Annotated in this window: 115 protein-coding genes, 1 tRNA gene and 4 pseudogenes (1 of these 120 only partly in view); 59 read left to right on the top strand and 61 right to left on the bottom strand. The window is 63.8% G+C overall.

Going from position 1 to position 109,629, the window contains the following annotated elements; all coding sequences use genetic code 11:
• The 16 genes from dmpH to THIX_RS18875 form a co-directional block, all read right to left on the bottom strand.
• A protein-coding gene (gene dmpH, locus THIX_RS18950; RefSeq protein ID WP_112487433.1) for a 2-oxo-3-hexenedioate decarboxylase crosses the window boundary here: on the bottom strand, positions 1–673 show its 5' portion. The gene continues 116 nt to the left of window position 1, outside the view; the window shows 673 of its 789 coding nt (coding positions 1–673); the start codon lies at positions 671–673; the stop codon falls past the left edge of the window.
• Entirely contained in the window at positions 670–1,716 is a 1,047-nt protein-coding gene (dmpG, locus tag THIX_RS18945; protein ID WP_112487432.1) for a 4-hydroxy-2-oxovalerate aldolase, read from the bottom strand. Before dmpG ends, dmpH begins: the two co-directional genes overlap by 4 nt.
• 37 nt (positions 1,717–1,753) lie before the next feature.
• The gene (locus THIX_RS18940; protein WP_112487431.1) at positions 1,754–2,677 is read right to left on the bottom strand and encodes an acetaldehyde dehydrogenase (acetylating); all 924 of its coding nucleotides are present in this window, start codon (positions 2,675–2,677) and stop codon (positions 1,754–1,756) included.
• A 49-nt stretch (positions 2,678–2,726) separates the two neighbouring features.
• Positions 2,727–3,524 (bottom strand): SDR family NAD(P)-dependent oxidoreductase, encoded by a 798-nt coding sequence (locus tag THIX_RS18935; protein ID WP_112487430.1) that lies wholly within the window; start codon positions 3,522–3,524, stop codon positions 2,727–2,729.
• Positions 3,525–3,539: 15 nt separating this feature from the next.
• Complete coding sequence (dmpE, locus tag THIX_RS18930; protein WP_112487429.1) at positions 3,540–4,322, bottom strand: 2-oxopent-4-enoate hydratase; 783 nt, start codon at positions 4,320–4,322, stop codon at positions 3,540–3,542.
• 19 nt (positions 4,323–4,341) lie between these two features.
• A complete protein-coding gene (locus tag THIX_RS18925) occupies positions 4,342–5,211 on the bottom strand; it encodes an alpha/beta fold hydrolase (protein WP_112487428.1) in 870 nt (289 codons plus the stop codon).
• 18 nt (positions 5,212–5,229) lie between these two features.
• Positions 5,230–6,741, bottom strand: coding sequence for a 2-hydroxymuconic semialdehyde dehydrogenase (locus tag THIX_RS18920; RefSeq protein ID WP_112487427.1), 1,512 nt, complete (start codon positions 6,739–6,741; stop codon positions 5,230–5,232).
• Between the two features lie 72 nt (positions 6,742–6,813).
• Positions 6,814–7,263 carry a heme-binding protein gene (locus THIX_RS18915; protein ID WP_112487426.1) on the bottom strand — a complete coding sequence of 150 codons (450 nt, stop codon included), beginning with the start codon at positions 7,261–7,263 and terminating at the stop codon, positions 6,814–6,816.
• Between the two features lie 21 nt (positions 7,264–7,284).
• The gene (locus THIX_RS18910; RefSeq protein WP_112487425.1) at positions 7,285–8,229 is read right to left on the bottom strand and encodes a catechol 2,3-dioxygenase; all 945 of its coding nucleotides are present in this window, start codon (positions 8,227–8,229) and stop codon (positions 7,285–7,287) included.
• Positions 8,230–8,246: 17 nt separating this feature from the next.
• The gene (locus tag THIX_RS18905) at positions 8,247–8,603 is read right to left on the bottom strand and encodes a 2Fe-2S iron-sulfur cluster-binding protein (protein WP_112487424.1); all 357 of its coding nucleotides are present in this window, start codon (positions 8,601–8,603) and stop codon (positions 8,247–8,249) included.
• A 3-nt stretch (positions 8,604–8,606) separates the two neighbouring features.
• Positions 8,607–9,671, bottom strand: a complete 1,065-nt coding sequence (locus THIX_RS18900; RefSeq protein WP_112487423.1) for an NADH:ubiquinone reductase (Na(+)-transporting) subunit F — start codon at positions 9,669–9,671, stop codon at positions 8,607–8,609.
• Between the two features lie 58 nt (positions 9,672–9,729).
• Positions 9,730–10,086, bottom strand: a complete 357-nt coding sequence (locus THIX_RS18895) for a phenol hydroxylase subunit P4 (RefSeq protein ID WP_112487422.1) — start codon at positions 10,084–10,086, stop codon at positions 9,730–9,732.
• Positions 10,087–10,104: 18 nt separating this feature from the next.
• Positions 10,105–11,655: an aromatic/alkene/methane monooxygenase hydroxylase/oxygenase subunit alpha gene (locus THIX_RS18890; protein ID WP_112487421.1), complete on the bottom strand. Its 1,551-nt coding sequence runs from the start codon at positions 11,653–11,655 to the stop codon at positions 10,105–10,107.
• Positions 11,656–11,674: 19 nt separating this feature from the next.
• Entirely contained in the window at positions 11,675–11,944 is a 270-nt protein-coding gene (locus tag THIX_RS18885; RefSeq protein ID WP_112488471.1) for an MmoB/DmpM family protein, read from the bottom strand.
• Between the two features lie 27 nt (positions 11,945–11,971).
• The gene (locus THIX_RS18880; RefSeq protein WP_112487420.1) at positions 11,972–12,979 is read right to left on the bottom strand and encodes an aromatic/alkene monooxygenase hydroxylase subunit beta; all 1,008 of its coding nucleotides are present in this window, start codon (positions 12,977–12,979) and stop codon (positions 11,972–11,974) included.
• 86 nt (positions 12,980–13,065) lie between these two features.
• Positions 13,066–13,332 (bottom strand): phenol hydroxylase subunit, encoded by a 267-nt coding sequence (locus THIX_RS18875; RefSeq protein WP_233224634.1) that lies wholly within the window; start codon positions 13,330–13,332, stop codon positions 13,066–13,068.
• A 272-nt stretch (positions 13,333–13,604) separates the two neighbouring features.
• Between THIX_RS18875 and THIX_RS18870 the strand changes: the two genes are divergently transcribed.
• The 4 genes from THIX_RS18870 (at position 13,605) to THIX_RS18855 (ending at position 18,597) form a co-directional block, all read left to right on the top strand.
• Positions 13,605–15,302, top strand: coding sequence for a sigma-54-dependent Fis family transcriptional regulator (locus THIX_RS18870; RefSeq protein ID WP_112488469.1), 1,698 nt, complete (start codon positions 13,605–13,607; stop codon positions 15,300–15,302).
• Positions 15,299–16,090: a GntR family transcriptional regulator gene (locus THIX_RS18865; RefSeq protein WP_112487419.1), complete on the top strand. Its 792-nt coding sequence runs from the start codon at positions 15,299–15,301 to the stop codon at positions 16,088–16,090. The genes THIX_RS18870 and THIX_RS18865 overlap by 4 nt, the downstream gene beginning before the upstream one ends.
• Before the next feature lie 730 nt (positions 16,091–16,820).
• A complete protein-coding gene (gene soxC / locus THIX_RS18860) occupies positions 16,821–18,011 on the top strand; it encodes a sulfite dehydrogenase (protein WP_199195334.1) in 1,191 nt (396 codons plus the stop codon).
• Positions 17,998–18,597 (top strand): c-type cytochrome, encoded by a 600-nt coding sequence (locus THIX_RS18855; RefSeq protein WP_112487418.1) that lies wholly within the window; start codon positions 17,998–18,000, stop codon positions 18,595–18,597. Before soxC ends, THIX_RS18855 begins: the two co-directional genes overlap by 14 nt.
• Before the next feature lie 197 nt (positions 18,598–18,794).
• On the opposite strand, the gene THIX_RS18850 is transcribed toward THIX_RS18855, so the two are convergent.
• The 8 genes from THIX_RS18850 to THIX_RS24400 all read right to left on the bottom strand — a co-directional run bounded on the left by THIX_RS18850 (position 18,795) and on the right by THIX_RS24400 (position 29,250).
• Positions 18,795–19,196, bottom strand: a complete 402-nt coding sequence (locus tag THIX_RS18850; protein WP_112487417.1) for a hypothetical protein — start codon at positions 19,194–19,196, stop codon at positions 18,795–18,797.
• A 22-nt stretch (positions 19,197–19,218) separates the two neighbouring features.
• Complete coding sequence (locus tag THIX_RS18845) at positions 19,219–20,178, bottom strand: FHA domain-containing protein (protein WP_112487416.1); 960 nt, start codon at positions 20,176–20,178, stop codon at positions 19,219–19,221.
• Positions 20,179–20,188: 10 nt separating this feature from the next.
• Positions 20,189–20,434 carry a hypothetical protein gene (locus tag THIX_RS18840; protein ID WP_146748639.1) on the bottom strand — a complete coding sequence of 82 codons (246 nt, stop codon included), beginning with the start codon at positions 20,432–20,434 and terminating at the stop codon, positions 20,189–20,191.
• Between the two features lie 380 nt (positions 20,435–20,814).
• Entirely contained in the window at positions 20,815–22,170 is a 1,356-nt protein-coding gene (locus tag THIX_RS18835) for an IS1182-like element ISThsp16 family transposase (protein ID WP_112484377.1), read from the bottom strand.
• A gap of 374 nt (positions 22,171–22,544) precedes the next feature.
• Entirely contained in the window at positions 22,545–22,700 is a 156-nt protein-coding gene (locus THIX_RS23615; RefSeq protein ID WP_158540960.1) for a hypothetical protein, read from the bottom strand.
• A 210-nt stretch (positions 22,701–22,910) separates the two neighbouring features.
• Positions 22,911–27,107 (bottom strand): EAL domain-containing protein, encoded by a 4,197-nt coding sequence (locus tag THIX_RS18825; RefSeq protein ID WP_158540959.1) that lies wholly within the window; start codon positions 27,105–27,107, stop codon positions 22,911–22,913.
• A 1,230-nt stretch (positions 27,108–28,337) separates the two neighbouring features.
• Positions 28,338–28,568 (bottom strand): hypothetical protein, encoded by a 231-nt coding sequence (locus THIX_RS18820; protein WP_158540957.1) that lies wholly within the window; start codon positions 28,566–28,568, stop codon positions 28,338–28,340.
• A 487-nt stretch (positions 28,569–29,055) separates the two neighbouring features.
• Complete coding sequence (locus tag THIX_RS24400) at positions 29,056–29,250, bottom strand: recombinase family protein (RefSeq protein ID WP_233224633.1); 195 nt, start codon at positions 29,248–29,250, stop codon at positions 29,056–29,058.
• A gap of 72 nt (positions 29,251–29,322) precedes the next feature.
• On the opposite strand from THIX_RS24400, the pseudogene THIX_RS18810 reads away from it, so the two are divergent.
• Both THIX_RS18810 and THIX_RS18805 read left to right on the top strand, forming a co-directional pair.
• Positions 29,323–29,643, top strand: a pseudogene (locus THIX_RS18810) (VapC toxin family PIN domain ribonuclease); the annotation flags it as partial.
• Between the two features lie 466 nt (positions 29,644–30,109).
• On the top strand, positions 30,110–32,782 hold the full coding sequence (locus THIX_RS18805) for a diguanylate cyclase domain-containing protein (RefSeq protein WP_158540956.1): 2,673 nt from the start codon (positions 30,110–30,112) through the stop codon (positions 32,780–32,782).
• A 149-nt stretch (positions 32,783–32,931) separates the two neighbouring features.
• Here the strand turns inward: THIX_RS18805 and THIX_RS18800 are convergent, their stop codons facing one another.
• The gene (locus tag THIX_RS18800; protein WP_112484377.1) at positions 32,932–34,287 is read right to left on the bottom strand and encodes an IS1182-like element ISThsp16 family transposase; all 1,356 of its coding nucleotides are present in this window, start codon (positions 34,285–34,287) and stop codon (positions 32,932–32,934) included.
• On the opposite strand from THIX_RS18800, the pseudogene THIX_RS18795 reads away from it, so the two are divergent.
• Positions 34,251–34,814, top strand: a pseudogene (locus THIX_RS18795) (EAL domain-containing protein); the annotation flags it as partial. The gene THIX_RS18800 and the pseudogene THIX_RS18795 overlap by 37 nt on opposite strands.
• Here THIX_RS18795 and THIX_RS24990 read toward each other — a convergent pair.
• Complete coding sequence (locus tag THIX_RS24990; protein ID WP_112487410.1) at positions 34,808–35,815, bottom strand: protease pro-enzyme activation domain-containing protein; 1,008 nt, start codon at positions 35,813–35,815, stop codon at positions 34,808–34,810. The pseudogene THIX_RS18795 and the gene THIX_RS24990 sit on opposite strands and share 7 nt — an antisense overlap.
• Before the next feature lie 476 nt (positions 35,816–36,291).
• On the opposite strand from THIX_RS24990, the gene THIX_RS18785 reads away from it, so the two are divergent.
• Together THIX_RS18785 and THIX_RS18780 are read left to right on the top strand one after the other, a co-directional pair.
• Positions 36,292–37,515 carry an MFS transporter gene (locus tag THIX_RS18785; RefSeq protein ID WP_371413017.1) on the top strand — a complete coding sequence of 408 codons (1,224 nt, stop codon included), beginning with the start codon at positions 36,292–36,294 and terminating at the stop codon, positions 37,513–37,515.
• A gap of 103 nt (positions 37,516–37,618) precedes the next feature.
• The gene (locus THIX_RS18780; protein WP_112487409.1) at positions 37,619–38,599 is read left to right on the top strand and encodes a quinone oxidoreductase; all 981 of its coding nucleotides are present in this window, start codon (positions 37,619–37,621) and stop codon (positions 38,597–38,599) included.
• A 37-nt stretch (positions 38,600–38,636) separates the two neighbouring features.
• On the opposite strand, the gene lspA is transcribed toward THIX_RS18780, so the two are convergent.
• From lspA to THIX_RS18765, 3 genes are all read right to left on the bottom strand, one after another.
• Positions 38,637–39,158 (bottom strand): signal peptidase II, encoded by a 522-nt coding sequence (gene lspA, locus THIX_RS18775; protein WP_112487408.1) that lies wholly within the window; start codon positions 39,156–39,158, stop codon positions 38,637–38,639.
• 114 nt (positions 39,159–39,272) lie between these two features.
• Complete coding sequence (ileS, locus tag THIX_RS18770; RefSeq protein WP_112487407.1) at positions 39,273–42,134, bottom strand: isoleucine--tRNA ligase; 2,862 nt, start codon at positions 42,132–42,134, stop codon at positions 39,273–39,275.
• Positions 42,135–42,230: 96 nt separating this feature from the next.
• Positions 42,231–43,202, bottom strand: a complete 972-nt coding sequence (locus tag THIX_RS18765) for a bifunctional riboflavin kinase/FAD synthetase (protein WP_112487406.1) — start codon at positions 43,200–43,202, stop codon at positions 42,231–42,233.
• Positions 43,203–43,457: 255 nt separating this feature from the next.
• On the opposite strand from THIX_RS18765, the gene THIX_RS18760 reads away from it, so the two are divergent.
• The 3 genes from THIX_RS18760 to THIX_RS18750 all read left to right on the top strand — a co-directional run bounded on the left by THIX_RS18760 (position 43,458) and on the right by THIX_RS18750 (position 45,831).
• Positions 43,458–43,661 (top strand): cold-shock protein, encoded by a 204-nt coding sequence (locus THIX_RS18760; RefSeq protein ID WP_031405959.1) that lies wholly within the window; start codon positions 43,458–43,460, stop codon positions 43,659–43,661.
• A gap of 149 nt (positions 43,662–43,810) precedes the next feature.
• Positions 43,811–44,377 carry a DedA family protein gene (locus THIX_RS18755; RefSeq protein ID WP_112487405.1) on the top strand — a complete coding sequence of 189 codons (567 nt, stop codon included), beginning with the start codon at positions 43,811–43,813 and terminating at the stop codon, positions 44,375–44,377.
• Between the two features lie 134 nt (positions 44,378–44,511).
• On the top strand, positions 44,512–45,831 hold the full coding sequence (locus THIX_RS18750; protein WP_112487404.1) for a tryptophan--tRNA ligase: 1,320 nt from the start codon (positions 44,512–44,514) through the stop codon (positions 45,829–45,831).
• Between the two features lie 67 nt (positions 45,832–45,898).
• On the opposite strand, the gene THIX_RS18745 is transcribed toward THIX_RS18750, so the two are convergent.
• The 5 genes from THIX_RS18745 to THIX_RS18725 all read right to left on the bottom strand — a co-directional run bounded on the left by THIX_RS18745 (position 45,899) and on the right by THIX_RS18725 (position 51,403).
• Positions 45,899–47,224 carry an IS110-like element ISCARN20 family transposase gene (locus THIX_RS18745; protein ID WP_086558138.1) on the bottom strand — a complete coding sequence of 442 codons (1,326 nt, stop codon included), beginning with the start codon at positions 47,222–47,224 and terminating at the stop codon, positions 45,899–45,901.
• A gap of 100 nt (positions 47,225–47,324) precedes the next feature.
• Positions 47,325–48,650, bottom strand: coding sequence for an IS110-like element ISCARN20 family transposase (locus tag THIX_RS18740; protein WP_086558138.1), 1,326 nt, complete (start codon positions 48,648–48,650; stop codon positions 47,325–47,327).
• Positions 48,651–49,133: 483 nt separating this feature from the next.
• On the bottom strand, positions 49,134–49,793 hold the full coding sequence (locus THIX_RS18735; protein ID WP_112487403.1) for a site-2 protease family protein: 660 nt from the start codon (positions 49,791–49,793) through the stop codon (positions 49,134–49,136).
• 68 nt (positions 49,794–49,861) lie between these two features.
• A complete protein-coding gene (locus tag THIX_RS18730; RefSeq protein WP_112487402.1) occupies positions 49,862–50,497 on the bottom strand; it encodes an L-threonylcarbamoyladenylate synthase in 636 nt (211 codons plus the stop codon).
• 60 nt (positions 50,498–50,557) lie between these two features.
• A complete protein-coding gene (locus THIX_RS18725; protein ID WP_112487401.1) occupies positions 50,558–51,403 on the bottom strand; it encodes a 3',5'-nucleoside bisphosphate phosphatase in 846 nt (281 codons plus the stop codon).
• A 159-nt stretch (positions 51,404–51,562) separates the two neighbouring features.
• On the opposite strand from THIX_RS18725, the gene THIX_RS18720 reads away from it, so the two are divergent.
• Positions 51,563–52,057 (top strand): aminoacyl-tRNA deacylase, encoded by a 495-nt coding sequence (locus THIX_RS18720; protein WP_112487400.1) that lies wholly within the window; start codon positions 51,563–51,565, stop codon positions 52,055–52,057.
• 91 nt (positions 52,058–52,148) lie between these two features.
• Positions 52,149–52,781, top strand: a complete 633-nt coding sequence (gene plsY / locus THIX_RS18715) for a glycerol-3-phosphate 1-O-acyltransferase PlsY (protein ID WP_112487399.1) — start codon at positions 52,149–52,151, stop codon at positions 52,779–52,781.
• 19 nt (positions 52,782–52,800) lie between these two features.
• On the opposite strand, the gene THIX_RS18710 is transcribed toward plsY, so the two are convergent.
• Positions 52,801–53,481 carry a TIGR02281 family clan AA aspartic protease gene (locus tag THIX_RS18710; protein ID WP_112487398.1) on the bottom strand — a complete coding sequence of 227 codons (681 nt, stop codon included), beginning with the start codon at positions 53,479–53,481 and terminating at the stop codon, positions 52,801–52,803.
• Positions 53,481–53,966, bottom strand: coding sequence for a YajQ family cyclic di-GMP-binding protein (locus THIX_RS18705; protein ID WP_112488465.1), 486 nt, complete (start codon positions 53,964–53,966; stop codon positions 53,481–53,483). The genes THIX_RS18710 and THIX_RS18705 overlap by 1 nt, the downstream gene beginning before the upstream one ends.
• Before the next feature lie 51 nt (positions 53,967–54,017).
• On the opposite strand from THIX_RS18705, the gene murB reads away from it, so the two are divergent.
• Complete coding sequence (gene murB / locus THIX_RS18700; RefSeq protein ID WP_112487397.1) at positions 54,018–55,040, top strand: UDP-N-acetylmuramate dehydrogenase; 1,023 nt, start codon at positions 54,018–54,020, stop codon at positions 55,038–55,040.
• Between the two features lie 107 nt (positions 55,041–55,147).
• On the opposite strand, the gene THIX_RS18695 is transcribed toward murB, so the two are convergent.
• The 5 genes from THIX_RS18695 to THIX_RS18675 all read right to left on the bottom strand — a co-directional run bounded on the left by THIX_RS18695 (position 55,148) and on the right by THIX_RS18675 (position 58,689).
• Positions 55,148–56,128, bottom strand: a complete 981-nt coding sequence (locus tag THIX_RS18695; RefSeq protein WP_112487396.1) for a sulfurtransferase — start codon at positions 56,126–56,128, stop codon at positions 55,148–55,150.
• A gap of 45 nt (positions 56,129–56,173) precedes the next feature.
• Positions 56,174–56,974 (bottom strand): hypothetical protein, encoded by an 801-nt coding sequence (locus THIX_RS18690; RefSeq protein ID WP_158540955.1) that lies wholly within the window; start codon positions 56,972–56,974, stop codon positions 56,174–56,176.
• 87 nt (positions 56,975–57,061) lie between these two features.
• On the bottom strand, positions 57,062–57,331 hold the full coding sequence (locus THIX_RS18685) for a hypothetical protein (protein WP_112487394.1): 270 nt from the start codon (positions 57,329–57,331) through the stop codon (positions 57,062–57,064).
• A 180-nt stretch (positions 57,332–57,511) separates the two neighbouring features.
• Positions 57,512–58,126 (bottom strand): YeeE/YedE thiosulfate transporter family protein, encoded by a 615-nt coding sequence (locus tag THIX_RS18680; RefSeq protein WP_112487393.1) that lies wholly within the window; start codon positions 58,124–58,126, stop codon positions 57,512–57,514.
• Positions 58,123–58,689 (bottom strand): YeeE/YedE thiosulfate transporter family protein, encoded by a 567-nt coding sequence (locus THIX_RS18675; RefSeq protein ID WP_256360013.1) that lies wholly within the window; start codon positions 58,687–58,689, stop codon positions 58,123–58,125. Before THIX_RS18675 ends, THIX_RS18680 begins: the two co-directional genes overlap by 4 nt.
• Positions 58,690–59,068: 379 nt before the next feature.
• On the opposite strand from THIX_RS18675, the gene THIX_RS18670 reads away from it, so the two are divergent.
• Complete coding sequence (locus tag THIX_RS18670) at positions 59,069–60,370, top strand: NAD(P)/FAD-dependent oxidoreductase (RefSeq protein ID WP_112487391.1); 1,302 nt, start codon at positions 59,069–59,071, stop codon at positions 60,368–60,370.
• Positions 60,371–60,464: 94 nt separating this feature from the next.
• Here the strand turns inward: THIX_RS18670 and THIX_RS18665 are convergent, their stop codons facing one another.
• The 3 genes from THIX_RS18665 to THIX_RS18655 all read right to left on the bottom strand — a co-directional run bounded on the left by THIX_RS18665 (position 60,465) and on the right by THIX_RS18655 (position 63,407).
• On the bottom strand, positions 60,465–60,785 hold the full coding sequence (locus THIX_RS18665) for a pyrimidine/purine nucleoside phosphorylase (RefSeq protein ID WP_112487390.1): 321 nt from the start codon (positions 60,783–60,785) through the stop codon (positions 60,465–60,467).
• 11 nt (positions 60,786–60,796) lie between these two features.
• Positions 60,797–62,188: an argininosuccinate synthase gene (locus tag THIX_RS18660; protein WP_112487389.1), complete on the bottom strand. Its 1,392-nt coding sequence runs from the start codon at positions 62,186–62,188 to the stop codon at positions 60,797–60,799.
• Between the two features lie 94 nt (positions 62,189–62,282).
• Complete coding sequence (locus tag THIX_RS18655) at positions 62,283–63,407, bottom strand: alkene reductase (RefSeq protein ID WP_112487388.1); 1,125 nt, start codon at positions 63,405–63,407, stop codon at positions 62,283–62,285.
• Positions 63,408–63,690: 283 nt separating this feature from the next.
• Here THIX_RS18655 and THIX_RS18650 point away from each other — a divergent pair, with 283 nt between their 5' ends.
• The 4 genes and pseudogenes from THIX_RS18650 (at position 63,691) to THIX_RS18635 (ending at position 69,237) form a co-directional block, all read left to right on the top strand.
• Positions 63,691–66,771, top strand: a complete 3,081-nt coding sequence (locus THIX_RS18650) for a molybdopterin oxidoreductase family protein (RefSeq protein WP_112487387.1) — start codon at positions 63,691–63,693, stop codon at positions 66,769–66,771.
• A pseudogene (locus tag THIX_RS18645) lies at positions 66,768–67,448 on the top strand (4Fe-4S dicluster domain-containing protein); the annotation flags it as partial. The gene THIX_RS18650 and the pseudogene THIX_RS18645, both read left to right, overlap by 4 nt.
• Positions 67,449–67,774: 326 nt before the next feature.
• Entirely contained in the window at positions 67,775–68,722 is a 948-nt protein-coding gene (locus THIX_RS18640; RefSeq protein WP_112487386.1) for a DmsC/YnfH family molybdoenzyme membrane anchor subunit, read from the top strand.
• Positions 68,723–68,814: 92 nt separating this feature from the next.
• Entirely contained in the window at positions 68,815–69,237 is a 423-nt protein-coding gene (locus tag THIX_RS18635; RefSeq protein ID WP_112487385.1) for a lysozyme inhibitor LprI family protein, read from the top strand.
• A gap of 38 nt (positions 69,238–69,275) precedes the next feature.
• Here THIX_RS18635 and THIX_RS18630 read toward each other — a convergent pair whose 3' ends face one another.
• Positions 69,276–70,766, bottom strand: a complete 1,491-nt coding sequence (locus THIX_RS18630; protein ID WP_112487384.1) for an NAD-dependent succinate-semialdehyde dehydrogenase — start codon at positions 70,764–70,766, stop codon at positions 69,276–69,278.
• 226 nt (positions 70,767–70,992) lie between these two features.
• Here THIX_RS18630 and alaS point away from each other — a divergent pair, with 226 nt between their 5' ends.
• The 4 genes from alaS to THIX_RS18610 are packed head-to-tail and all read left to right on the top strand — an operon-like array spanning position 70,993 to position 76,005.
• Positions 70,993–73,761, top strand: a complete 2,769-nt coding sequence (gene alaS, locus THIX_RS18625; RefSeq protein ID WP_112487383.1) for an alanine--tRNA ligase — start codon at positions 70,993–70,995, stop codon at positions 73,759–73,761.
• A 2-nt stretch (positions 73,762–73,763) separates the two neighbouring features.
• Positions 73,764–74,984, top strand: coding sequence for a bifunctional phosphopantothenoylcysteine decarboxylase/phosphopantothenate--cysteine ligase CoaBC (gene coaBC, locus THIX_RS18620; RefSeq protein WP_233224628.1), 1,221 nt, complete (start codon positions 73,764–73,766; stop codon positions 74,982–74,984).
• Complete coding sequence (gene dut / locus THIX_RS18615; RefSeq protein WP_199195333.1) at positions 74,981–75,433, top strand: dUTP diphosphatase; 453 nt, start codon at positions 74,981–74,983, stop codon at positions 75,431–75,433. Before coaBC ends, dut begins: the two co-directional genes overlap by 4 nt.
• 20 nt (positions 75,434–75,453) lie before the next feature.
• Entirely contained in the window at positions 75,454–76,005 is a 552-nt protein-coding gene (locus THIX_RS18610; protein ID WP_112487382.1) for a DUF2062 domain-containing protein, read from the top strand.
• Positions 76,006–76,016: 11 nt separating this feature from the next.
• On the opposite strand, the gene THIX_RS18605 is transcribed toward THIX_RS18610, so the two are convergent.
• Entirely contained in the window at positions 76,017–76,541 is a 525-nt protein-coding gene (locus THIX_RS18605; RefSeq protein ID WP_112488462.1) for a peptidylprolyl isomerase, read from the bottom strand.
• Positions 76,542–76,731: 190 nt separating this feature from the next.
• Here THIX_RS18605 and THIX_RS18600 point away from each other — a divergent pair, with 190 nt between their 5' ends.
• The 3 genes from THIX_RS18600 (at position 76,732) to THIX_RS24395 (ending at position 78,788) form a co-directional block, all read left to right on the top strand.
• A complete protein-coding gene (locus tag THIX_RS18600) occupies positions 76,732–77,898 on the top strand; it encodes a JmjC domain-containing protein (protein ID WP_112487381.1) in 1,167 nt (388 codons plus the stop codon).
• A gap of 137 nt (positions 77,899–78,035) precedes the next feature.
• Positions 78,036–78,389: a hypothetical protein gene (locus THIX_RS18595; RefSeq protein WP_146748636.1), complete on the top strand. Its 354-nt coding sequence runs from the start codon at positions 78,036–78,038 to the stop codon at positions 78,387–78,389.
• A gap of 180 nt (positions 78,390–78,569) precedes the next feature.
• Positions 78,570–78,788: a hypothetical protein gene (locus THIX_RS24395; RefSeq protein ID WP_112487379.1), complete on the top strand. Its 219-nt coding sequence runs from the start codon at positions 78,570–78,572 to the stop codon at positions 78,786–78,788.
• A 173-nt stretch (positions 78,789–78,961) separates the two neighbouring features.
• On the opposite strand, the gene rpmG is transcribed toward THIX_RS24395, so the two are convergent.
• The 3 genes from rpmG to THIX_RS18575 all read right to left on the bottom strand — a co-directional run bounded on the left by rpmG (position 78,962) and on the right by THIX_RS18575 (position 80,327).
• On the bottom strand, positions 78,962–79,129 hold the full coding sequence (gene rpmG, locus THIX_RS18585) for a 50S ribosomal protein L33 (RefSeq protein WP_112487378.1): 168 nt from the start codon (positions 79,127–79,129) through the stop codon (positions 78,962–78,964).
• A 28-nt stretch (positions 79,130–79,157) separates the two neighbouring features.
• Positions 79,158–79,391, bottom strand: coding sequence for a 50S ribosomal protein L28 (gene rpmB / locus THIX_RS18580; RefSeq protein ID WP_112487377.1), 234 nt, complete (start codon positions 79,389–79,391; stop codon positions 79,158–79,160).
• Between the two features lie 84 nt (positions 79,392–79,475).
• Positions 79,476–80,327, bottom strand: coding sequence for a symmetrical bis(5'-nucleosyl)-tetraphosphatase (locus THIX_RS18575; RefSeq protein ID WP_112487376.1), 852 nt, complete (start codon positions 80,325–80,327; stop codon positions 79,476–79,478).
• A 123-nt stretch (positions 80,328–80,450) separates the two neighbouring features.
• Here THIX_RS18575 and THIX_RS18570 point away from each other — a divergent pair, with 123 nt between their 5' ends.
• The 3 genes from THIX_RS18570 (at position 80,451) to THIX_RS18560 (ending at position 84,281) form a co-directional block, all read left to right on the top strand.
• Positions 80,451–81,827, top strand: a complete 1,377-nt coding sequence (locus THIX_RS18570) for a phosphomannomutase/phosphoglucomutase (protein ID WP_112487375.1) — start codon at positions 80,451–80,453, stop codon at positions 81,825–81,827.
• An 8-nt stretch (positions 81,828–81,835) separates the two neighbouring features.
• Positions 81,836–82,918, top strand: coding sequence for a lipopolysaccharide heptosyltransferase I (gene waaC / locus THIX_RS18565; RefSeq protein WP_112487374.1), 1,083 nt, complete (start codon positions 81,836–81,838; stop codon positions 82,916–82,918).
• Between the two features lie 73 nt (positions 82,919–82,991).
• Positions 82,992–84,281 carry a 3-deoxy-D-manno-octulosonic acid transferase gene (locus THIX_RS18560; RefSeq protein WP_233224627.1) on the top strand — a complete coding sequence of 430 codons (1,290 nt, stop codon included), beginning with the start codon at positions 82,992–82,994 and terminating at the stop codon, positions 84,279–84,281.
• Between the two features lie 18 nt (positions 84,282–84,299).
• Here the strand turns inward: THIX_RS18560 and THIX_RS18555 are convergent, their stop codons facing one another.
• Together THIX_RS18555 and THIX_RS18550 are read right to left on the bottom strand one after the other, a co-directional pair.
• The gene (locus THIX_RS18555) at positions 84,300–84,644 is read right to left on the bottom strand and encodes a rhodanese-like domain-containing protein (protein WP_112487372.1); all 345 of its coding nucleotides are present in this window, start codon (positions 84,642–84,644) and stop codon (positions 84,300–84,302) included.
• A 10-nt stretch (positions 84,645–84,654) separates the two neighbouring features.
• Positions 84,655–85,305 (bottom strand): protein-L-isoaspartate O-methyltransferase, encoded by a 651-nt coding sequence (locus tag THIX_RS18550; protein ID WP_112488461.1) that lies wholly within the window; start codon positions 85,303–85,305, stop codon positions 84,655–84,657.
• 227 nt (positions 85,306–85,532) lie between these two features.
• On the opposite strand from THIX_RS18550, the pseudogene THIX_RS24985 reads away from it, so the two are divergent.
• The 3 genes and pseudogenes from THIX_RS24985 (at position 85,533) to THIX_RS18535 (ending at position 89,139) form a co-directional block, all read left to right on the top strand.
• Positions 85,533–86,809 (top strand): annotated as a pseudogene (locus tag THIX_RS24985) (Nramp family divalent metal transporter).
• A 125-nt stretch (positions 86,810–86,934) separates the two neighbouring features.
• Positions 86,935–88,194, top strand: a complete 1,260-nt coding sequence (locus tag THIX_RS18540) for an NRAMP family divalent metal transporter (RefSeq protein ID WP_112487371.1) — start codon at positions 86,935–86,937, stop codon at positions 88,192–88,194.
• 96 nt (positions 88,195–88,290) lie between these two features.
• Positions 88,291–89,139, top strand: coding sequence for an undecaprenyl-diphosphate phosphatase (locus tag THIX_RS18535; RefSeq protein WP_112487370.1), 849 nt, complete (start codon positions 88,291–88,293; stop codon positions 89,137–89,139).
• A 31-nt stretch (positions 89,140–89,170) separates the two neighbouring features.
• Here the strand turns inward: THIX_RS18535 and trmB are convergent, their stop codons facing one another.
• Together trmB and THIX_RS18525 are read right to left on the bottom strand one after the other, a co-directional pair.
• Positions 89,171–89,914 (bottom strand): tRNA (guanosine(46)-N7)-methyltransferase TrmB, encoded by a 744-nt coding sequence (gene trmB / locus THIX_RS18530; protein ID WP_112488460.1) that lies wholly within the window; start codon positions 89,912–89,914, stop codon positions 89,171–89,173.
• Between the two features lie 68 nt (positions 89,915–89,982).
• Positions 89,983–90,056: transfer RNA gene (locus THIX_RS18525), tRNA-Gly, on the bottom strand.
• Between the two features lie 312 nt (positions 90,057–90,368).
• Here THIX_RS18525 and THIX_RS18520 point away from each other — a divergent pair.
• A complete protein-coding gene (locus THIX_RS18520; RefSeq protein ID WP_112487369.1) occupies positions 90,369–91,124 on the top strand; it encodes a hypothetical protein in 756 nt (251 codons plus the stop codon).
• A 90-nt stretch (positions 91,125–91,214) separates the two neighbouring features.
• On the top strand, positions 91,215–92,021 hold the full coding sequence (locus tag THIX_RS18515) for a hypothetical protein (protein ID WP_112487368.1): 807 nt from the start codon (positions 91,215–91,217) through the stop codon (positions 92,019–92,021).
• Positions 92,022–92,170: 149 nt separating this feature from the next.
• Here the strand turns inward: THIX_RS18515 and THIX_RS18510 are convergent, their stop codons facing one another.
• Entirely contained in the window at positions 92,171–93,526 is a 1,356-nt protein-coding gene (locus THIX_RS18510) for an IS1182-like element ISThsp16 family transposase (RefSeq protein ID WP_112484377.1), read from the bottom strand.
• Between the two features lie 236 nt (positions 93,527–93,762).
• Between THIX_RS18510 and THIX_RS18505 the strand changes: the two genes are divergently transcribed.
• Positions 93,763–94,248, top strand: a complete 486-nt coding sequence (locus THIX_RS18505; protein ID WP_112487367.1) for a hypothetical protein — start codon at positions 93,763–93,765, stop codon at positions 94,246–94,248.
• Positions 94,249–94,258: 10 nt separating this feature from the next.
• Here the strand turns inward: THIX_RS18505 and THIX_RS18500 are convergent, their stop codons facing one another.
• From THIX_RS18500 to THIX_RS18485, 4 genes are all read right to left on the bottom strand, one after another.
• Positions 94,259–94,633 carry an HTH domain-containing protein gene (locus THIX_RS18500; protein ID WP_112487366.1) on the bottom strand — a complete coding sequence of 125 codons (375 nt, stop codon included), beginning with the start codon at positions 94,631–94,633 and terminating at the stop codon, positions 94,259–94,261.
• A complete protein-coding gene (locus tag THIX_RS18495) occupies positions 94,630–94,965 on the bottom strand; it encodes a DUF6516 family protein (RefSeq protein ID WP_112487365.1) in 336 nt (111 codons plus the stop codon). Before THIX_RS18495 ends, THIX_RS18500 begins: the two co-directional genes overlap by 4 nt.
• A gap of 548 nt (positions 94,966–95,513) precedes the next feature.
• On the bottom strand, positions 95,514–95,822 hold the full coding sequence (locus THIX_RS18490; protein ID WP_233224626.1) for a BrnA antitoxin family protein: 309 nt from the start codon (positions 95,820–95,822) through the stop codon (positions 95,514–95,516).
• Positions 95,803–96,192 (bottom strand): BrnT family toxin, encoded by a 390-nt coding sequence (locus THIX_RS18485; protein WP_233224625.1) that lies wholly within the window; start codon positions 96,190–96,192, stop codon positions 95,803–95,805. Before THIX_RS18485 ends, THIX_RS18490 begins: the two co-directional genes overlap by 20 nt.
• Before the next feature lie 3 nt (positions 96,193–96,195).
• Here THIX_RS18485 and THIX_RS18480 point away from each other — a divergent pair, with 3 nt between their 5' ends.
• The 3 genes from THIX_RS18480 to THIX_RS18470 are packed head-to-tail and all read left to right on the top strand — an operon-like array spanning position 96,196 to position 98,908.
• A complete protein-coding gene (locus tag THIX_RS18480) occupies positions 96,196–96,546 on the top strand; it encodes a hypothetical protein (RefSeq protein ID WP_146748633.1) in 351 nt (116 codons plus the stop codon).
• A gap of 3 nt (positions 96,547–96,549) precedes the next feature.
• Positions 96,550–98,148, top strand: a complete 1,599-nt coding sequence (locus THIX_RS18475) for a type IV secretory system conjugative DNA transfer family protein (RefSeq protein ID WP_112487361.1) — start codon at positions 96,550–96,552, stop codon at positions 98,146–98,148.
• 13 nt (positions 98,149–98,161) lie between these two features.
• Positions 98,162–98,908, top strand: a complete 747-nt coding sequence (locus tag THIX_RS18470) for a hypothetical protein (protein ID WP_146748632.1) — start codon at positions 98,162–98,164, stop codon at positions 98,906–98,908.
• Positions 98,909–99,211: 303 nt separating this feature from the next.
• Here the strand turns inward: THIX_RS18470 and THIX_RS18465 are convergent, their stop codons facing one another.
• On the bottom strand, positions 99,212–100,567 hold the full coding sequence (locus THIX_RS18465; protein WP_112484377.1) for an IS1182-like element ISThsp16 family transposase: 1,356 nt from the start codon (positions 100,565–100,567) through the stop codon (positions 99,212–99,214).
• 1,439 nt (positions 100,568–102,006) lie between these two features.
• Between THIX_RS18465 and THIX_RS23600 the strand changes: the two genes are divergently transcribed.
• From THIX_RS23600 to THIX_RS18440, 6 genes are all read left to right on the top strand, one after another.
• Entirely contained in the window at positions 102,007–102,153 is a 147-nt protein-coding gene (locus THIX_RS23600; protein WP_158540953.1) for a hypothetical protein, read from the top strand.
• A 121-nt stretch (positions 102,154–102,274) separates the two neighbouring features.
• Positions 102,275–102,556: a hypothetical protein gene (locus tag THIX_RS18460; protein WP_112487359.1), complete on the top strand. Its 282-nt coding sequence runs from the start codon at positions 102,275–102,277 to the stop codon at positions 102,554–102,556.
• A 2-nt stretch (positions 102,557–102,558) separates the two neighbouring features.
• Positions 102,559–102,942 (top strand): hypothetical protein, encoded by a 384-nt coding sequence (locus THIX_RS18455; RefSeq protein ID WP_112487358.1) that lies wholly within the window; start codon positions 102,559–102,561, stop codon positions 102,940–102,942.
• 73 nt (positions 102,943–103,015) lie between these two features.
• The gene (locus tag THIX_RS18450; protein WP_112487357.1) at positions 103,016–103,264 is read left to right on the top strand and encodes a hypothetical protein; all 249 of its coding nucleotides are present in this window, start codon (positions 103,016–103,018) and stop codon (positions 103,262–103,264) included.
• A gap of 49 nt (positions 103,265–103,313) precedes the next feature.
• The gene (locus tag THIX_RS18445) at positions 103,314–103,829 is read left to right on the top strand and encodes a glycine zipper 2TM domain-containing protein (RefSeq protein WP_112487356.1); all 516 of its coding nucleotides are present in this window, start codon (positions 103,314–103,316) and stop codon (positions 103,827–103,829) included.
• The gene (locus tag THIX_RS18440; RefSeq protein ID WP_112487355.1) at positions 103,826–104,071 is read left to right on the top strand and encodes a hypothetical protein; all 246 of its coding nucleotides are present in this window, start codon (positions 103,826–103,828) and stop codon (positions 104,069–104,071) included. The genes THIX_RS18445 and THIX_RS18440 overlap by 4 nt, the downstream gene beginning before the upstream one ends.
• A 37-nt stretch (positions 104,072–104,108) precedes the next feature.
• Here the strand turns inward: THIX_RS18440 and THIX_RS24650 are convergent, their stop codons facing one another.
• Together THIX_RS24650 and THIX_RS18435 are read right to left on the bottom strand one after the other, a co-directional pair.
• Positions 104,109–104,237, bottom strand: coding sequence for a hypothetical protein (locus THIX_RS24650; RefSeq protein WP_256359990.1), 129 nt, complete (start codon positions 104,235–104,237; stop codon positions 104,109–104,111).
• On the bottom strand, positions 104,237–104,431 hold the full coding sequence (locus tag THIX_RS18435; protein ID WP_112487354.1) for a hypothetical protein: 195 nt from the start codon (positions 104,429–104,431) through the stop codon (positions 104,237–104,239). Before THIX_RS18435 ends, THIX_RS24650 begins: the two co-directional genes overlap by 1 nt.
• 65 nt (positions 104,432–104,496) lie before the next feature.
• Between THIX_RS18435 and THIX_RS23595 the strand changes: the two genes are divergently transcribed.
• The 14 genes from THIX_RS23595 to THIX_RS24645 form a co-directional block, all read left to right on the top strand.
• Positions 104,497–104,655 (top strand): hypothetical protein, encoded by a 159-nt coding sequence (locus tag THIX_RS23595; protein WP_158540952.1) that lies wholly within the window; start codon positions 104,497–104,499, stop codon positions 104,653–104,655.
• Between the two features lie 2 nt (positions 104,656–104,657).
• Positions 104,658–104,942, top strand: coding sequence for a helix-turn-helix domain-containing protein (locus THIX_RS18430; RefSeq protein WP_112487353.1), 285 nt, complete (start codon positions 104,658–104,660; stop codon positions 104,940–104,942).
• A gap of 132 nt (positions 104,943–105,074) precedes the next feature.
• Positions 105,075–105,302 carry a hypothetical protein gene (locus THIX_RS18425; protein WP_146748631.1) on the top strand — a complete coding sequence of 76 codons (228 nt, stop codon included), beginning with the start codon at positions 105,075–105,077 and terminating at the stop codon, positions 105,300–105,302.
• Between the two features lie 171 nt (positions 105,303–105,473).
• Positions 105,474–105,944 carry a prepilin-type N-terminal cleavage/methylation domain-containing protein gene (locus THIX_RS24705; RefSeq protein ID WP_112488459.1) on the top strand — a complete coding sequence of 157 codons (471 nt, stop codon included), beginning with the start codon at positions 105,474–105,476 and terminating at the stop codon, positions 105,942–105,944.
• A gap of 112 nt (positions 105,945–106,056) precedes the next feature.
• Positions 106,057–106,668: a hypothetical protein gene (locus tag THIX_RS18415; RefSeq protein WP_146748630.1), complete on the top strand. Its 612-nt coding sequence runs from the start codon at positions 106,057–106,059 to the stop codon at positions 106,666–106,668.
• Between the two features lie 130 nt (positions 106,669–106,798).
• Positions 106,799–107,062 carry a hypothetical protein gene (locus THIX_RS18410; protein WP_112487350.1) on the top strand — a complete coding sequence of 88 codons (264 nt, stop codon included), beginning with the start codon at positions 106,799–106,801 and terminating at the stop codon, positions 107,060–107,062.
• 71 nt (positions 107,063–107,133) lie between these two features.
• On the top strand, positions 107,134–107,307 hold the full coding sequence (locus THIX_RS23590) for a hypothetical protein (RefSeq protein ID WP_158540951.1): 174 nt from the start codon (positions 107,134–107,136) through the stop codon (positions 107,305–107,307).
• Positions 107,304–107,510: a hypothetical protein gene (locus tag THIX_RS18405; protein WP_112487349.1), complete on the top strand. Its 207-nt coding sequence runs from the start codon at positions 107,304–107,306 to the stop codon at positions 107,508–107,510. The genes THIX_RS23590 and THIX_RS18405 overlap by 4 nt, the downstream gene beginning before the upstream one ends.
• A gap of 33 nt (positions 107,511–107,543) precedes the next feature.
• Positions 107,544–107,870: a hypothetical protein gene (locus THIX_RS18400; protein ID WP_146748629.1), complete on the top strand. Its 327-nt coding sequence runs from the start codon at positions 107,544–107,546 to the stop codon at positions 107,868–107,870.
• Between the two features lie 141 nt (positions 107,871–108,011).
• Positions 108,012–108,155 (top strand): hypothetical protein, encoded by a 144-nt coding sequence (locus THIX_RS23585; RefSeq protein WP_158540950.1) that lies wholly within the window; start codon positions 108,012–108,014, stop codon positions 108,153–108,155.
• Between the two features lie 8 nt (positions 108,156–108,163).
• Positions 108,164–108,379 (top strand): hypothetical protein, encoded by a 216-nt coding sequence (locus tag THIX_RS18395; protein WP_146748628.1) that lies wholly within the window; start codon positions 108,164–108,166, stop codon positions 108,377–108,379.
• Between the two features lie 311 nt (positions 108,380–108,690).
• Positions 108,691–108,975 (top strand): hypothetical protein, encoded by a 285-nt coding sequence (locus THIX_RS18390; RefSeq protein WP_112487346.1) that lies wholly within the window; start codon positions 108,691–108,693, stop codon positions 108,973–108,975.
• A gap of 28 nt (positions 108,976–109,003) precedes the next feature.
• The gene (locus tag THIX_RS18385) at positions 109,004–109,462 is read left to right on the top strand and encodes a DUF6573 family protein (RefSeq protein ID WP_112487345.1); all 459 of its coding nucleotides are present in this window, start codon (positions 109,004–109,006) and stop codon (positions 109,460–109,462) included.
• A 30-nt stretch (positions 109,463–109,492) separates the two neighbouring features.
• Positions 109,493–109,629 (top strand): BrnT family toxin (locus tag THIX_RS24645; RefSeq protein ID WP_146748668.1); only part of this gene is annotated, 137 nt, incomplete at its 3' end.

The raw sequence follows: 109,629 nt of genomic DNA, 5'->3' as shown, positions 1-109,629 counted from the left end.
GGATGGATTCGCCGCGTGCGGCGAGATGGTTGGCCAGGGCCGCGATGGCCGCCGCAGGGTGACCGAGCACTGCAGCGCCGGCACCGAAGGCCATAGGCTCGCCGTTTTTCTCCAGCACCACGCCGACGGTGCGCAAGTCCAGGCTCCGCACCGCCATCGGCTGGCCGCCGATGACGAAGCGCGCTGCGGAGGTGTTGTCGGCGATGACGCTTTTGAGGTCGAACTTGAAGTCGCGGTAGCGGCTGTCGATGACTTCGATGCCGGGGATGACGAAGTCGGTGGCCGCCAGCACCGCGGCGATATGGCAGCCTGGCCCCTTGAGTTCGGCCTTGGTGACGAAGGCGATCTCCGGCTCGACCTTGGGATGGATGAGTTCGGCCGTCTCGCACGTACCGCCGTCGGCCACCACGAAGCTGTCGAGCAGGTAGCCGAACACCGGGGTCTCAACCCCCATCTGACGCATCTTGGCGTGTGAGGTCAAACCAGCCTTGTAGCCCACCAGGCGGGCGCCGCGCTGCAGCTGCTGGCGACGCATGTGGTCTTGGATGGCGTAGGCGTCGTCCCAATCCATCTCTGGATGGGCGTCGGTGATTTTGACAGTGTCGCGTGCCTGGCTGGCGCAGGCGTCGAGATGCCGGGCGAGCTCGGCGATGGTTTGCGCAGGCAGGGTCATGCAGCCACCTTTTGCGTGCCTCGCCGGCGCAGCTTGGCCAAGGTCAGCGCCGTGTCTTCGATCATGTCTTCCTGGCCGCCGACCATGCCGCGGCGGCCGAGTTCGACCAGGATGTCGCGTGCCGGCACGCCGTATTTCTTCCCGGCGCGCTTGGCAAACAGCAGGAAGGAGCCGTAGACGCCGGCGTAGCCCAGGGTGAGGGAGTCGCGGTCGATGCGGATGGGGAAGTCCATCATGGGCACGACGAGGTCTTCGGCCACGTCCTGGATCTTCCACACGTCCACGCCGGTCTCAATCCCCATGCGGTCGCACACGGCGATGAACACTTCCATCGGCGTATTGCCCGCACCCGCGCCCAGTCCCGCTGAGGCCGCGTCGATGCGATTGGCGCCGCACTCCACCGCGGCCAGAGAGTTGGCCACGCCCATGGCCAGGTTGTGGTGGCCGTGAAAGCCAAGCTCGGTCTCGGGCTTGAGCGCCTCGCGCACGGCGCTGATGCGGGCTTTGACGTCGTCGGGCAGCATGTAGCCGGCCGAGTCGGTGATGTAGATGCAGTTGGCTCCGTACCCTTCCATCAGCTTGGCCTGTTTGACCAGGCCTTCGGGGCTGTTCCTATGGCTCATCATCAGAAAGCCCACGGTGTCCATCTCGAGCTTGCGCGCCAGGGTGATGTGCTGCTCGGACACGTCGGCCTCGGTGCAGTGGGTGGCCACGCGGATGGTGCGCACGCCCAGGTCGTGCGCCATCTTGAGATGGTCGACGGTGCCGATGCCGGGCAGCAGCAGCGCGGAGACCTTGGCGTGCTTGAGCAGGGGAATGACGGCGCCCAGGTATTCCTCGTCGCTGTGGGCGGGAAAGCCGTAGTTGACCGAGGAGCCGCCCAGGCCATCGCCGTGGGTGACTTCGATCAGCGGCACGCCCGCCTCGTCCAGACCCTTGGCGATCGAACGCATCTGCTCCAGGGTCATCTGGTGGCGCTTGGGGTGCATGCCGTCGCGCAGGGTCATGTCGTGGACGGTGATTTTTTTGCCCTTGAGATTCATGGCGTTTCCTTTGTGCGGTGTATTGAACGCAAGGCGCTCAAGCGGCGACGGGTTCGATGGGTGTGAGCTTGAGCTTGCCGGCGAGGATTTCCTCGGCGAACATCTCGGCGGCGCGCGCCGCTGCCGCAGTCATGATGTCGAGGTTGCCGGCATACTTGGGCAGGTGGTCGCCCAGGCCTTCGACTTCGAGATAGACCGAGACGCGGTTGCCGTCGAACACCGGGCCGTTGACGATGCGATAGCCTGGGACATACTTTTGCACTTCCTGGACCATGGCGTGGATGGACGCGGTGATCTTGGCCTGGTCGGGTTCGGTCACGGTGAGGCAATGCACGGTGTCGCGCATGATCAATGGCGGATCGGCCGGGTTGATGATGATGATGGCCTTGCCCTGCTTGGCGCCGCCAACCTTGGCCACGGCGGCTGATGTGGTGCGGGTGAACTCGTCGATGTTCTTGCGCGTGCCGGGGCCGGCAGACTTGCTGGAGACGGTGGCGACGATTTCGGCGTAGCCCACCGGCTGCACCCGGCTGACGGCGTAGACCATGGGGATGGTGGCTTGGCCGCCGCAGGTGACCATATTGACGTTCATCTCGCGCTTGCCGATGTGCTCTTTCAAGTTCACCGGCGGCACACAATACGGGCCGATGGCCGCGGGCGTGAGGTCGATCATCATCACACCCAAAGCTGTGAGCTTGTCGGAGTTGGCCTTGTGCACATAGGCGCTGGTGGCGTCGAAGGCGATCTGGATGTTGTCGGCCTTGACGTGGGCCAGCAGCCCGTCAACGCCCTCTGCGGTGGTCTTGATTCCGAGCTCGCGAGCTTTCTTGAGTCCGTCCGAGGCGGGATCAATGCCCACCATCCACACGGGCTCGAGCACGGGGCTGCGCATGAGCTTGGCCAGCAGGTCGGTGCCGATGTTGCCGGGGCCGATGAGGGCACAACGGATTTTCTTGGTCATGGAAATTTCCTTGGGTTCAATAAATCGGTAGGTGGCGGATCGTGCGTACTCAACCCATGCAGCGCACGACGCCGCCTTCGGCGCGAACGGCGGCGCCATTGATCGCAGCAGCCTGCGGGCTGCAAACGAAGGCCACGACGGCGGCCACTTCAGCCGGGTCGATCAGGCGTTTGAGAATCGAAGTGGGGCGCGCTGACTCGAAAAAATGCTGCACGAACTGCTCGGTGCTTTGCCCCTGCTCTGCAGCGAGCTTGGCAAAAAAGGCTTGCACGCCCTCGGTCCGGGTGGGGCCGGGCAGCACGCTGTTGACCGTAACGCTGGTGCCGGTGGTGGTTTCGGCCATGCCACGGGCGATGGAGAGTTGCGCGGTCTTGCTCATGCCGTAGTGCACCATCTCGGCGGGTGGGCACAGGCCCGATTCGCTGGAGATGAACACGATGCGCCCCCAACCAGACGCCTTCATGCGTGGCAGGTAATGGCGCGACAGCCGCACACCGCTCATGACGTTGACTTCGAAAAACCGCAGCCAGTCTTCGTCCGGGATGACCTCGAAAGGCTTGGGCTCGAAGATGCCGAGGTTGTTGACCAGGATGTCCGCGTCCGGGTGCGCGGTCAGCATTGCCGAACATCCTTGCGCATCGCCGAGGTCGCCTGCGAAGGCAAGCAATGGCGCATCCGCGCCGAGATCGGCGCGCAAACGTGCCACTGCTGCCTGGGTGGTGTCGGTGCTGCGGCCATTGACCACGACCCGCGCGCCCTCCGCCGCAAGCGTGCGCGCGATGGCATAGCCGATGCCGGCGCTGGATCCGGTCACCAGGGCTTTTTTGCCGGAGAGTTGCAAGTCCATGGCCGTTCCCGATGTTCAGGCAAAGCGCACCGAGCAACTGCCGATGCCGCCGATGGACACGCGGAAGTTGTCGCCAGGCTTGACCACGGCCATGGCGGCCAAAGCCCCGGAGAGAATCACCTCGCCAGCCTTCAGCGGAATGCCCAGGCGCCCGAGGGTGTTGGCCAGCCAGGCCACGGCATTGACCGGCGAACCGAGTGCCGCAGCGCCTGCGCCGGTGCCGATGACTTCGCCGTTTTTCTCCAGCACCATGCCGCAGGTGGACAGATCGACCGCGCGCGGGCTCACGGCCCGGTCGCCGAGCACGAACACCCCGCAGGAGGCGTTGTCGGCCACGGTGTCCTGGATCTTGATTTTCCAGTCGCGGATGCGCGAATCGACGATCTCGAAACACGGCATCACGCATTCGGTGGCAGCCAGCACTTCGGCGTTGGTGATGCCAGGGCCGATCAGATCTTTCTTCAGGATGAAGGCAATCTCGCCTTCGGCCTTGGGCTGAATCAAGGTGTCCAGGGCAATCGTCTGGCCTTCGCCGTAGACCATGCCGGAGAGCAGGTAGCCGAAGTCGGGCTGGTAAACGCCCAGCATGTCCATCACGGCTTTGGAGGTCACGCCGATTTTTTTGCCGACGACGGTTTCTCCGGCATCCAGGCGGCGGCCGACCACGCGCTGCTGCACACGGTAAGCGTCCTCGATGGTCATGTCGGGGCGGCGGTCGGTCAGGGGCTCGAGCGTGTTGCGCGCGTTGAGCGCGCTGTACAACTCGTCGCCGAGGGTGATCGTCAGTTCAGGGGTCATGGACAGTTTGGCTGTGTTGTCAAGCGAGCGGCTGGGGTTCGTCCTGGCCGGCCTCGGAGAGGAAGTTGCGAACGCACTGGGCAAACCGGCCTGCATGCTCGATCTGCGTCCAGTGCCCGCATTGGCCGAACACGTGCAGTTGCGCACGAGCAATCCAGTTCGCCAGCGCGAGCGAGTTGGACAGCGGGATGACCTGGTCCTCGCGGCCGTGGATCACCAGGGTCTGGTGCGGCACAAGGCGGATGTCTTCCTCCTTGCTCGCCATGGCGTCCACCCAGCGCTGGCGCGGGGCGGGGAACATGGCGGCGAACGACTCCTGAAAGCCGGGCCGGATGCTGGCTTCATAGCGCAGCTTGGCCAGTTCGTCGGTGACCAGCTTGCGGTCGTAGGCGAAGATGTCCAGCAGCTTGCGCATGTTCTCCAGCGACGGGGCGTAGCCCCATACGGCATCCAGCCCTGGCGTGATGGGGAACTCCACGCCCACACTGCCCATGAGCACCAGCCGGCGTATGCGTTGCGGATGACGGATGGCCAGTGCCAGCGCCAGCGCGCCACCGAAGGAGTTGCCGATGAGGTCGGCTTGCTCGATGTGCAAGGCATCGAGCAGCCCGATGGCCTGGGCTACCCAGGTGTCCATGCCATAGCGCTGGCCGGCAGGGCGGTCGGTGTAGCCGAAGCCCACCATGTCGGGGGCGATGACCCGCGCCTGTTTGGCTAGCTCGGGCATGATCAGGCGCCAGTTGGCCCATGCCGAAACACCGGGGCCCGAGCCGTGGATCAACAGCACCGGAAAACCCTGCCCCAAGTCGTGGTAGTTGGTGTGGATGCCTCCCGCAACGACTGTGTGGGCAATCTCGGGGTTGCCGGTGGGATTTTGTGGGGCATTCATGGCAGGCTTTCGGGTCGATCACAGCTTGACGCAGACGTTCTTGAGTTCGGTGTAGAACTCCAGCGAATGCACCCCGCCCTCGCGGCCGATACCCGACTGCTTGGCTCCGCCGAACGAGGTGCGTAAATCGCGCAGGAACCAGGAATTCACCCAGGCGATGCCCACGTCGATGGCGGCTGCCACGCGATGGGCGCGGGAGAGATTGGTGGTCCAGATCGCGGTGGCCAGGCCGTAGTCGTTGTCGTTGACACGGCGGATGACTTCGTCTTCGGAGTCGAAAGGCATGACCAGGGCGCAAGGGCCGAAGATTTCTTCGCGGGCGATGATTGAGTCGTCACCCAGACCCGTCCAGATCGTCGGCTGGACCCAGGCCCCATTCTTGAGGTCGCCAGGCATGTCGGGGATGCCGCCGCCGGTCACAATTGTTGCGCCCAGTTCTTTTGCTTTTTTGTAGTAAGAAAGAACCTTGTCACGGTGCTCCTGGCTGATGAGCGGACCCATGCTGGTGGCCGGATCTTCCGGGCGTCCGAGCTGCATGGCTTCGGCGCCCTTTTTGAGCGCGGCGACGAAGCGGTGGAAAAGGGGCCGCTCGACATACACCCGTTCGGTGCCCAGGCAGACCTGCCCGCAGTTGGCGAAGCACGAGCGCAGGGTGCCTTCGATCGCGGCGTCGAAATCGCAATCGGCGAACACGATGGCGGCGTTCTTGCCGCCCATCTCCAGGCTGACGGGGCGGGCACCGTCGGCGGCGGCCTTCATGATGGCGGCACCCGTTCGGGTTTCGCCGGTGAAGGTGATGGCGTTGACGCCGCGGTGGGTGGTGAGGAACTCCCCGGTGGAATGGGGCCCGAAGCCATGCACCACGTTGTACACGCCGGGTGGCACGCCTGCGGCGTTCGCCACCTCGCCGAGGAGTGCCGCGGTTTGCGGCGTTTCTTCCGAGGGCTTGACCACCACGGTGTTGCCGCAGGCCAGTGCCGGGCCGACCTTCCAGGTCATGAGCAGCAGGGGCAGATTCCACGGACAGATCACGCCGACCACGCCGACCGGGCGGCGCATGGCGTAGTTGATGGCACCCGTCCCATCCGGGGTGGGCATCTCGAAGAATTCGGTGGGCACGTTCTTCACCACATCGGCGAAGATCTTGAAATTGGCCGCACCGCGGGGAATGTCCACATGCCGCGCCAGGCTCATGGGCTTGCCGGTGTCTTCGACCTCGGCTGCGAGAAAGTCGTCGAAGCGGCGGGTGATGCCGTCAGCGACGGCGTACAGCAGGTCAACCCGCTGTGCAATGGTCATGTGGCCCCAAGGCCCGTGCAGTGCGGCGCGGGCAGCGACGACGGCGGCGTCGACTTCAGCCCGACTGGCCTCAGCCACGCGGGCGATGACGGCGTTGTTCTGTGGGGATCGCTTGTCGAACCATTGCTGGCCAGCGACATACTGCCCGTTGATGAAATTCTTGATCTGTTTGACGGCAGTTGCAGAACTGCTCGCTGCTTGCGCAGACGCCTGAGGTTCCGTGATCAGCATGATGGAGTCGTGATCTTTGTCGTGTGCGTTGTGTGCGGCGTGGGATTCAAGGGCAATGGTGTTTCCGGCGGTTCAGGTCCGTTTCAGGCCGAGCGCCTGCAACCCGGCCTGGGCACATTGCTCGTCCTGTTCTTCACTGCCGCCGGAAACCCCGATGCCGCCGATGCTGTGGCCAGCTTCGACGATGGGCAGGCCACCGCCGAAGGCGATGAAGCGGGGCCGCAGCACCATGCCCTGGCGCACCGCTTCGGAATGACTCAGCAGCGCCTCGCTCCAGCGGCTTGTGGGCAGGCCGAAACTCGCTGCCGTGTAGGCTTTGTCGATCGCGATGTCGATGGAATGCAGCGGGGCTCCCGGCATGCGCAAAAACGCTGCCAGATTCCCCGCTGCATCGACCACCGCGATGTTCACGCGCACACCGAGGCCCTGCGCGTCCTTCGCGGCGGCCTCGACGGCTTTATTCGCCGCCGGCCAGTCAATAAGACGGGCTTCGACGCTGTGCGGTGAACGGGTCTGATCCATGTCGCCTCCTGGTCTCGGCAATCAGGTGTAGACCTCGGTGAACGATTGCACCAACTCCCCGGTGTGATAGAAGATGCCGCTGCCGAGGTGGTCTTCCGTCCAGGTGGTGACCGGTCGATCCGGCTGGGCCAGATAGCCAAGGCCGGCGAAGGTTTCATTGCGATTGCCACTCGGGTCGAAGAAATAAATCGTCTCGCCCCGTGTGATGCCATGTCGGGTCGGGGCCACGTCGATTTTGGTCTTGGTTTTGGCCATGACGTCCGCAGCTTTGAGCAAGTCATGCCACGAGTCGAGGAAGAAGGCGATGTGGTGCAGGCCCATCTTCGGACCGCCAACGAACGCGATGTCATGCGGTGTTGATGTCCGAAACATCCATGTCGCAGCTTGGATGCCGCCCCCCGGCCCGACCATGACTTGTTCGGCCAGATAAAAATCCAGGCATTCCTGCATGAACTTGGTGCTTTCCGCCACCTTGTTCACACCGGTTTCCGGATTGAGCTCGCACATCAGCAGACAGTGGTCCAGCCAGTGCGCACCGGCACCCTCCATGTCGTCGGGCCATGGGTCCGGATTGGTCGTGCCGACATCGGTACCGACATACTCCTTCATCGCATACAGGCGCATTTCATGCCCGCTCGGCAGGTTGAACTGCAGCATGCGTCCGGTGGACGGCATGGAGCCTTCGGGCAGCGTTCGGGTCTTGATGCCATAGGCTTCGATGCGCTTTTTCAGCGCATCAAGATCGGCATCGCGCTCGACCTTGTAGGCCAGATGATTGAGTCCTGCCTGGTCTGAAGGCGTCAGGACAACCGAATATTTGTCCCACTCGTCCCAGCACTTGAGGTACACATTGCCGTGCTTGTCCTCCATCGTCGTCTTCATGCCAAGCACGTTTTGGTAGTGCTTGACCGCTGCTGCCATGTCCATCACCTTCAGGCTGGCATGGCCGATTCGCATTACACCCATGGTGGATCTCCTCGTGTTTACTTCGTTGGAACTTGGCCCGTCTGGAAAACGAACCCCTTGAAAAAAGGCTTTTGCATCTTGCCGGCCACTTCGAGCTCAATCTCGCATTGCGGAGCCACCCGGCACGCAAGGCTGTATCCGGCCAGTTCTTCGTCGACGGTCACATGGGCCCGGCTGACGGGGCCGAGCTTCTGCGCCTCGCCGCGCAGCAGGCGAACCTTGCAGACGCCGCAGCCGCCGTTCAGGCAGCCCACTGGTATTCCGCGGCGCCCGAGCCGCGCCATGCCGGCCAGCAGCGACTCTTCAGGTGAGCAGGGAAAACTTTCGCCTGTCTGTTTGATCGTCACCCGGTACCTCACGCTGGTCGCATGCATGCTTCAGATCTTCTTGAACAGCGGGCTGCGTACCTGCTGCGCGTCGGCCGCACAGATGAATTTCTCGAAATAGATGTCGCGTTCGAACAGCCGGCCCTGCATCAAGGTCGTGATGCAGGCATCGATCATTGCGGGCGGACCGCACAGATAGGCCTTGTGGCCGGAGAAGTTGTTCGCGAAACGGCTCTTGGCCGCTTCGTGCACGAAACCCTGTGCCACCGGATGGCCTGCGCCATGAATGCCTTCCGATAGCGCGGGCACATAGCTGAAGTTGGGATGCTTCGAGGCGAGCTCGCGAAAAGCGGCGTCGTAATACAGCTCGGCAGCCGAGCGCTGGCCGTACACCAGCGTGATCGGCCGTGTGCAGCCTTCGTGCAGCAGATCGAGAATCATCGAACGCGGGCTGGACAGGCCCGACCCTCCCGCCATGAAAACCATGGGCTGGTTGGCAGACTTGCGCACGAAGAACCGACCGTAAGGGCCGGCAAGCCTGAGTTTGTCTCCGACGGCCAGCTTCTCGTGGAGATAGGCGGTGCCCTCTCCACCGGGCACCCTGCGCACATTGATTTCGATCGCGCCCGTGGCCGCGACATCCGCGGGGGCATTGGCGATCGAGAAGGCGCGACTCTGGTGCATGCCTGAAATTTCGAGCTGGATGTACTGCCCGGCCTTGAAGTGAATCGGTTGGTTCAGCCGCAGATGCAGGGCCTTGATGGTGGGTGTGAGTTGTTCGATGCGCACGACCTCGGCGCTGAAGTCCTTCACAGGAATGATCTCGGCATCGGGCTCGTCGTCGATGTCCGCCTCGATCACCGTGTCATCCATCAAGGTGGCGCAGCAAGCCAGGGCTTTGCCTTCCTCGCGCTCGAAGTCCATCAAGGCAAAGGGGTTGGCGTCTCCCAGATCGACCTCGCCGTCGGCGATCTGCACCTTGCAGGTTCCGCACAGGCCGTGACAGCAGGCGTGGGGCAAGTAGATGCCGTGGCGCAAGGCCGCGTCGAGCATGGTCTGGCCCTCTTCCACTTCGATGGTGACGCCCAGGGGTTCGATGGTGAGTTGATGGCTCATGGTGTTGATCGAAGCGCCGGGACGGGCACACCCGCCCTGGCTGTCGATTGCTGGAAGGTCAGCTGCAGGACCCTTTGATTCCGTTCAATCCCGGAGCACGGAAACGGATCGCATCCTTGTGCTTGAGCCCGTTGTCGGCCAAGCTCTTGGATGCGTCGGGTCTGAACGGTTGGCCCGACTTGAACCACTCGACCTTGCTCCAGTCGATCTTGGCAAAATCCGGGTGATAGCCGTAAATACCGGGCAGCACGTTGTCGGCCAAAGCGCTGAACGGCATGTCTGGCGGCAGTGGCAGACAAAACGGAGCGCAAAACATCAGATGATCTTCCCAGCCGATATACAGCAGGGGCGCAGGGAACTTGTCCACCGAATCCTTGGGTGGAAAGCTGTAAGGTTTGAGGGCGACGACAGTCATGGTCAGGGTCTCCTGCGGTCAGTTGCTGGTTGCCTGGCCACGCCAGGCCGCAAAGTTCTTCTGGTCCTCCGAGCCTTCGAAGTCGAGGTTGTCCTTCCCGAAATTCAGCTCGTAGTAGTCCATCACGGCCATCAGCGGATCGAAACCTTCCTGCGTCGGATCGGTGCCGGGCTTGAAGCAGTTGCCCTGGTAGATCTGATGCACGGGCAACCACGACTGCGAGAATTTCTCAGGCTCGTTGTCGAAGATCTCCTTGCAGTGGTCGCTGCAGAAGTGGTATTTGTCGCCGAGGTAGGCCGATTCGCGGTAGCAGATCTTGGTCGCATCGCCCGGCTCGGTGAAGAGCATCGGGATCTGGCACGTCGTGCACAGCATGGGCAGTGTCTTGCTGTAGAAGCGGTTGCCTTGCTGGGCCTGTTCGCGGTAGTACTCGAGGCGAGGCCGGTAGAGCTTGTCGAAAGTTTCCGGGTACTTGGCTGCAAGCCAGGTCATCTCGTCTTCATTGGGAACCCAGGTGTGGAAGGGTGCTGCAGCGGCATAGTTGTAGAACGTGTTCCACGCCTGGTGGCTGATGTGATCCTTGCCCTCGCAAGCGTCCTTCCAACTCTTGGGTGCGCGAATGCCATAACGCGCCAGATCGTTGAACAGTGCGCCTCCGTTCTGCTCGGCATAAATTTCCCATGCTTCTTTCCAACTCATCACGCGTTTGGGAAGCATGTAATCCATCATCATCGCCACCAGGGTCAGCACGCGGTAGCCGCGCCAGAACCACTTGTCGATCCAGCGCTGAACGATGGGGACATTGTCCGGATCCTGCTCCAGCATGAACTTGATGCATTCGATGCCCAGGGTCATGTGGCGTGACTCGTCGCTTTGCGCCGAAAAGCCGAATGTGACCGTGGACATGTCGCCGTTGTAGGCGGCGCCCGACATGAAGGGGACGAACAGCAGGTTGGTCAGCACATACTCGAACGAAAAGCTCACGGCCGTGAGGAACTCGAACGGCCCCGCCGTGATGGCATCGTCGAAGAACGACTTGGGCACCGAGAGGTACCAGACGCGATCGAACCAGTGGTTGGCGTGATGCATGCCGTTGAAGAACTTGTTGTACGTCGAGAGGGCATGCGTTTCGGTCTGGTAATGACGAAGCTCATCGACAGACTGCATCTGACAAGCCACGCGAACACCCTCACCCGTGAAGTGCCGCCCGACATGGGCGAATCCGCGGTGGGCGTAGTACTCCAGGGGCGAAACACCCTGAATGAACAGCTTCAGCGCGTTGACGTAACGCGCATCGGTGACGCCCAGGAAAGCGTTGTTCTGCTGAAAAGCATCGATCACCGCATACAGCTTCTTCTCCTTCTCGCCCTGGTACTTCCAATAAGCGTCCATGGTCAGGCGGAACGGGTCTTCCCACTTGTCCCAATCGTGGATCTTGATGCCTTCGTACTTGTCGTACGGGAACACCTTGTCCATCGGCTGGTAGGTGGTCTGCCAGCCGAGGCCGCGCGTCATGGCGGCGTAGCGGTCCTTCAAGCCGAGTTTTTTCTTCAGTGCAGAGGTATCCATCAGGATCTCCTTGGGGTGTTCAGTGTTTCCAGCTCAGCGTGAACTGGTCGTCGTCCTCGTCGATGTGGCCGGACAAGGTGATGAGGTTGATGTGGATTTGCTGCAGGTCGAAGCGTGCGCCGGTGCGATCCTCGATGCTCTGGCGCTTGATCGTCAGATGCCCGGGGGCATCGATCTTCACCATGCCCGGTGACTCGACTGCGACGGCGTTGGGGTTGTCGGCCATGATGGCCTCCACCACGGGGCGCGACTCTTCGTTGACCTGAAAGGCGATGAATACGTTTGACATGGACATTCCTTGGATGCTGAACGACTGCTAGATGGCGGGGGCCAGCGCGACGCCCGATTTTCCGAGACGGGCGCGCAATTGCTGACGCGCATCGTCGAGCGCAACGCGGCCGGTGCCGGGAAGCGCCATCTCGGCGATCGGCAGCAAGGCGCTGGCTGCCTGCTCCTCCCAATTGCGCAGCCAGCGCGTGAGCAGTGCCTTGTTGTCTTCCGACTCGGCCGCCATGGTTTTCACCACGGCATCGACCCACCGGCTGGATTCGTCGTGCCACTCGGGCATGAAGGCGGTGAGCAGGGCTACGGCACTGCCGCCTTTGAGGGCGATGTGGTCGTCGATGAAGGTGTCGTAAATGAGCGGGTACAGAAGCCCGTCAAGAGCCAAGTTCTGGGCCATGAATAACTCAACCGGGTCTTGCAGCACCAGCGTGTCCTCGACATAGCGGCGCAGGGATTGCCACGCGGGGCCGGTCAGCCAAGCCTGCTTGGCTTCGTCGAGAAGGTCTGGACCGGACATGGCCAGCGCCAGACGCGTCAGGTACTGCGCCACACTCAGGTTGTCCATGGCATGGAACATGGCCGGGGCGGTGAAGGCTGTTCCGTAGCCCGTGGCGCAGATTTGCGAGTTGTTCATGTTCGCACCCCACGCCGCGTGGCGCAGAGGGACCAGAACCGACAGCGCCTGCTGCCTGACTTCGGCAGGAATGAGATCGATCATGCCGCGGGACTCGACAAATTCGAAGTTCGATTCCATGGCGTCCTGCTGGCGCGCACGGGTCATGGTCCATGAGGCGTAATAGAACTGGCGCGGATCTTTCAGCGCATACCAGTTGCTCATCTGGATCGCCGTGCGTGATGCGTCGAACAGTTCGTGCTCGGGATCCCAGGTCGGCCGGTAGTGAAAATTGGCCGCCGGCTGCGCGCCCATCGTGCCTTCCTGGTAGCGCGATGCGGTCTTATCGCCACCGATGTACTGGGCTACGTGGGCATAGGTCTGGCGCAGTGGCTTGATTTCTCTAGTCTTCAGATCGACAGTCATCGATTGCTCCTTTGGGTGATAGAACTGCTCGCAAGAACGTCAGACTTGGTCTGCGCTGCAGACTTGCCAATCCCGTTGGCAAAGCATCAGTGCCTGGCGAAACTGCCGAAGGCGTCGAGCCGCGACACTTTTTGCGCAAGGCAGAATTCTTCGAAGGCCGCAGGGCGCAACATCAGTTCGACGCTCAACTCCGGCGTACCAATCGAAAACTCGAACTCCACGAAACCTTGCGGGTTGATTTGTGTGACCTTGACGAACCGGTCGTTCGGATCGAATGCGATGGGCTGCTCGAATACTGATTGGTTGCGCATGACTCGCATCTCCTTCATGGCTACAACACAAGCATCAACCATGCCGGAAGACGTCGTTCATCCAAAAAATCTCGATATTTAAGGGAAAACACCAACCACTTATCCACTAGCCACATCCTGCTTGCAGGCTCTACAAGGGTTTTTACGGATCAATGACCACTCTTCTTGTTGCAATGCAGCATATTGCAGCGTATTGATTGAGTTTGTTTTTAACGATTTCATCAAGGCCGCACTGAACGAATTGACGGTTTCATGAAATCACGGGTATGTTTGACCCCCCGGAGATGAATTGCAAAAATCTCGATGGAAACGATATGGCCAAGCATCACCTTCCGCCTTTGCCCTCTGACGCCGACTTGCGGCGGCTGATTCATTTTTCAGCCGGAGATGGCCGCATCTGGCTGGCGGGACAACGCATGGTGCTGATCCACGCCGCGGCGCTTGGCGCGCTGCGCAAAGAATTGATGGAAAGCGTGGGGCCGCAGCAAACCCGCCGGTATTTCACCCGCGCAGGGTTCGCCGCGGGTGAGCGCGACGCTGCCCTGGCCCGGCAGATTCGAGGCAAGTCGTCCCTCTACGACATGTTCGCCGTCGGGCCGCAGCTGCACATGCTCGAAGGCGCGGTCCAGGTCACCCCCCTGCGGTTTGAATCGGATGTGCAAACCGGCCATTTCCAAGGTGAGTTCCGCTGGGATCACTCGTGGGAGGCAGAGGTCCACAAACGGGACTTCGGCGTGCAAGAAGTCCCCGTGTGCTGGATGCTGATCGGGTACGCCTCGGGCTACACCAGCGCCTTCATGGGGCGACCCATCCTTTACAAGGAGACGTCCTGCGTGGGTTGTGGTGACGGGCATTGCCACATCGTCGGCAGACCGCAGGAGGAGTGGCCAGACGCGGAAGAACTGGCCTCGTACTTCAAGCCCGAATCCCTGCTGTCGACGATTCAGGATCTGCAGACCCAGGTGGAGTCCTTGCGCCAGGAAATAACCCCGGTAGACAACAAGTCTGCCCTGATCGGCCAGTCGGAGGCATTCAAGGCTGCTTATGAGTTGCTGCGCACGGCTGCCCCCACCCAGGTGACCGTTCTGCTCACCGGGGAAACCGGCGTCGGCAAGGAGCGCTTCGCACGCGCTCTGCATGCGCTGAGTAGCCGTGCTGACAAGCCTTTCGTCGCGATCAACTGCGCGGCCATTCCCCACGATCTGATCGAGTCCGAGTTGTTCGGCGCTGAGAAAGGCGCCTATACAGGGTCGCAAGCAAACCGCGCCGGCCGTTTCGAACGCGCCGACGGCGGCACCCTGTTCCTCGATGAAATCGGCGAATTGCCTCTGCAGGCCCAAGCCAAGCTTTTGCGCGTCATCCAGGAAGGCGAAGTCGAGCGCCTGGGTTCGACCCAAAGCCGCAAGGTCGATGTGCGGCTGGTCGCGGCGACCAACCAGGATATGGAACAGGCCGTACGCGAGGGGCGCTTTCGCGCAGACTTGTACTACCGCATCAACGTCTACCCGGTCCTGATCCCACCGCTGCGCGAGCGCCACGACGACATCGAGCCGCTGGCGCAAAGCATGCTGGAGCGTTTTGCGCTGCTGCATAACAAGCCACGTCCCATGCTCACCGACCATGCCTTCGATGCGATGCGCAACTATGCCTGGCCGGGTAACGTGCGCGAACTGGAGAACCTGGTCGAGCGCGCCGTCATCCTGTCCAAGCCGAATCAGGCGGTCGATGCATGCGATCTCTTCCCCGGCATGACACCGCCCCTCGGTGCATCCGTCAATCCCCAGGGCGAACTCGTTCACCGCCACGCCAGCACAATGGACTGTCATTCCCTGCTCGACCAGATCCAAAACTGCGGGGAAGGGCTCGATGGGCTCGAGCGCGCCCTGTTGCAAGAGGCGGTAAGCCGTACCAAGGGCAATCTGTCGGCCGCGGCACGCTTGCTCGGTCTGACCCGGGCACAACTCAGTTATCGCCTCGGCAGCAAACCAGGCAGGGAGGCCCCGCAACCATGAATACACCCACACGACCTCACCCTTTGCAACAGGCATTTGCAGGGCGTGAACTCCTGGCTCTGGCGGATGGTGCAAGCGCAGAAATCGCCGCCATCGACAGGCTCTGCGCATCGCCAGCGCGGACCCTGGCCGAACAAGCCTATTTGCAGTTGCGCCAGCACATCATCGAGGGGCAGTATCCCCCTGGAAGCAAGCTGCGCGTCGAGCATCTCAAAGACGTCTACGGCGTCGGCGCCGGAACCCTGCGCGAAGCCTTGACACGACTGGTCAGCGATGCCTTGGTGATCGCCGAAGGCCAGCGTGGTTTTCGGGTCACGCCGATGTCACTCGCCGACCTCGAAGACATCACCCGATTGCGCATCCACATCGAGGTTGATGCCCTGCGCGAATCCGTACGCCATGGCGACAAGGTCTGGGAGATGCGTGTGCGTGAGAGCTACGAACGCTTGTCGGCCTATGAGCAACCCATCTCCATCGACAAACGCCCCGCCTGGGAAGTGTGCAATCGACGGTTCCATGAAGACCTGATTTCGGCCGCGGCCTCACCCTGGACCTACCTGATGTTGCGCATCCTGTCGCAGCACGGTGAACGCTACCGCCGACTTTCGATTGGCCTGCAAGACAGTCATCGGGATGTCCACCGCGAACACCGCGAGATTTTCGAGGCGGCCATGCGCAGAGCCGACGCCCGCGCAGCACTGGCCCTGGAAGACCACATCAGCACGACCCTGGCCATCCTGCAAAACGCGCCGGAGGGAACTCAATGCTTGCTCAATACAGTGCAGTGATCCTGATGTGGAGATTGTGATGGTTGTTTTCTGGCCGCCATGCTGGTGGAGGAAGTCGTGCGTCTGCCGCACAGATTGCCGAAGCGCGTCGGAGTGGCGAAGACGATTGGCCTTTGGGCCCGACGACGATCAGGGGTGTGGACATGGTGCGGTGGTCAACGATGAGGAGGATATGCCGAGCGGCAATGAGGGCTCGTTCAGGTGAAGAGTCGCGCATCCATGCTCGGCATGCCGTCGTGCACTGCGCCTTCGAGATGACGGGGGCTGGCCTTATTTCCTCGACACCCAGCGTCAGAACCGCGGCAGCAGGTGTTCGTCGGTGGGGTGGGCGCGCTCGGCGTGGGGGCGAGGCGGCGGCGGTGCAGCCGGCCTCGCTCCCGATCGACACTGCCATGGAGAACTGGCCGGCTTCACCTACGCGCGCAGTTGACCAGAGGCATGACTGGCATACGCGCTTGCGGCGGCGCACCGTTCCTGGTGACAGACGCTTCGAATCCAGCGCCGAAAGGTCGGGTTTCCCCCGAGGGCGTTGTACTTGCGCGGTCATTCCGGTTGGCCTACTGTGAAAGCGGCTCAGCCATCAAAACAACATGCCATCGAGGAGACTCAAGTGACACAACCATCGGCAAAGGTGACGAGGCGTACCGCGCTATCCAGCATCGCCACGGCCGCACTCGGAGCTGGAACCCTTCTGACCGGCAGGGCTGCCTCCGCAGAGACGAATGCGGCAATGCTCAACAATCGCGGTGGATGGGAAGAGCAGCCCCCCAACCCAGCCGATCTGCCACCCAACGTCCCACCGTGGATGCAGGAGCAGGGGCGCCCTTTGACGCCTTATGGCCATCCATCTCCCTATGAAAAAGCGGTGGTCCGGGTTCCGACGCATCTCACACCCACCGAGTTGTCCTCCTGGAACTTCACGCCGCTGCAGTATCTGCAGGGCACTGTGACGCCGAACGGGCTGCATTTCGAGAGGCTCCATGCCGGCGTTCCAGACATCCACCCATCGCAGCACCGGCTGCTGATCGAGGGGATGGTCAAACGCCCCATCGTCCTGACCATGGACGATTTGATGCGCTATCCCAGCGTCTCCCGGTTTCACTTCCTGGAGTGCTCCGGCAACACCTTGACCGAGTGGAGAAAACCCATCGGGAAAAATGTGCAGTACACCCATGGGCTGTTGAGTTGCGCCGAGTGGACGGGTGTGCCGCTTGCCGCCATCCTCGACGAAGTCGGCGTCGATCCGAAGGCGACATGGGCGTTGGCCGAAGGCGCGGATGCCGCAGCCATGGATCGCAGCATTCCGGTGCAGAAGCTCTGGGAAGATGCCATCCTCGCCTATGCGCAGAACGGTGAAATGCTGCGCCCCTCCCAAGGCTACCCCTTGCGCCTGTTATTGCCCGGTTATGAGGGGAACATGAACATCAAGTGGCTGCGGCGTCTGAAGTTTGGCTCCGCACCGTTCGAGACCTATGAGGAAACCGCCTACTACACCGAGTTGATGAAAAACGGCAAGGCACGCCAGTTCAACTTCATCATGGAAGCCAAGTCGGTCATCACCTACCCATCGGCCGACATGAAACTGCAACAGCCCGGCTACCACCAAATCTCTGGGTTGGCCTGGTCAGGCAACGGCCGCGTCAGTCGGGTTGACGTCTCCACCGACGCTGGGCGGACCTGGCGGCAGGCTGCGCTGCAGGGCCCCGTGCAGTCGCGTTGCCTGACCCGATTCCGGCTGGACTGGCAGTGGAGTGGCGCGCCCGCAACTCTGCAAAGCCGATGTGTCGATGAAACCGGCTATGTGCAGCCGACCATCGACCAACTCGTCGCCGCCCGTGGCTACAACTCGGTCTATCACATGAACGGCATCCAAAGCTGGAAGGTCGCTGCCAATGGGGAGGTGAGCAATGTTCACGCGTAAAGGCTTCATCGGGGCGTCAGCAGTGGCTGTCGTCGGCCTTTCGATGGCGAATGCGTCGGCTGCCCACGACCATGCGTCACTGGCTTTTGGCACGCCCGCAACGCAGGCGCAAATCGCCGGCTGGAATCTTGACGTGGTGCCTGGCGGTGCGGGATTGCCGTCTGGACGTGGCACACCGGCGGAAGGTTCCAAGTTGTATGCGGCGCAGTGCGCAGCTTGCCATGGGGCCGAAGGCCAGGGCATGGCTGTCCCAGGGCGCGGCATGTTTCCACGCCTTGTCGGTGGCATTGGGACCATCACGACGGATGCCCCAGTGAAGACGGTTGGAAATTTCTGGCCTTATGCGACCGGTCTGTTCGACTACATCCGCCGCGCCATGCCATTCACCAAGCCGCAATCACTGACCGGCGACCAGGTTTATGCCTTGACGGCTTTTATTTTGGCCAAGAACGGGATCATTCCGAACGACGCCGTGATGAATGCCCAGACGTTGCCAGCTGTGAAGATGCCCAATCGCGATGGCTTCTACTCGAGGCCAGAGCCAGAGACAGACAACGTTGCGAACTATTCGGTCTCAGGTCCGTAAGTGGAGCAACTGGACCTGGTGTGTGGACGTGCTCACTTGCCGCTGGCTTCGAGCCCCTCCACATGACGGCAGCGAGCCTGCACTGTGGGGAGGACGCTTGGGCGTGCTGGGGCTCCGTTCCCGACGCGTCGACCGTGGACACCCATGAATCTCACGAAACCCGCATCAGCGTTGGCTCTGCAGCCGGCTGGCTTCAACTAGGGCCTGTGCGCGCGCAGCCAACTGATGAACACGCCGTGCCCCTGATCCTCGGGGCGCGAGCCGGACTTGCACCGCTCGACGTCGCACTGCAGCAGACTGCCGACGCCCGTGGCGAGCATTCGGTCCAGGGTCACGGGCTCGCCCGGCTGCAGCGGAAAATCGGTCTTGATCACGAGACCACCAGGGCCGGAATCTCCCACCATGGTGACGGGGATCCCCGGGGAGTCAGGGCCGGAGGTGACGTGCCAGCCCAAGTGCAGCCGCACAGGCCTGGCCTTGAAGGTGCCGCGGTTGTCCAGGCGTAGGCCTTCGATCTTTCGCAACAGGTCCTGTAGGCGGGGGTCGTCCCAATCGACGTCCACGAGTTTGCTTGTCGGATCGTTGAAACGGCGGGTCATGGCGACACGGGGGGTGGGCCGGTCATGCGAACGGGCCGGTCGATGCAAAGGACTCGCCGGACCCGGATGGGTCCAGCGCCGGGTCATGCCCATCCGGTGGCGGTGTGACACTGAACAGAAGGTCGGGCGGCCGACAGGCTTGAGGCTCCCTCCCCAGACGCAACGATCCAGCCCCGCCGAGCAGGCCCACGTTATGGGCGATGCGCGTGACCGCTCCCGTCAGCCCGGTTTGCAACCAGGTCCCATTGCGGCTGGTGTCGGAGAGCGTGTAGGACCCATGACGCCAGGCAATGACCACATGCTGGCGGGAGATGACGGCCGTTCGCAGAACCACGTCGGCGCGCGGATCCCTGCCGATGCGGATGGGGCGTCCCGGGGTGAAGGTCATGTTCACACGCCCATCGGGACTGCGCAGGTTGAGCCACAGGGGTGCGGCGCGCGGCGTTCCCGGCGCTTGGGTGCAAGCGACCATCCAAGCCCGCACGCCGTCGGTATCCGCTGCGGCGGCAGGCTGGAGTTGGCTGACGAGCGTCTCGGGCAGGCGGGCTACGACGGCTTCGTCGAGCAGAGTCTGCCCGTCGCTCGCCCCTGTGGCCAAGGAGACGGCGCGGAGCAGGGTTTCTCCCTCGTAGGTCGGCGGGCGGCACAGCACGGCACCACAACTCAGCCCCATGTCCAGGTCGAGTCGCAGGTGCGCATCGAAGTTCTGACACCATTGGTCCAGGTGCAGGCGCATGGCGCTTGCCGCCTGCAAAGCCTGCTCGGCTTGCTCGAACAAGACGAGCAGGGAGGTGGAATCCATGTGGACGACAAGCCCGGATGCGGCGGCGGCACGGTGCGCGAGGCGGTTGATGGTCCGTTCCATGAAGGCGAGGGCCTTGGTTTCACCCATGAGCACGAACAGCGCATGCGTGGCCGGGATCTGCGCACTCAGCGCCACCAGCACAGAGGCCGGACGCAGACCTCGCCATTTTTCGAACATGGGTCTGCTCCTACCGTGACGTCGCGGCAGGGGTGCCGGCGGTCAGATCGGCGGGGACGAGCGTATTGATCCAGCACGGCGTTGCGACGTCATCGGGGCGATGCCCGAGTCGCGTGCCTTCCAGGACATACAGCCCCTCGGGAACGTCGGATGCGCCAGGGATGGCTTCGATCCAGTAGGACGTGGCGGCGGACAGTGCCTCGGCTGTGGCCACGTTGATGTGGCCCTGCTCGTCCAGCCCGACTTGCATGACCAAGCGATCAGACTCAGGGCGCTGCGCATCAATGAGCACCAGGGTCCGCGGTCGAAACCGGCCGCGAGGGTCCTGCAACAACGCATCGACCTCGGCAAGCCAGCCATCCAACCGCTGGCTTGAAGTCTTTGCCGAAGATCGATTTTCGGCGTCAATCCGTGGCTTGATCGGGGTCATCAGGGAAGCGCTCTTTCTTCATGTGTTACGCGAAGCCTAGGAGGCTGTCGGACTTGAACCCGAGCGAATCCGATTGATCAGTGCGACGCGTTTTTTTTGACAGCGGCGCGCTGATCGAACGCTCTCGATGGTTGGCGAGACACTGTGAGGGCACATGGGGCGGCCTGGGGACTCGGTTTTGGCGTGGTCGGGGCGCACTATTGCCCTCACGCGGCTCGCAGGACGTGCATGCGCTTGATGTTCCAAGCCATGGTCACCAAGCTCCATTCGCCTTGTGCCTTGGCCAGCCCGCGCATGCTCATCTGGCGCCAACCCATCACTTGCTTGATGATGCCGAACACCGGCTCCACTGTCTGCTTGCGCAGGCCGTACAGGGCTCGGCCTGCTTGCGTGCCCAGGCGGTGTGCCATCTGCACGAGCGGATCCGTCGTCTGGGGCTCGGGCACATCGGGTGCAAAGCGCCCCATCACCGGCGTGTGATGCGACTCCCGCTTGAGCGCCAGCAGCGGCTCGATACCCGCGTCGTTGCACGCGATCACGTTGGCTTGGCTGAAGAAGCCGTTGTCCGTGATGAGCGTGTGCACCTCGCCCAGCACCGCGGGTAACGCTTGGATCTGCTGCAGCGTAGGCACAACTTCGCGCTTGTCGTTGGATGCCTGGCTCACATGCTGGGTGATCACCATCATCGTCGCGATGTCCACGCCGGCTTGTGCGTTGTAGCTTTGCTCGAAGCCCCCACCCGACACGGGCATGATGCGCGACTCTTCATCCGTGAGGTTGACCTGATCGCTGCTCCGGGGGCCGGCCTCTGGCGGCTCAGGGTCCTTGCCGCGCGGCTTCTTGCCCGCCTCGCGCTGGGCTTGGCGCTTGGCGGTCTTGGCCTCGTACTCCTGCTGCTCGACCTGATGGCGTTCGCTGGCGCGCTGCTCGATCTTGGCCTTGGCCTGCGCGATTGCGCTCAAGCGATCTGCACGCAGGGCGATCTCCGCCGGCACATCCATGCCGTCGGGTACCGTCGCGCGGTCGCTGTTCTCTGCCAGCGCCAGCAGCGTTTGTACTTCCTGGCGCAGCTGCGCCTCGATCTTGTTGGCATGAGCCCACGACAAGGCCTTGTGCTTGCTGGCGTTGGCGTCGATCTTGGTGCCATCCAGCGCGATGTGTCCGAGCTTGAGCAGCTTCATCTCGCGCGCCAGAACCAGCACCTGCACGAACAGTGCCTCCACCTCCTTCAAGAAGCGGCGGCGGAACGTCGCCAGCGTGTCGTGATCGGGGTGGGTATTGGCCGCAACAAAGCGGAACGCCACCGAGTCGTAGGTCGCCCGCTCGATCTTGCGGCTGGAGTGCACGCCGTTGGCGTAGCCGTAGATCAGCAGGCCCAGCAGCACCGCCGGATGGTGCGCCGCCGAGCCCCGGCCTGCGTACTGTCGGGCCAGATCGCCCAGATCAAGCTGCTCGATGACTTCGACCACGAAGCGCGCCAAGTGATCAGTGGGCAGCCATTCGTCCACCGACGGTGGCAACAGATATGCGGTGTCTCGGTCAACAGGGACGAAGCGGCTCATCGGCTCGGGCTCTCGGTTGTGCAGCAGCAATTGTCTCGGATAGCGTCTTCATCCGGAAGACCGCAAAGTCCGACAGTCTCCTAGGAAGTCCCATGTGTGATGAATTTGATGCAAATCAAAATAGCTTGACGGGTGTCGTGACACAGCGACAAAAAAGGCGTCAATGTCTGGTTTCCACGGATTGTTGCGGTTGATGCGTCTTGGTGCGGCCGACAGTGCCGCGTCAATCTCCGCGGATGTGGTTCGGCGCCCGAGCGAAAACCGGACCGCGCAACGCGCGTGCTGTGGACTCTCGCCTTGCGCCAGCAGCACATGGGATGGCGGATCCCCGCCAGCGCAGCAGGCCGAGCCCGACGCGGCGATCACCCCCAATTTCAGCCAGTTCCTCGCGCGGCCAGCACGCGCCGCGCCGCCTGGCCCGGGCCGCGGGCCGACGAGGGATTGGCGCAGACGCGTTCGAACATGTCCTGCATCTCCTGAATGACTTCGTCTGCCACGGGGGTGGTTGCGTTGTGGTCGAGATCGATCATGGCCAGAACTGCAGCGCGCGACCGGCGCTCAAACGCGTCAGCAACTTGGGCAGGTGCAGGCCAGGGGCAGGGGCGCGCAAATCGCAACGACACCTGGCATCGTTGCGCGCGTGAACAACAGCCCTCCGCCATTCGAGTGGCCACCCCCAGAAACGCATGAACGAGAGGCGGCCCCGAATCGGAGCGTTCACCGGGTCGTCCGACAGGCCATCAAGCGCCTGCATGCTGACCTTCCCGCTGGACTTGTGCAACCAACCAGTCCAGCAGTTTGCGGGCCGTGTCGAGGTCGCCGGGATTCGCGTGGACCTGGGCGTGCCACTGCGCAGCGGGGCTGGTCTGGAGGCCGCGCGCATGCAAGAAGTCCGCCACCGGATACGGCGTCAACGACTGCCCGTACGCGTCTCCCCGCATCTGAAACCAGGAATAGGCCAAGGCCCCCAGAAACGTCCGAATCTTGAGCGGGTTTGCCGGGCCTTGGAGGGAAGCGCACCATGCCACGATTTGATCCGGCGGCATGGGTTTGGCCAAGCCGAAACCCTGCCCGTATTGCGCCCCCAGGAGCATCGCCGCTTCGATCATCCCGGCATCCTCCAATCCCTCGACGACCACATCCCGGCGAAGATCCCGCCCCATCTGGATGATCGTGACCATCAGGCCCAAGGTTTCGAGGGGGTTGTCGCGGATGCGCATGAGAAGGCCTTGATCGATCTTGATGGTGTCGAACGGCACGCTCGTCAGCCGCAGCAAGCTGCTGTAGCCGGAACCCAGATCATCCATGGCGAGTTCGCAACCCAGGCGCTTGAGTTGGGACAGCGCCGTGTCCTGCGCTCCGCTGTCCAGGACTTGCGTCTCCAGCAGTTCCAGGGTCAGCCGGTCCGGCGCAATACCGTGCAGGCGAAGGCTGTCCTCGGCCCACAAGGCGCATTCGCTGTCGCGCAGCACGCTTGGGGGCATGTTGACGGACACACCGATGCGCAGACCTTGCGCATCCCACTGGGCGAGATGTCCGAGCGCCTTGTCCAACCCCATGCGGAACAGGCGGCTCAGCTCGGCCTCCCCCAGCATCGGAAGGAACATCCCGGGAGCAATCATCTGGCCATCAGCCAGTTCAAGGCGGGCCAGCGCCTCGACCTTGATCAAGTGGCCGCTGCGCAAATCGACGATGGGCTGCATGAACATGCGCAAGCCGCCGGCAAAAAGCTGCTGCCGCAAGATCTCCGCACGCTCCTGCGTCACGACCGCCGCGGGCGCGCTGCAGCGCAACCCGATTTGTTCCCAGCGCTGCTGGATTCCGCGCGTGACTTGGCGCATCACGGCCGACTCGAATTGACCGGGATAGGCCCCGTAGAGGACGAGCACGGCGACAGCATGGCCAGTGGCGTCGTTCAGCGGAATGGCGAGAACGGATCGCAGGCCGAGCACCCGTGCAGACTCGCGCCAAAAGGCATGGCGCGGGTCTCGCGCGTAAGACGCCATGCCGACGATCTCGCAGCGTCTCCAGGCTTGGGCGATCACGCTGCTGCTGCGCGGATCCACCGGATCATGGATCACGACCAGCGAGTCGGTGGCGCGGAGGACCGCGGCGATGCCCTCGCATTGCGATCCGGCGCAGTCCTCGACGGTGAAAATGCCCAGCGTGTTCGGGCGCATTAGGAGTGCGCCAAGAACTCCGGGGAGTTGTGCGAGGAGCGCAAGCTCCAGGGGACGAACATCCGCCAACAACTGTCCATGTCTCGGGAGTGTGGTCGCCAGAACGTCGAGATAGGCCCCGATGGTCGCACCACCAACCTGCAATTGGGTTTGAATGTCGTCCTGAAGGCGTTTTTCGGCGACCAGCAAAATCCGGTAGCGCTCCCGTGCCGGCAAAAGGGCCTGGTTCAGATGTTCCGTCAACAGTCTTCGGTACAAGGCCAGGGAATGCACCAGCAACGCGCTGTTGACCCCGACCAGGGCGTGGGAGCGGCCGAGATGTTGTGCTGCCTGTTGAACGTCCACCAGGGTCGTCTCAGGGGCGAGCAAGAGGCGAAGATGGCCCGCTTGGCGTTGTTTGAGCGCCGCCATTTCCGGGGTGCTCAGATTCGCCAGAATGTCCCTGGAATGGGGCTCTCGATCCAGGTCGGCATAGAACGTATCGACAAAATGTTCCGCCACCTCAGCGAAATGCGCCCTGGCTTTATCCAGGAGGGCGGCAGCGTCCAGACCGTAGGCATCGAACGCTGTTTCGCGCTCCGGCGCCTCCGCGCTCGCGGTTCCCAGGCGCCACCAGGACGTGCCGCCGTGCTTGTGCATCTTGGCCTGGTACATCGCGCCATCGGCCAGACGCATCAGCGCGTCGCCCTCCTCGGCATCCGTCGGAAAAAGTGCCAGCCCCATGCTCAAGCCGACCGTTGCCGTCTGCCCCGGGGCGACGGTCACCGGGGTCTCCACCGCGTGATGCAGTCGATCGGCAATCCGAGCGAGTTGGGCTGTCGTCTGGCATGCGTCCAGATCTTCGATCACGACGATGAACTCATCGCCTCCAAGCCTGGCGAGCCAATCCGATTCGCGCAACTCGGCCCGCAGCCGCTTGGCCAGTTCCTGGAGAAGCGCGTCACCGGCCTCGTGGCCCCAGGTGTCATTGACAGGTTTGAAATCATCCAGATCGATCATGCCGACAGCCATCGCCGTGCCGTTGCGATGGGCGCGCGCGATCGCCTTGGGTAGATGCGCTTCCAGAGCCCTTCGGTTGGGCAGCCCGGTGAGCGTGTCGTGCAGCGCCTCGTGCTCGACTTGCGCCTGAAGTCGATCCCGCGCCGTCACATCGACGACCGTCCAGACGGCGAGGGCGTTCTGCATGTCCTGCACGATGCCGCCAGACAGGTCGCAGGTGATGACGCCGCCGTCACGGCACCGCAGGCGTACGCTCGTCAGCTGCACGGACCCAGTCGCATAGAGATCCGGATACAGGGACTTGACGCGGGCGAACTCGCTGTCATCGGGGTAGAGGATGCCGGTCGCCTGACCGATCAATGCCGTCTTGCTGGCATACCCAAGCAGGGTCGCGAATCGCGGATTGGCGTCGACGATGCGGCGCCCTCGCGTCAGCGCAATGCCCGCGACAGCGTTGTCCAACAGCGCTTCACGCAACAGCGCGGCATGACGTGCTCGCTCCGCAAGGTCCATGCGATCGAGGCCGCCGGAGACGTCGGATGCCAGCCGGTCGAGCAGGGACTCGGCCATGCCGCCGAAGAGTTCGGCGCGTCCGCCGTACATCGCGAACACCCCCCACATTCTGCCGCTGCGTCGAATGGGCAGAACGACCATGGAGCGCACATCGAAGGGGTTTGCACGTTCGGCATGGGGATCCGGTGACCGCGTGGAAGCAACGATCGCGATGCGCACGCTCTGCCCATCGCGCCAAGCCCGCCCGATCGCCCCCTGGCCTTCCATCAAGCCCGGGCTGCCGGTCGCCGCGAGTCCGTCCAGGTTGCCCTGCGCCTTGCTCGCCGCGGCGAGCACCTCGACGTTTTGCGTGTCCCCTGGCCTTCCGATCCAGGCCAGCTTGAGGTTGGCCAGCTTGACCGTCATCTGACACAGGGTCGTGAGCAGGGACGCCTCGTCGTCGGCGCGGGCGATCGCCTGATTGACTTGAGCCAGCATGGCGTTGAATTCCGCCAGTTGGCGTTGACGCTTGGCATAGAGTCCGCGTTGGCGAATCTGGCTTCGCACGCTCAAGGCGACGAGACCGAGGAGCAGGATGGTCCCCGCCTCGAAGATCCAGCGCATCAGCGCGGTCTGCCAATACCGCTGCCACACCAGCCCGGATGGCCAACTCGCCTCCACGATCAGCGGGTAACCTGGAAGCGCGATCTGAACCGCCGCAGAGGGCGCCGTCTTGGGGCCGAAGGCCACCCGTCCTTGCTTCCAGACGCCGAGCACGCGATTGCTGCGCACGTCGAACATGGCGAGTGTCCATGGAAGCGGGAACCGGGAATCGCCGAGCAGTTGATCCAGCCGATACGGAGCGCTGACGAAGTATCGGGTCCGTCCTTGCGCATCCTGCACCCGATACTTCATGGTCAAGACGTGCGCGCTCGCGCGGGCGATGGATCGGCTTGGCCCCAGCAAGAAATTGGGGTTGGATGCCAACGGCGTCAGCGCTTGTTCCGTGAGCGCCGGGGCGTGGCTGTGCGGTTCGGTGGACCACAGGACGGCGCCATCGGGCGCTTCGATGTTGACGACGTAAAGCCCAGGATGCCACGCCATGAGGCGGCGCAGGGATTGCACGGCTTTGGGGTCCGGTGATGCCGGGTCGGCGTCGGGGCCGTGCAGGGCGGCGGCGGCAAACTGCAATTCGGTGAACCGGGTCTGAAGGCGATTGGCGATGCCGTTCGCGTAGCTTGATGCTTCGCGCCGGGCTTCTAGCACGACCCGGCCCTGGATCTGGTNCACAGGGTCGTGAGCAGGGACGCCTCGTCGTCGGCGCGGGCGATCGCCTGATTGACTTGAGCCAGCATGGCGTTGAATTCCGCCAGTTGGCGTTGACGCTTGGCATAGAGTCCGCGTTGGCGAATCTGGCTTCGCACGCTCAAGGCGACGAGACCGAGGAGCAGGATGGTCCCCGCCTCGAAGATCCAGCGCATCAGCGCGGTCTGCCAATACCGCTGCCACACCAGCCCGGATGGCCAACTCGCCTCCACGATCAGCGGGTAACCTGGAAGCGCGATCTGAACCGCCGCAGAGGGCGCCGTCTTGGGGCCGAAGGCCACCCGTCCTTGCTTCCAGACGCCGAGCACGCGATTGCTGCGCACGTCGAACATGGCGAGTGTCCATGGAAGCGGGAACCGGGAATCGCCGAGCAGTTGATCCAGCCGATACGGAGCGCTGACGAAGTATCGGGTCCGTCCTTGCGCATCCTGCACCCGATACTTCATGGTCAAGACGTGCGCGCTCGCGCGGGCGATGGATCGGCTTGGCCCCAGCAAGAAATTGGGGTTGGATGCCAACGGCGTCAGCGCTTGTTCCGTGAGCGCCGGGGCGTGGCTGTGCGGTTCGGTGGACCACAGGACGGCGCCATCGGGCGCTTCGATGTTGACGACGTAAAGCCCAGGATGCCACGCCATGAGGCGGCGCAGGGATTGCACGGCTTTGGGGTCCGGTGATGCCGGGTCGGCGTCGGGGCCGTGCAGGGCGGCGGCGGCAAACTGCAATTCGGTGAACCGGGTCTGAAGGCGATTGGCGATGCCGTTCGCGTAGCTTGATGCTTCGCGCCGGGCTTCTAGCACGACCCGGCCCTGGATCTGGTGGTATTGATTGCGTTCGGCCCATATCCCCCACACGACCACCAGCAGGGCGGGCAGGACAAGCAGCAGCCCCTCCCTGAGCAGGCGGATGCGTGAGGAGCGCGTGGTTGGGGTCTGTAGCTTCTTGGCCGCAGTGAACACAATGGGCTCTCGATCGCGGGGTGCGCGGGGAAGTGGACTCCGGCGCATGGCGACGCCATGCTCACCGTGTTTTGTGCAGCATCGACCCGGGGATGGATCGGCCCTTCCGCCGGTCTTCCGACCGGGTTCCAGGCCCACGCATCTTGATCTTCCGCGCGGGGCTCAAGCACTGGACGCGCTGAGCCGTGCCGGGGAGGAACGCATTCATGCGCGGCTAAGAGGCCGGCGGCTCGGCATGCCTGACGGGTTGGACGCAGCCGTGAACGAGGGCCAGGATGGCGAAACGGTAAGCGGGATCGCGCGCCATACGTTCCACGCGGTCGGCGGCTGACGGCAGGGATTGCGGCGCGCCGCGCTGCAGGACCTCCAGGGTTGACACCACGCGATCATCCGCCCAGACCTGAACATTGCCGTGGACGTCCCAGTGTGCGCAGAGATCGGACACGTTGATGGCTATAGGGGAAAGGGGGAAGGGGGAAGGGTCCGCCGCAACGATGGCCGGGAACTTGGCGACGGAGGCCACAACCAAGGTGAGATGCCAAAGCCGCAGCGGAGCGAGCATCCTAAGGGGTCTTCGGGTGGAAAGGCCACCGCAGGAGCCGGTCCATGGCCATTTCATGACCTAGATCATGAAACTGCGTGGAATCCATCCCCCAACGCTGGGTTCGCGCAACCCTCACCAAGTGCCGTGCACGCCCCAGTTTGGACAGCACCGTCCCTGGCCAGCGCCCGATACAAGGTTGAGCGATGCACCCCCAGCAGTTCGGTCGCCTCTCCCGCGCGCTGCGGCCGTTCTGCTCCATCAGGCTGCGCGCATGGTCCATCTGCGCCGCGCTGAGCGTGGGCGGTGGCCCGAACCGGACCTCCCGCGCCTGGGCCGCCCGGGCGCCCACTGCTGGTGCGCTCCAGGATGAGTCAGGGCTCAAACTCCGTCATTCCGGCAAACAGGGTGAGCACCATCCGTCCGGCCGGCGCCGTGGTGTCCGCCCAGGGCTCCGCCAGACTGCGCAAGCCCGCCCCGGCCGCTGGACGCGCGCGGCAATCTCCAGCAAATCCCGGGTACTGCGCGCCAGCCGGTCCAGCCGGGTCACACTCACCACATCCCCCGCGCGCAAATGATCCGGCATCCGTTCCAATTCCGGGCGCGCGCTGCGCCCCCGACACCTTCGCTGCAAAGAGGCGGCTGCAGCCCGCGGCCTGCGCAGGTTTTGACCGATGCCGCATTGATCGCGGTCGCCGTGCCGTGTCTCTGCGAGTTCGTGTGGGTGCTCCGCAGGGTCTACAGCTTTCAGGCCGCTGACGTGGCGACCGCGATCCGCACCCTACTGGCAGTTGTGAATGTGGGGGTGAACCGGCCTGCCGTCGAAGCCGGCCTGTCGGTGCTTGAGGCGGGCGGCGATTTCACGGATGGTGTGATTGCCTATGAGGGGGGCTGGCTCGGCGGGGCAAGCTTTGTGTCTTTTGACCGGAAGGCGGTCGCGCCGCTGACCGCACAGGGGCGATCCGCACGCCTTTTGTGAGACGCTTCACAAACAGAACCTGCGCAACAGCCCAGCCATGCCGGGGTTGCGCATTCACCGCGTTGGCCCTCCCATGCCGATCAACCTCGATGGCCGTCGAGGCCATCCAGGCTGAACTCGTCCGCAGCGGCAACCGCTGTGAGCATTGCGGCAAACAACACGAGCCGATGGAGCACTGCGCATCGAACGGCGGGAGTGGGCCTGATCGTGGTCTGCGTGCCCTGGCCAACATCCCCATGGAAACTCCCTCACGACCGCTGAAGTGCCGACCGTGATGGACCGACGATTTCCGGAACTTGCGTGAAGGAATGCACGTTTAGGCGCTTTGGGTGCGTTGCCAGCGCGGCGAGTTGCCCCCCGTTTGGGCACAATCGCCGACATGTTGTCCCTCGCTTCTTGCGCTCGCGCTTCATCGGCCCGATGCGACCCCATCTCTCGCCTGAGCACCCCATCCCGAATCACGGCCTTGCTGGCGCTGCCAGTGGTCATCATGTTGCTGTGGGCGATCTGGAACGAATCTTGGCAATTCCAAATCGCCAAGCAGGAGGTGCAGGCCCGCGCGCAGAGCGCGGCCCTGCAATACGCCAATCGAATCGCCAGCCGGCTCGATGGGCAATTCTCCGCGCTGCAATTCCTCGGCACCGCGCTGTTGCCGCCAGACAGTGCCTCGAGTCCGCCCAGCGCCAAGACGATCGCAATTCTCCGGCTCTATCTGGCTTTGCACCCAAGCCTCTATGCCTTCAATATCCAATCGCCGGATGGAAACCGGATCGTCTGGTCTACCCGCCGGCAGAGCGCCCGCCCCATCAATCCGGGGCGCGTCTTGACTCCCCTTTCACGGAATTCGCAGTTTCTACTGGGTCAGGACCAATATGCGCAACGCGTCCAGTCGCGCGTGATCCCCATACGCTACCGGGTTGCCGATCGCCTGGGCCGAACCCGGTTTTTCGTGGGCACGCCCTATCGGGTCGACCGGTTACTGGGCCATGTCGATTCTGCGTCCTGGCGCTTCCAGGTCATCGATACCCGTGATCGCAGCGTCGTCGGCATCTGGCAGGGTGGCCAGGTTGGCTGGGCGGCAACGCTCTCCAAGCCTGCGGCAACAGCGTTTGGCCCGGACATTGCGGTGCCCGGCTACCCCTTCATGATCCAGGTTCGATGGCCCCCTGCGCTCGTCGTCCAGGCCTGGATCAAGGGAGCCTGGCCGCGCTGGCTGCTCGAGGTTCTCGCCGTCGCGCTTCTGACTCTGGCCGCCTGGTGGATGCGCCGTCTGCTGCGGCAGCAACAAGCCGACAGAAGCCGCCTGCGAACTGCGGCGTACAGCGACCCGCTGACGGGCCTGCCCAACCGCTTGGCTTTGCAGCAGCGCCTGCCCCTGGCGCTGGCGCAAGCCAAGCGCAACGGGACCCAATTGGCCGTCGGATACATGGATCTGGATGATTTCAAACCAGTCAACGACACCTGGGGGCATGCGGCGGGTGATGCGCTGTTGCAGAGTCTTGCCCAACGCCTGCGATCCTGCATGCGCGGAACCGATCTGGTGGCGCGCTTGGGTGGGGATGAGTTCGTCCTGGTCTTCGAAGGCCTGACACGACCCGACGATCTGATGGCAGCGCTTCAGCGTATCCATACTGCCGTCGAGCAACCCTTTGCACTTCCCGGCGGCCACCGCGCCCAGGTCGGTCTCAGTCTCGGGCTGACCCTATACCCCGACGACGACTCCGACGCCGATTTGCTGCTGCGGCATGCCGACGCCGCGTTGTATGTCAGCAAACTGCACAAGGCTGACCGCCCCCATTGGTGGCGGCTCTGGGGACAAGACACCCAGGACAGCGAGGAAACGCGGCTGGAGTGCAATCCATTGCACATCGATCCCTATGGCCCAACAGCCGGAGGATTGCTCGAATCGGCGCAAGAGCATTTTGCGGCGGTGGCAGACCGTTTTGTCGAGCGTTTTTACGCCGCTGTTGCCCAGGAGCCTGAGTCGACGGAGATTCTCGCGCGCCTGAGCCCAGCCGAATTCGTCCACCTCAAGGCACATCAGGCCGAACACCTGCGCAGCCTGCTGTCCGCGGATTTGACGGAAGACGGCCAGCGCCAGCGGGCCGCCCAGGTCGGCCGGATCCACGCCCTTGTTGGCATGCGATCGGCGGTCGTGGTCAAGTCATTCGGACGGTATCTGCAACTGCTGAGTCAGATCGCCGGAAGTTTGCCTGCCCGCGCTGCGGACCGGCAAGATCTCGTACACATCCTGATCGGCCGGCTGCAAGTCGAACTGGAAGCCCAGGTCGAGTCCATCCAGCAGACCCACGATCCATTTCCACAGTGGATTTTCAGACTGGAGCAACGGCTCCCGGAATGGGTGCACTGGGTCGATTTTGCGCGGGACATGCTCGATGAGATCATCAAGCTGCCGGGCCTTTGTGCTGCCGTTTTTTACAAACCCGATGCGCAGGGGCACTTCGTTTACGAATTCAACTCCGGACGCTTCGGGGACTACATGCGCTCCCTCGAACGCCATGGCGTGCCATCGTTGGAGCTGAACAGGCACAGCCCCTACGGCCAATCCCCGCATCCCCGCGCCTGGCGCAGTGAGCGCATTGAAACCAACCCCAGCTATTCCAGCGATCCCCGCATGGCCCCCTGGAAAGAAGCCGCGCACGCGGTGGGCATCCGCAGTTCGGTCGCCATTCCGATCAAGGACGGACGGGACCATATGGTGGGCGTGATCGGCCTGTATGGCTTGTATCCCGGACAGTTCGAGAGCGCGGCGATGCACGCGTTCTTCGACAGCCTGGCGCAGGTCTGCCGCCGTTTTCTGCAAAGATCCCAATCCTCGCGTCTGAGCCCGCCTCTTCCTGCGCAGGAGCGGAGTCATTGGCGCGAACGGCTGTTCGGCGGCGGACTGGAGATGTTCATGCAGCCGGTGGTCAATCTGCACACGGGCAAGCCCTTCAAGGTCGAGGCGCTGGCCCGCCTGCGACTGGAGGATGGGCAGTTGATCACCCCGGGGCAGTTCTTGTCGGCATTTGGAAGCAGCGAGCTTGCCCACCTGTTCGTTCTCGGGCTGGATCAGGCGCTGTCCCAGGTTTCCCGATGGGATGCCCAGGGCCTGTCGCTAGGAGGCTGTCGGACTTGAACCCGAGCGAATCCGATTGATCAGTGCGACGCGTTTTTTTTGACAGCGGCGCGCTGATCGAACGCTCTCGATGGTTGGCGAGACACTGTGAGGGCACATGGGGCGGCCTGGGGACTCGGTTTTGGCGTGGTCGGGGCGCACTATTGCCCTCACGCGGCTCGCAGGACGTGCATGCGCTTGATGTTCCAAGCCATGGTCACCAAGCTCCATTCGCCTTGTGCCTTGGCCAGCCCGCGCATGCTCATCTGGCGCCAACCCATCACTTGCTTGATGATGCCGAACACCGGCTCCACTGTCTGCTTGCGCAGGCCGTACAGGGCTCGGCCTGCTTGCGTGCCCAGGCGGTGTGCCATCTGCACGAGCGGATCCGTCGTCTGGGGCTCGGGCACATCGGGTGCAAAGCGCCCCATCACCGGCGTGTGATGCGACTCCCGCTTGAGCGCCAGCAGCGGCTCGATACCCGCGTCGTTGCACGCGATCACGTTGGCTTGGCTGAAGAAGCCGTTGTCCGTGATGAGCGTGTGCACCTCGCCCAGCACCGCGGGTAACGCTTGGATCTGCTGCAGCGTAGGCACAACTTCGCGCTTGTCGTTGGATGCCTGGCTCACATGCTGGGTGATCACCATCATCGTCGCGATGTCCACGCCGGCTTGTGCGTTGTAGCTTTGCTCGAAGCCCCCACCCGACACGGGCATGATGCGCGACTCTTCATCCGTGAGGTTGACCTGATCGCTGCTCCGGGGGCCGGCCTCTGGCGGCTCAGGGTCCTTGCCGCGCGGCTTCTTGCCCGCCTCGCGCTGGGCTTGGCGCTTGGCGGTCTTGGCCTCGTACTCCTGCTGCTCGACCTGATGGCGTTCGCTGGCGCGCTGCTCGATCTTGGCCTTGGCCTGCGCGATTGCGCTCAAGCGATCTGCACGCAGGGCGATCTCCGCCGGCACATCCATGCCGTCGGGTACCGTCGCGCGGTCGCTGTTCTCTGCCAGCGCCAGCAGCGTTTGTACTTCCTGGCGCAGCTGCGCCTCGATCTTGTTGGCATGAGCCCACGACAAGGCCTTGTGCTTGCTGGCGTTGGCGTCGATCTTGGTGCCATCCAGCGCGATGTGTCCGAGCTTGAGCAGCTTCATCTCGCGCGCCAGAACCAGCACCTGCACGAACAGTGCCTCCACCTCCTTCAAGAAGCGGCGGCGGAACGTCGCCAGCGTGTCGTGATCGGGGTGGGTATTGGCCGCAACAAAGCGGAACGCCACCGAGTCGTAGGTCGCCCGCTCGATCTTGCGGCTGGAGTGCACGCCGTTGGCGTAGCCGTAGATCAGCAGGCCCAGCAGCACCGCCGGATGGTGCGCCGCCGAGCCCCGGCCTGCGTACTGTCGGGCCAGATCGCCCAGATCAAGCTGCTCGATGACTTCGACCACGAAGCGCGCCAAGTGATCAGTGGGCAGCCATTCGTCCACCGACGGTGGCAACAGATATGCGGTGTCTCGGTCAACAGGGACGAAGCGGCTCATCGGCTCGGGCTCTCGGTTGTGCAGCAGCAATTGTCTCGGATAGCGTCTTCATCCGGAAGACCGCAAAGTCCGACAGTCTCCTAGACATCTCCATCAATCTGCCCCCCGAAGTGTTGCTCGACGCCGATTACCCGCGCTGGATCGACGACGCCTTGCAGAAGCACGGCATGGCCCCGGGACGCCTGCACCTGGAGATTCTGGAAAGCGCGGAGTTTGACGATGACAAGCGCCGCGATGCGGCTGTGCAAATGCTGACCGATTTGGGCGTGCGGCTGGTCATGGACGATCTGGGCTCGGGCTACAGCAGCCTGCTGCGTTTGCGCACCCTGCCGTTTCATGCCGTCAAGATCGATCAGGGGCTGGTGCGCGAAGCGCACAAAGATCCCCGCCGGATCATCGGCTTCATCGGCGCGCTGGTGCGGCTGGGGAAAGGACTCGGACTCACGGTGGCGGTCGAAGGCCTGGAGACGCCAGACCTGATCGAGGCCGCGGCCGTGTTGGGTGCGGACGGTGGCCAGGGCTACGCGCTGGCCAAGCCGATGCCCGCTTCCGAGCTGCCGGACTGGGTGCGGCATTTCCGTCTGAGCATCGATCCCTCCAGCCCCCGAACTCCCCTGGGCGCAGTCGCGGCAGATTGGCTTCGCGAACAAACCGTTTTCATTCCCCAATCTCCATCGGGGGATCTGGCCCGGCGTTGTGATGCGGCCGCGACATAGTCCGCCGCTCCAGTCACGTCAACAAAAACTCTGCTGCACGGCCACACACTCGGGCTGTTTCCGTGGATTCCTGGAAGCTTTCCAAGCTGCCGCCCGTTCCAAAATGGAGGACTCGTCATCCTTGCTGGTGTGCAGGGCCGGCATCTCGTGATGGGCGCCGCCCTGCGCGCCGGGAATGGGAAGCTGGGCGACAAGTTCCGCATATACGCGCTGGAGATGCGATGTCCGAGTCCAGGTAGCCAGCCGCCGCCCAACTCGATGAGGGCGATGCACTGGCCGGCGTCCGTGGGAACGTCGTAAAGGGCGCCGACCTGGTTCGGAAGATAACCCGGCATCGCCGAAGCGTCGCGCAGTTGGGCGATGCGGCTCTCGGCCACCGGCCGGGTGTCGAGCCCCAGGACGGCTTCGACAACAGCAGCGACGTCATTCGGCAACAGCACTGGGCCCGAGCGGTCGCGGAAGCGATGCTTGCCGTCGTGATCATGGCCAAGCTCGGTTTGGAAGGCTGCCTCAACTTTCGCCGCGGGCCCCAGTAGCTTGACCAGGCGCCTACTGGGTTCAACGGAAACCACACTCAGCCCGGCTTGCTGTGCAAAATCGGTGATGCATCGAATGTCGCTTTGATGTGCCGTGGTGCGAAGGGCGTTCAACTCGTTGCGGGTGCAGCCGTGCGTGGTCTTGGCAGTGTCAGGGCGGGGTTTGAGGTCAACGCGGACCTCGGCCGGCTCGTCCGGCGCCACATCGGCGCTGCGGCTGGCGATCGGCTCCAATCTGTGGCTGCCCGGCAATTCGACATACGTGCGACGCGTCATGCGTGAGCTCCGGTGGGCCCGTACGTTCAAGGGTCATGGCGGGCCGGCGCCCCGCTTGCTCGCCGCGCGCCTTCGTCACCATCTGCCACCCCGCCAACGTGGGCCTCGATCCGGGCACAACGCGCGCGATATTGTTTTCGTCTGCGCCCTCTGCGCCCCCAGGGTCGGCTCGCCGGCCCGCCCCCCCATGGGGGTCAAGGAAACTTGGGGCGGCCCTGCGTTTCCTTGAGAGGGCGACGCTGAACAAGTCCCTCGTGCGCATCGCGTCCGCGCCTCGGGCGGTCTGCGGCGTTGCAAATCCGCGCCATAGCTTGGGCTATGGCTGTGGTTTGCGCCTTGCATCCCATCCCGATGCGCGGCGCGCTGCATCACGGGAACTTGTTCAGCGTCGCCTTAGACTGTGCTTAACCGCCCGGAACACACCCCGGGCAGCGCTGCTGCCGCTTTTCGCGCCGTTGGCGCCACAGCCCTTGGCCATACCCGAAACGTCCCCAAACCCCGCGCCGAACACGCGCCTGCCCCGCACCGTCTGGCTGCTCGGCTGGGTGAGTCTGTTCATGGACATGTCGTCCGAACTCATCCACGCGGTGCTGCCGGTCTACATGACCAGCGTGCTCGGCTTGAGCGTCGTGGTCGTCGGGCTGGTGGAAGGCCTTGCCGAAGCCACGGCCTCGGTGCTCAAGGCGTTTTCCGGCGCGCTGTCCGACCGCCTGGGCAAGCGCAAGCTGCTGGCGGTTCTGGGCTATGGACTTTCGGCCGCGACCAAGCCGCTGTTCCCGCTGGCATCGGGCGCGACGGAAGTGATCGCCGCGCGCTTCATCGACCGCATCGGCAAAGGCATTCGCGGCGCACCGCGCGATGCGCTGCTGGCCGATGCCACGCCCGAGCCGTTGCGCAACGCCGCCTACGGTTTGCGCCAGAGCATGGACACGGTGGGCGCTTTCCTCGGACCGCTGGCCGCCATCGGCCTGCTCTGGTGGCTGCACGACCGGCTGCGATTGCTGTTGTGGTTCGGTGTGCTGCCGGCCGTGGTGGCGGTGGGCATTCTCGTATTCGGGGTGCGCGAACCGGCGAACTTGGGCGCGCGCTCCGCGGTCTCCCGCAGCAAACAGCCGGGGGTGGACAAAGCGCCGCGCTTCGCCGTGGTCCGCAGCCTGCCGCGCCCCTACTGGGGCGTGGTGGCCTTGGCCGGGGTCTTCACCCTGGCCCGTTTGTCCGAGGCCTTTCTGGTGCTGCGCGGTCAGCAGCAGGGTGTGCCCTTGTTGTGGATTCCGCTCGTCACCCTGCTGTTCAGCCTGGTGTATGCAGCAAGCGCCTACCCCGCCGGCGTGCTGGCGCAGCGTTACGGCCGGCGCGTCTTGCTGCTGTCGGGGATGGGGGTTTTGCTCGCATCCATGCTGCTGCTGGCGCTGCCCGGCATGCCGGCACTTTGGCTGGGCGTGGCGCTGTACGGACTGCACCTGGGACTGACACAGGGGGTGTTCGCAGCCGCCGTGGCGGCCACCGCGCCACAGACTCTGCGCGGTACGGCGTTCGGGGTGTACTACCTCATCACCGGTTTGCTGCAATTGCTTGCCGGGTTCGGCGCGGGTTGGCTATGGCAAGACCTCGGCGCGCCCTACGCCTTCGGCACCGGGGCGGCACTGGCGGCAGGCGCCTTGATGCTGGCCGCATGGCAGAGCAGGGCGCGGTTCGGCTGAAACCGCCTGGATGAAGGGGCGGATCGGGCCTGCAAACTCGCCGCTGAATGGGCACAATGCGGTTTGATTCGCACGCCCATCGAAACCATTTCCGGAGACCACCATGACCACCACCCACGCCATTCGCATCGATCGCACCGGCGGCCCCGAAGTCCTGCAGTGGCAGGAGTTGCCGTTGGGCAACCCAGGCCCCGGTGAAGTGCGCGTGCGCCACGGCGCCGTAGGCGTGAACTTCATCGACATCTATCACCGCACCGGCCTCTATCCGCTGCAGTTCCCGGCCGGACTCGGCCTGGAAGCCGCGGGAACCGTGGAGGCCGTGGGCGAGGGCGTGACCAGCTTCGCGCCCGGCGACCGCGTGGCCTACTGCAACGGCCCGACCGGAGCCTACGCGCAGGCGCGGGTGATGCCGGCACGGGTGCTGGTGAAGCTGCCGGATGCGATTGCCTTCGATATCGCCGCAGCCATGATGCTCAAGGGCTTGACCGCCCAGTTCCTGCTGCGCCGCACCCGCAAGCTGCAGGCTGGCGATGTCGCCCTGTTCCACGCCGCCGCCGGCGGTGTCGGCCTGATCGCCGGGCAGTGGGCACGGGCGCTGGGCGTGCAACTCATCGGCACCGCCGGCAGCGACGAAAAGTGCCGCCTGGCGCTGCAAAACGGCTATGCCCATTGCATCAACTACCGCAGCGAAGACCTGGTGTCGCGCGTCAAGGAACTGACTGGCGGCAAGGGCGTTGCGGTGGTGTACGACTCGGTCGGCCGCGACACCTGGGAGCGCTCGCTCGCCTGCCTGCAACCCTTCGGCCTGATGGTCAGCTTCGGCAATGCCTCCGGCCCGGTGCCACCGGTGACTCTCACCGACCTGGCGGCCAAGGGTTCGCTCTACGTCACCCGGCCGACCTTGATGACCCATATCGCCGACCGCGACACGCTGGAACAGATGGCCGCGGAATTGTTCGCTGTGGTCGGCTCGGGTCAGGTCAAGCCGCTCATCGGCCAGCGCTTCGCCCTGCGCGATGCGGCGCAGGCGCACATCGCGCTGGAAAGCCGCGCCACCACCGGCAGCATCGTGCTTGAACCCTGAGCGGATGGACGGCGCGCCTTGCAAGGCGCTGCGTGCCTCAGCCCGCGTCGCCCTTGCGTTTGCGCGACTGGCGCCATTCGTCCAGCAGCAGCAGGACGGCTCCCACGAAGATGGAGCTGTCGGCCAGGTTGAACGCGGGCCAATGCCATTGCTGGCCGCCGACGGTGATGTAGAAATCGAGAAAGTCGGTGACATGACCCCACACCAGGCGGTCGGCGACATTCCCCAGGGCACCGCCGAGGATCAGCGCCAGCGCAAGGCTGAACAGCGTCTTGCCGCGATGCCGGAACAGCAGCCAGACGATGAGCGCGGAAGCGGCCAGACCCAGCACGGTGAACAGCCAGCGCTGCCAGCCCGCGGCCCCGGCGAGGAAGGAAAAAGCGGCACCCGGATTCTCGATGTGCACCAGGTTGAAAAACCCGGTGATGGGACGGCCGGCATAGAGCGGCAAGTCTTGCGTGATCAGCCATTTGCTGAACTGGTCGAGCGCCAGCACCAAGCCCGCCGTGAGCAACCAGGGCCAGACCTTGGGGCGCGCGTTGGACGCGGACTTGGGCATTGAGTCGGACGAAGGCGCGCGGCTGGGCTGGTTCATGGATGGGGTGGGTCAGGATGAGCGTGGCGGAATGCCGGTCGCGCAATGGTGTGCGGCGTGCTGTCAGGGCCGGCCGCCTCAGGCAAACCGGCGCACCTCGCCCGGCCCTTGCAGATTGCCCACGCAGCGCAGGCACAGCCCGGGGTGGCCGGCATCGGCGCCGACATCGGTTTCCCAATGCCAGCAGCGTTCGCATTTGCTGGCCCCGGCAGCATCGGCTGCCTGCACCTGCACGGCCAGTTCGCTGCCCTCCAGGAGTCTGGCCTGCGAGGTGATGAAGGCGAACTTGAGTTCATCCTGCAAGCTGGCGAGCAGGGCATGGTCGGGCTCGGGCGCCGTGAGGTCCACCCAGGCCTGCAGCGACGAGCCGAGCTTGCCTTCGGTGCGCACGGTTTCCACCGCGCGGTTGACCTCGTCGCGCACCGCGCGCACGCGCGCCCATTTGGCCAGCAACGCAGCAGCATCAGCCGGCTCCGGCAGGGCGTGATAAGTCTCGACGAAGATGCTGCCGGTCTCGGCGGCACGGGCCGGGGCGAAGTGGCGCCATGCTTCTTCCGCGGTGAAGCTGAGGAAGGGGGCAATCCAGCGCAGCATGGCGTTCGTGATGTGCCACAACGCGGTCTGCGCGCTGCGCCGCGGCAGGCCCTGGGCCGGGGTGGTGTAGAGCCGGTCCTTGAGCACGTCGAGGTAGAAGCCGCCGAGGTCTTCGGAGCAGAAGATGAGCAGCTTGGCCACGACCGGATGATATTCGTAGGCCTCGTAATGCTGCAGCAGCATGGCCTGGAATTCGCCAGCGCGGGCCAGCGCCCAGCAGTCGATCTCCAGCATCTGCTCCACCGCAACGGCCTGGGTGGCGGGGTCGAAATCGGCCACGTTGGCGAGCAGGAAGCGCAGGGTGTTGCGCACGCGGCGGTAGCTGTCGACCACGCGGGCGAGGATTTTGTCGTCGCCGGCGATGTCGCCCGAGTAGTCGCTGGAGGCCACCCACAGACGGATGATTTCGGCGCCGAGCTTCTTGCTGGTTTCCAGTGGATCCACGCCATTGCCCAGCGACTTGCTCATCTTGCGGCCCTGGCTGTCGACGGTGAAGCCATGGGTCAGCAGGCTTCTGTAGGGCGCGCGGCCTTCCAGCGCGCAGGCCAGCAGCAGCGAGCTGTGGAACCAGCCGCGGTGCTGGTCATGGCCTTCCAGATAGAGGTCAGCCTCGGGCCCGGTGTCGTGGTGGGCCTCGGGGTGGGTGCCGCGCAGGACGTGGAAGAAAGTCGATCCGGAGTCGAACCACACCTCGAGAATGTCGCTGCTCTTGATGTAGTGCGGCGCGTCGCCGGGGCCGAGGATGTCCTCGGCCGTGACGCGGCTCCAGGCCTCGATGCCGCCCTGCTCGACCAGGTTGGCCGCCTGGTCGAGGATGTCCATGGTGCGCGGGTGCAGCTCGCCCGTCTCCTTGTGCAGGAAGAAGGGCAGCGGCACGCCCCAGGCGCGCTGGCGCGAGATGCACCAGTCGGGCCGGTTGGCGATCATGTCGCGCAGCCGGGCGCGCCCGTTCTCGGGATAGAAGCCGGTGTGGTCGATGGCGTTCAGCGCCATCTGCCGCAGGGTCTTGGGCGCCTTGTCCTTGGTGAACACGCCTTCGCCTTCGTCCATGCGGATGAACCATTGCGCCGCGGCGCGGTAGATCACCGGACTCTTGTGGCGCCAGCAGTGTGGGTAGCTGTGCAGGATGTCTCGTGTCGCGAACAGCCTGCCGGCCTGGCGCAGGGCGTCGGTGATGACCGGCGCCGCCTTCCAGATCTGCATGCCGCCGAACAAGGGCAGGTCGGCGGCGTACATTCCGTCGCCCTGGACGGGGTTGAGGATGTCCTCGATGCGCATGCCGTGGGCGAGGCAGGAGTTGAAGTCGTCCAGGCCATAGGCGGGCGAGGAGTGCACGATGCCGGTGCCGTCGTCGGCCGTGGCGTAATCGGCGAGGTCAACGGGGCTGAGCCTGTCGTAGCCCGGGTCGATGGCTGCAAGCGGATGGCGGAAGTTGATGCCGGCCAGGCTCTGCCCCTTGGTGGTGGCGACGACGCGGCCTTCGAGCCCATAGCGCTGCAGGCAGTCCTCGACCCGCGCCGCGGCCAGCAGCAGCAGGCCGCGTGCGGTGTCCACCAGGCAGTAGTCGAGTTCCGGGTTGAGGTTGAGCGCCTGGTTGGCGGGCAGGGTCCAGGCCGTGGTGGTCCAGATGACGGCGTAGGCCTCCTGGTCCAGCCCGGGCAGGCCGAACGCGGCGGCGAGTTTTTCGGGCTCGGCGCACAGGAAACCCACGTCCAGGGTCTGGGACTTCTTGTCGGCGTACTCGATCTCGAACTCGGCCAGCGAGGAGTGGCAGTCGAAGCACCAGTGCACCGGCTTGAGGCCGCGGTAGACGAAGCCGCGCTCGATCACGCGCTTGAAGGCGCGGATCTCGCCGGCCTCGTTGGCCGGGTCCATGGTGCGATAGGGGTGGTCCCAGTCGCCGAGGATGCCCAGGCGCTTGAAGTCCGCCATCTGCTGCGCGATCTGCTCGGCGGCGTAGGCGCGGCTCTTGGCCTGCATGTCGTCGCGGCTCAAGTTGCGGCCATATTTCTTCTCGATGGCGTTCTCGATCGGCAGGCCGTGGCAGTCCCAGCCCGGGATGTACAGCGCGTCGAATCCGGCGAGCTGGCGCGACTTGGTGATCATGTCCTTGAGCACCTTGTTCACGGCGTGGCCCATGTGGATCTGGCCGTTGGCGTAGGGCGGACCGTCGTGCAGGATGAACTTCGGGCGTCCGACGCGCGCCGCGCGCAGGCGCTGGTACACGCCATGGGCCTCCCACTGCGCAATCCAGCCCGGTTCGCGCTTGGGCAGGTCACCGCGCATCGGAAAGGCAGTGTCGGGCAGGTTGAGCGTGGCGCGGTAATCGGGTTTGGAATCAGTCATGGCGAGAGCGGGGCGCCGGGAGGGCGCGAACGGAAGGGGTGGAGTGCGAAGCCGCAACAGGGCTGCGGGCCCGCGACGCGGATGCCGGGGCTCGCGTCAAATTCGGGATGAACTGGTGTGGCGGCGGGTGATCGCGAACCAGGCGCGCGCCTGCTGCACATCGGCGGCGATGGCCGCGGTCAGGGCATCCAGCGAGTCATAGCGCGCTTCATCGCGCAATTTATGCAGCAGTTCCACGCATACGAGTTTACCGTAGGCATCTCCCGCCCAATCGAGCACATAGGTCTCCAGCAGCACCCGGCCCGAGTCGTCCACCGTGGGGCGCAGCCCCAGGCTGGAAACGCCGTCCAGGGGCTGCTCGGCAAGGCCGTGCACACGCACGGCGAAGATGCCACGCGCCGCAGGACGGGCATGCGCCAGGCGCAGGTTAAGGGTCGGAAAGCCCAGCGTGCGCCCCAACTTGCGCCCATGCTGCACATGGCCGGAAATGACATAGGGCCGGTCGAGCAGGCTCGCCGCCAGAGTCATGTCACCGCTGGCCAGGGCCTGTCGCACGGCGGAGCTGGAAACGCGCTGCCCATGCACTTCATAGGCGTTCAAGCGGGCCACGTCGAAGCCCAGGCGCAGACCTTGCGCGTCGAGCATGGCGTAGTCGCCAACGCGCTTGGCGCCGAAGCGAAAGTCGTCGCCAACCAGCACATAGCGCGCATGCAGCCCGTCGAGCAGCACCTGCTGGATGAAGTCCTGGGCTGGCAGAGATGCCAGTTGCTGGTTGAAGCGCAGCACGACCACGCGATCGACGCCGCAGCGCTCCAATTCCGCCAGCTTGTCACGCAGGCTGGCCACGCGCGCTGGAGCCAGATCCGGCATGCCTTGCATGGCGGCGAAATAGTCGCGCGGATGGGGCTCGAAGGTCAACACGCAGGAGGCCAGCTTGCGATGCCGCGCCTCGCTCACCAGCAAGGCAAGCATGGCCTGGTGCCCGCGGTGGACACCATCGAAATTGCCGATGCTGACAGCGCTGGGTGTCGCCAGCGCCGCGTGATGAAAGCCGCGAAAAACCTGCATGGGAGGTGGTGCTCGTCGAGTCAACACAGCCACCTTGTGGCACCGGGGCAACGGTGCGCTGGTCGGCTGTTGGGGATTTGTGGCGCGCTTCGCACGATGCTCTTGCAAACACACCAATCGGTGTATAGTAGGTCCTGCAGTCGCTTCAAGACGGGTAGTTTCTACCTACAGTTAGGTTTCATGAGTTTCAATACACCGGCTGGGCTTGTTGAAGATTTGCATTCTTCTTAATGTTCAAGATTCGAAAGGATGATTATGCCCACCGGCATCGTGAAATGGTTCAATGAAAGCAAGGGTTTTGGTTTTATCAAACCCGACGAAGGCGGCGAAGACCTGTTCGCTCACTTCAGTGAAATCCAATCCAAGGGTTTCCGTACCCTGCAAGAAAATCAGCGCGTGGAATTCACCGTGAAGGCTGGCCCCAAGGGCCCGCAAGCTTCACAGATCCGCCCCATCTGAGATCAAAGTTTTCTGCTTGCGGCGCACTGCGAGGTCCCTCTCGCCGCGTCGCCCCAGGCTCTGAAAAACCGGCTCCTCGAGCCGGTTTTTTTATTTATGATCACGCGCCTCGGTTCGCCCTGCATGGCGCGGCCGTCCCTGGAGACAGCGTGCTGGAACAGTGGATTCACGATTGGGGCTATGCAGCCGTCGCCGTGGGCGCATTTGCCGAAGGCGAAACCGTGTTGCTGGCCGCGGGCTACGCAGCCCATCGTGGCCTGCTCAATTGGGGGCTGGTCGTCTTGGTGGCGGCGCTTGCAGCCACCCTGGGCGATCAATTCTTCTATTGGATCGGACGCTTATGGGGTGCGCGTTTGTTGGCGCGTTTTCCCCGGCTGGCCGCGCAGTTTCCACGCGTCGAAAGTTTGTTGCGGCGCTACCCGCATTGGGCCATCATCGGCGTGCGCTTTTTGTATGGACTGCGTATTGCAGGGCCCATCATCATTGGCACGGCAGGCGTCACACCAGGCCGGTTTGCGCTGTTCAATGCAGTCGGCGCTTTGATCTGGGCTCCTTTGTTCGCCGGCCTGGGATGGGTGTTTGGACAGGCGCTTTCGGTGTTGTCCGGGCAAGTGCAGCGGGTCGAGATCGGTTTGCTCTTGCTCCTGGCTCTGGTGTTTGTGGTTTGGTGGCTGGTTGCACGCCGCCGGGGCCGGCGTGGTCAAGCGCCGCGTTAAAACACGGCCAACACGACTTCTGCCGCTTGCCGCATGACAGCATTCCTGCCGTATGCAGGCCGCAGTGCCAGACAAGCGCATGCCATTAGACTGAGCCGAACATCATTTGCAAAGCGAGTTTCGCGAGACCAACCGTGACGACAACCAGAGTCCTGACAGGCATCACGACCACGGGTACTCCCCACCTCGGCAATTACGTCGGTGCCATCCGGCCGGCAATCCAAGCCAGTCGACGTGAGAACGTACAGAGTTTTTTTTTCCTGGCGGATTACCACGCGCTGATCAAGTGTGACGATCCACAGCGCATCGCGCGCTCCCGCTTGGAACTCGCCGCCACTTGGCTGGCCAGCGGCCTGGATCCAGAGCTGGTCACGTTCTACCGCCAGAGCGACGTGCCCGAAGTTCTGGAACTGACCTGGCTGCTGACCTGCGTGTGCCCCAAGGGCATGATGAACCGGGCCCATGCCTACAAGGCCGCTTGTGATGCCAATGCCGCCGCCGGGGAGGATCTGGACGCAGGTGTGACCATGGGTTTGTTCAGCTATCCCGTGTTGATGGCGGCTGACATCCTGATGTTCAACGCCCATCTGGTTCCGGTCGGCCGTGATCAGGTGCAGCACATCGAAATGACACGCGATTTGGCACAGCGCTTCAATCACATGTTCGGTGGCGGACGCGATTTTTTTGTGCTGCCCGAAGCGGTGGTCGAAGAGCAGGTTGCGACTCTGCCAGGACTCGATGGGCGCAAGATGAGCAAGAGCTACGACAACGCCATCCCTTTGTTCGAGGGCGGAACCAAGGCCCTGGGTGAAGCCATCGCACGCATCGTGACCGACTCCAGGCTTCCTGGGGAGCCGAAGGATCCCGACGCTTCGCACCTGGTGACGCTGTATGAAGCCTTTGCCGAGCCCGAGCAGAACGCCAACTTTCGGAACGAACTGCGAGCCGGCTTGGGCTGGGGGGAGGCCAAGCAGCACTTGTTCGCCCTGGTGGAGGCCGAACTGGCGCCCATGCGCGCACGCTATGTCGAGTTCATGGCGCACCCGGATCGGCTGGAAGATCTCTTGATGGCCGGGGCCGACAAGGCGCGCCGTCTGGCGCAGCCGTTCATCGCTGAACTGCGTCAGGCCGTGGGCTTGCGCCGCATGCTGGCTGTCGCGCGCGCATCACCCGGTGAGTCGGACGGCGGCAAGGCCGACAGGGGCAAGCTTGCTGCACCGTCATTCAAGCAATACCGCGAGGCGGATGGCTTGTTCTATTTCAAGTTCACCGGACCCGGCGACCGTGTTTTATTGCAAAGCCATGGCTTTGCCCAGGGCAAGGAGGCTGGGGCGTGGATCCAAAAACTCAAGGCGGATGGTGGGGCCGTGCTGGCTACCGCGCCAGTGGTCTTGCCACAAGGTGTGAAGCCGGACGAGGTGCTTGAAGCCTTGTCGGCGCTTGCCAGTTCTTGAGAGTCCGCGGGGGACCGCCCGCGGACGCCTCAGGCTCTCAAGAAACAAAATGGGTTGAAGGCCGGTTTCATGCTGGCACCGGGTTTGGATGGATCTGGAAGCCAAGGGCAGCGGCGCGGCGCTTGAGGGCGACGATTGAGCGCTCGCGCTGCTGATCTTCATAGCGCTGCTGGCCTTGATCGACGAACGCCTCGCCACGCGTCAGCATGAAATACACCATGCGCGCCAGCTTGTGCGCGGTGGCGGTATTGGCACGCGGCTTGTCCATGCGGCCCGACAAGCGGCGGTAGAACGCGCCGAGGGCCGAGTCGCTGTGCGACAGGCTCATCGCGGCCATCTTCAGCGCCTGCCTGACCCGATTGGCGGATCGCCGGGTCTTGGCTGACAGCACCTTGCCGCCGCTGATCTTCGTGCCCGGACACAGCCCCAACCAAGAACAGAAGTGCTTGACGTTGGCAAAGCGACTCAGGTTGGGGCCGACCTCCGAGAGGATCTTCATCACCGCAGCCAGACCCAGGCCGTTGATGCGCGTGAGATCGACGCCGGCCCAGTTGGCCAGAATCTGGCGTGCGTCGAACTGCGCGCGCAGCTTGCTGCCTGCACGAGGCGTCTTGCCCAGATCGACCTTGGCCGCGCCAAGCTGGCTCAGCAGTCCTTGCAGCTTGGCGTCGCATTCGCCCAGGTGCCGGGCAATGTCGTCATACATCGCCAGCGCCTGGCGCAGCACGAACAGGTGCTCATCGCGCCAATTGCCCGTCAAGGCCTTGGCAATCTCCGTCTCACTGGCCTTGACACGAGCGTTGCGATACCGGGCCAGCGTCTTGGGGTCGCGCTCGCCAGCGACGATGGCGCGGATGATGGCTTGTCCCGTCAGTCCCATGACATCGGTCAGAACCTCGGTGAGCTGGATGTTCATCTGCACCAGCGCCTTTTGCATGCGCTGCACCCAACTGGCCTGCTCGGCCAAGAGCACGTCGCGCTGACGGGCCACGGCACGCACCACACAGACCTCATCGGTCGGGCGGAACGCCGCGCGCAAGAACCCCAGGCTCATCAACTTCTGCAACCACTGGCAGTCCTGCACATCGCTCTTGCGCCCAGGCACATACTTCATCTGCCGCGCATCGACCAAAAACACCGTCAAGCCGCGTTGCTCCAGCACCTCGAACACCGGGATCCAGTACACCCCGGTGGACTCCAGCGCCACGGTGTCGACCCCACACGCGAGCAGCCAGTCGGCCATGGCGTGCAGATCGTCGGTCATCGCACCGAACTCGCGCACCGGTTCGTCGCAGGCTTGCCGGGGTACCGCCACCCAGTGGCTCGACCCTCCTACGTCGATACCCGCCGCGTTGGGGAAGACCAGATCATCATCTCGCTTGCGCATCGCCATCGTTTGCTCCAAGATTGTCAACGAACGGCAGCGCCATGGGAGTCGTCGAATTCGACTCGATCTCTNCCTCTCAAGAAACAAAATGGGTTGAAGGCCGGTTTCATGCTGGCACCGGGTTTGGATGGATCTGGAAGCCAAGGGCAGCGGCGCGGCGCTTGAGGGCGACGATTGAGCGCTCGCGCTGCTGATCTTCATAGCGCTGCTGGCCTTGATCGACGAACGCCTCGCCACGCGTCAGCATGAAATACACCATGCGCGCCAGCTTGTGCGCGGTGGCGGTATTGGCACGCGGCTTGTCCATGCGGCCCGACAAGCGGCGGTAGAACGCGCCGAGGGCCGAGTCGCTGTGCGACAGGCTCATCGCGGCCATCTTCAGCGCCTGCCTGACCCGATTGGCGGATCGCCGGGTCTTGGCTGACAGCACCTTGCCGCCGCTGATCTTCGTGCCCGGACACAGCCCCAACCAAGAACAGAAGTGCTTGACGTTGGCAAAGCGACTCAGGTTGGGGCCGACCTCCGAGAGGATCTTCATCACCGCAGCCAGACCCAGGCCGTTGATGCGCGTGAGATCGACGCCGGCCCAGTTGGCCAGAATCTGGCGTGCGTCGAACTGCGCGCGCAGCTTGCTGCCTGCACGAGGCGTCTTGCCCAGATCGACCTTGGCCGCGCCAAGCTGGCTCAGCAGTCCTTGCAGCTTGGCGTCGCATTCGCCCAGGTGCCGGGCAATGTCGTCATACATCGCCAGCGCCTGGCGCAGCACGAACAGGTGCTCATCGCGCCAATTGCCCGTCAAGGCCTTGGCAATCTCCGTCTCACTGGCCTTGACACGAGCGTTGCGATACCGGGCCAGCGTCTTGGGGTCGCGCTCGCCAGCGACGATGGCGCGGATGATGGCTTGTCCCGTCAGTCCCATGACATCGGTCAGAACCTCGGTGAGCTGGATGTTCATCTGCACCAGCGCCTTTTGCATGCGCTGCACCCAACTGGCCTGCTCGGCCAAGAGCACGTCGCGCTGACGGGCCACGGCACGCACCACACAGACCTCATCGGTCGGGCGGAACGCCGCGCGCAAGAACCCCAGGCTCATCAACTTCTGCAACCACTGGCAGTCCTGCACATCGCTCTTGCGCCCAGGCACATACTTCATCTGCCGCGCATCGACCAAAAACACCGTCAAGCCGCGTTGCTCCAGCACCTCGAACACCGGGATCCAGTACACCCCGGTGGACTCCAGCGCCACGGTGTCGACCCCACACGCGAGCAGCCAGTCGGCCATGGCGTGCAGATCGTCGGTCATCGCACCGAACTCGCGCACCGGTTCGTCGCAGGCTTGCCGGGGTACCGCCACCCAGTGGCTCGACCCTCCTACGTCGATACCCGCCGCGTTGGGGAAGACCAGATCATCATCTCGCTTGCGCATCGCCATCGTTTGCTCCAAGATTGTCAACGAACGGCAGCGCCATGGGAGTCGTCGAATTCGACTCGATCTCTCAAACGGGATGCACATCGCTGTGCTCACCACTGTCGCCGACGATTCCCGGACCATGCTCACGAGCGGGCTCACCTCACGGCGTCCTACAACGCCGCAGGCTCGCACCAATGACTTGTCGGTCATCTCGGCACTGCCGTTCACCTTGTAGCCCAAAGATCGTTTCTTCGCGAACGCCGGGCGCCCCCAGGGGCTCACGAGCGGGCTCACCTCACGGCGTCCTACAACGCCGCAGGCTCGCACCAATGACTTGTCGGTCATCTCGGCACTGCCGTTCACCTTGTAGCCCAAAGATCGTTTCTTCGCAAACGCCGGGCGCCCCCAGGGGCTTGGGATGCTCATGAGAAAACGCCGGGCCACCCCAAGTTTTCTCACCCCCCTCGGGGGGCCTGACGCAAAGCGGCAGGTCTGGGGGCCCCCTCAGAGCAGCAGCTTGAAAGGGGTCAGCAGCAGGCCGAGCACGGTTTGTGTCAGGCCCATGAGGGGAATCAGCCAGACGGTGGTGATGATCCCGGTGAGCACCAGCGCCATGACGATGAAAAACCCGTACGGCTCGATGCGTGACAGGGCGATGGCTTGGCGCACCGGCAGCAGGCCGACCAGGACGCGGCCACCGTCGAGCGGCGGGATGGGGAACAGGTTGAACACGAACATGACGATGTTGACCAAAATACCCGCTCGGGCCACGTCATAGAAATAGATTTCAGTGTTGCCGAAGGCGTTCAAGGCAATGAGCGCCAGCCCCCACAAAAAAGCCTGAAGGAAATTGGAGCCGGGGCCAGCCAGTGCCACCCAGATCATGTCGCGCTTGGGGTTGCGCAAGGCGCCGAAGTTCACCGGCACCGGTTTCGCGTAGCCAAAAAGGAAAGCGCCACCGGTGGCGAAATACAGCATCAATGGCACGAGGATGGTGCCGATGGGGTCGATGTGGCGTGCCGGGTTGAGCGACACGCGCCCCATCATGTAAGCCGTGTTGTCACCGAAATGACGTGCCGCATAACCATGCGCAGCCTCGTGCAGGGTGATGGCGAAGAGCACCGGCAACGCATAGATGGTGACGGCCTGGATGAGTTGGTCCATGAATGGCTTGTGGGGATTGGGGGTTCGGGGATGGGGTCAGGATCAGGATTTGTGCTGCAGGGCTGGCGTCATGCTTCGGCGCTCAGACCCAGTGGGCCGAGTGCGCCGCGTCCCAAGCGCACCACCGTGGGCGGAGCGCTGCAAAGATCGATCACCGTGGTGGCTTGCTGCGGACAGGGCCCCGAATCGAGCACCAGTTCCACCAGTTTTTCGAGTTGGGTGCGAATGTCCTCAGGGTCATTCAAGGACTCGGATTGACCGGGAAGGATGAGCGTGGTGGCGAGCAGGGGCTGACCCAGTTCGGCCAGCAGCGCGTGGGTGACGGTATGTTCCGGCACGCGCACGCCGATGGTCTTGCGCGAGGGGTGCGACAGGCGTCGCGGCACTTCTTTGGTGGCTTCCAGAATGAAGGTGTAGGGTCCGGGTGTGGCTGCGCGCAGCAGGCGGAACTGGCGGTTGTCCACCAGCGCATAGGCGCCGAGTTCCGACAGATCGCTGCAGAGCAGGGTGAGATGGTGCTTGTCGTCGACCTGGCGGATGCGGCGCAGGCGCTCGGCTGCGGCCTTGTCGTCCAGATGGCAGACCAGGGCATACGACGAGTCGGTGGGAATGGCCGCGATGCCGCCGCCGTGGAGAATCGCACAGGCTTGCTTGATGAGCCGCGGCTGCGGATTGTCGGGATGGATGTGGAAGTATTGCGCCATGCTGAATGCGGAAGGAGCGGCTGATGCGGCATTGTCCGCCAGGCAGGCGGGGTCGAGCCGTCAGTGCAACAACTCCCAGATGGGGGCGAGATCGGCGGGAAGCGGCGGGAGTTGGCCCAGATCGCAGCGACTTTCCTGCGGACTGTGGAAGTCCGAGCCGCGCGAAGCGCGCAAATTGAACGCCAGTGCCATGCCGGCGTACTTGCGGAAATCCGCCGCGCTGTGGCTGCCCGTCATCACTTCAACCCCGGCGCCGCCCATGTCCTTGAAGCTGGTGAACAGCGCCAGCTCCTCGGTCGAGCTGAAGCGGTAGCGCCCGGGGTGGGCGATCACGGCATGTCCGCCTGCGGCCTGAATCCAGCCCAGCGCGTCTTGCAGCGTGGCCCAGTCGTGTTCGACATAGCCCGGCTTGCCGGGGGTGAGGAAGCGCCCGAACACTTCATGTGTATTGCCGCAGATGCCGTGCTCGACCAGGAAGCGGGCGAAATGGGTCCGCGAGATCAGGGCCGGGTTGCCGGCATGCCGCGCTGCGCCGAGATAGACGTCGCGCAGGCCCGTTTGCCGCTCGAGCGATCGCGCCATCATGTGGGCGCGCAATTCGCGCCCGGAGCGCACCTGGGCCAAACCGGCCAGCAAGGTTGGGTGGGCCGGGTCGATGCCCAGGCCCACGATGTGCACGGTTTGCGCCCCCACCGAAACGGAGATTTCCACACCCGGCACGAACCGCAGGCCCAGGGCAAGTGCAGCTTCGCCGGCCTCGGCAAGGCCGCCGGTTTCATCGTGATCGGTCAGTGCCCAGAGCTGCACGCCATTGCCATGCGCGCGGTGGGCCAGTGCAGCAGGTGCAAGCGTTCCGTCCGACACGGTCGAATGGCAGTGCAGATCGGCGTTGGGTGCAGCAGGCATGGCTGGATTCTAGGCCGCTGCCCCCTTGTGACCCCGGGTAAGGCTATCGGCCCGCTGTCGCTGCCGGCCAGGCGTTCGCCGTCGCAAGCATGACTTGGCAGGAAGGCTGCCGGCTGCTGCAATAGGGTTTCATTGTTGCTTCCTGGACGGCAAACCCGCATGCACTCGGCCCACAAGCCCAGCGAAACTCCCGCGACCACATGGCTGCGCGGCCGGTCCGCCGACTTCAGTTTGCACGTCTACGACTACGTGGACCATGGCGGAGCGACCTGGGGCGCTGAAGCCCTGGGACTTCCCCTGCACGCCGTGATCAAGACTCTGGTGATGCAGAGCGAAACGGCAAAGCCGCTTGTGGTGCTGATGCATGGCGATTGCCAGGTTTCGACCAAGAACCTGGCGCGGGCCATCGGCGTCAAAACCATACAGCCCTGCAGCCCCGCCGCGGCGCAGCGGCACAGTGGCTACCAGGTGGGTGGAACCTCGCCGTTCGCCTTGCGCAAGACCATGCCCATCTATGTCGAGGCAACGGTGCTGGAGCTGGAGCGCATCTACATCAACGGTGGGCGCCGTGGCCTGCTGCTGGGGATGGAGCCGGCCCTGCTCATGGCGCAGCTTCATGCGCAACCCGTGCACTGTGCCCTGCCACTGGCCTGAGTTGCGAATTCCGGATTGCCGATCCAGGCAGCTTGCCAGCTCGATGGCTTGCATGGCGATCCTGAACCCGGGGTCAATAGAATCCGCAGCGATGAATCTCACCTTCACCGCCCTTCTTGCCGCCCTTGCCGCCTATCTGCTCGGCTCCATTGCCTTTGCCGTGGTCGTCAGCCGGTTCATGGGGCTGCCGGACCCACGCGGTTTCGGCTCCGGCAATCCGGGCGCCACCAATGTGCTGCGCTCAGGCAGCAAGCTGGCCGCCGTGTCGACCCTGTTGCTCGATGCCTTCAAGGGTTGGCTGCCGGTCTGGCTGGCGTCTTGGGGCGCCCAGGCCGGGTGGCTTGAGCCCGCCGCTGTGCCCCTGGTGGCCGTGGCCGTTTTTCTGGGTCATCTCTACCCCGTCTTTTTCCAGTTCAAGGGGGGCAAAGGCGTGGCCACCGCAGCCGGCATCCTGCTGGCCATCAGCCCCTGGTTGGGTTTGGCGACGATCGCAACCTGGTTGATCGTCGCCATCTTCACGCGCTACTCGTCCCTGGCGGCGCTCTCGGCGGCCGTGTTCGCACCGTTCTACGACTGGCTGGGTAGCGGATTGGTTTGGAAGGGCGACATGGCCATGCTGCTGGCGATCGTCGCCATCTCGGCGCTGGTGGTGTGGCGGCACCGCAGAAATGTCCGCAATCTGCTGGATGGCAAGGAAAGTCGCATCGGGCGCAAGCAGCCCTAGCCTTGACGCCGATGGTCGATCAGTAGCGCGCCGTCAACGTCAGCTGGTCGGCGTTGTGCTGCAAATCCATGTGCTTGAGAAAGCTCATGCCCAGTAACACGATGGGCAGCGACGAGTCCTGGATGACGGCTGGCACTTCGCGGCGTTCGATGGTGCCGACGCGCACGGAACTCAACATGATTTCGGTTGCCTGGACGACGCCGTTGGCCGTGTGCACGGCAATCGGGCGCCCGCCTTGTAGCGACAGGCCGAGTTGAATCGCCTGCGCGCGGCTCAGGGACACCATGGTGGCTCCGGTGTCCACCATCATGCGAACGAGTTTGCCGTTGATGCGCCCTTCAGTGACGAACTGGCCATTCGGCAGCGCTTGCAGCACGGTCGATGCCGCGCCCTTGCCAGCCAGGTTCACGGGGCTTGCACCCACGCGCAGCTCCTGCTGTTGGCCGCCCACACTCACCACGGCCGACCCGTCGCCCACGCGCACGACTTTCACGCCCTGCCGGCTTTGCCCCGCAGCCACAGCCTTGGGCGCAGCGCCGTCGATCACCAGCAAGGCCTTGTCGCCGAAACTGCCGACCAGACTCACACTCTGCGCGCCAGCTGCGGCACAGCCGCCGAACAGGGCCAAGGCCGCGAGCTGACGCAGCCGCCGCAATGCCTGCAGCCGACATGCGGCAGCCGTGGAGGGCGAAGCGCGCATCAGTCGCGAAAGTTGGTGAACGACAACGGCGCGTCGGTGATGGCCTTGCTCAGCAAGGCCATGGCGGTTTGCAGGTCGTCGCGCTTGGCCCCGGTGATGCGCACCACATCTCCCTGAATGGCCGATTGCAGCTTGAGCTTGGACTCCTTCACCGCCGTGGTGATGCGTTTGGCCAAGTCCTGCGGAATGCCGGATTTCACGGTGATGACCTGCTTGACCTTGTCGCCGCCGATGGTCTCGATTTTCCCGAGATCGAGAAAGCGCACGTCCACATTGCGCTTGGCCATCTTGCTCATCAGCACGTCACGCACCTGGCCGAGCTGGAAGTCGCTGTCAGCCCAGGCCGTGATGAGCTTGTCGGCCAGGTCGACCTTGGCCGAACTGCCCTTGAAGTCGAAACGGTTATGGGTTTCCTTGCTGGTCTGGTCGACCGCATTGCGGATCTCGATCAGGTTGGGTTCAAGGACTGCGTCGAAAGATGGCATGGTGCTGGATCGGGCGAAGATAATGGCCGTTTGGCCGAAGCCACCGATTGTATGGACCTGCAACTCGAAACCCACGTTCCCCTGGCCGCCATGAACACCTTCGGTGTGGCAGCGCACGCCGCCCGCTTGGTGCGCGTGCACAGCCAGCGTGAGGTGCGGCAACTGGTCGACCACCCCGAACTCGGTGTGCTGCCGAAACTCGTACTGGGCGGCGGCAGCAACCTGCTGCTCACACGTGACCCGCAGGCGCTCGTCGTCAAAATCGAGATCGGCGGCTTGCGCGTGGTGCGCGACGGCGCCGATGCCACCATTCTCGAAGCCGGTGCGGGTGTGGGCTGGCACGATCTCGTGCGCTGGAGCCTGGAGCAAGGCTTCGGGGGGCTGGAGAACCTCGCCCTCATCCCCGGAACCGCTGGCGCCGCGCCGGTGCAGAACATCGGCGCCTATGGACTGGAGCTGGCGGAGCGCTTCGAGTCGCTCGACGCCGTCGACCTGACCACCGGCCGCGTCGTCACGCTGGACGCGGCTGCCTGCCGCTTCGGCTATCGCGACAGCCTGTTCAAACGCGAGCTGGCTGGCAAGTCCATCATCACGCAGCTGCGTTTGCGCCTGCCCAAACCTTGGAGGCCGGTGCTCGGCTATGCCGACCTGGAACGGCACTTCGGCAAACTCGGCATTGCCGCGCCCGATGCGTGGCAGATTTTCGAGGCTGTGTGCACGATCCGCCGCGCCAAACTGCCCGATCCAGCCGTACTTGGCAATGCCGGCAGTTTCTTCAAGAACCCGGTGGTCAACCGCACCATCCGCAATGAAATCCTGCAGGACTTTCCCGAGATCGTCAGCTATCCGCTGGAGGATGGCACCTACAAACTGGCTGCTGCGTGGATGATCGATGCCAGTGGCTGGAAGGGCAAGAGCCTTGGCCGCGCCGCCGTGGATGCGCGCCACGCCCTGGTTCTGGTGAACAAGGGAGGGGCCAGCGGCGAGGAGATTCACGCACTGGCCAGCGCCGTGCAGCAGGCTGTGGCGCAGAAATTCGGCATCACGCTCGAATACGAGCCCGTGCTGGTTTGATCAGCCTGCCTGCAGGAAAGCAGGCCTGAAAAAAGGCGCCGAAGCGCCTTGCTCTGAGCCGACGGTCCTGCCAACGCAGAGGTCGACGGGACCGTGCAGTTGTCGCCTTACTGCAGACCGACCGTGGGGTTGCCCAGATTGGTCCACTCGATCATCGAGCCGGCGTAGAGCTTGGAGTTCTGGTTGCCCAGAATTTCGTGGGTCACGAACCAGGCGCCGGACGCCAGGTGACCGGTGTTGCAATAGGTCACGGTGGGCGCATTCGGCTGGATGTTGAACTCGGCGTAGATCTTCTTGTAGTCGTCGGCCGTCATGAACTCGTGCGCAGCGCCCACGGGCTTGACGATGGCGTCGGTCGGGAAGGAACGTGCGCCGGGCAGATGGCCGGCCGTCTTGTTGATCGGCTTCTTCACGATGCCGAGGAACTGGGCCGTGGGACGCGCGTCGACAAACTGGTCGGAACCCTTTTGCAGACCTTCCTTGACCTGCTGCATCGAAGCCAGAATGCTCTTGTCTTCCGTGCCAGCAGTCCAATTGCCGGGGGCGGTCGCAGCCTTGTCGGCCACCACAGGGAAGCCTGCCTGCAGCCAGGCGTTCACACCGCCATTGAGGATGGCGAGCTTGTCGCGCGGCTCGCCGAAGTAGCGCAGTTGGAAGTACAGGCGGGTGGCCATGTCCATCGAATCGACGCTTTCGCCAGTGGGAACGATCACGATGGGCTTGTCGGTCTTGTTCAGGCCGGCATCGTCCATGGCCTTGGTGAAGAACGCGGCCGTGGGAAGCTGGGCCTTGATCTTCACGCCGTCGACGGTGCGCTCTTCACGAATCTTGCCAAAATCGACGGATATCGCCCCCGCGAGATGGCCGCCGGTTTGCACCAGATCTTTCTTGCCGGTTTTTTTGTCGACTTCGAACTTCGGTTCGGCGGTGAAGGTCTTCATGTCGTCACGAATGTCGACGATGGTGACCTCGTTCATATGCTCGTGCAGCCATTGCGGGGTGACCAACGGCCCGGGAAGGCCAGCGGCGGATGCCATCTGGGCAGCAGCTCCCAGAATGCCGGCACCAATCAAGTTGACTAATTTCATGCTTCTCTCCTCGTTGAACAAAAAATACCGGATCGGATTTGGGTTTCAGCCGATACCGGCGCCCTCCAAAAATTGAAACTGCTTCGCAAGGTCGATGCGACACTGGCTCAGGATATGGGTGCGTCGATCCTCGAACACGCGTTCGGGATCTGCGTGAAGTGTTCTTGTGGCGATGCGCGCATCGCGTCGCCGGACGAGCGCGGCGATTTGCACGGCGAATAATCGCACCATGCCTTCGACCCAGCGTGCGGCTGCTGCCGGCTTGGCTTGCGCCATGTCGATTTTGTGCACCGTGCGAATCACGGCCGGGGCAGGCAGCCACTGCTCGGCAGTGACCCAGCGGTTGGTGGTGAACAAGCGCAGGGGAAAGCCGCGCTCGTCCACGGAAATGCCGACGAGATGGGTGTAATCGGGGGTGGAACCGGGGGGGGCATCGGCAGTCAGGTCAGCGGTCAAATCAGCTGGGTCAGCGGAACTGAGTTCGAGGCCAGCCTTGTTCCCGTTTCGCAAGGTTGGAGCCGGCCCAAACACATGAAAATGGCCATGTTCACCGGCCATGCGCCCGCTCGCTGCGTGTGCGTGGTAATAAAAGCGGTAGCCGGTGCGTGCATCGACGGCGTCGTTGTTCGGGTAATGCGCCCATTCTTCGAACTGGGTGTGCTTGCCGAGCACATCGGCAAGCACACCGGTGCCGCGTCGTGAATACGTCTGGATGCAGTCCAGCACATCCTCGGCAGCCTGGAGCATTTGCTGCCGTTGCAATCGAGGCTCCATGCGCATCAAGCGCTGCATCTCGGAGGCGCCGAGCCGAAGGTGTGACGACGACTCGGATGATCTGACTTGCATGGATCAAGAGTGGAACGCGACTGGAGTCTCAGCGCAAAAACAGCGACGAAGCTGCGGGAATCAATGCCCGATAGCCAGCGCTGGGGATTACTTCGAAGGTGCGCAGGGGTTGCTGGACTTGTGTTCCTGCTTGCCTGGGGCGCAGGGGTTGCCGGCCTTTTTCTCCATATTCGTTTTCTTGTCCGTTTTTTTGGACGAAGGTGCGCAAGGATTGCTTGGGGCGCAGGGGTTGGCCGCGGCTTGTGCCGTGGGCGCGCCGGACAGGCTGCTCAGAGCTTGGGGCATGGGAGCAACGATGGCAGCGGCAAGCGCCAGAGCGGGCAGGGCATGAGACAACTTGAGGCGCGATTTGGCCATTGAAAATCTCCTGAGGGCGGTGGAAAAGACAACAAAAACGTGGGGCTCGATACTCAGCCAAATGAGCATCTGGCTGGTTGGACTTCAACGCGTGAGCGAGGGAAAGGTGCACAGGCGCCGCGTTGATCGGAGAAAGAGCAGTCCACGGCCGAGCTGGCGCGTGGACTGCTCCTGACACGCTCAGGAATGCTGCGTGACCGTCATGCCCGATGCCTTCCGGGGCATGGACGCTGCAGGAGATGCTTGGTTGGTGCGTGTGAGGTAGCCAACCCCCACCAGAATCGCAAACAGCAATCCCCAGACGGCCCAAGCGGGCATGTGCAGGAGTTGCGGTACGGTCAGTGAGTCGGGGCCCACCTGCTTCCAGGCCCAGCTTTCGATGGACGCCGAGAAGCCGTTGAAAACCAGCGTACCGAGGCCGATGCCGAGAAGGAAGATCAAGCCGTCAAGCTTGCCGGAGAACAGCGCAACCAGCGAAGTGCCTGGGCAGTAGCCACCGATGGCCATGCCGGCACCGATGCCCACGCCGCCCAAGGCGCTGCCCCAGATGAAGACGGAAGGCACGAACATGTCGCTGGCGACATTCACCAAGCCCAAGCCTTGCATCAGATACAAGCCGCCGGACGCCACGATGATGGCGGTGAACATGACCTTGAACACGGCCCAGTCCTTCAAACGCAACTGCGCCGTGAGTTTGCAGCCGCTGCCAAAACCGGCGTTTTCCAGCACATAGCCGAAGACGACGCCAAGGATGATGCCCGAAAGTGGACCGGTATAACCGAGAGGGAAGCTCATTTCCAAAGTCCTTTCGTCATTTGACCGAACACGATACCGGCGATGAAAAACCCGATGAGGAAGAGGAAGCCTGCGGCAGCCAGCGTGGCCGACCCTGACAGGCCCATGCCGCTGGTGCAGCCCAGCGCCAGACGCGCACCGAAGCCTGCGGCAATACCACCGGCGAGTGCCAGCACGAGGCGCAGACTGCGCCCGGCCTGCGTGGGTCCGTCAACCTGGAACTTGAAGCGTCCAGCCAGCACGCTGCCGATGAGGGCGCCGATGGCCAGGCCAACCACCTCCCAGACGATCCAGCGGTTCAGGCCAACGTCGAACATGCCGTGCAAATAGGTGTGTTGCGCGACGATGGCGGGGTCGATCCGGCCAGCCACGGCGGCTGTGGCCAGGGTGGTTGCTCCGGTGACACCATAGCCATTGCCGGTGACGATAAAGGTGGCCAGGAGTCCCAAACCGAGGACCACCCCGGCGACATAGGGATTCCAAAGGGGGCGTGGGGTTCGCATGATCGTGTCTTCCTCCTGGGATGCGTGTGAAAACTGCGTTTGACCAAATTTCCTCGAAATTGATAGGCGCTTTGGGGAACTGCGTCGAGTATAGACAGGTTCCCGTCATGCTTCCTGGAGTATTAGGGTTTGTCCAGGGGAGGGCAAACACGGACTGAGACTCGATTGGATTGACCCATGTCAATGATCCATCCATACTTGCGCTGCGGATCCGGTACCTGCATATCGCCGTGGGTATGCTTCGCTGACCGGTCAATGGCCAGATCAGTCAAAGATCGGCGGATCGGCAGACTGACAAACACAATGGCAAACGCAACAACGGGAATGCACAGCTACGCCTGCCGTGCCAAATCCTGAATGCGTCGATGACTGGGGCGGCTGCGCGCCGTGGCGCGTGGCTTCAGGCAATTGATCAGGACCGTTTCGGAGGAAACAACCTATGGCACACATCGTCGTTCTAGGGGCTGGCATCGGTGGCATGCCGGCTGCCTATGAGGCCCGCGCCCTGCTCGGGAAGGAACACAAGATCACGGTCATCAATGCCGTGGACTACTTTCAGTTCGTTCCTTCGAATCCCTGGGTCGCGGTGGGTTGGCGCTCGCGCGAGGAAGTCGTGTTCCCGATGCGTCCGTATCTCGAGCGCAAGGGCATTGATTTCATCGCGCAAGCTGCCACCGACATCGACGCCGCCGGCAACAACATCACGCTGCAGAACGGCGACAAGGTCCATTACGACTACCTGATGATCACCACCGGTCCGAAGCTGTCGTTCGAGGAAGTGGAGGGTTCCGGTCCACACGGCGGATACACCCAGTCCATTTGCACCATCGACCACGCCGAAAAATGCTACGAGGACTTTCAGAAGCTGTGCGACAGCCCGGGGCCCGTCATCATCGGTGCCTTGCCGGGGGCCAGCTGCTTCGGACCCGCTTACGAGTACACCATGATCCTGGATGCGGTCTTGCGCAAGAAAAAAATGCGCAGCAAAGTGCCCATCACCTTCGTCACCGCCGAGCCCTATATCGGGCACCTGGGGCTGGACGGCGTGGGCGACTCCAAGGGCATCATGGAGCACGAGTACCGCGAGCACGACATCCGTTGGATCACCAATGCCAAGACCACCAAGGTCGAGGCCGGGAAGATGTTTGTCGACGAACTCGACATGCAAGGCAATGTTCTGAAGAAGCATGAATTGCCCTTCAAGCATGCCATGATGCTGCCGCCCTTCAAGGGTGTCGATGCCGTGGCCAAGGTCGAAGGTTTGTGCAATCCGCGTGGCTTCGTCATGGTCGACGGTTTCCAGCGCAGCCCGAAATACAAGAACATCTATTCGGCCGGCGTGTGCATCGCGATCCCCCCCGTGGGCCCGACCCCGGTGCCCTGCGGCGTGCCCAAGACCGGTTACATGATCGAGTCCATGATCACGGCCATCGTCCACAACATCCAGGAAGAACTGGCGGGTCAACAGCCTTCCCACAAAGGGACCTGGCAGGCCATTTGCCTGGCCGACTTCGGCACCACCGGCGCGGCCTTCGTCGCCATTCCGCAGATACCCCCACGCGACGTGAACTGGTTCGGTTCCGGCAAATGGGTGCATCTGGCCAAGATCGCCTTCGAGAAGTACTTCATCCGCAAGATGAAGAAGGGTAACTCCGAGCCGATTTACGAGAAGTACGTGATGAAGCTCATCGGCTTCAAGCGACTGCAGGACAAGGTGCTGCATCCGCACCACCAGACCTGAAGCCATCCGGCTTCGAGCGGTCAAGAAAAAGCCGCATGACCCAATGGTCATGCGGCTTTTTTGTCGTCTTGCGCAAGGGCTGGTTCGCGTCGGTTCAGCCGAAATGGCAGATGTAGTGATAAGGCTCGGCGCCGACGCGAATATCGAATGACGCATTGGCGGGTACCGAGAATTGCTGGCCGTCGCCGCTGGACAGCCAGGCCTCGGCGCCTTTGAGGCGCCACTCGCATGAGCCGCCCACGCCTTCCATGATCTCGGGCGAGCCCGTGTTGAAGGTGAGTTCGCTGCCTGCCAGGATGACGCCCACGCTCTTGCGGCTGCCGTCGGCAAGTTGCAAGTCGTGACTCACGCAGCGGCCATCGAAATACACGTTCGCTCGAGGCGTGACCTGGGCTTGGATGGTGCTTGGATGCATGGCGATGGCCCTCAATGAGGTTCCGCGGCAGACTTGCCGCGTTTGGCGGGAGCGGGCTTAGTGGATACGGCCTTGGCAGCCGTTTTGCTGACAGGCTTGCCGCCTGGCTTGTTGGCGGCTTTGCTCGCCGCTTTGGCTGGGGCTCGCGGCTTGGCTGCGCGCCTGGCCTTGGCGTTGGCGGCGATGCGCAGGCGCAGGGCGTTGAGCTTGATGAAGCCTGCCGCATCGGCCTGGTCGTAGGCGCCGCCGTCGTCGTCGAAGGTGGAGATCATCGGGTCGAACAGGCTGTCGGTGGCCGACTCGCGGCCCACGCACATGATCGTGCCCTTGTAGAGCTTCAGGCGTACCTTGCCGTTGACGCTGGCCTGCGAGGCGTCGATCAACCCTTGCAGCAGCACGCGCTCGGGCGCGAACCAGTAGCCGTTGTAGATCATGCGGGCATAGCGCGGCATCAGGTCGTCTTTCAGCGCTTGGACTTCGCGGTCGAGCGTGATGCTCTCAATGGCACGGTGCCCGGCCAGCATGATGGTGCCGCCCGGGGTTTCATAGCAGCCACGGCTCTTCATGCCGACGTAGCGGTTTTCCACCTTGTCGAGCCGGCCGATGCCGTGGCGACCGCCGATGGCGTTGAGCAGCGTGAGCACCTGTGCGGGTGACAAGCGCTTGCCGTCGATGGCGACGATGTCGCCGCGCTCGTAAGTCAGTTCGACGATCTGCGGCTTGCCCGGCGCCTTTTCCGGCGACAGGGTCAGGCGCCACATCTTGTCGTCGGGCGCGTAGTTCGGGTCTTCCAGCACGCCGCCTTCGTAGCTGATGTGCAGCAGGTTGGCGTCCATCGAGTACGGCGCGCCACCACCCTTGCGCTTCTTGAAGTCCACTGGAATGCCATGCTTGTCGGCATAGGCCAGCAATTTGTCGCGCGACAGCAAGTCCCATTCGCGCCAGGGGGCGATGACCTTCACGCCCGGCATCAGCGCATAGGCGGTGAGTTCGAAGCGCACCTGGTCGTTGCCCTTGCCGGTGGCGCCGTGAGAGATGGCGTCGGCCCGTGTCTTTTTGGCGATGTCGATCAGGCGCTTGCCGATCAGCGGACGCGCAATGGACGTGCCCAGCAGGTACTCGCCTTCGTACAACGCATTGGCGCGAAACATCGGGAAGACGAAGTCGCGCACGAATTCTTCGCGCAGATCGTCGATGTAAATGTTCTCGGGCTTGATGCCCATTTTCAGCGCCTTGGCGCGCGCCGGCTCGACTTCCTCGCCCTGGCCGATGTCGGCGGTGAAGGTCACCACCTCGCATTGGTATTCGTCTTGCAGCCACTTGAGAATGACCGAGGTGTCAAGCCCGCCGGAGTAGGCGAGTACGACCTTCTTGATGGGGGGGACCGTGCGTGTCGAGGCCATGAAAGGATCCAGTTTGGGTCAGCGAAACGAGCATTGTAGAAAAGCAAAATGCCCGGCGTTGCCGGGCATTCGGGGCCTGCAGTTCAGTCAGAGGTCAGGCGGCTTCTCTGGCTTGTTCGTTCATGGCAGGGTAGTCGGTGTAGCCATGCTCGCCACCGCCATAGAACGTCGTGGCGTCAGGCTTGTTCAGCGCGGCACCTTGGGCGAAGCGCTCCGCCAGATCCGGGTTGGCGATATAGGAGCGGCCGAAGGCCACCGCATCGGCCATGCCCGAGGCGATGCGTGCCTCGGCTGATTCCGGGGTATAGCCGCCGCAGACGATGATGCGCCCCCCATAGGCCGCACGCAGTTGCTGGCGGAAGCTGTCGGTCAGCGACGGGCCGCCCGCCCAGTCGGGCTCGGCGACGTGGATATAGGCCACGCCACGGCGGCCGAACTCGCGCGCCAGGTAGAGGTGGATGGCCTCGGTCTCGGTGTCGACGATATCGTGGCGGATGAAGTGCGGCGAGATGCGCACACCCACGCGATCCGCCCCGGCGACGGCGATGATCGCGTCCATCGCTTCCAGCACCAGGCGGGCGCGGTTCTCCAGGCTGCCACCGTACGGGTCGGTGCGCTGGTTGCTGTTGGTGGAGAGGAATTGCTGCAGCAAATAGCCATTCGCACTGTGCAGTTCCAGCATGTCGAAGCCTGCAGCCAGCGCGTTTTTCGCGGCCTGGGCATAGTCGGCGACGATGCCGGCAATCTCATGGGTTTCCAGAGCGCGCGGCATGTCGCAGGGCACGCGCGCCGGGCCCTCGGGCGTCACGACGAAGGACTCCCCGGTATCGCTGCGAATGGCTGACGGCGCCACGGGCGCTTGGCCGCCTTCTTGCAGCAGGTGATGCGAAATGCGGCCCACATGCCAGATTTGCAAGGCCATGCGGCCGCCAGCAGCATGAACCGCGTCGGTCACCAGCTTCCAGCCCGCGACTTGCGCGTCGGTGTAGATGCCGGGGGTCCAGGCATAGCCCTGGCCCTGGCGGGATATTTGCGTGGCTTCGCTGATGATCAACCCGGCGCTGGCGCGTTGGGCGTAGTAGGTCGCGTTCATCGCGCTGGGGATGTCGCCGGGTTGACTGGCGCGTGAGCGCGTGAGCGGAGCCATGACGATGCGATTCGGCAGTTTCAGGGAGCCGCAGGTCATGGGAGAGAAAAGCTGGGGCAGTGCAGGGTTCATGGACGGTCCTTTGGACAGGTTCGAGCTTCGCCGTGCTTGTCTGGCAAAAGTTCGTGAAATGGTGCGGTGCAAGATGCATCGTAAGCAAGCTTGCGGGAAATTGCAGAGGACATGGCAAGACCTGGCGCCTGAATCCGTGGTAGGCGAGGCTGGTCCCGAGGCGCATTGCTGGATCTCCGATCAAAAAATACGTTGATCGTGAACCAAACATTGCGTTGGAAATGTCACGCGGGAGGCCCTAGGGTGAGGGGCAGCACCTCGCACACCACCCAGAGCCCCCATCATGTCCGGCCTCACCACCCTGATCGACCGCATCTTCTCCAATGGCCGTCCGCTGCACGATCCCACGGCGCACCCGGCCGGCGTCAGCACGATCAAGTCCACCACCTGTTACATGTGTGCCTGCCGCTGCGGCATCAACGTGCATGTGCGCGACGGCGAGGTGCGCTACATCGAGGGCAATCCCAACCATCCGCTCAACCATGGTGTGATCTGCGCCAAGGGCTCGGCCGGCATCATGAAGCAGGTCTCGCCCGCGCGGCTGACGCAGCCCCTCAGGCGCAAGCCCGGCGCCGAGCGCGGGGCAGGGGAGTTCGAGCCCATCTCCTGGGACGACGCCTTCAGCCTGCTGGAAGCCCGGCTGCGCCACATCCGCGCCACCGATCCCAAGCAGTTCGCCCTGTTCACCGGGCGCGACCAGATGCAGGCCCTCACCGGCTTGTTCGCCCGCGAATTCGGCACCCCCAACTACGCCGCGCATGGCGGCTTCTGCTCGGTGAACATGGCCGCTGGCATGATCTACACCACCGGCGGCAGCTTCTGGGAGTTCGGCGGCCCGGACCTGAAGCAGGCCAAACTGTTCGTCATGATCGGCACCGCCGAAGACCACCACAGCAACCCGCTGAAGATGGCGCTGTCGGACTTCAAGCGCGCGGGCGGGCGCTTCATTTCCATCAACCCGGTGCGCAGCGGCTATTCGGCGGTGGCCGACGAGTGGATCCCCATCCGTCCCGGCACCGACGGTGCGCTGTTCATGGCGCTGCTGCACGAACTGTTGCGCAGCGGCCGGTTCGATGCCGCCTACGCCGCCCGCTACACCAACGCCGCGCAGCTGGTGCGGATGCAGCCCGGCCACCCGGACGACGGCATGATGGTGCGCAACCCCGATGGTGAAGTGGGCGACCCCGCCGCGCCGCGCAACGCCTGGTGGTGGGACGCGGTCACCCAGAAGCCCGTGCCGGCCTGGGCCGACGACGCGCAGCCGGCCCTGTTCGGCCACTATCGCCTGCCCGACGGCACCCCGGTGGCCACCGCGCTGCAGCTGCTGCGCGAGCAGGTGGCGGCGTGCACGCCGGCGTGGGCCGCCACGATCACCGGCATCAGCGCCGCGCGCATCGCGCAGCTGGCCGAAGAGATGGCCGAGGCCGCCATCGACCAGGCCTTTGAGGTGCCGCAGCGGTGGCTCGATGCCTGGGGCCGCGAGCACAGCCATGTCACCGCCCGGCCGCTGGCGTTTCACGCCATGCGCGGGCTGGCGGCGCATTCCAACGGCTTCCAGACCATCCGCGCCCTGGCGGTGTTGATGAGCCTGCTCGGCACCATCGATGCTCCCGGCGGTTTCCGCCACAAGCCGCCATACCCCAAGCAGACGCCGCCGGGTGTGCGCACCGCGCGCTCGTGGAGCGACGTCAAGCCCAACACGCCCCTGAACGGCGCGCCGCTGGGCTGGCCAGCCGGGCCCGAGGACCTGATGGTGGACGAGGCTGGACGGCCCATGCGCATCGACAAGGCCTTCTCCTGGGAGCATCCGCTGGCGGTGCACGGGCTGATGCACAACGTCATCACCAACGCCTGGCGCGGCGACCCCTACCCCATCGACACCCTGCTGATTTTCATGTCCAACATGGCGTGGAATTCGGCCATGAACACGCAGCGCGTGCGTCGCATGCTCACCGATAAGCGTGCCGACGGCGAGCACAAGATTCCCTTCCTGGTGGTGTGCGACGCCTTCCAGTCCGAGATGGTGGCCTTCGCCGATCTGGTGCTGCCCGACACCAGCTATCTGGAACGGTTCGATGCGATGTCCATGCTCGACCGCCCGATCTCCGAATTCGACGGCGCGATGGACTCGGTGCGTGTTCCCGTGGTGCCGGCCCTGGGCGCATGCCGGCCGTTCCAGGAGGTGCTGATCGAGCTGGCCTCGCGTCTGGGCTTTCCGGCGTTCACCGCGGCCGACGGCAGCCGCAAGTACAAGGGGTACACCGACTTCATCGTCAACTACGAAACGGCACCCGGCTCGGGCGTGGGCTTTCTCTCCGGCTGGCGCGGCAAGGACGGCAGCAAGACGCTCAAGGGCGAGCCCAACCCCGAGCAGTGGGAGCGCTACGCCGCGAACGATTGCGTGCACTACACCCCCCTGCCCGAGAACCTGCGCTACATGCGCGGCGTCAACCGCGACTACCTGCGCTACGCCAAGGAGATGGGCTGGCGCCGGCGCGACGATCCGGTGGTCATCGCCATCTATGCCGAGGTGCTGCAGAAGTTCCGCCTGGCCGCGCGTGGCCGTGCCGAGGAGGCGGCCGCCGCGAGCCCAGCCCAGCCGCGCCGCCAGCCGCCGGCGCATTTGCGCGCGCGCATCGCCCACCATTTCAACCCATTGCCGTTCTGGGAGCCGCCGCTGGAGCAGGCGCAGACCGACGCCGCGGCCTTTCCGCTGGCGGCGGTGACGCAGCGGCCGATGGCCATGTACCACGCCTGGGATGCGCAAAACGCCTGGCTGCGGCAAATTCACGGCCACAACCCCTTGTTCGTGCACCCGCAAACCGCAAGCAAAGCCGGAGTGGATGACGGTGCCTGGCTGTGGGTGGAGTCGCCCTGGGGCCGGGTGCGCTGCGTCGCGCAGTATTCCGAGGCGGTGGAGCCCGGCACGGTGTGGACCTGGAACGCCATCGGCAAGGCCAGCGGCGCCTGGGGCCTGCAGCCGGGCGCGGCCGAGTCGCGCCGCGGCTTCCTGCTCAACCACCTGATCACCGACGAGCTGCCCGGCGCCAACGGTCCGCTGTCCAACAGCGACCCCATCACCGGTCAGGCCGGCTGGTATGACGTGCGGGTGCGGCTGCGCCCGGCCGACGCCCCTGAGATGGCAACCGGCGACGATGCCTACGCCGAGGTCCACGGCGCCCCCCTGCCGGCAACGGCCGACGTGTTGCACGCGGTCGATGCCGACGCCAGTTGGCCCCGCCACGCCCCGCCGCCGCGCACCCCCGGCCAGCACGCCGGGCCGCAATCGCACGAGCAGGTGCTGCGATACCACGCCGGGCGCATGCACAAGGCCACGACCTCTCAACCCAAGGCCCGCTCATGACCCAACTCGCCCTGGTCATCGACCTGGATGTCTGCGTCGGCTGCCATGCCTGCGTCACGTCCTGCAAACAATGGAACACCTCGGGCGCCGCCGGCCCCTTGAGCGACCTGGATCCCTACGGCAGTGACGCCTCGGGGGTCTTCTTCAACCGCGTGCAGACCTTCGAGGTCGGCCAGTTTCCCAACACGCAGGTGGTGCATTTCCCCAAGAGCTGCCTGCACTGCGAGGAGCCGCCCTGCGTGCCGGTGTGCCCCACGGGCGCCTCCTACAAGCGCAAGGAAGACGGCATCGTGCTGGTGGATGCCGACAAATGCATCGGCTGCAAATACTGCGCCTGGGCCTGCCCCTACGGCGCCCGCGAGTTCGATGAGGACCGCGGCATCATGACCAAATGCACCCTGTGCGTGGACCGCATCTACGACGAAGCCACGCCGCCCGAGCGCCGCAAACCCGCCTGTGTCAACGCCTGCCCGACCCATGCGCGGCTGTTCGGCGATGTGCACGACCCCGAGTCCGAGGTGTCGCAAGCCATTCGCAGCAGGGGTGGCTACGCCCTGATGCCCGAACTCGGCACCCGCCCCGCCAACCAGTACCTGCCGCGCCGGGCGATGGTGGCCGCAGGTCTGCAGGATGGAGCGGCAGGCGGACCGGCCGCTGCCCAGCCCCAGCCTCCATCGCAAGCCGGCATGCAGCCCGCGATGGCCGACACGGGGGAGTGTGCCGCCGCCACGGAACTGGTGCGCGAGAGCGAAAGCCTGCTGTCACGCATCTTCGGCCGCATGACGGGCGGCGTGGCCAGCAGGCGCACATCGGCGGCATCGTCCATACGCGCCAGTGCGGGCCGCGCATGCAGCGGCTGCGGATGCGACAAAGCTGCAGCCGCCGGCGCGGTTGCGGACTTGGCGCTGCATGCTGGCGCTGCCGGCGCCACGCCAGCATGCCGCACCCAGCCAGCCGGCGCAGCGCCACAGCTGGCCGCCGCTCTGCTCGGAGGACGTTGAGCATGCGTCCCGCCTGGTCGGTTTTAGTCCTCACCACCTGGATCGGCTGCGCTCAAGGCCTGGCCGTGGCGCTGGCCTTGGTGGCCTTGGGCGCCTTCGGCGGCCTATCCGTGGCGCATGGGGCGGCGCAGGGCGTGGCGCAGCTGGCTTTGCTCATCGTGCTGCTGCTCGGTGCCGGCGGACTGGTGGCTTCGTTCCTGCACCTGGGCCGGCCCGAGCGCGCCTGGCGCGCCGCAGCGATGTGGCGCACGTCCTGGTTGTCGCGCGAGGTCATCGCCCTGCCGGTTTTTCTCGGCGTGGCCGCGCTCTGCTGGGTGGCGCTGCGCTGGGGCGGAACCCTGCCGCAGGTGCTGGCCTTCTTGCTGCTGGCGCTGGCCGCGGCCGTCTTGTGGGTCTGCACGGCGATGATCTATGCCGGGGTGCGTTTCATCCGCGAGTGGGCCACGTCCTGGACCCTGGTGAATTTCGTGCTCATGGGCCTGGCCTCGGGTTTCATCCTCGCGGCGCTGCTGTTCGCCTGGCATGGCCTGCCGGCACGCGCTCTGGCGGCCTCGGCCCTGGCGCTCACCCTGGCGGCGGCGCTGGCGCGCGCCGCGCTGTTCCTGCGCAACGCACGGCTGCAGCCGGCGGGCAGCCTGGCCACGGCCATCGGTGTGCGCTCGGGCGACATCCGGCAGATTTCGCGCGGCTTCACCGCCGGCAGTTTCAATCTGCACGAGTTCACGCACGGCGCCGGCGCCAAGCGGGTGGCGGCGGTGCAGATGGGCTTCGCCGTGCTCGGCTTCGGGCTGCCCCTGGCGCTGCTGGGCGCGGCCGCCGGTGCGGCGCAGCCCACAGCCTGGCTGCTGGCGGCCTGGCTGCTGCAAATGGCCGGGCTGGTGCTGGAGCGCTGGTGGTTTTTTGCGCAGGTGCAACATCCGCAAAACCGCTACTACGCGGCGGCGCATTAAGCATGAGGCCATGCACTGACCCGGACCTGCAGTGAACCAAGCGCGCGGCCGGGGTTCTGAGAAGGCATTCCATCTCTCACGGAGTTGCCCCGATGTCTGGTTTTTATCGCGCGGCTGCAATGATCGCCGCTTGTGTGTTGGGTGTTTCCAACGCCCTGGCGCAGACCCCAGCGGCATCCGGCGCCACAGTCCCGGTTTGCGATCACACCTGCCTGCATGCGCTCAACCAGCAGATGAGCCAGCTTTACCGCGCCGAGTTGGCCCGCACCCAGGGCACCATCGGCGAGCGCAGGCTCATCCATGCGCAAAACCTTTGGCGCCGTTACACCAACGCCGATTGCATGTTCCGCCTGGGCCCGCAACGCACGGGCGGGCCCGATTGGGTGACGCAGGAGGACAGTTGCCTGGCAGCGCATGTGCAACGCCGCATCACCGCCCTGCAAGGTTTTGACGATTGCCGCCGGCATGGCGACTGCCCGGCCATCGGCCCGGTGTGGGGTGGCGGCGCACCCTGACGCCGTGGCCTCAGGGTGCGCCGCAGAACCAGCCGGACTCAGCGGTCGATGCCGCCCAGGCAGAGGTATTTCATCTCGACGTACTCCTCGATGCCGTGGTGCGAACCCTCGCGGCCCAGGCCCGATTGCTTGACCCCGCCGAACGGCGCCACCTCGTTGGACATGAGCCCGGTGTTGACGCCCACCATGCCGTATTCCAGCGCCTCGCCGACGCGGAAAATGCGGCCGACATCGCGGCTGAAAAAATAGGCCGCCAGACCAAATTCAGTGGCGTTGGCCGCGGCGATGACCTCCTCTTCGGTCTTGAAACGGAATACCGGCGCTACCGGGCCGAAGGTTTCCTCGCGGGCGCACAGCATGCCCGCGTTGGCCTCGGCCAGCACGGTCGGGGCGTAGAAGCGCCCGCCCGAGCCGCTGTCCAGGGTCTTGCCGCCGGTCAACACCTTCGCCCCCTTGGCCACGGCGTCGTCCACATGGCGCTGCACCTTGGCCAGCGCCTGGGCGTCGATCAGCGGGCCGACCTGCACCCCGGTGTCGAAACCGCCGCCCACCTTCATGGCCGACACTTGCCGGGCGAGCTTGACGACGAAGGCGTCGTAGATGCCATCCTGCACGTAGAGGCGGTTGGCGCACACGCAGGTCTGGCCGGCATTGCGGTATTTGCTCTGCATCGCGCCTTCCACCGCAGCGTCCACATCGGCATCGTCGAAGACGATGAAGGGCGCATTGCCGCCCAACTCCAGGCTCAGCTTCTTGATGGTGGGCGCCGATTGCGCCATGAGAATGCGCCCGACCTCGGTGGACCCGGTGAACGACAAATGCCGCACCACCGGACTGGCGCACAGCACACCGCCAATCTCGACCGAGCCCTCGGCATCGCTGGTCAGCATGTTCAGCACCCCCGGCGGCATGCCGGCGCGCAGCGCCAACTCGGCGGCCGCCAAGGCCGTCAGCGGCGTCTGCTCGGCCGGCTTGATGACCACTGGGCAACCCGCGGCCAGGGCAGGCGCCACCTTGCGGGTGATCATCGCCAGCGGGAAATTCCACGGCGTGATGGCCGCACACACGCCAACCGGCTGGCGAATGACCAGCAGGCGCTTGGTGGCGTCGGGGCTGGGGATGGTTTCGCCATACACCCGCTTGGCTTCCTCGGCGAACCACTCGACGAAACTGGCGCCGTACACGACTTCGCCTTTGGCCTCGGCCAGCGGCTTGCCCTGCTCGGCGGTCATGATGCGGGCCAGGTCGTCGGCATGCTGCATCAGCAACTCGAACCAGCGGCGCATCACCGCAGCGCGCTGTTTCGCCGGTTGCGCGCGCCATGCGGGCCAGGCCCGGTCGGCGGCGGCAATCGCCGCTTCGGCTTCGGCCGCGCCCAGGCGCGGAACCCGGGCCAGCAGCCGGCCATTGGCCGGGTCGTGGACGGGCACGGTGTTGGTTGCGTCAACCCAGCGGCCGTCGATCAGGGCCTGGGTCTTCAACAGGCTGGGGTCTTGCAGCAGGGCAAGTGGCGAGGTGGCAGTATCCATGGTGCTTGTCGGGTGTGTGAACGGAACCAAGCGTCAATTTAGTCCCGCGCGGGCCGCCTTGCACAGCACCACATGGCGCGAGATCGGTCAACCACTGCGCAACCCCGGCATGCCCGCCTGTCGCAGCGCCTGCCGAAGATGGGGTCGGCGCCTAAAATCGCGGTTTCGTCAGCGCGGGTTTGCGCGTGGCAGCCCCCGTATGCGCCGACTCCATTCAGGTGTTTCGATGAACGTTTCCGACCTCCGCGAAAAATTTCTGGCTTATTTCGAGTCGCAGGGCTCCACCCGCGTACCGTCGTCGTCCCTGGTGCCGGGCAATGACCCGACGCTGCTGTTCACCAACTCCGGCATGGTGCAGTTCAAGGACGTGTTCCTCGGCCAGGACAAGCGCCCCTACACCCGCGCCACCACGGCGCAGCGCTGCGTGCGCGCCGGCGGCAAGCACAACGACCTGGAAAACGTCGGCTACACCGCGCGCCACCACACGTTTTTCGAGATGCTGGGCAACTTCAGCTTCGGCGACTATTTCAAGCGCGACGCCATCCGCTACGCCTGGGAGTTGCTGACCACCGTGTACAAACTGCCCGCCGACAAGCTGTGGGTCACGGTCTACGCCGAGGACGACGAAGCGCATGACATCTGGGCGAAGGAGATTGGCGTGCCCATTGAGCGCATCGTGCGCATCGGCGACAACAAGGGCGCGCGCTACGCCTCCGACAACTTCTGGCAGATGGCCGACACCGGCCCCTGCGGGCCTTGCAGCGAAATCTTCTACGACCACGGCCCGGACGTCTGGGGTGGCCCGCCCGGCTCGCCCGAGGGCGATGGCGACCGCTACATCGAGGTCTGGAACCTGGTGTTCATGCAGTACGAGCGCAGCGTGGCCGAGGAAACGAGCTTCGCCAGCGAGGTCGAGGCCCAGGCCCAGGCCGCCAAGGCCGATGCCGAGCGCGCCGGCACCATCGCCCTCGTCGCACGTCAGGGCGACGCCTGGAAGCTGACCACCTATGCCCAAAAACCGTTGCCGCGTCCCTGCGTGGACACCGGCATGGGGCTGGAGCGCATTGCCGCGGTGCTGCAGCATGTGCACAGCAATTACGAGATCGACCTGTTCCAGAAACTCATCCAGGCCGCCGGACGCGAAACGGGTTGCGCCGATCTCGGCCATGTGTCGCTGAAGGTGATCGCCGACCATATCCGCGCCTGCGCCTTTCTCATCGCCGACGGCGTGATTCCCGGCAACGAAGGCCGCGGTTATGTCCTGCGCCGCATCACCCGCCGCGCGCTGCGCCATGGCTACAAGCTGGGCCAGCACAAACCGTTTTTCCACAAACTCGTTCCCGATCTGGTGGCCGAGATGGGCGCGGCTTATCCCGAATTGGCGCAGGCTTCCAGCCGCATTCAGGACACCCTCGAAGCCGAGGAGAAGCGTTTTGGCGAGACGCTGGAAAATGGCATGCGCATCCTGGAAGCCGAACTCGACGCCATGCGCGCGCGCGGCGCATCCACGCTCTCGGGCGACGTGGCTTTCGCGCTCTACGACACCTACGGCTTCCCGCTCGACCTGACCGCCGATGTCTGCCGCGAACGCGATGTGGCGGTGGACGAAGTGGGTTTCGACGTTGCGATGGACCGGCAACGCGAGCAGGCGCGTGCTGCCGGCAAGTTCAAGATGACCGGCAATCTCGACTACAGCGGCGCCGCCACCCAATTCCAGGGCTACGAGCATCTGCAACTCGACGCCTGCAGGATTCTGGCGCTGTATGTGGGCGGCGCTTCGGTGCCGCGCATGGATGAAGGCGAGGAGGGTGTGGTGGTGCTCGACCGCACGCCGTTCTATGCCGAGTCCGGCGGCCAGGTGGGCGACGCCGGCGTGCTGTTCGAGGGGGATGCCTGCGGCCTGCGCTTTCTCGTGGCCGACACCCAAAAAATCCAGGCCGATGTCTTCGGCCACCATGGCCGGCTCGAAGTGGGCAGCCTGCATGTGGGCGAAACCGTGGCCGCGCGGGTGGACGCCGGGCGCCGCCACGCCACCATGCGCAACCACAGCGCCACCCACCTGCTGCACAAGGCGCTGCGCCTGGTGCTGGGCGAGCATGTGCAGCAAAAAGGCTCGCTGGTCGATGCCGAAAAGACCCGCTTCGACTTCGCCCACGACGCGCCGATTTCCGCCGAGGACGTTCAGCGCATCGAGCGTTGGGTGAACGAGCAGATCCTGCACAACGCCGCCACCCAGGCGCGGGTGCTGCCGATCGAAGAAGCCAAGAAAACCGGCGCGATGATGCTGTTCGGTGAAAAGTACGGCGACGTCGTGCGCGTGCTCGACATCGGCGACAGCCGCGAGCTTTGCGGCGGCACCCACGTGGCGCGCACCGGCGACATCGGCAGCCTGCGCATCATCAGCCAGAGTGCAGTGGCGGCCGGCGTGCGCCGCGTGGAGGCCGCCACCGGCATGAACGCCTTGCAACTGGGCCAGCGCCAGAGCAGTGAACTGGCGGCGCTGGCGGCCCTGCTGAAAACCCCGGAACACGAACTCGATGCCCGCGCCACGCAGTTGCTGGAGCAGTTGCGCGCACTGGAAAAAGACCTGGCTGCGCTCAAGGCCCAGCACGCCGCCTCGCGCGGCGTGGAACTGGCCGCGCAGGCGCAGGACATTGGCGGCGTCAAGTTCCTGGCCGCCCGCCTGGATGGTGCCGATGCCACGGCGCTGCGCAGTGTGGTGGATCAGCTCAAGGCCAGGCTCAAGTCCGCCGTGGTGCTGCTGGCCAGCACCGAGGGCGACAAGGTGCAACTGGCTGCCGGCGTCACCCAGGACCTGACGGCGCGCATCAAGGCGGGCGAACTGGTGAGCATCGCCGCGCAGCAAGTGGGCGGCAAGGGCGGCGGCCGGCCGGACTTCGCCATGGCCGGCGGCAGCCAGCCGCAGGCGGTGGACGCCGCGCTCGCCGCCGGGCACGCATTCGTCGCGCAGCGCCTGGTGGCGCAATCGGCCTGAGCGTGATCAACCCCATCCCGCAATCCCGCCACATCCTTCTGGGTGTGAGCGGTGGCGTGGCAGCCTACAAGGCTTGCGAACTGGTGCGCGGCCTGACCAAGGCCGGGCACCAGGTGCAAGTGGTGATGACCACGGCGGCCACGCATTTCGTCGGGCCGGCCACGTTCCAGGCGCTCTCGGGCCGCCTGGTGGCCACCGACCAGTGGCAGCCTTTGGCGGCCAGCGGCATGGACCATATCGACCTGGTGCGCGCCGCCGATGCCCTGGTGGTGGCTCCGGCCAGCGCCGACTGCCTCGGCAAGGCCGCGAACGGTTTGGGCGACGACCTGCTCTCCACCCTGGTGCTGGCGCGTGGCGCCGTGCCCACGGTGTTCGCCCCGGCGATGAACCGCGAGATGTGGGCCAACGCGGCGGTGCAGCGCAATGTGCAGCGCCTGCGTGAAGACGGCGTGCGCATTGCCGGCCCGGCCAGCGGCGAGCAGGCTTGCGGCGAGGTGGGCGAGGGCCGCATGATCGAGCCCGAACACATCGTGCTCGAACTGGAAGCCCTGTTCCAGCCCAAGGCATTGGCCGGGCGGCGGGTGCTCATCACCGCCGGCCCTACCTTCGAGCCTTGGGACGCCGTGCGTGGCCTCACCAATCGCTCCAGCGGCAAGATGGGCTGGGCTTTGGCGCGAGCCGCCTGGGAGCAGGGCGCTGAAGTCACCTTGGTGGCCGGCCCCACGGCCTTGCCGCCGCCCTATGGCGTGCGCCTGCTGCCGGTGGAAACGGCCTTGCAGATGCGTGCCGCAGTGCTGGCCGCGCTGCCGGGGGTGGATGTGTTCATCGCCGCCGCCGCCGTGGCCGATTGGCGGCCATCGCAGGCGCATGCCGGCAAGCTGAAAAAGCAGCCCGATCAGCCGCCGCCGGTGCTGCAACTCGACACCAATCCCGACATCCTGGCCGAGATTGCCGCCCGGCCGGATGCGCCCTATTGCGTGGGCTTCGCCGCCGAGGCCGACGACCTGCTGGCCAACGCCCAGGCCAAGCGCCAGCGCAAGGGCGTGCCGCTGCTGGTGGGCAATCTCGGCCCGCAAACCTTTGGCCGCGACGACAACGCCTGCGTGCTGATCGACGCCCATGGCACCACCGAGCTGCCGCGCGCCAGCAAGCTGGAACTGGGCCGCCGCATCGTCAGTGAAACCGCGCTCCGTCTTCCCAGTTGTTCCAAGCCCCATCCATGACCCTGCCGATCGAAGTCCGCCTGCTCGACCCTCGCCTGCGCGAACAACTTCCCGCCTACGCCACCCCCGGGGCCGCAGGCATGGACCTGCGCGCCTGCATCGACGCGCCATTGGTGCTCACGTCCGGCCACGCCGAGTTGATCGCAACCGGCCTGTCCATCCATGTCGCCGACCCGGGGTATGCCGCGATCATCCTGCCGCGTTCCGGCCTGGGTCACAAGCACGGCATCGTGCTGGGCAATCTGGTGGGGCTGATCGATGCCGATTACCAGGGCCCGCTCATGGTGAGCTGCTGGAACCGCGGCACGCAGCCCTACACCGTGCAGCCCTTCGAGCGCATCGCACAACTGGTCATCGTGCCGGTGGTGCAGGCGCAGTGGCGGGTGGTCGACGCCTTCACGCCGAGCGCGCGTGGCGAAGGCGGTTTCGGCTCCACCGGCAAGGGCTGAGCCCGGCGTCGTCGCCCCGTATGGCTCGCAAGTACGCCCGTGCCATTGCCGCGCGTTTCGACGCGATGCGCGAGCACGCGCTGCTGCGGCCGTTTGCCAAGTATCTGGCGCATCCCGCACTGTGGAGCCTGCATCGGCGCAGCGTGGCGCTCGCCGTGGCCGCAGGCATGATTGGCGGGCTGATTCCCGGACCGCTGCAAATGCTCACCGCAGGCATCCTCGCCGTGCTGTTGCGCTGCAACTTTCCCATCGCCCTGGTCACCACGCTGTACTCCAACCCCTTGACCATCGTGCCGCTGTACCTGGCGGCCTACAAGCTGGGCAGCTGGGCCACCGGCATGAACGGCGGCAATGCGCTGGCGCCCTTGCCGCAATTCGATTGGACCCGGGTGGTCGATTCCACACGCGCCTTGATGCATTGGGCCATCGGCCTGGGCGAACCTTTGCTCGTGGGGCTGCCGCTGCTGGCGGTGTTGCTCGCGCTGGTCGGGTATACCGTGGTGCGGGTGGGATGGAACTGCTCCATTCGCCTGCAATGGAGCCGCCGTCGCGCGGCGCGTCTCGGCCGCTGAGTCCGGCGGCGCTAGGGCCTGTTCACGTTGCGGGGCATGCCGGCGAAGAACATGCCGCTGTCGACATCGTCGAGGTGGGCGCTTTGCGCCTCGCGCTCGTCCGGGTCGGGCTCGCGCACTTCCAGAATGGTGTAGTGCACGCGCAAGGCCATGCCGGCCAGCGGGTGGTTGCCATCGAGCACCACCTTGTCGTCGGCAATGTCGGTCACGGTGTACAAGGCGCCTGGCGCGCCCGGTGCGCAGCCAGCGGGCAGATGCTCGAACTGCATGCCGGGCTCAAGCACGTCCGGAAACAGCTTGCGCTCTTCGAGGCGCAGGAGATCGGGCTCGTAGTCGCCGAACGCGTCATGCGGTTCGATCTGCAATTGACCGCTGTCGCCAACCTGCTTGCCCATCAGATCTTGCGAGATGGCGGGCAGCAGATCGGCACCGCCGACGTAAAAGTCCGTGCCGTCTTCATGCTCGGCAATGGGTTCGTTCTGCGCGTCGGTCAGATGCCAGGACAGGGACACGACGGTATCGGGGGCGGCTTGCATGGTGGAAACGTGCTGAATGCGGCTGTCAGAAGGGGAATGGCGCGAAGAGCGCACGGGCGCGGCCACAACGGGTTGATGCTGCAAGCTTAGCGTCTGCTCGCATGAAAGCTAAACTCGAATGATGCAGTCCAGTGCGGGTGTCGAGCCCGGCCGCGTCAGCATTCCCGCACCTCCTCAGCGCAGTCCCGGTATGAACCTCCTCACCCAACCCGCTGCCTGGCCCCTGGCCGGCATCAGTCTCGAACGGTTTCTGCAGCGCCATTGGCAACGCAAGCCTTTGCTCCTGCGCCAGGCCGTCCCGGGTTTCAAGCCCTTGTTGAGCCGGGCCGAGTTGTTCGATCTCGCGAGCGACGACGCTGTCGAATCGCGTCTGATCCGGCGCCAGGCTGCCGGCAAATGGGATCTCAAGCACGGTCCTTTCACCCGCCGCAGCCTGCCCGCCTTGCGCCAGCCCGACTGGACCCTGCTGGTGCAGGGAGTCGATGCGCTGGACGACGCGGTTGCCGAATTGCTCGCCAGGTTTCGCTTCATCCCCGATGCGCGCCTGGACGATGTGATGATTTCCTGGGCCAGCGACGGTGGCGGCGTGGGTCCGCATGTCGATGCCTATGACGTGTTTCTGCTGCAGGCCGAAGGGCAGCGCCGCTGGCGCATCGGCCCGGTGCGCACGCCGCGCTTCGAGCCGGACCAACCTTTGAAGCTGCTGGTGGACTTCGTTCCCGACACCGACCACCTGCTCGACCCAGGGGACATGCTCTACCTGCCTCCAGGCTGGGGCCATGATGGCGTTGCCATCGGACCCTGCATGACCTACTCCATCGGCTTTCGCGCACCACCCGCCGATGAGTTGCTGCGGCAACTGCTGTGGAAGCTGGCGGAGGACCTGAAGCCCGGGCCACGCTACAGCGACCGGGGCCGGATCGACACGCTTGCAGCAAGGGCCCCCGCGCGTTTGCCAGGCGCCATGGTCGAATTTTTGCAAGCAGCATTTGTCCGGCTCAAACCCGGCAAGCGTGAGTTCGAAGCCGCGCTCGGCGAATTGCTCACCGAGCCCAAGCAGCTCGTCTGGTTCGATCCCAGCAGGCAGTCCGCCGCGCAACTGGCTCGCGCTTGCGCCCGCGGCGGGCTGCGGCTGGATCGACGCAGCCGCATGCTCTATGCCTCGGCCAGCGTGTTGATCAATGGTGAGCGGCTTGCATCGCCCCTGGCCCGCTCCAGCCTGTTGCGCCGACTGGCGGATCGACGTCAGCTCAGCTCGCAGGACTGGAAAGGCGCGACCGCACCCGAGCAGGCTGTGCTCCTGCAATGGTGCGAACAGGGATGGGCGCATCCATCCACGGCGGCGGAGCACCGATGACTTCGGCAGCACAAAGCACGAACTCGGCTGCGACGGCCATCTCAGGCCTCAGCGCCTGGCAGCGGGCCATCGCCGAGTTATTGAGCGCACCAGGACAGACCTTCAGCATGTACAGCGCTGACTATGCCGACTGGCCGTTGAACCAACTCGAACTCGTCAACGCCCTCGACGCCTGGGGTCTGCAGCGCAAGCATCCCAGCATCCGCATGTTGGCACGTCGCTTCGACATCGTGCAGCGCGACCAGGCGCGATTTACCCAGTGGCGCGTGCGGTTCTCGCATTTGATCGACTGTCGTGAACTGCCCGAAGATCTCGCCGCGCCTGCCGAGTGTTTGCTCATGCCTGAACGAGGACTCGTGGCGATCCCCAGTGATGGCCATCGGCGCGCATCCCAGTGTTCCGGAGGGCGGCTTCATGCGGCGTTTGAACGGTTTGACCAAGCCTGGGCCCTGTCTGATCCAGGCTTTCCGGCACATGTCCTTGGGTTGTGAATTTTTCGCAACAAGATTGGTTTTCTCAAATGCAGCTACCGGGGGAAACCCGAGCACGCGCTATACTTTCAACTGAACTTGACATGGCCCTTGTGGCATGAGGGTTCATGCGTTTTACCATTCCCGGAATCCACCGATTTCAATCGCCCGTTTGATCTGTCTGACGCTTTGAGGAAACAAATGAAAAAGTCCCTTCTGTTGGCTTCCATGATCGCTGCCCTGGCCCTGGCTGCTTGCGGTAAGAAAGAAGAAGCTGCTCCTGCTGCTTCTGCTCCCGCTTCGGCTGCGGCTCCTGCTGCCGCTTCGGCTCCCGCTGCTTCCGCTCCTGCTTCGGCCGCCGCTCCTGCTGCTGCTTCGGCGCCTGCTGCATCCGCTCCCGCCAGCGCTGCCAGCAAGTAAGCAACCTCGGCGCGATTCTTTCGCTTCGAACCAAAGCCAGCGCAAGCTGGCTTTTTTATCGGGGGTTGTTGCTCTTTGATGTGTTTCGTCAAGGCAGGCAACAAAAAAGCCCGTGTCGATGACAGCGGGCTTTTTTGTTGCCGAGCTTGTGGGCTCGGTTGCAAGCGCAAGACTTATTTGATCTTGCCTTCCTTGTAAGAAACATGCTTGCGCGCCACCGGATCGAACTTCATGATTTCCATCTTTTCCGGTTGGATGCGCTTGTTCTTGGTGGTGGTGTAGAAGTGGCCGGTTCCAGCAGTGGATTCCAGCTTGATTTTTTCACGTCCGCCCTTGGCCATGGTGATTTGCTCCTGTCCTGTTCAGTGCTCAGACTTCGCCGCGCGCGCGAAGATCGACCAGCACGGTGTCGATGCCGACTTTGTCGATGAGGCGCAACCCTGCATTCGAGATGCGCAGGCGCACGAAGCGGTTTTCGCTTTCGACCCAGATTCTGCGGTATTGCAGGTTGGGCAGGAAACGACGCTTGGTTTTGTTATTGGCGTGGGAAACGTTGTTGCCCACCATCGGCGCTTTGCCGGTTACTTGACAGACCCGTGCCATGGAGCACTCCACCTATATGAATGAAAACAAACCATAAATTATACAACGTTTCGGCCCCATTTCAAAGCCGGACCCGGCAGGGCGTCAAAGAGGCGACGGCTTCAGTTCTCTCTGGCAGGGAACCGCGTGGGTTTGCAGCCAGTTTTGTCCCGGTGCTGGGAGCTGGATGGCGGTGAGACTGCCGCCCCAGAGGCAGCCGCTGTCCAAACATAGTGCATTGTTGGCCCAGTGCAGCCCAAGCGTGGACCAGTGGCCAAAGGCGATGGGTGTGTTTTCCGTATGTCGTCCGGGCGCCAGGAACCATGGCACCAGGCCCGGCGGTGCACGGTCGACTTCCTGTTTGAAATGAAAGTCGATGCTTCCTGCGGCATGGGCCGAGGTGTCGATGAAGCGCAGCCGGGTCAAGGCGTTGATGGTGATGCGCCAGCGCTCCGGGCCCTGCAGCATGTCGCTCCAGCGGTCGGGCTGATTGCCGAAGACCTCGCGCAGAAAGCCGGCCAGATCCGGGCCGCGCAGTTGCTCCTGCACTTCGCTGGCGAGTTGAAGGGTCTGCTCGCAAGTCCACTGCGGCAGCACGCCGGCATGCACCAGCAGCCAGCCATGCTCGAACAAGGCCAGTGGCCAGTGGCGCACACGGTCGAGTAGATCGTCTCGGTCAGGCGCATCGAGGATGGGCTGCAAGGTGTCCGTCCGGTGGGCCTTGCGCACACCATGGGCCACGGCCAAAAGATGCAGATCATGGTTGCCCAGCAGGCACTGTGCGGCATCGCCCAACGCCATGAGCCGGCGCAGCACGGCGAGCGAGCCGGCTCCGCGGTTGACGGCGTCGCCCAACACGATGAGGCGGTCATGCGCCGGGTCGAAGGCAATGAAGTCGAGCAGGCGAGCGAAGGCTTGGTCGCAGCCTTGCAAGTCTCCAATCAGATAGATGGCCATGGCTTCCTAGAATAGCTGCAACTGTCAAAGTACGACGGCTGCTGGCTTCCCGATGGCTGAGTGATTTCGGTGAAGCCGTACTTGCGAAGTCATCTCCATTGCCTGCCCCCGAAACGACCCGCCATGGCGCAACTCGACCCCACCTTGTTCAAGGCCTACGACATTCGCGGCATCGTCGGCCGCAGCCTGACCGAGATGGCGTGTGAGCACATTGGCCACGCCTACGCCACGCTGGCGCGCGAACTGGGCCAGGGCGCGGTGTACGTCAGCCGCGACGGCCGCAACTCCGGGCCTGCGCTGGGCGCCGCACTTGCCAACGGCCTGCGCGCGGGTGGGCTGGATGTGATCGACATCGGCATGAACGCCACGCCGATGCTGTATTACGCCTGCGCCACCAGCGATGTGCCCAACGGCATCCAGATCACCGGCAGCCACAATCCACCCGAGTACAACGGCCTGAAGATGGTGCTGGGCGGCGACGCCCTGCATGGCAAGGACATCGCCCGTCTGCGCGAGTTGACGCAGTCCGAGCAGTACGCCACGGGTGCGGGTGGCTTGCGTCATGCCAGCGTGGTCGAGCCCTACCTGCAGAGCATCGTGCAGGACGTCAAGCTGGCGCGCCCGCTGAAGGTGGCGGTGGATTGCGGCAACGGCGTGTCCGGCGCCTTTGCGCCCGACTTGTTGCGTCGGCTGGGTTGCGAGGTCACCGAGTTGTTCTGCGAGGTGGACGGCACCTTCCCCAACCATCACCCCGACCCGGCGGATCCGCACAACCTGGAAGATCTGCAGCGCGTGCTGCGCGACACCGACGCCGAAATCGGCCTGGCTTTCGACGGCGATGGCGACCGGCTCGGCGTGGTCACGAAGCGCGGCCACGTCATCTGGCCCGATCGCCAGCTCATGCTCTATGTGGCCGACGTGCTCACGCGCCACCCTGGCGCCCCCATCATTTTCGACGTCAAGTGCACCGCCAACCTCGGTCCCTGGGTGCGCAAGCATGGCGGCGAACCGATGATGTGGCGCACCGGGCATTCGCTCATCAAGGCGCGCATGAAAGAGGTGCAGGCGCCGCTGGCCGGCGAGATGAGCGGGCATATTTTTTTCAAGGATCGCTGGTTCGGCTTCGACGATGCGCAATATGGCGCCGCCCGTTTGCTGGAATTGCTGGCGCGCGTGGCCGATCCCGAAGCCCACTTGCTGGCTTTGCCCGATTCCGTCTCCACCCCCGAACTCAAACTCGATACCGCCGAGGGCGCCAACTTCGTGCTTTGCGAACGCCTGCTGCGCGAAGCCAAATTCCCCGGCGCAGTCCAACTGCACACCATGGACGGCGTGCGTGCCGAGTATGCCGATGGCTTCGGCCTGGCCCGCCCCTCCAACACCACGCCTTGTGTGGTGCTGCGCTTCGAAGGCCAGACCACCGCGGCCCTGGCACGTATCCAGGGCGAATTCCGCGCCGCATTGCACGCGTTGGACCCCGCGCTGAAATTGCCGTTTTGACAAACCCGATGCGCGTTCTGTTGGTCAAGACCAGCTCCATGGGGGACATCGTCCACGCCCTTCCGGTGGTGAGCGACATCAAGGCGGCTTTCCCCGGTGCGCAGGTCGACTGGTTGGTCGAGGAGGCCTACGTCCCCTTGGTGCAGGCGCATCCGGCGGTTGACAGAATCATTCCACTCGCCCTGAGACGCTGGCGCAAAAATCTCGGGTCTACAGAAACGCGCGAGGAGTGGCGCGCCATGGTGCGCAGCCTGCGGAACTTTCGTTTTGACGCCGTCATCGACCTGCAGGGCCTGGTGAAAAGTGCACTCCTCGCCCGAGTAGCGCGTGGTCCGCACATCGGTCTGTCCTGGGCATCTTCGCGTGAGCCCCTGGCCCCCTTGTTTTACGACCGACGCATGAAGACGCCGCTGCGCCGCACCGAAGCTGCCGTGCCGCGCTACCGTCAACTTGCCGCCTGGGCCTTGGGCTACGCACCGTCCGGTCCGCCGCGCTATGGCTTGCAGGTGCAGGCCGAGCGTCCTGCCTGGCTGCCGGGTGTGCGGTCCTTTGCGGTACTGCTGTCGGCCACGGCCAAGCCGCGCAAGCTTTGGGCCGAGGACCGGTGGGTTGCGCTGGCTCGGTGGTTGCATCAGCATGACATCGCAAGTGTGTTTGCATGGGGCAACGCCATCGAGCGGGAGCGCGCCGAGCGCCTGGCCGCGCAGGTGAACGCCACGCTGACGAAGCCCGGCGCGGAAAGCGGCGGCCCGCCACAAGCCATCGAAGATGGGGCGATGGCGGCGCCCGAGGCCTTCGGGCTCGATGTCTGGATGCAGGTTCTCGCTGCATCCGCCTTGGTTGTCGGTGTCGACACCGGCTTGCTGTATCTGGGCGCCGCTGTCGGCACCCCCGCAGTGGCCGTCTACACCGGCTCATCCCCGCGCAGTGTCGAATTCGAATCGGCTGGGCCATGGCGCAGCCTGGGTGACGATGACCAGCCGCCGCTGTTGAACGATGTCATGCAAGCGGTAACGAGTCTGCTCGGCTTGCCGCTTGCGGCGGTGCTTTCCGCGCCCGACCAACCGGTCGCGCCCGCAGCATGGGCTTGAAGCGCGGCATGCAGGCAGCGCGTGCTGATGGCGTCGGCCTGAGTTGATGATGCCTGGGCGAATGACGCGAATGGTGCCATTTGCGCTCCGTCTCTACACCCTGGCTTGGCGCTTCATCGTGCCGCTCGCGATGCTGCGGCTCATCTGGCGTTCACGCCGCGAGCCCCTCTACCGTGGGCATCTGGCCGAGCGCCTGGGCTGGTATGGCCGCAAGCCAGATGCGAAGCGCGATGGCCTCCCGGTGCTGTGGCTGCACGCCGTCTCGCTCGGAGAAACGCGAGCCGCGCAACCCTTGTTGGACGCTTTGCGCGCGCAACATCCCCGGTTGCGACTGCTGCTGACGCACATGACGGCAACCGGCCGGGAAGCAGGCGTCGCGCTGCTGCGCGAAGGCGATGTCCAGGTCTGGCTGCCTTATGACCTGCCCGGACCCATGCGACGTTTTCTGCTCCACTTTCGCCCGGACCTGGGGGTGCTGATGGAGACCGAGGTCTGGCCCAATCTGGCGCAGGTCTGCGCCGGGCTCAACACGCCGCTGTTGCTGGCCAATGCTCGTCTATCCGCCCGCAGCGCGGCGCGCTGGGCCGCCTGGACCAGCCTGGCGCGCTCGGCCTTCGGATCGTTGACGGCAGCGGCCGCTCAAACCCGGAGCGATGCGGATCGTCTGCGCAAACTCGGCATCGCCGATGTCAGCGTGCTCGGCAATATCAAGTTCGACCGTGTCTCCAACCCCCGGCTGCGCGAACTCGGTCTGCAGTGGAAAATGCTGGTCAACCGCCCCATCCTGCTGCTGGCTTCCACCCGCGAACACCAAGGCCTGGCCGAGGAGGAATTGCTGCTCGACGCCATGCCGGCAGGCCTTCTACAGCGCGCCCTGCTCGTGGTGGTGCCGCGCCACCCGCAGCGCATGGATGCGGTGCACGCGCTGCTGCTGGCGCGTGGCTTGCGTGTCGTGCGTCGCAGCGAGGCCTTGCCGCGGGCCGACACCCAGGTCTGGCTTGGCGACAGCCTGGGTGAGATGCCGGCGTATTACGCCATGGCGGATGCAGCCTTTGTCGGTGGCAGCTTGCTGCCGCTGGGTGGCCAGAACCTGATCGAGGCCTGCGCCGAAGGCTGCCCGGTGGTGATGGGTCCGCACACCTTCAACTTCACTCAGGCAGTGGAGCAGGGCGTTGCCGCCGGGGCGGTGGCGCAGGCGCGTGATGCCTCTGCGGTGTGGTCAGGCTTGACGGCGTGGCTGGCAGACGCACGCGGTCTCGGGGCGGCCCGTGAAGCTGCGCTGCAGTTCAGCGCGGCGCACCGTGGAGCCGCCGAAGCCCAGGCAGCCTGGATCGGGCAGTATCTGCCGGCGCGACGCGCTTGATGGCTGCCTGATGAGTTGTCAGTAAGTCGGTACCGAGGGGTCGATTTCCCGCGACCAGGCGGTGATGCCGCCTTGCAGGTTGTAGACCTTGTCAAAGCCGTTTTGCACCAGGAAGTTGGCCACTTGTGTGCTGCGACCGCCGGAGCGGCACACCACCAGGATGCTCTTGGTTTTGTCCACGTCTTGCTGGCGCAGCGGGATGGTGGCCATGGGAATGTGGGTGTGCTGGAACTTGGGGTGCTTGATCGAGGCGCGCTCCAGTTCCCAGGGTTCGCGCACGTCGATGACCTGCCAGTTCGCCAGTTGCTCGGGTTGTTCGTCGAGTAGTGTGGACAGCTCGCTCACGGTCATTTGTTGAATCATGGGTGGGTCCTCAAAAGCGAAAATGTGGGGCATCGGGAAAGCCGTGCAACCTTGGAGCCATGGTGTCGAACAGGTCGACCACCTTGGACTCCACGGCGCTGGTGCGCGTGAGCAGTTGGGCGCGCATCATCGGCGCCTGACCGACGATGGCGCACAGGCGGCCGCCCGGCTTGAGCCGCTGGACGAGCGCATCGGGAATCTGCGCGACTGAACCGGACAGCATGATGGCGTCGAACTCGCCCGGGGGCAGTTCCTTCGAGGCGTCCATGCAGCGCACGGTGGCATTCATCACACCAGCCTGACGCAGCTTGTGCTGCGCGGTCTCGGCCAGATCGGGGTGAATCTCCAGGCTGAGCACATGGGCGGAGCGATGGCCGAGCAGGGCGGCGAAGTAGCCACTGCCGGTGCCCACCTCCAGCACCCATTCGTGTTTGCGCACGTTCAATTCCTGCAGCAGCCGACCTTCGAGCTTGGGCGACAACATGCTCTCGCCGCCGGGCAAGGGAATGTCCATGTCGGTGAACGCCAAACTGCGATAAGCCGCGGGCACGAAGTCTTCGCGCTTGACGGCGCCCAGCAGATCCAGAACGTCTTGATCCAGCACGTCCCAGGGGCGAATCTGCTGCTCGATCATGTTGAAACGGGCACGTTCGAAGTCCATGGTTTTCAAGTTGCAGGCCAAAAAAGGCATTTTAGAGTGCGCAAGCAGACGGTGTTTGCAAGATGCGGCCTGGCATTGCGTTGACTTCATTTCCGCGCGAATGCAAGAGAGATTGCGGAGCTATGCAAGCGATCGAAAAAATCAAATGTATTTTTATTATCGATTGCAGGAAACTATGAAAACGAAATCACCCCAGCACGGTTTGGACATCGTCCCAGAGCCCCATCATGCCGAGTTCCGCTGCCATCCGCCTCGATCAACGCACCCGCCTTGCCGCGCTGCAGTCGCTGCAATCGCCACGCCGGCGAGGCCGGCCGTTGCTGCCCTTTATCGGTCCGGCGGTCCTGGCGTCGGTGGCGTATATCGATCCCGGTAATTTCGCCACCAATCTGCAAGCCGGCGCTACCCTGGGCTACAGCTTGCTGTGGGTGGTGTTGTGGGCCAATGGGATGGCCATGCTGGTGCAGACGCTTTCGGCCAAGCTGGGCATTGCCACCGGGCGCAACCTGCCGGAGTTGATTCGCGCCCACTGGCCTCGGCCGCTGGTGCGGCTTTACTGGGTGCAGGGCGAGATCGTCGCCATGTTCACCGATCTGGCCGAGTTTCTTGGCGCAGCGTTGGGCTTTCATCTGCTCGCCGGGTTTTCCATGCCGGTTTCGGTCCTGCTCACCTTTGTCGTGGTCATGGCCATTCTGGGCCTGGAGCGGCGCGGCTTCAGGCCGCTGGAGATCGCCGTCGGCAGCCTGGTTGCGGTCATTGCCCTGGCCTATGGGGTGGAGCTGTTGCTGTCCCGCATCGACTGGCTGGCTGCAGCCCGTGGGGTGGTGATGCCGAACTGGGGTGAGGGCAATGCCGGCTTGTATCTCGCTGCCGGCATTCTGGGCGCCACCGTCATGCCCCATGTCATCTACCTGCATCCAGCCTGACCCAGCGCCGCCTGGTGGTCGCCGATCAACTCAAGCCGCGCCTGATGGCCGCCACACGCCGCGAGGTGATGCTGGCCATGGGCCTTGCGGGCTTGCTCAACATGGCCATGCTGGCGGTTGCCGCCGCGACCTTTGCCGGGCGCGGCGCCGAAATGGCCGACCTGTCGCTGGCCTGGCAGGCGCTCACGCCGCTGTTGGGTCCGGCAGCGGCGGCCTTGTTCGCCGTGGCACTGCTGGCCAGCGGAGTATCGTCCAGCGTGGTGGGCACGTTGTCGGGCCAGGTGGTGATGTAGGGCTTCGTCGGCTTTTCCATTCCGCTGTGGCTGCGCCGGGTACTCACCACCGTGCCGGCGGTGGTGGTGATCGCCCTGGGGGTGGACCCGACCCGGGCGCTGGTGTTCTCCCAGGTGGTGTTGTCTTTCGGCATTCCTTTCGCCCTGGTGCCGCTGCTGGTGTTCACCGGCCGGCGCGAGTTGATGGGGGCGCTGGTGAATTCGCAACGGGTGCAGGCACTGGGCTGGGTGATTGCCGCGGTCATCATCGTGCTCAACGCCTGGCTGCTGGTCACGATGGTGTGAACGCTGATGCTGCCGCGGGGTGGCGCAGCGGGCAGGCGTCGAGGGGTAACGGGAGGTAAAACAACTCGCCGTCCAATCAAGAACAATTATCATTTACGGAGACAACGACACCACTCGAATAGCCCATGAGTTCTCCCCTCGTCGCCAGCACGCCTCGTCCAGGCCTGCCCGCGACACGCTGGAAAATCTTTCTTGCCGTGCTCGGCCCTGGCCTGGTTGTGATGCTGGCTGATACCGATGTCGGCAGCGTGCTCACCGCAGCGCAAAGCGGCGCGCAATGGGGCTATCAACTGCTCAGCCTGCAACTCATCCTGATCCCTATCCTCTATGTGGTGCAGGAACTCACCGTGCGCCTGGGCATTTTCACCGGCAAGGGGCATGGCGAACTCATCCGCGAAACGTTCGGCCCGGTGTGGGCCTGGGTTTCGGTCACGGGGCTGGCCGTGGCCACCGTTGGAGCCCTGCTCACCGAGTTTTCCGGCGTGGCAGGTGTGGGGGAGTTATTCGGCGTGCCGCGTGCCTGGAGCCTCACGCTGGCTGCCGGCTTCCTGCTGGTCATTGTGTGGACGGGCAGTTACCGACGGGTGGAGCGGGTGGCCATTGCGCTCGGTTTGTTCGAGCTGGTGTTCATCTGGGTGGCCATGCAGGCGCCGATCAAGTCGCATGAGTTGCTCGCGGGCCTGGCGCATGTGCCGGTGCATGACTCGGGCTTCTGGTATTTGGTCGCCGCCAATATCGGCGCGGTCATCATGCCGTGGATGGTGTTCTATCAGCAGTCCGCCGTGTCGGACAAAGGCCTCAAACCCGAGCAGTACACCGTCGCACGCTGGGACACGGCTTTCGGTGCCGTGCTCACCCAGGTGGTGATGGCCGCTGTGCTGCTGGTGGCCGCAGCCACGCTGTGGGCCGGGCACCTCAGCCCCCCGCTCAACACCGTGGGGCAGGTGGCGCAGGCGCTCACGCCTTTCCTGGGCCAGACGCTGGGCCACACGCTGTTCGGCCTGGGCATCCTGGGTGCCGCCATGGTGGCGGCCATCGTCGTGGCCCTGGCGGCGGCCTGGGGCTTTGGTGAGGTCACAGGCTACAAGCATTCGCTCGAATACCGCCCCCTGGAGGCACCCTGGTTCTATATCGTGTTCACGCTGGGCGTGGTGGGTGGGGCCTTGATCGTGGCGCTGGTGCCCGATCTGGTCGCGCTGTCGGTTGGCGTCGAAGTGATGAACGCACTGATGCTGCCCCTGGTGCTGGGATTCCTGGTGGCCTTGGCGGTCAAGGCGCTGCCGCTCGAACACCGCCTGCGCGGCTGGTATCTCTGGATGGTGCTGGCCGTGGTGGTGCTGACCTCCGGGCTCGGGGTCTATGGTGGCTTGAGCGGCGTGTTCTGATCCCCTGCAGGTTGCATAGCTGCCCAGTCCGCTGAATGCGGTCTTGGGGGCGGCCTGCGCCGCCCGTGATAATGCGGTCCTTTGCTCACAAGCCGCATGGACACCCACACCGCATTCGTCGCCATCATTCTCGGCTTGGTCGAGGGCATCACCGAATTCCTGCCCATCTCCTCGACAGGCCACCTCATCCTTGCCGCCAGCCTGCTGGGCTGGGTGAGCGACAAGGCCAAGGTGTTCGAGATTGCCATTCAGAGCGGCGCCATCCTCGCGGTGATGTGGCATTACCGTGTGCGCCTCATCGGTGTGGTGGAAGGCCTGACCTCGCGCCAACTGGCCCCGCGCACTGCCGCCTGGCGCTTCAGCCGCAACCTGCTCATCGCCTTTCTGCCCGCGGCCCTGCTGGGTCTGGTGTTCGCTTCCGCCATCAAGCGCCATCTGTTCGCGCCCGTGCCCGTGGCGCTGGCCTTCATCATTGGCGGCTTGGTGATTCTCTGGGCCGAGCGGCGGCAGGCGGCCAGGGCGGATGCCATTCGTGTGCGCACGGTCGAGGCCATGACTGCGCTCGATGCCTTGAAAGTTGGCGCAGCGCAAGCCTTCGCCCTCATTCCAGGCACCAGCCGCTCAGGCGCCACCATCATCGGTGGCATGCTGTTCGGCTTGAGCCGCATCGCGGCCACCGAGTTTTCCTTCTTTCTCGCCATTCCCACCCTGCTGGCCGCCACCGGCTACGACCTGCTCAAGCACCGCGCGTTGCTGAGCGCTGCCGACGTTCCCGCGTTCGGGCTGGGCATGGCCGTGTCCTTCGTGTCTGCGCTGGTGGTGGTGCGCTGGCTACTGCGCTATGTGGGCGGGCACAGCTTCGTGCCCTTTGCCTGGTACCGCCTGGCGTTCGGCGCCTCGGTGCTGGTGACCGCCAAGATGGGTTGGGTCAACTGGGCGGGTTGAGACCATCTCGCCCGTTTAGCCCTTGGTGGTTTCAGCCAGAGATGGCGCGCTTCTCAAACACCAGATCCCACACGCCATGCCCCAAACGCAGGCCGCGTTGCTCGAACTTGCTGAGAGGCCGCCAGGCGGGGCGTGGGGCGTAGCCGGCGGCGGTGTTCACCAGACTCTCACTGGCTGACAGCACCTCCAGCATGTGCTCGGCATAAGGCTCCCAGTCCGTGGCGCAATGCAGATAGCCGCCAGGTGCCAGACGGCTGGCCGCGAGTTCGACAAACCCAGGCTGAATCAATCGCCGCTTGTGGTGGCGCTTCTTGTGCCAGGGATCGGGAAAGTACACATGCACGCCGGCCAGGGCATTGGGCACGACCATGTCGCGCAGCACCTCCACGGCGTCGTGCTGGACGATGCGCTGATTCACCAGCCCCAGTTTCTCGATGCGCAGCAGCAGCGCGCCCACCCCCGGCGTGTGCACTTCCACGCCGATGAAATCGCGCTCGGGCTGAGCCTGGGCGATTTGCGCCGTGGCCTCGCCCATGCCAAAGCCCACCTCCAGGATGCGCGGCGCCGTCCGGCCGAACACCGCGTCCCAATTTGCTGCGAGTGATGCGTAGGGCAGCACGAAACGCGGGCCCAGCTCCGCCAGCGCGCGCGCCTGCCCCGTGGTGGTGCGCCCGGTGCGCAACACGAAGCTGCGTATGCCGCGTGCGCGCAGCGCATTGGCCGGAGTGGAACCGGCTGCGGCCTGAACGGGCTCGGGAGATGGTGCGGCAGGCATGGCGCTGAAACTCAGGCTGGCAGGCGTAAAAAAACCGGCCGGGCCGGAGAGTTTTGCTGCAATGTGGGTGGAGCGGGCGATGGGAATCGAACCCACGCCATCTGCTTGGGAAGCAGAAGTTCTACCATTGAACTACGCCCGCTTGAGAACGTGAATCAAGCAAAATCAATCACTTAGCTTGCTTGCGATTTCCTGTACTTGCCCGAGATTATACCGTTTCCCCGGCAAGGTTTCCCTCGCAATTCCCACTGTGCTCCCACTGAGCGTGGGTAGTGTCTGGACTCAAAGCCACCAGTGACATTCACGGTGGCTTTTTTTACGTCAGCGCTTCCTGCCGGTGCCCTGAATCGCCCCCAAGGATCGAAAGCTGCATCAAAAGGGCCATCATTCGGAGAAAAATCGCCGAAAAACGGGCTTAAAGTTCTTTCCATGGCACAGAGAAAAGGAGTTAGCCATGGAACGCCAACAGAAAAACATTGTTTCAGCGCTTTTTGATGCATACCCCACAGAAGGCACGCTGGCGCGCAGCATGGTCCTTCCCTTGACCACGCTGCGCGTGGCGCGGGATGTGCGTGGAGAGTTGGGGGTCTTTGGTGTGCAGATGCCCGAGCCTCATGACATGGCTTCGGATGCGCACCGCCTTGCCGCCGCTTCCTCTGGTCACGCCTGGCGAGACCGCGAGGCCACAGACTTTCTCCAGGAATTCGCAAAGCGAGTTTGGACGTGGCAGGGCAAGCGGGCGCTGGATTGGAATCTTTTTGTCAGGTCCTGCTTCCGGCTCATGGGGCAGGGGCGCGATGCAGGGGGCGACCGGCGAATTCGTGGGGCGCGGGACCTCAATGCCCCGGCGCGTGGGGAAGATGGGCTGGCTTTGCACGAGACCATCGCCGCGCCGGGGCAAGAGCGCCGGGCAGAGCTTGATAAAGCCTTGCCAGAGCATGTGGAGGGCGTGGCTGATTTTCTGCGCGACGCACCTTCCAAAACCATTGCAGAGGCGCGTGGCGTCTCGGCGAGGATGGGAAGGTACGACACGGCAAAGCTGATACGCGCCACGGCCGAGGCTGTGCGCGATCCCGGCTTGTTCGGCTCGCTCAGCATCGGCCCCGAGGCGTGGGCGTCGCGTCCCAAGACCGGCAGGGGCGGGCGGCCATCCAAGGCTGCCCTGGCCAAGCGTCAGGCGGCGCAGGCGCGCCAGGCTGGGTTATTTTGAGGGGGGCACGCCGTGAACTCAGTTTTGAAGAGTGCCCCCAAAGCCAAACCACTGCCTAGGATTGAAGTCAAGGCCGGGGAATTGCCAACCATGATGGACGCCGCCGAGCACGCGCTGGGCGCGACGCTCACCGTGTTTGACAAGGGCCAGGTCTTGGTGAGCCTGAATCCTCACACAGGCTCCAGTGCACCGATGTCGCCTGCTGTGTGCAGGGTCGAGATGGCGCGCGCGGCGACGTGGTTCAGAGAAGTCACCACGGCACGTGGCACATGGGAAGAGCCTGCCAACCCGCCTGGAGCGCTGGCCCAGGCGCTCGTGGAGCGCCAGGACTGGCGCAAGATCCCCAAGCTGAAAACAATCACAGACCACCCCTTGTGGCTCGCACCTGGCCGGATGCTGTCGCCGGGGTATGACCCTCAAAGCCATATTTATGGTGCGTTCCAAGACTTCCATGCTGTACACGAGGACGCGACCAGAGAAGAGGCTGAAGAGGCTTTGATCAAGCTCAGGGCCGTGGTAAATACGTTCCCATGGGCTGAGCCGCATGACGAAGCGGCGGCGCTCGCAGCGATGCTGGCGTGCGTCTCGCGGCCTACCATGAAAAAAGCGCCTCTGGTGCTAGTCAGCGCGCCAGCGCCGGGTTCTGGCAAGGCTGTGCTTGCAAAGGCACTGGCTCGGTTTGCTCAAGGAAAGGATGTGACATCTGGGGTATTGCCCGCCGATGACGTTGAGATTGAAAAGCGCCTTATTTCCAGCCTGCTGGAAAGCCCGCCAGTTCTTCTTTTCGAGGAAATCGGGGACGGCAAGGCAGGCCAGGAAATAGACTCGGCCAGCCTCCGCAACTTGGCGACGGCAGAAATCATGGAAGGTCGTTACCTAGGAGGCTGTCGGACTTGAACCCGAGCGAATCCGATTGATCAGTGCGACGCGTTTTTTTTGACAGCGGCGCGCTGATCGAACGCTCTCGATGGTTGGCGAGACACTGTGAGGGCACATGGGGCGGCCTGGGGACTCGGTTTTGGCGTGGTCGGGGCGCACTATTGCCCTCACGCGGCTCGCAGGACGTGCATGCGCTTGATGTTCCAAGCCATGGTCACCAAGCTCCATTCGCCTTGTGCCTTGGCCAGCCCGCGCATGCTCATCTGGCGCCAACCCATCACTTGCTTGATGATGCCGAACACCGGCTCCACTGTCTGCTTGCGCAGGCCGTACAGGGCTCGGCCTGCTTGCGTGCCCAGGCGGTGTGCCATCTGCACGAGCGGATCCGTCGTCTGGGGCTCGGGCACATCGGGTGCAAAGCGCCCCATCACCGGCGTGTGATGCGACTCCCGCTTGAGCGCCAGCAGCGGCTCGATACCCGCGTCGTTGCACGCGATCACGTTGGCTTGGCTGAAGAAGCCGTTGTCCGTGATGAGCGTGTGCACCTCGCCCAGCACCGCGGGTAACGCTTGGATCTGCTGCAGCGTAGGCACAACTTCGCGCTTGTCGTTGGATGCCTGGCTCACATGCTGGGTGATCACCATCATCGTCGCGATGTCCACGCCGGCTTGTGCGTTGTAGCTTTGCTCGAAGCCCCCACCCGACACGGGCATGATGCGCGACTCTTCATCCGTGAGGTTGACCTGATCGCTGCTCCGGGGGCCGGCCTCTGGCGGCTCAGGGTCCTTGCCGCGCGGCTTCTTGCCCGCCTCGCGCTGGGCTTGGCGCTTGGCGGTCTTGGCCTCGTACTCCTGCTGCTCGACCTGATGGCGTTCGCTGGCGCGCTGCTCGATCTTGGCCTTGGCCTGCGCGATTGCGCTCAAGCGATCTGCACGCAGGGCGATCTCCGCCGGCACATCCATGCCGTCGGGTACCGTCGCGCGGTCGCTGTTCTCTGCCAGCGCCAGCAGCGTTTGTACTTCCTGGCGCAGCTGCGCCTCGATCTTGTTGGCATGAGCCCACGACAAGGCCTTGTGCTTGCTGGCGTTGGCGTCGATCTTGGTGCCATCCAGCGCGATGTGTCCGAGCTTGAGCAGCTTCATCTCGCGCGCCAGAACCAGCACCTGCACGAACAGTGCCTCCACCTCCTTCAAGAAGCGGCGGCGGAACGTCGCCAGCGTGTCGTGATCGGGGTGGGTATTGGCCGCAACAAAGCGGAACGCCACCGAGTCGTAGGTCGCCCGCTCGATCTTGCGGCTGGAGTGCACGCCGTTGGCGTAGCCGTAGATCAGCAGGCCCAGCAGCACCGCCGGATGGTGCGCCGCCGAGCCCCGGCCTGCGTACTGTCGGGCCAGATCGCCCAGATCAAGCTGCTCGATGACTTCGACCACGAAGCGCGCCAAGTGATCAGTGGGCAGCCATTCGTCCACCGACGGTGGCAACAGATATGCGGTGTCTCGGTCAACAGGGACGAAGCGGCTCATCGGCTCGGGCTCTCGGTTGTGCAGCAGCAATTGTCTCGGATAGCGTCTTCATCCGGAAGACCGCAAAGTCCGACAGTCTCCTAGGGCACTCAAAAAAGGCCCTTGTCTCCACTTGCACAAACGTCATCATCACCGCGAACAATGCTATTGCTGGCGCCGACAGCGCCAGACGCATCCTTGAAATCAGGCTTGATCCCAGGCACGAGACGCCATCGGCAAGGGTCTTCAATGGCCCCATGCCAGACGCGCTTGTGCTCGGTAGAAGGCAGGAATTGATTCATGCGGTGATGACGATCCAGGCTGCATTTCTGCATGCGGGGTGCCCTGGTTTGGATGATCTGGAGCGGGCCAGCGATTTCGACGACTGGCACAAGTGGTGCAGGGGGCCTATCAACTGGCTCATGGGTCTTGACCCCGCCACGCGGCTTGTGAAGGCGCAGAAAAAGGACCCCAGGGCGGGCGAGGTCGCGGGCGTGCTTGAGGCCGTGTTCATGCTGAAAGGGCCGATGACCTGGAAGGCAAGCGACCTTCTGAAAATGGATGGAGGGGTCTATCTAGCGCTCGAAGATGCAATGGGTTTGAGTCCCGGCAAGGAACCATCCACCAGGTCTGTAGGACGCTGGCTGCAGGGCGCAAAAGACCGGATTGCTGGCGGCTATGTGCTGCGCGAGCATAGCCTGGCGCAGGGCAGCGTCACGTGGAAAGTGGTCAGGGCCGACTGATTTTTCCGGGTCACTCAATCGTCGCGACCAGATCTATCCTGCTGGCCGAGGGGCGCACCAGCTTGTGAATGCCGTGTCCTGGATTGGAGACGCGCTCAGACTTCACCACGCCCAGCTTTTCCAGCAGCAGCACATCGCGGGTGACGGCTGTGCGGTCTCGCTTGAGACGCTTGGCCAATTCGGGAATGGTGTCGGGCTGGCGCATGACGGCACGTACCAAGGTTTGCCGGTTCTGCGTCAAAACGTCGAACAGGCGCTGCGGGTCCTCAAAGGACAGTGTCACCGTACCCTCAAAGGGTCCGCCCGTATCGGCGCGGCGGGCGGCATCCTTGGCGCGGTTGAAGAACTCTTCAACGGTGCCGGCACGCATCACAACCCGGATCATCGCTTTTTCTCCTTAACGCTCTGCAAGATGGCAGCCACTTCTTGCTGGAAACGCTCCAGCGTGGCTTCGTAACTGGTGAACTCCATCGGCTCCACCGTGCCCATGTGGTGCTTGTGGTGGTAGCCATGCGCGTTGTCGTACCCCAGCACGCGCCCGTTGTCGACCGGACAGACCGCATGGTTGATGTACGCCAGGTTGTAGCGGGTGACCACTGTCTTCCCTTGCTCGACAACACCCCAAACCTCATAGCTCAACAGCCCGCCGCCAGACTTGGACTTGATCTCGAAGCGTTCGCGCTCCAGCAGCACAGCAGCATTGTTCCTTGGCGGCATTGGTCGTGTGTTTCAGGATTGTCATATTTTAGCACTCCTGGACCGCCATCGCGCCAGATCCACCTATTCCAACATCGAGCGGCGCGATAGATGAAAGTGGGTTAGTGGGTTTGAGTGGGTTGATTGGCCCTCAGTAAATTCACAACAACAAAATTTTCCGGGTATAGAAATAACCCACTCAAACCCACTAACCCACCAAAACCGTTGGCCAGGAAGGGCGGCTTTGCCACCCTTCGTCATTCGCCACCAGTGCCGCGGAATCGCCAAAAATTCCGCGACGGAACGCTTCATAGCCTCGTAACCCCTTGATTTCATTGAAAACAGGCCCGCGAAAGGTCACGGTTTTGCGCAAAGGTCACAATTTTTGGGCGCGGCTTTGAGGGGCCGGAACCGGCCCCTCTGGCCCGACAAAATCGACGAGAACCGCTCTATGCCACCGACACCATGCAGAGCCTGCATGGTTCATCGCGGCACTGAGGCCGAGAATCCTTAAAGAGTCTGGAAGGCTGAAATCGCGTCTGCATCATGCAAAAAATGCATGATAGGTATCAGGCCAGCTTTGGATGGGACTTCAACCACTCCTTCAGGGCAGCGTTCATCCGAGTCTGCCAGCCAGGACCTGATGTGCGGAAGGCTTCCAGCACATCACGGTCAAAGCGGATGGCCACCTGTTCCTTCGTTCCAGACCCGACTGGTCGGCCTCGACTGCGGCGGTAAGCCTCGATTCCGGCGCGCAGTTCATCGGCGCTCGCCGGGCGGTCGTCTTCATTCTTGCCGTCCCACACGTAGTAGCCACCTGGCGGCGACGTCTTCATCGTCGCAAGGATGGCCTCACGCTCAGTCTGCTTCTTGTTCAAGCCACTCATAGTAGATCTCCGTTTCCGTTTCACTGGCCCGCCTGAAACTGATGATGCGTGCCGCGTCCTCGCGCGCTGTGTGCACGACCACCAGCACGACCAGCAGACCGAAGGCGTAGGACATCGACATGGTGCGCGCTTCGCCGCCGCGCTCCACAGGAATGTCCAGCCGATACCGCGATTCCAGGACCTGGCCTGCTTGCGCGAAATCCAGTCCATGTTTGCGCAGGTTCCTGCGCCGCTTCACTTCATCCCAGGTCAGCCGCTTTCCCATCGCCTTTATTGTAGATGCGTTTATTTGCGTCTGTGCGGCCAATTTCCGCCGCTGTCTATAGCTCCACACCCCGCACACGGCGGGCAGATGGAGCATGAAATGGCAATCCAAGGCGTCACGACAAGAACCAAACGCAGCCGCATTCACTGGGCAACGCGAGCCTTCGTCATCGGCACCGTCAGTGCCGCCATCAGCCTGTCCCTGTGGGCGGGCTGGGCCGCCCGAATTTGGCACTTTGAGTGGCTGTACTGGCATCAGTCAGCCCCGCTTGCCCCTCAGCACTTGGCGCTGCAAGGGGTGCTGGTCAGGTGGGCGTGCAGCACACCCATCACAACCACCGCATGGTTCATGACCCTCGCGACGGGCCTCTCAATTTCCGCCCTTGCCTATGCATGGGAAGAGTGGTCGTCACGACCCATGGACAACAGCAAAGCCAACATCAGGGAGTAAATCATGATCATCGACATTCTTAGGGGCCATAGCCAACGCGCCACAGCCTGGCTGTCTGGCAAGGTTCTGAAATGGGCCATTCTTCCGAGCGTTGCTGGCATGATGGTGAGCGCTGTGGCAGGAGCCGCTGGTGCGCCAAACTTGGGCAGCGCCTTGGGGGTCCTGACAGGCTTTGCCCTCATCATTTTCATGGCCCGCAAAGCCTGGCTGGCGCGCCAGCCGCAGGTGCAAGCCGACGATCTGCCGAACGTGCACGCACACGTGCAGATGGGCCAGTTCATGCAGAAGCCAAGCTACCAGGCCGAGCCGTGGCTCGCGTCGGCAAGCCAGCACCAAGCCGTATTCGTGGGCATGGGCTGTCGGCCAGGCAAGGGCAAGAAAGAGCCTGCGAAGGTTCGCGACGTGCCGATGACGATTAGCCCCGACCAAGCGCGCAAAAACCACATGGCGATTATTGGAGCGAGCGGCACAGGCAAAACGGTGATTACAACTTCGCTGCTTGTTCAGGCTATGACAGCCGGGGATGCATGCGTGGTGATCGACCCCAAGAACGATGAATTCGCCCCCGGCATTTTGTTCCGTGAGGCACAAAAGCTGGGGAAGCCAACGGCATTCATCGATCTGCGCAAGGATATTCCGCAGATTAACGTGTTCCAGGGCTGCACAAAAACTGAATGCGAGGTCTTGGTCAATACGGCTTTGCAGCTTGAGAATTCCGGCGATCCAGCCGTTGATTTTTACCGTGGTGAGGATAGGGATGCCTGCGCAACGCTACTCGATAAGCTGACCGAAGGCCAATTCAATCTGCGCTCGATGGTCAATATAGGCGCCGACGTCGACGAAGTCACCAGCCGTCAGAATTTCTGGCGTGCTCTCAAGGATATGGCACGCCTGGGCGCATTCGACACAGCAGCAGGGCCGAATCTGGCCGAGATTATCGAGCGGGGTGGTCTCGTGTATATCGTTGGCTCGGTCGACGATTTGCGTGTGGTGGCAGCGCAGAAAATGTTGCTGACCCGCATCGTGCAAATCATCAAGAATCGGGACCGAAACGGAGCCAGACACGTCCACTTGTTTTTGGACGAGTTCAAATACAGCCTGGGTCAAACCAGCTTGCGCGCTTTGGGCACGATTCGCGACCAACGGGCGACCGTTTATCTCGCCTTCCAAAGCTACGGCGATTTGCATGATTCAGGATCATTACCTTCCAAGGCTGTTTTGGGTGCAGCCAAAGGGAATACCAGCCTCAAACTTGTATTTCGCCTGGAGGATGACGAAACCGCAAAGGAGCTTTCCAGCTTGTCGGGTAAATATGCGGTCGAACTTGAAACCACGGGCAAAACCACGAACGCCGAGGGTTTGGAGCAGGGGCAGTATTTCAGGCAGCTTCGTGAAAATGTGACCCCGGATATGCTGAGTACCGCCATGCCAAAACCCGCCAATGCGCAGGATGCACCCGTATTCTGGATGTTCGGTCATGGCGCGCCGGTGCTTTTGGCGGCGGGTTATATGACTCCGGGCAAGACCCCTGACATTACCCCAGCCGCAGCCGTGGTGCGAAGCAGTAAGAGTGACCCGACCAAAGCGCAAGACATAATCTAAAAAGGAGAAGGATATGAGCGCATTACCGCCACAAATGACATTTGCGCAGCGTATGCAGCGCGCTGCAGATAAGCAAAACATTGTTTTGCGGTTCTTGCGCGAAGAGATTTATACGACGCTTAATGTTATGCAAATGTTATTAGGATTATCGGCAGATCAAACCAAACGAACTTTGGTCGCGATGGAGCGGGCAGAGTTAATCACACGCCAACAAGTCACCGCGCCGAGCGGATGGAGGCCGATGCTTTGGGGTATCACACCGAAAGGGCAGTTAATGGCCGGGGACGATCATGAAATTCCAAGCGCCTCCTACTTCAAACCAAACAGGATTGGACTCACACTTCTCTCGCACACGGTGGGTTTGCAACGGATGAAAATCAGCGCTGAAAGGGCGGGCTGGGCGGGGTGGGAGAGTGGGGACAGGCTCGCCAAGTTCGATGCAGATTCGCGGCCCGACGCCACGGCGAAGGACGCGGCAGGCACGGTTTGGTGCGTCGAATTCGAGCGCACCATCAAGACTAGCGGCCGTTATGAATCCATCTTATTCACGCGCTTGCGTGACATAAAGGCAGGCAAGTACCAGCGCGCAATTTGGGTCACGGAGACACCCCACGAAGCTGCCAGATTACGTGGACTGGTGTTGTCAATTCGTGAGTTCAGCCGCACACACGCCGGGGTGAAGCAGACAGTTCGCATCATCCCAGAGCAGCACCACCCGTTGCTCGCATTCACACACATCGATGCGTTTCCAGCGCGATGATGCTGCATGGTGCGCTGGCGCCATGCGCGGCGACCGTCCGCTTCGCAGGGGTGCGCACTTGCGCAGCGCACCAAGGCTGCGCACAAGTCAAAGGCCAAGGCATGAGGCCAGACCACTCTCGCTGCGCTCGCCCCTAGGAGGCTGTCGGACTTGAACCCGAGCGAATCCGATTGATCAGTGCGACGCGTTTTTTTTGACAGCGGCGCGCTGATCGAACGCTCTCGATGGTTGGCGAGACACTGTGAGGGCACATGGGGCGGCCTGGGGACTCGGTTTTGGCGTGGTCGGGGCGCACTATTGCCCTCACGCGGCTCGCAGGACGTGCATGCGCTTGATGTTCCAAGCCATGGTCACCAAGCTCCATTCGCCTTGTGCCTTGGCCAGCCCGCGCATGCTCATCTGGCGCCAACCCATCACTTGCTTGATGATGCCGAACACCGGCTCCACTGTCTGCTTGCGCAGGCCGTACAGGGCTCGGCCTGCTTGCGTGCCCAGGCGGTGTGCCATCTGCACGAGCGGATCCGTCGTCTGGGGCTCGGGCACATCGGGTGCAAAGCGCCCCATCACCGGCGTGTGATGCGACTCCCGCTTGAGCGCCAGCAGCGGCTCGATACCCGCGTCGTTGCACGCGATCACGTTGGCTTGGCTGAAGAAGCCGTTGTCCGTGATGAGCGTGTGCACCTCGCCCAGCACCGCGGGTAACGCTTGGATCTGCTGCAGCGTAGGCACAACTTCGCGCTTGTCGTTGGATGCCTGGCTCACATGCTGGGTGATCACCATCATCGTCGCGATGTCCACGCCGGCTTGTGCGTTGTAGCTTTGCTCGAAGCCCCCACCCGACACGGGCATGATGCGCGACTCTTCATCCGTGAGGTTGACCTGATCGCTGCTCCGGGGGCCGGCCTCTGGCGGCTCAGGGTCCTTGCCGCGCGGCTTCTTGCCCGCCTCGCGCTGGGCTTGGCGCTTGGCGGTCTTGGCCTCGTACTCCTGCTGCTCGACCTGATGGCGTTCGCTGGCGCGCTGCTCGATCTTGGCCTTGGCCTGCGCGATTGCGCTCAAGCGATCTGCACGCAGGGCGATCTCCGCCGGCACATCCATGCCGTCGGGTACCGTCGCGCGGTCGCTGTTCTCTGCCAGCGCCAGCAGCGTTTGTACTTCCTGGCGCAGCTGCGCCTCGATCTTGTTGGCATGAGCCCACGACAAGGCCTTGTGCTTGCTGGCGTTGGCGTCGATCTTGGTGCCATCCAGCGCGATGTGTCCGAGCTTGAGCAGCTTCATCTCGCGCGCCAGAACCAGCACCTGCACGAACAGTGCCTCCACCTCCTTCAAGAAGCGGCGGCGGAACGTCGCCAGCGTGTCGTGATCGGGGTGGGTATTGGCCGCAACAAAGCGGAACGCCACCGAGTCGTAGGTCGCCCGCTCGATCTTGCGGCTGGAGTGCACGCCGTTGGCGTAGCCGTAGATCAGCAGGCCCAGCAGCACCGCCGGATGGTGCGCCGCCGAGCCCCGGCCTGCGTACTGTCGGGCCAGATCGCCCAGATCAAGCTGCTCGATGACTTCGACCACGAAGCGCGCCAAGTGATCAGTGGGCAGCCATTCGTCCACCGACGGTGGCAACAGATATGCGGTGTCTCGGTCAACAGGGACGAAGCGGCTCATCGGCTCGGGCTCTCGGTTGTGCAGCAGCAATTGTCTCGGATAGCGTCTTCATCCGGAAGACCGCAAAGTCCGACAGTCTCCTAGGGGGGCCGTGGTCTTTTCGCCCTAGGGGGCTCACCTCACCGCAAGAAAAGTCGGCGGCATCGCTCCCTATGCCCTCCGGGCAAAGGGGCGAGGGGGTGCCTTACCAACGATGAGGCCGTTGGTAAGGCACCCCCTCGCCCCTTTGGGGCTCGATGCCGGGGCTGTCGCCCCCACTGCCACCGACGCGCTTGGGCGCGTCTTCGCCCGGCACTTAGCCCACTTCTTCGCTGTCGCTCAGTCGTGGTCTGCGTGTCGCGGTCGATGGCAGCGGCCCCCCCGGTCTCGTGTCTTCGGGTCGGGGTTCGGTGCGGTCGTGGCGGGGCAAGTGTCACGCCAGCCTACGGCTGTCATGCCACCTGCACGCCACTTCCTTACTCACCCGCGCCAGCCGTTCGGCTGGCTCTCCCCTCGCACTCGACGGCTTCGGCCTGGCCGGCCTCGCCCCGCAGTGTTGGTCGTGTCTTCGCCGCATTCGCCATCGCCTTAGGGCGATGTCTCATGTCGTGCTCGCACTCCCGCCCTGCGGCTCCTGACCCACGCCGCCACACGTCTCAGCCCAGGCTCGCCAGCCGCTTCCGCGTCAGGCGATCTGGTCTTCACCGCGCTGCAGCGTGGCGTTGAATCCACTGCACCTCAAAACCCCGTCACGATAAAACCGTGACCGGGTTTTGAGTGTCAATCCAAACCCATCCATCAGCCAGCGGCAATGCTAATGCCGCAGCTTTAGGCTGCGGCATCGACAGGCACTGTCGCGATAACCAATTTCCGCGTCTTCCTATAAGCGCATGGTGCGCCAACGACTGCTCGACCTCATGGGTGTCCACTCAAAGTGGCGCCCCGGCTCTGCTCCGCGAGCCTCACCACGTCGAACCAACGCACTTTCAGGCCGAAATCAGCCAACGGGGTGGTGAAACACCACCCCGTTGAGCCTTAGCCACGTCGAACCGACGTAGTCATGGCCGAAATCCGGCATGGGCGCACAAAATCGGTGCATTCATGCCGCCAAAGCACGTCAAGCCAACGCAGTTGCGGCCGTCGTGGGCTCCATTTATTGGGGATCGTCTACTTTCGGACGCTCTGCGGTTATCAAACCAGCCTGAAAAGCTCGGGCCAAGGGCTTCATTAGGCGAAGCCACTGCATTTTGCGCCGCAGTCAACACCTGCCCAGGTTGGAAAGGGGGTTCCGTTTCGTTACCCCCATGTCCAAAAGGAGGTCGCGTTTCACGACCCCCATGCCAAAAAGTGGGGTGGCGTTTCACCATCCCATCTTGCCAGCCTCGCACGCGTTCGAGTTTCCGCCCCAGCCTATATGAGTATGGGCAGCGAGTGCGCGTCCCAACAACCAGGAGTTTCAAATGGACATCATCACCCTCATCAAATTTGTCGGCGGCCTGTTGATCGTTGGCGGCATTTTCTTCGCGGTCCACGAAATGGACCAAATGATGAACAGCATGACCCCCGCCGCCCAAGGCGTGGTGCTGGTGCCGATCAACGCCAAATAACCGCCAACCCACCGGAGCTAATCGCTCCGGCGAAACCTTAACCCCCTGGCCCGATAAAGCCAGCGCGCGGCCAACGCGCCGCGCGCGGGGATTCACGAATTACTCACCACGGAGAAACACCATGAATCACGATACCCAAACATTCGCCGCCAAACTCGATTTTCTGGAGGATTTCGCGAATAACTACACCCAGCCCATGGACGAGGGACAGGAACTCATGGGCGAAATTGCCCATTATCTCTCCGACTTCCCCGATGCTCCGGCGCTCGGGCATCACCGCAAAGTCGTTTGCGCCGAGTTGATTTGGAATCATCTCGGTGAAGATCATCCAATCGGCGCCGTGTGGATTGCATTCATGCGCGATTGCGTGTGCCGTATCAACGATTACAACACGAAGGGTTAATCATGAAAAAGTATCTTTTGATTCTCGCTGGGTTGTGGTTTTGTGTTTATCTCGCCGCAGCCACATTCACGGCCGAAAAATTCCCGCCTGCTGCGCGCGGCATCGCCCGCGTGCTGGTGATCCACACGCTTGAGCCGGGCTTTTTGCAGCCCAAGATATTCACATTTGGGGATGGTTCGACAACGACTGGCGCGACGCTTGATGGTTATCTCGCAGAAGCGAAGAAAACGTCGCTTGTCGATTTTTGGACGACCCGGCTCGATCATTTCAAGCCGGTCGTCCTGCTCGATTTGTGGCTCTGGGTTTTGCCTTGGCTGAGTTTGTATGCCGCCGCAAAACTGCTGAATACGGCGCTCAGCGTGCGGCAGCTCACCAGGCAGACCTGAATTTCCGCGTCCGCCTATGCAAAGCACGGACCACCCGGTCCGGTTTCAACTTCCAGACTACAAGGAGTAAATCATGGAAGACAAGCGTGAACTGACCAAGGCCGACAAGGCCAATCTGGCTCGCGTCAGCAAGCTGAGCAAGGCCGATAAGGACAAGGCCAATGATTGGGAAAAGGAGTTTCTGAAGAAGCTGACTGAGCGGTTCGACAAGTTCAAGGACAAGGTTTTCTTGTCCGAGAAGCAAAGCGCCGTGCTGGCCAAAATCGTCGCGGCGCTGGACAAGCCCGACGACTCGGACCTGCCTGACCCCAACGATGAATGACCCACGCGCCGGGCCATGCGGCCCGCGCACAACCCAACTGGAGAGCCCTATGAACAAGATCATCCTCATCGTCGCAGCGGCCCTTGGCCTGCTGCTCACCGGCTGCGCCGGCGTGCCGCCGATGCTGGGCGGCTCGCCTTCGGCATCGGCCTTGTCCTACACGCCTGGCCAGGCTCAGCAGGTCCAGGCCGTGCAACTTGGCACCGTGGTCTCGGTGCAGCCCATCACCATCTCTGCCCCAGGCGGTGCCACCACGCCCGGCGGCCTGCTCGGCGCGCTGGCGGGTGGCTTCATCGGGTCGCGTATTGGAAACGGCAACGGCTCCAAAGTTGCGGCTGTGCTGGGCGCCATCGCTGGTGGCATCGGCGGCGAGGCGGCCACCAATGCGGCCTACAAGCAGCGTGGTGTGCAGATCACCGTCGCCATGGACGGTGGCGGGAATTTCGCCGTCACCCAGGCAGCCGACGTGCAACTCTACGTCGGCGAGCGTGTGGAGGTCGTGGGTGGCTACGGCCAACCGGCTCGCGTCTTGCCTCTTCAAGCAACCCAAGGGAGCAAGCCGTGAACGCGCCGCAAGTGAACGCCGATGCGGTGCTGCAGGCGCTTTCAAGCTGGGGCTTGGGCGACCTGTGGCTGGTCCTCACCATCGGTGAAATCGACGCCCTTGGCTCGATGCTCGCCGATCACGAGGCAGGGGAGCGCACCAGCGCGCACATGTACCCAGAAGCCGCGCAGCGCCTGGGCTGGATGGCCCAAAGCTGCGGCCTCGACCCGACCACAGGGGGGCAGGTCAAGGCTGAGGCGTGATCAGAGGGGCCGGGGTGAACCCGGCCCTGAGAGCCTGTCAGTGCACAGGGAAGTGGGGCTCGTGTTTCGACTTCGACGGCTTTTGCAACACGGCCAACACGACCGCCGCCAAACCGAACAGGACGACAAGCCCCATGCCATAGAACGCCGCTTCGGTGAAGCTCATCATTCATCCTCCATGGAGAGCAGAAACGCCGCGATGGTCTGACAGACCACCCACCAGACGAACGCGCCAAAAAGCATCAACGGGGCGCGTGTCGAGTAGCCAAGGACGCCAAGGCCGATGCCGCCGAACGTCGAGACTTTCTTGAGTTCTTCGGCAATCGACTTCCTGACCTCTTTGTTGAATCGCAGCTTCATGCAGACACATTATCCCAGCTTCGCTATTTCCTGCCCTGCCTATACACAGGGAAAGGAGCCCCACCATGAAAACGACCAAGACCACCAAACCCGAAGCCCGCGTCTTCCGCAGCGGCAAAGCCATCAAGACCAAGAGGCCCGTTCCCGAACTCGCGCCCCGGCGCGATCCGTGGGTGTGGGCGTTATTTGGGCCGAAATACAAACCATCCATCCAAGGAGCCTGACCATGAACGACAAAGCAACCCCTGAAATCGTCCTGCCGCGCCTCGTTGGCGTGGCCGAAGCCGCGCGTATTTTGGGCGTGAGCAAGTCCTTGCTCAACCGAGACCGCCGCACGGGTGAAGCGGGCAATGTGCCCTGCATCAGGATAGCCGGTCGCGCCCTCTACAGCCCGGCCCAGATCATCGCCTGGGCCGAGGCCAAGGCAATGACCAGCACAGCCGAAGTGGTCACACGCGCGCCCGAGCCGCCCGCCAAGCGTGGGCGCGGTCGGCCACGAAAGATGGCCTGAGTTTCATGATGGCAGTCCTTCACCCGGCCAGCAGCCATGCGGCGCCGGGTTTTTTGCGTCTTGAATTTCCGCATGCGCCTATGAAGGCACGGGCAGCAAGTGAGCCGCCCGGCAACCGAAAAGGAAACCATCATGAATGACACTTATCACCAAGCCCTGGGCTTGGTCAAGAAAGACAAGGCGTGGTTGGCCAAGGTGAGGGAGAAGGGCTACAGGGAGGTCGTTTTCATGGTCGGTGCCGGCTTCATCCGGGCTGGCAGCGAAATGGATGACATGGACCAGCACATCATTTTTCTGGACATGGATGTGGTCCAGCAGGTCAAGGGCGCGCTGGATTATCACCAAAGCGTTTGGGGCTGATCCCCCCTCCACCTACCCCGCCCCGGCGGGGTTTTTCATGCGCGCTGCTCGCGCATGCGCCCCGTGGACAAGTGACGTGCACTGGCCTGTGCTCACTTGCCCACCGCGTGCAATTTCCGCCGATGCCTATTGATGCACGGCACGCCGCCGTTCCCCTCGAAAGGTCTCAACATGAAGCACAACAAACAGCAGCAAGGTTTCACCCTGATCGAGTTGATGATCGTCGTGGCGATCATCGGCATCCTGGCGGCCATCGCCGTTCCCATGTACGGCAACTACACCAGCCGCGCCCACGCATCGGCGACGATGAGTGAGCTGGGCGCGGTGAAGACGTCCGTGGCGCTATGCGCGCAAACCCAGGGCACGCTCAGCAAGTGCGGCACGCTGGGCCAATACGGCATGCCGGCGTCCATCACCGCCACCGCGAATGTCATCAACCCAGCCATCTCAATTGGCTCGGCTGGTGGCGCGCCGACCGTGGTCATCGACGCTAATTCTGCCGCCACAAGCTCGGCAGGCGTGGCGCTGCACGTCCATGACTTCGCCGCCTTGGGCAGCACCTCCATGACCTGGCTGAACACGGGCACGATCTGTGACGGCGGCACCCGTGGCGAAGGCCCCGGCCAAGGCGACTGCCCGTAATGGAGAGTTGACCCAGAGCCCCGCCCATCGTGAGATGCGGCGGGGCTTTTTGCGTGCGCTGCGCGCGCAATTTCCACCCTTGCCTATGCAAGCACCAACACAGGAGCTTGCCATGGCATCACGCTACATCCCCATCCAGCAATTCATTCAAGAGGCGCACGCCTATCGGCGCCAGCGCCGCGCCGCGCGACGCCGCGCGATCATCAGCACCATCCTGACCCGCCTGCTTGTGATCCTGGCCGCCGTCGCTATCGCCGTCATCGGCTATCTCACATTCCCAAGTACCGCCAGGGCCGCAGAACTGCCCGCTCGGCCGCGCTGGGGCCTCGATGTCAGCACCACGTCCTATCACCTGCGGCAGTGGGCGCGCGACAGCCTCAACCAGGACAACCCAGGGCTGGGCCTTGAGTACCAGTACAGCCCCAGCGTGGGCTTTGCGGCTGGCTTCTACAAGAACAGCTACAGCCGCGAATCGGTCTACGCCACCGCGACCTACACCCCGCTCACATCCACCCTGCCAGCGGGCTTCAGCGTGGCCGCTGGCGGCCTTGCTGGCGTCATCAGTGGGTACACAAACCAGGAAGCGCCAGCACGGCCGTTGATGGCTGCGGCGTTGCTTGAAGTGAGGAACGCAAGCGGCTGGGGCATCAACCTCGTTGCCGTCCCCAACGCAGGGCAAAGCGCTGGCTTTGTTGGCCTGCAACTCGTGGTGCCGCTGGCCTGAGCGCGCGATTTCCGCGCATCCCTATACCAAACAAGCGGCAAGCCCAGCGCAGCCGTGAGGCTCGCGCAATTTCCGCGCTTGCCTATGAAGGCATGGGCGGCACGAGTCACCCCGCAAACAGGAGAACATCATGCAAAACGAAGACAGCGGCGATGTGCTGGTCGCGATCCTTGACAACATCGGCCAGATCGACAACGCGTGCATCGCCATGAAGTGCCCAGCGCACGCGGGCGTATTCACGTCCAGCCTCGAAGTCACGCTCAAGGCGGGGCGGCTTTCCATGCATTGCATGTGCGGCTGCCCTGAGGACCGCATCCTGGCCGCTGCGCTTGGCACCGGGCAGGAGCAGCCAAGCAATCGTTTTGAAGAGTTCATCGACGCGCTGGCAGCTTGAGTTTCCGCGCTTGCCTATGAAGGTACGGGCCACGAGGCCCGTGCCAAACCACGCCACCAGGAGCACACATCATGGACAGCATCACAGCCAGAATCGTCGCAGCCATGCTCAGCATCGCCGCGTTCGGCGGCATCGGCACCGCGACGTACACCAGCCTGCAGACCTCTGCACAGGCCAAGACCATCCAGACCAAGTTCATGGCCTCGATGCCAAAGCCGCCGACCGCAACAGCCCAAGTGAAATGAGCAAGCCCGCCGCTCTCAAAGAGCGGCGGGCGAAGAGGCGGGCCATACAGCCTGGGCTGTTCAGCAAGCCCACGGCATCGCGCTCGCGGGCCATCGCGGATGCCTTCAGGGTCGGGCGTCTGGACGAAGCCCGCCGCCTCGCCAAGGAGCAGGCCGAGCTGGATGACTGGCTGCTGCACCAATCATCGCGACGCGCAGCCTGAACCACCAAGCATCAACCCAACCAGGAGAAAACCGTGAAAGAAGACCAGATGATTCAAACCATCATCCATCTCGCAAAGGTGGCGCGTCATGAGGGACTGCGCGGCGTGCTGCCGCTCACAGAATTGATGCCTGATGCCTTCAGTCGCCGGGGGGTGACGATGCTCGGGCTTGGCGCCGAGCCCGACGACATCCGCGACTTTTTGGGGGTGACTGCGGCGCGCGAGGCCAGGGTCAAACAGATGGTGATCGAGGGCCTGGCCGGGATCGCCGATGGCGAAAACCCCGAAGTTCTGGAGGCGCGGCTGCGGCTGATTGCAGGGCTGGGGGAGGCATGTGATCGGCTCTCAAAACAATCTTGAATCTCCCAAGGGCCGGGTTCCACCGGCCTTTCTTCCTCGTCCGTCACAGTGACAAACATTGTTTCAACTTCATGCGTCTGATGGGCTTGCACTGTCACAGTGACAGTTCTAGGATGTCGTCATCAACCCAAGGAGCACATCATGATTGCACTCATCCTTCGCATCGTCGCTGGCCTGCTGGTTATCGGTGGCATCAGCTTGGCCATCCATGAAATGAACGTCATGATGGACTCGATGACCCCGGCCACGCAGGGCGTGGTGCTGGTGCCGATGAACACGCGCTGAGGGGACGCATGAAAACCACGTCAGCAGAGCGTATGCGGGCCAAGCGGGAGCGCGACGCGCAGGCGCTGGCCGAAGGCGGCGACGAACGCGAGTTGAGCGACCGCGCACTACTCGAACAGATTGCGCTGTCGTGGACTCAAGCAAGGGCGCACGGCAAAACGGGGATGGTGCTGGCGCTGGTGAAAGAGCTTGCACGACGCATCCGAGCGATATGCAAGGAGTGAGCATGAAGCCGTACGCCGTCTGACGCCCAGGCGGCCTAATCGAATGCCCCCCAAGCCCGCCCGGCCTGACAGCTCGGTGGGCTTTTTCATGCGCGCTGCTCGCGCATGCCGGGTTTCGTTCCATCCCCTGCCGATCTGCCATCCGAAGCCGCCTGCACTTTCCACGCCTTGCCGCTCAGGCAGCCGCCACGCCATGCTCGCTGCGCTGTGCGTGGCATGCCCGCTGCACGCGCCATGCCCGACGGCACCGGCTTGGAAGCTGCTTTCGTGAGGCGGCTCCGAACAGCAGATCAACCAGCAGGAGAAGGCAGATGAACGAACCCCTACACCCCACAAGCAACGGCGAGGCTCACCAAACGGCAGATGTGCAAATCCCGGAGGCAACCCTGCACAAGCACTACCTGAGCGGTGAGTTCTTCATCACGGCAGAGGCAGCCCAGGCGCACGACGTCGACGAGGTGCTGCGCTGGTTCAACGGCCCGCATGAGCCGGTGACCGTCGGCGACACGCGCGACATCGGGCACGGCCTGAAAGCCTATTTCGGATACGACGACAGCAAGCCGATGCGCAAGGCTCTCTTTGTCCGCATCTACTGATCCACGCAACCACGCAGGAGCACACACCATGACCGCAGCAACCATCACCCGCACCGACGCCATGCAAGAAATCTTCGGCGAACCCATCCACATGTACACCCGCGCGCAAGCCATCGAGGACGGCATGCTGATCGATGTCAGCACCACCGCACGCGAGGCCGGCATCGTGTGGCCCGTGGCCCTCACATCCGCCGCGTGGGCCGACGCCTGCGCTTGGACCGACGCCGACGACAAGCGCAAGGGTGGCGGGGCGTGCTGGCAGAGCGAGAGCGGCAGGCTTTGGGATGTCGTGTGGATGGCATCGCGTGCGATCCGCGCAGGCCTGCGCCGTGGGCACGATGGCCGCGACCCGATCTTGTTTCAAGTCTTGCGCATCCCGCGCGATGGCCGGGGCGTTCGTCCCCGCCTGGCCACGCTCAAGCTGCAGGTCGGACCTGGCGACGCAGGCGAGCCGGTCATCACGATCATGCTGCCGAGCGAAGATTGAAAGCAGGCAAATTTGTACTAACATATTCGCATGCTCACCAAATTCGAATGGGACCCCGCCAAGGCGCTGGCCAACCTGCGCAAGCATGGGGTGCGCTTCGAGACGGCCATGCGCGTGTTTGCCGACCCGCTCGCATCGTCCAACCAGGACCGCATCGAAGGCGGTGA

This window comes from Thiomonas sp. X19, from assembly GCF_900089495.1.
GTDB lineage: Bacteria > Pseudomonadota > Gammaproteobacteria > Burkholderiales > Burkholderiaceae_C > Thiomonas_A.
The sequence above is the reverse complement of the archived record's forward strand: the minus strand, read 5'-3'. Positions and strand labels throughout refer to the sequence as shown.

What these genes read in the sequence shown, in the direction of transcription:
- THIX_RS18600 (WP_112487381.1), top strand. Translation starts at nt 76,732, where the DNA reads ATGAACCTCCTCACCCAACCCGCTGCCTGGCCCCTGGCCGGCATCAGT.
- THIX_RS18835 (WP_112484377.1), bottom strand. Translation starts at nt 22,170, where the DNA reads ATGAGCCGCTTCGTCCCTGTTGACCGAGACACCGCATATCTGTTGCCA.
- THIX_RS18890 (WP_112487421.1), bottom strand. Translation starts at nt 11,655, where the DNA reads ATGGATACCTCTGCACTGAAGAAAAAACTCGGCTTGAAGGACCGCTAC.
- murB (WP_112487397.1), top strand. Translation starts at nt 54,018, where the DNA reads ATGGACCTGCAACTCGAAACCCACGTTCCCCTGGCCGCCATGAACACC.
- THIX_RS18660 (WP_112487389.1), bottom strand. Translation starts at nt 62,188, where the DNA reads ATGGCCTCGACACGCACGGTCCCCCCCATCAAGAAGGTCGTACTCGCC.
- ileS (WP_112487407.1), bottom strand. Translation starts at nt 42,134, where the DNA reads ATGACTGATTCCAAACCCGATTACCGCGCCACGCTCAACCTGCCCGAC.
- THIX_RS18765 (WP_112487406.1), bottom strand. Translation starts at nt 43,202, where the DNA reads ATGCAGGTTTTTCGCGGCTTTCATCACGCGGCGCTGGCGACACCCAGC.
- THIX_RS18480 (WP_146748633.1), top strand. Translation starts at nt 96,196, where the DNA reads ATGGCAATCCAAGGCGTCACGACAAGAACCAAACGCAGCCGCATTCAC.
- THIX_RS18510 (WP_112484377.1), bottom strand. Translation starts at nt 93,526, where the DNA reads ATGAGCCGCTTCGTCCCTGTTGACCGAGACACCGCATATCTGTTGCCA.
- THIX_RS18435 (WP_112487354.1), bottom strand. Translation starts at nt 104,431, where the DNA reads ATGAAGCTGCGATTCAACAAAGAGGTCAGGAAGTCGATTGCCGAAGAA.
- THIX_RS18570 (WP_112487375.1), top strand. Translation starts at nt 80,451, where the DNA reads ATGGCGCAACTCGACCCCACCTTGTTCAAGGCCTACGACATTCGCGGC.
- rpmG (WP_112487378.1), bottom strand. Translation starts at nt 79,129, where the DNA reads ATGGCCAAGGGCGGACGTGAAAAAATCAAGCTGGAATCCACTGCTGGA.
- THIX_RS18885 (WP_112488471.1), bottom strand. Translation starts at nt 11,944, where the DNA reads ATGTCAAACGTATTCATCGCCTTTCAGGTCAACGAAGAGTCGCGCCCC.
- THIX_RS18495 (WP_112487365.1), bottom strand. Translation starts at nt 94,965, where the DNA reads ATGCCGCCAAGGAACAATGCTGCTGTGCTGCTGGAGCGCGAACGCTTC.
- THIX_RS18410 (WP_112487350.1), top strand. Translation starts at nt 106,799, where the DNA reads ATGCAAAACGAAGACAGCGGCGATGTGCTGGTCGCGATCCTTGACAAC.
- THIX_RS18695 (WP_112487396.1), bottom strand. Translation starts at nt 56,128, where the DNA reads ATGAAATTAGTCAACTTGATTGGTGCCGGCATTCTGGGAGCTGCTGCC.
- THIX_RS18925 (WP_112487428.1), bottom strand. Translation starts at nt 5,211, where the DNA reads ATGAATGCCCCACAAAATCCCACCGGCAACCCCGAGATTGCCCACACA.
- alaS (WP_112487383.1), top strand. Translation starts at nt 70,993, where the DNA reads ATGAACGTTTCCGACCTCCGCGAAAAATTTCTGGCTTATTTCGAGTCG.
- THIX_RS18425 (WP_146748631.1), top strand. Translation starts at nt 105,075, where the DNA reads ATGAATGACACTTATCACCAAGCCCTGGGCTTGGTCAAGAAAGACAAG.
- THIX_RS18405 (WP_112487349.1), top strand. Translation starts at nt 107,304, where the DNA reads ATGAGCAAGCCCGCCGCTCTCAAAGAGCGGCGGGCGAAGAGGCGGGCC.
- THIX_RS18650 (WP_112487387.1), top strand. Translation starts at nt 63,691, where the DNA reads ATGTCCGGCCTCACCACCCTGATCGACCGCATCTTCTCCAATGGCCGT.
- THIX_RS18705 (WP_112488465.1), bottom strand. Translation starts at nt 53,966, where the DNA reads ATGCCATCTTTCGACGCAGTCCTTGAACCCAACCTGATCGAGATCCGC.
- THIX_RS18670 (WP_112487391.1), top strand. Translation starts at nt 59,069, where the DNA reads ATGGCACACATCGTCGTTCTAGGGGCTGGCATCGGTGGCATGCCGGCT.
- rpmB (WP_112487377.1), bottom strand. Translation starts at nt 79,391, where the DNA reads ATGGCACGGGTCTGTCAAGTAACCGGCAAAGCGCCGATGGTGGGCAAC.
- dmpG (WP_112487432.1), bottom strand. Translation starts at nt 1,716, where the DNA reads ATGAATCTCAAGGGCAAAAAAATCACCGTCCACGACATGACCCTGCGC.
- THIX_RS18610 (WP_112487382.1), top strand. Translation starts at nt 75,454, where the DNA reads ATGGCTCGCAAGTACGCCCGTGCCATTGCCGCGCGTTTCGACGCGATG.
- THIX_RS18640 (WP_112487386.1), top strand. Translation starts at nt 67,775, where the DNA reads ATGCGTCCCGCCTGGTCGGTTTTAGTCCTCACCACCTGGATCGGCTGC.
- THIX_RS18800 (WP_112484377.1), bottom strand. Translation starts at nt 34,287, where the DNA reads ATGAGCCGCTTCGTCCCTGTTGACCGAGACACCGCATATCTGTTGCCA.
- THIX_RS18515 (WP_112487368.1), top strand. Translation starts at nt 91,215, where the DNA reads ATGATGGACGCCGCCGAGCACGCGCTGGGCGCGACGCTCACCGTGTTT.
- THIX_RS18935 (WP_112487430.1), bottom strand. Translation starts at nt 3,524, where the DNA reads ATGGACTTGCAACTCTCCGGCAAAAAAGCCCTGGTGACCGGATCCAGC.
- THIX_RS18475 (WP_112487361.1), top strand. Translation starts at nt 96,550, where the DNA reads ATGATCATCGACATTCTTAGGGGCCATAGCCAACGCGCCACAGCCTGG.
- THIX_RS18575 (WP_112487376.1), bottom strand. Translation starts at nt 80,327, where the DNA reads ATGGCCATCTATCTGATTGGAGACTTGCAAGGCTGCGACCAAGCCTTC.
- THIX_RS18485 (WP_233224625.1), bottom strand. Translation starts at nt 96,192, where the DNA reads ATGCTCCATCTGCCCGCCGTGTGCGGGGTGTGGAGCTATAGACAGCGG.
- THIX_RS18735 (WP_112487403.1), bottom strand. Translation starts at nt 49,793, where the DNA reads ATGGACCAACTCATCCAGGCCGTCACCATCTATGCGTTGCCGGTGCTC.
- plsY (WP_112487399.1), top strand. Translation starts at nt 52,149, where the DNA reads ATGAATCTCACCTTCACCGCCCTTCTTGCCGCCCTTGCCGCCTATCTG.
- THIX_RS18865 (WP_112487419.1), top strand. Translation starts at nt 15,299, where the DNA reads ATGAATACACCCACACGACCTCACCCTTTGCAACAGGCATTTGCAGGG.
- THIX_RS18535 (WP_112487370.1), top strand. Translation starts at nt 88,291, where the DNA reads ATGGACACCCACACCGCATTCGTCGCCATCATTCTCGGCTTGGTCGAG.
- THIX_RS18460 (WP_112487359.1), top strand. Translation starts at nt 102,275, where the DNA reads ATGAATCACGATACCCAAACATTCGCCGCCAAACTCGATTTTCTGGAG.
- THIX_RS18940 (WP_112487431.1), bottom strand. Translation starts at nt 2,677, where the DNA reads ATGACCAAGAAAATCCGTTGTGCCCTCATCGGCCCCGGCAACATCGGC.
- THIX_RS23615 (WP_158540960.1), bottom strand. Translation starts at nt 22,700, where the DNA reads ATGATCGATCTCGACCACAACGCAACCACCCCCGTGGCAGACGAAGTC.
- THIX_RS18870 (WP_112488469.1), top strand. Translation starts at nt 13,605, where the DNA reads ATGGCCAAGCATCACCTTCCGCCTTTGCCCTCTGACGCCGACTTGCGG.
- THIX_RS18905 (WP_112487424.1), bottom strand. Translation starts at nt 8,603, where the DNA reads ATGCATGCGACCAGCGTGAGGTACCGGGTGACGATCAAACAGACAGGC.
- THIX_RS18910 (WP_112487425.1), bottom strand. Translation starts at nt 8,229, where the DNA reads ATGGGTGTAATGCGAATCGGCCATGCCAGCCTGAAGGTGATGGACATG.
- THIX_RS18845 (WP_112487416.1), bottom strand. Translation starts at nt 20,178, where the DNA reads ATGTTCGAAAAATGGCGAGGTCTGCGTCCGGCCTCTGTGCTGGTGGCG.
- THIX_RS23590 (WP_158540951.1), top strand. Translation starts at nt 107,134, where the DNA reads ATGGACAGCATCACAGCCAGAATCGTCGCAGCCATGCTCAGCATCGCC.
- THIX_RS18630 (WP_112487384.1), bottom strand. Translation starts at nt 70,766, where the DNA reads ATGGATACTGCCACCTCGCCACTTGCCCTGCTGCAAGACCCCAGCCTG.
- THIX_RS18685 (WP_112487394.1), bottom strand. Translation starts at nt 57,331, where the DNA reads ATGGCCAAATCGCGCCTCAAGTTGTCTCATGCCCTGCCCGCTCTGGCG.
- THIX_RS18655 (WP_112487388.1), bottom strand. Translation starts at nt 63,407, where the DNA reads ATGAACCCTGCACTGCCCCAGCTTTTCTCTCCCATGACCTGCGGCTCC.
- THIX_RS18725 (WP_112487401.1), bottom strand. Translation starts at nt 51,403, where the DNA reads ATGCCTGCTGCACCCAACGCCGATCTGCACTGCCATTCGACCGTGTCG.
- THIX_RS23585 (WP_158540950.1), top strand. Translation starts at nt 108,012, where the DNA reads ATGATTGCACTCATCCTTCGCATCGTCGCTGGCCTGCTGGTTATCGGT.
- THIX_RS18520 (WP_112487369.1), top strand. Translation starts at nt 90,369, where the DNA reads ATGGAACGCCAACAGAAAAACATTGTTTCAGCGCTTTTTGATGCATAC.
- THIX_RS18900 (WP_112487423.1), bottom strand. Translation starts at nt 9,671, where the DNA reads ATGAGCCATCAACTCACCATCGAACCCCTGGGCGTCACCATCGAAGTG.
- THIX_RS18540 (WP_112487371.1), top strand. Translation starts at nt 86,935, where the DNA reads ATGAGTTCTCCCCTCGTCGCCAGCACGCCTCGTCCAGGCCTGCCCGCG.
- THIX_RS18430 (WP_112487353.1), top strand. Translation starts at nt 104,658, where the DNA reads ATGAACGACAAAGCAACCCCTGAAATCGTCCTGCCGCGCCTCGTTGGC.
- THIX_RS18740 (WP_086558138.1), bottom strand. Translation starts at nt 48,650, where the DNA reads ATGGCGATGCGCAAGCGAGATGATGATCTGGTCTTCCCCAACGCGGCG.
- THIX_RS18875 (WP_233224634.1), bottom strand. Translation starts at nt 13,332, where the DNA reads ATGGTTGATGCTTGTGTTGTAGCCATGAAGGAGATGCGAGTCATGCGC.
- THIX_RS23600 (WP_158540953.1), top strand. Translation starts at nt 102,007, where the DNA reads ATGGACATCATCACCCTCATCAAATTTGTCGGCGGCCTGTTGATCGTT.
- THIX_RS18505 (WP_112487367.1), top strand. Translation starts at nt 93,763, where the DNA reads ATGCCAGACGCGCTTGTGCTCGGTAGAAGGCAGGAATTGATTCATGCG.
- THIX_RS18680 (WP_112487393.1), bottom strand. Translation starts at nt 58,126, where the DNA reads ATGAGCTTCCCTCTCGGTTATACCGGTCCACTTTCGGGCATCATCCTT.
- THIX_RS18605 (WP_112488462.1), bottom strand. Translation starts at nt 76,541, where the DNA reads ATGCAAGCCGCCCCCGATACCGTCGTGTCCCTGTCCTGGCATCTGACC.
- THIX_RS18880 (WP_112487420.1), bottom strand. Translation starts at nt 12,979, where the DNA reads ATGACTGTCGATCTGAAGACTAGAGAAATCAAGCCACTGCGCCAGACC.
- lspA (WP_112487408.1), bottom strand. Translation starts at nt 39,158, where the DNA reads ATGCCCAAGTCCGCGTCCAACGCGCGCCCCAAGGTCTGGCCCTGGTTG.
- THIX_RS18780 (WP_112487409.1), top strand. Translation starts at nt 37,619, where the DNA reads ATGACCACCACCCACGCCATTCGCATCGATCGCACCGGCGGCCCCGAA.
- dmpE (WP_112487429.1), bottom strand. Translation starts at nt 4,322, where the DNA reads ATGACCCCTGAACTGACGATCACCCTCGGCGACGAGTTGTACAGCGCG.
- THIX_RS24990 (WP_112487410.1), bottom strand. Translation starts at nt 35,815, where the DNA reads ATGACGCGTCGCACGTATGTCGAATTGCCGGGCAGCCACAGATTGGAG.
- dut (WP_199195333.1), top strand. Translation starts at nt 74,981, where the DNA reads ATGACCCTGCCGATCGAAGTCCGCCTGCTCGACCCTCGCCTGCGCGAA.
- THIX_RS18710 (WP_112487398.1), bottom strand. Translation starts at nt 53,481, where the DNA reads ATGCGCGCTTCGCCCTCCACGGCTGCCGCATGTCGGCTGCAGGCATTG.
- THIX_RS18500 (WP_112487366.1), bottom strand. Translation starts at nt 94,633, where the DNA reads ATGATCCGGGTTGTGATGCGTGCCGGCACCGTTGAAGAGTTCTTCAAC.
- THIX_RS18385 (WP_112487345.1), top strand. Translation starts at nt 109,004, where the DNA reads ATGACCGCAGCAACCATCACCCGCACCGACGCCATGCAAGAAATCTTC.
- THIX_RS18555 (WP_112487372.1), bottom strand. Translation starts at nt 84,644, where the DNA reads ATGATTCAACAAATGACCGTGAGCGAGCTGTCCACACTACTCGACGAA.
- THIX_RS18445 (WP_112487356.1), top strand. Translation starts at nt 103,314, where the DNA reads ATGAACAAGATCATCCTCATCGTCGCAGCGGCCCTTGGCCTGCTGCTC.
- soxC (WP_199195334.1), top strand. Translation starts at nt 16,821, where the DNA reads ATGCTCAACAATCGCGGTGGATGGGAAGAGCAGCCCCCCAACCCAGCC.
- THIX_RS23595 (WP_158540952.1), top strand. Translation starts at nt 104,497, where the DNA reads ATGAAAACGACCAAGACCACCAAACCCGAAGCCCGCGTCTTCCGCAGC.
- THIX_RS24705 (WP_112488459.1), top strand. Translation starts at nt 105,474, where the DNA reads ATGAAGCACAACAAACAGCAGCAAGGTTTCACCCTGATCGAGTTGATG.
- THIX_RS18730 (WP_112487402.1), bottom strand. Translation starts at nt 50,497, where the DNA reads ATGGCGCAATACTTCCACATCCATCCCGACAATCCGCAGCCGCGGCTC.
- THIX_RS18690 (WP_158540955.1), bottom strand. Translation starts at nt 56,974, where the DNA reads ATGCAAGTCAGATCATCCGAGTCGTCGTCACACCTTCGGCTCGGCGCC.
- THIX_RS18760 (WP_031405959.1), top strand. Translation starts at nt 43,458, where the DNA reads ATGCCCACCGGCATCGTGAAATGGTTCAATGAAAGCAAGGGTTTTGGT.
- THIX_RS24400 (WP_233224633.1), bottom strand. Translation starts at nt 29,250, where the DNA reads ATGCCGGATCATTTGCGCGCGGGGGATGTGGTGAGTGTGACCCGGCTG.
- THIX_RS18550 (WP_112488461.1), bottom strand. Translation starts at nt 85,305, where the DNA reads ATGGACTTCGAACGTGCCCGTTTCAACATGATCGAGCAGCAGATTCGC.
- THIX_RS18895 (WP_112487422.1), bottom strand. Translation starts at nt 10,086, where the DNA reads ATGACTGTCGTCGCCCTCAAACCTTACAGCTTTCCACCCAAGGATTCG.
- THIX_RS18665 (WP_112487390.1), bottom strand. Translation starts at nt 60,785, where the DNA reads ATGCATCCAAGCACCATCCAAGCCCAGGTCACGCCTCGAGCGAACGTG.
- THIX_RS18855 (WP_112487418.1), top strand. Translation starts at nt 17,998, where the DNA reads ATGTTCACGCGTAAAGGCTTCATCGGGGCGTCAGCAGTGGCTGTCGTC.
- waaC (WP_112487374.1), top strand. Translation starts at nt 81,836, where the DNA reads ATGCGCGTTCTGTTGGTCAAGACCAGCTCCATGGGGGACATCGTCCAC.
- trmB (WP_112488460.1), bottom strand. Translation starts at nt 89,914, where the DNA reads ATGCCTGCCGCACCATCTCCCGAGCCCGTTCAGGCCGCAGCCGGTTCC.
- THIX_RS18915 (WP_112487426.1), bottom strand. Translation starts at nt 7,263, where the DNA reads ATGGATCAGACCCGTTCACCGCACAGCGTCGAAGCCCGTCTTATTGAC.
- THIX_RS18470 (WP_146748632.1), top strand. Translation starts at nt 98,162, where the DNA reads ATGAGCGCATTACCGCCACAAATGACATTTGCGCAGCGTATGCAGCGC.
- THIX_RS18450 (WP_112487357.1), top strand. Translation starts at nt 103,016, where the DNA reads ATGGAAGACAAGCGTGAACTGACCAAGGCCGACAAGGCCAATCTGGCT.
- THIX_RS18395 (WP_146748628.1), top strand. Translation starts at nt 108,164, where the DNA reads ATGAAAACCACGTCAGCAGAGCGTATGCGGGCCAAGCGGGAGCGCGAC.
- THIX_RS18850 (WP_112487417.1), bottom strand. Translation starts at nt 19,196, where the DNA reads ATGACCCGCCGTTTCAACGATCCGACAAGCAAACTCGTGGACGTCGAT.
- THIX_RS18920 (WP_112487427.1), bottom strand. Translation starts at nt 6,741, where the DNA reads ATGCTGATCACGGAACCTCAGGCGTCTGCGCAAGCAGCGAGCAGTTCT.
- THIX_RS18635 (WP_112487385.1), top strand. Translation starts at nt 68,815, where the DNA reads ATGTCTGGTTTTTATCGCGCGGCTGCAATGATCGCCGCTTGTGTGTTG.
- THIX_RS24650 (WP_256359990.1), bottom strand. Translation starts at nt 104,237, where the DNA reads ATGAGCTTCACCGAAGCGGCGTTCTATGGCATGGGGCTTGTCGTCCTG.
- THIX_RS18720 (WP_112487400.1), top strand. Translation starts at nt 51,563, where the DNA reads ATGCACTCGGCCCACAAGCCCAGCGAAACTCCCGCGACCACATGGCTG.
- THIX_RS18415 (WP_146748630.1), top strand. Translation starts at nt 106,057, where the DNA reads ATGGCATCACGCTACATCCCCATCCAGCAATTCATTCAAGAGGCGCAC.
- THIX_RS18390 (WP_112487346.1), top strand. Translation starts at nt 108,691, where the DNA reads ATGAACGAACCCCTACACCCCACAAGCAACGGCGAGGCTCACCAAACG.
- THIX_RS18745 (WP_086558138.1), bottom strand. Translation starts at nt 47,224, where the DNA reads ATGGCGATGCGCAAGCGAGATGATGATCTGGTCTTCCCCAACGCGGCG.
- THIX_RS24395 (WP_112487379.1), top strand. Translation starts at nt 78,570, where the DNA reads ATGAAAAAGTCCCTTCTGTTGGCTTCCATGATCGCTGCCCTGGCCCTG.
- THIX_RS18455 (WP_112487358.1), top strand. Translation starts at nt 102,559, where the DNA reads ATGAAAAAGTATCTTTTGATTCTCGCTGGGTTGTGGTTTTGTGTTTAT.
- THIX_RS18465 (WP_112484377.1), bottom strand. Translation starts at nt 100,567, where the DNA reads ATGAGCCGCTTCGTCCCTGTTGACCGAGACACCGCATATCTGTTGCCA.